The sequence below is a fragment of the Streptomyces sp. NPDC029466 genome (assembly GCF_055574515.1).
Window position 1 is genome coordinate 5722 of the sequence record NZ_JBVHZH010000006.1, and the last position, 112293, is coordinate 118014.

A 112293-nucleotide genomic window follows, 5' to 3' on the forward strand; every position below is an offset into this window, starting at 1 on the left:
AGAAGAAGGGGGGAAGAGGGGAGGCTACCCCCCCCCCCCCCCCCCCGGGGGGCGGCCCCCCCCACCACCGTGTTCAGCCCATCGCCGGTGCCGGCGCGGTGGCCGGGGCCAGCCGGCCCGTGCGGTGCAGTCCGTAGAGGGCGGCACTACACGCCAGGCCCAGGACCGGGAGGGCGATCCAGGGCAGGGCGGGCAGTCCGGCGGACCGGGAGGCGTCCAGTGCGGCGCCGGTGAGCAGATTCCCGAGGGTGATGCCGATACCGCAGATGGTGTTGTAGAGCCCGTAGTGGGTCGCGACCAGGCGGTTACCGGACAGCCGGACGATGGTGTCCATCTCGAACGGGTAGGTGATCATCGTGCCGAGGGCGAGCAGCAGCGCACAGAGCGCCGGCGGGACGGCCGCGAGGGCCCAGCGGCCGGGGCCTTCGGCCGGCACCGGCAGCGCCGTGGCGGCCAGCAGCGGGACGAACGCCAGCCCCATGGTCAGCAGCCCCCGGGCGAGGGCGCGGCCCGCGGTCATCCGGGCCTTGCACCAGCGGGTCACCCTGGTCTGGCCCAGGATGGTGCTGAGCCCGGACACCGCGAACAGCCCGGCCACCGCCGCGGTGCCGAACTCCCCCTCGCCGCCGAGTCGTCGTACCTCCAGCGGCAGCGCCAGATAGACCTGGAACGACAGCACATAGGAGCCGATCATGGCTCCGGAGAACAGCAGGAACGGGCGGTTGGCCAGCACGCCCCGCCACGGGGACGGCCCGCCGGCCCGGCGGTGGCCGCCGCCGTCGGGTGCGGCCTCGTCCCCGCGGGCCGGCAGCGCACGGATCTGCACCAGGCTCAGCAGCGCGAAGATCCCGGCCGCGACCAGGCAGGTGACCCGGAAGTTGACGCCGGTGAGCACCATCCCCACCAGCGGTCCCAGCAGGATGCCCGCCTGGTAGAAGACGTTGAACAGTGCGAACGCCTCCAGCCGCCGCTCGCCCGCCGCGGCGGCCAGATAGGCCCGGACCGCCGGGTTGAACAGCGCGCCGGCCAGCCCGGTGGCCGCGGACGCCGCCAGCAGCGCGGACAGCGAGTCCACCAGCCCCAGCGTCGCGAATCCGAGCGTCCGCAGCACACAGCCGGCCACGATCAGCGGCTTGTAGCCGAACCGGTCGGCCAGTGCGCCGCCGACCAGGAACATCCCCTGCTGGCTGAAGTTACGGACCCCCAGGACCAGCCCGACCAGCCAGCCCGCCAGGCCGAGCGTCCCGGACAGATGCGCGGCCAGATACGGCATCAGCATGTAGAAGCCGAGGTTGATGGTGAACTGATTGGCCATCAGCAGCCGGGCGCTGCGGTCGTAGGAACGGAACTGGGTGAGCATGCCGGTCACCGGGCCTCCTCCGCGCCCTGGGCGGGCGCCTCTCCGGGGCGGCCCGCCGTGTGGGAGGTGCCGAGCGGATCGACGACCTGTGCGCACCGGCTCCAGACGGTGACCTCCCGCTCCCCCAGCCGGCTCAGGGTCTGCGGCCCGTCCGCCGGCGGGGCGTCGAGCAAGTCGTGGGCGGCGCAGTACTGGTCGTCGTACACGGTGCTCAGATAGCGCTGCGGTCCGTCGGGGAAGACGGCCGCGATACGGGTGCCGGCCGGCTCGGTCCGGCTCAGCCAGCCGGCGACCAGTGCGACCGCTCCGACGCTCCAGCCGCCGGTGGCGTAGTGCGAGGACGCCAGCGTGCGGCAGGCCCAGACCGCTTCGGCGGGGGCGACCCAGTGCACCTCGCTGAACTGGTCGTAGGCGACATTGCGCGGATAGATGCTCGATCCCAGCCCGCGCATCAGCCGGGGCCGGGCCGGCTGTCCGAAGATGGTCGAGCCGATGGTGTCGACGCCGACGAGCCGCAGCTGCGGATAGAGCTGGCGCAGCACCCGGGACACCCCGGCGGAGTGCCCGCCGGTGCCCACACTGCACACCAGCACGTCGATATGCCCCAGCTGGGAGGCGAGTTCGAGGGCCAGCGGCAGATAGGCGGTGGTGTTGTCGGGGTTGTTGTACTGGTCCGGGCACCACGCGCCGGGGTGCGCCGCGAGCAGTCCGCGCACCCGGTCGCGGCGGGCCTGCTGCCAGCCACCGCTGGGGTGCGGCTCGGCGACGATCTCGACCTGGGCGCCGTACGCGGTCAGCAGCCGGGTCATCGAGGACTCCAGACCGGGATCGGTGACCAGGCTGACGGGGTGGCCGTAGACCATGCCGGCGAGCGCCAGACCGAGGCCGAGGGTGCCGCTGGTGGATTCGATGATCCGGGCGCCGGGCCGCAACTCGCCGCGGGCGCGGGCGCGTTCGACCATGTGGAGTCCGGGCCGGTCCTTGATGCCGCCGGGGTTACGGCCTTCGAGCTTGGCCCAGAACCCGCGGCCGGGCGGGGAGAGCGGCTCGGAGATGTGCAGGACGGGGGTGTTGCCGACCAGGCCGGGGATGCCGGAGGCGGGCGCCGGGCCGGGCGTCGGGGAGGCGGGGGCAGCGGGAGAGACGGAGCGGGCCGCCGTGGGGAGAGAGTGCATGATTTCGCTCTCGTTCGGTGGTGGGGAGAGGGGCGCTCATCTCGCGCCGGCCGGGGTGGCCGGACGCGAGGGCGGGCTCCTATATCCGGCACCGGCACAGGGCGGCGAGGGTGCTCCGGCCGCTGCGGGCCGGTCTGAGCCGCCCGGCCCCGCTCCCCGCGGCCGGGCGCCGTCCCGACGCGATGCGCACCGGCCCCGCGAGGACGGCGGGCACCGCGGCGCCCGCCGCCCCGGCGGCCGGGCGGCCCTGCGGGAGATGGCCGGACGGGCCGGACACACACGTGGAGTCGTGGTGCCCGGCGTCCGCCCCGGCGGTCACGTGGGCGGGCGCGGCGGCCACGGGGGCGGGCGCGGCGGCCACGAGGGCAGGCCGGCTCGGCGAAACCGCCGCCGGGGCGGGCACGGAGTGGTGGCTGTCGGCGCCGTCGGCACACGGGAGCACCACGGCCAGCAGCCCGGCTACCAGGAGCAGCAGGACGGCCGGCCGGCACCGGCGTAAGCGGCCGCCCCTCAGGAAGCGGGCACCACTGAGCAAGCCGGCACCGCTACGGAAGCGGGCGCCACTACGGGGGCGGGCACCGTCATAAGACCGGGCGCCACCATGGGAGCGGGCACCACTACGGAAGAGAAAGCGGAACGGAAGGCACAACGGAACGCGGAACGGCACAGGGTCTCCGGGAGACTGCCGCCGCACCGCAGCGGAACACGCAGGCGGGCAGGCGGCATCGGCAGGGGATCGATCCGGAACCGGCCGAATCTAGACCTGCTGCACCACGGAAGCCGTTGCGCTGCGCAAGGGTGGAGGGGCGGTACGGGCGCCCGCTGACGCCCCGGACCGTACCGGTGCCGACGGCTGCCAGGCGCAGTCCGCCGAGGGCGTGGGGCACGGCAGCGTCGGGGCGGCGCTCTGCTGGGGCAGGCCCGACACACACAACTCGTCGGAGTGGTGCTCGGGATGCTCGGGATGCGCGGGTTGCTCCGGCTGCTCGCAGTAACCGCTGTGTTCGGGGGCGAGCCAGGCGCCGGAGTCCGCGATGGCGGATGCCGCCACCGGCACGGCGCTCACCAGATGGCCCTCGGCGCTCTCCGCCCGTGCCCCGTGGGCGACCAGCACACCGATCAGCACGGCGGCCAGCCACAGCAGACGGAACGGAACCGCTGAACCGCGGTTCCGCATCCCGCTGTTGGCCGGCCCGCGGGCCGTCCTGACCGTTGCCATACCGCGATGGTAACCGCGGCGGCCGGCCGTTGCCGGTAACCCCGCGCCCGCAGGCGCATATCAGTCACCGGGCGAGGCGCGAGCGCGGTGCGCGTCAGCACCTCGCCACTTCGTTGACGGTGCTTCGTTGACGGTGCTTCGTTGCCGGTGCTTCGTTGCCGGTGCTTCGTTGGCGGCGTGTCAGACGAGCGACACCTCGGACGAGGCCGCCGGAGTCTCCGCGGCGGTCTCGGCGACGGCCTCCCGCACGGGCTCGGCGAGCGGCTCGACCGGTACGGGCGGCGGCACCGCCGGCTGGCCCTTCGCGTCAGGCACGCTGCGCAGCGGGGTGCGGCTGGTCAGCGGCGTCTTGCGGGCCGCCTCGACCCGGCGGGTGAACCAGATGACCTTGCCGTCCGGGGTGCCGCAGGTGCCCCAACTGTCGCTCAGCGCCGCCACTCTGGAGAGCCCGCCGCCGCCCGCGCTGAGCAGTTTCGGCAGGCGCGGCCCCTGGTCGGCGACGGAGGCCGTGAGGTGTCGGCCGGTCCAGCGGAGTTCGACGACGCACGGCGCGTCCGGGCCGATATGGCGATGGACGTTGGTCAGGAGTTCCGCCACTCCCCGGCACACGGGCGGGATATGCAGCTCAAGATCCCAGTACCGCAGGTGCGCGGCCAGGATCCGCCGGATCTGCGGCACACGCTCCGCCGAAGCATGCAGTTCGACCGTGTAGTGCCGGTCGCTGGGAAGTGTCATGTCGTGGCTCCTCACCGCGAGGCTCACGCCCTTCACCTCGTTGGACCAACGAACCCCGAATCACGAAGAGTGAGCATTAATCACGTATGGGTCATTTGTCATGGTGACCCCGCACGGCGGGTTCCGCAACTGATCTTGGTTTAGTGGGGTCCGCCGGCCCGGCCCTCACCCGGCCGGTCCCACAGCCGCGGCAGCACCTTGTCCGGCGTGAGCGGGAGGTCGCGGAACCGGACTCCGGTGGCGTGCCGGACGGCGTTGGCGAGGGCCGCCGCGGTGCCGACGATGCCGATCTCCCCGATGCCCTTGCTGCCCATGGGGTTGAGGTGGGGATCCTCCTCCTCCAGCCAGTGCGCCTCGATCAGCGGCACGTCGGCGCTGGCCGGAACGTGGTACGAGGCCAGATCGCATTCGGCGAAGTCACCGAACGCGGGATCCAGCACGCTGCCCTCCATGAGCGCCATCCCCAGCCCCATGGTCATCCCGCCGATGAACTGGGAGCGCGCCGTACGGGAGTTGAGGATGCGGCCGGCCGCGTAGACGCCCAGCAGCCGCCGTGTCCGGACCTCTCCGGTGACGGTGTCGACCTGGACCTCGGCAAAGGTGGCGCCGAAGGCGTGCCGGGCGTACGGGGAGCCCTCGGCCGTCTCCCGGCGGGTGTCGGCGGCGGCCGTCAGCCCGTCGGCCGGGAGCGGCCCGACGTGGTCCCGCAGCCGGTGCCGCAGCGCCGTACAGGCCTTGTGGACGGCCCAGCCCCAGGACGCGGTGCCCGCGGAACCCCCGGCCAGCATCGCGGGCGGCAGATCGCTGTTGCCGATCTCGATCCGGATCCGCTCCTCGGGCACCGCCAGTACACCGGCGGCGAGCTGCGCGAGCACGGTGCGGGCGCCGGTGCCGATGTCGGTGGCGTTCACCCGGATGCGGTAACTGCCGTCGGTGGCGGCGTGCGCCTCGGCGGAGGAGGCGGCGATGTAGACCGGGTAGGTGGCGGACGCGACACCGGTGCCCAGCAGCAGATCGCCCTCGCGGCGGACTCCGGGCCGGGGGTCCCGGGGCAGCCAGCCGAAGCGCTCCGCGCCCTCCCGCAGACAGCCGACCAGCTGGCGGCTGCTGAAGGCGCGGTCGCTGTCCGGCTCGGTGTCCGGCTCGTTGCGCATCCGCAGGTCGACGGGGTCGAGGTCCAGGAGGACGGCGAGTTCGTCGACGGCCGACTCCAGGGCGTACATCCCGGGGGCCTCGCCCGGTGCGCGCATCCAGGAGGGCGTCGGTACGTCGAGCGGGACGACACGGTGCACGGTGCGGCTGTTCGGCGAGGTGTACATGACGCGCCCCGGGACCGCGGCCTGCTCGACGAACTCCGTGACGGTGGAGGTGTGGGTGGCGGCCTCATGGGCGAGGGCGGTGAGGACGCCGTCGTCGCCCGCGCCGAGGCGCACCCGCTGGATGGTGGGTGCGCGATGGCCGACGACCGCCGGCAGCTGACGGCGCGGCAGGGACAGTTTGACCGGGTGCCCGGTGTGGCGGGCGGCCATCGCGGCCAGGACGACCTGGGGGCGGGGCGTCCCCTTGGAGCCGAAGCCGCCGCCGACGTGCTCGGAGACCACCGTGACCTCGCTCCGGTCCAGCCGGAACAGCGCGGCGAGGTCCTCGCAGACCTTGGTGGCGCCCTGGCTGGAGTCGTGGACGGTCAGATGACCGTCGCTCCACCGGGCGGTGGAGGCGTGCGGCTCCATGGGGTGGTTGTGCAGCGGCGGCACCGTGTAGGTGGCGTCCAGGGTGCGGGGCGCGGCGGCGAACGCCCCCTCGAAGTCGCCGCGTTCACGGGTTCCCGGATAGCCGCCGTTGGCGGTCTCCGCGTCGTACATCCGGGGGTGACCGGCGGTCAGCCGGACGTCGTGCGCCTCGGTTTCGTAGCGGACGCGGACGGCCCCGGCGGCGGCGCGGGCCGTTTCGAGGCTGTCGGCGACGGTGAGGGCGACATACCAGCCGCGGTGCGGGACCCGGTCGTCCTGGAGCACCGACAGGGTCGGATCGCCGGTGGCCGCGAGGCGGGGCGCGTTCTCGTGGGTCAGCACCGCGTACACCCCCGGCAGGGCGAGGGCCGCCGCGCTGTCCACGGCGGTCACCCGGCCGCGGGCGACGGTCGCGGGCACCGGCCAGGCGTAGGCGCAGCCCGGCGGGGTGTGTTCGGCCGCGTACCGGGCGGTGCCGGTGACCTTCTCCCGGCCTTCCCGGCGGACGAGCGGGGCGCCCAGGGGGTACGGGAGGGGACCGAGCGGGAACGAGTCGGGGCTCATGGCGCGCGTCCTTGGATCGGGGGCTGGGGCGGAAGGGGCAGGGGCGTCCTGGCGGTCCTGGTGTGGTCAGTGGTCGTCGGCCGGGGCGGCCAGCCCGGTCAGCACCCCGACGGCCAGATTGCGGGCGAGCGTGACCTTGAAGCCGTTGTCGCGCAGTGGCCGGGCGGCGGCGAGTTCGGCGTCGGCGGCGCGGGCGAAGGTGTCCTCGGTGGCGGGGGCGCCGCGCAGTACCTCTTCGGCGGCGCGGGCGCGCCACGGCCGGTGCGCCAGCCCGCCGAACGCGAGGGCCGCGTGCCGTACGGTGCCCTCCCGCACCTCCAGTACGGCGGCGACGGAGGCCAGCGCGAAGGCGTACGAGGCGCGGTCGCGGGCCTTGCGGTAGTGCGAGCGGGTGCCGGGGGCGGCCGGCGGGAGCCGGAGGGCGGTGATCAGTTCGCCGGGCCGGATCACGGTGTCCCGCTCCGGGCTGTCACCGGGCAGCCGGTGGAACTCGGTCACCGGCACGGTGCGCTCCCCGTCGGGGCCGTGCAGCAGGATCTCGGCATCGAGGGCGGCCAGCGCCACCGCCATGTCCGACGGCTGGGTGGCGACGCAGTGTTCGGAGTGGCCCAGTACGGCGAGATCGCGGTGCACGCCCTCACGGGCCGGGCAGCCGGTGCCGGGGGCGCGCTTGTTACAGGGCTTGGTGATGTCCTGGAAGTACAGGCAGCGGGTGCGCTGCAGCAGATTGCCGCCGGTGGTCGCGATGTTCCGCAACTGCCCCGAGGCGCCGGCCAGCAGCGCCTGCGACAGGGCCGGGTAGCGGTCGCGGACGGCGGCCGCCGCGGCGAGATCGCTGTTGCGGACCATCGCACCGATCCGCAGTCCGCCGTCCGGCAGCTCCTCGATGCGGTCGAGCGGCAGCCTGGTGACGTCGATGAGCAGCTCCGGCGTCTCCACACCCAGCTTCATCAGGTCGACGAGGTTGGTGCCGCCGCCGAGGAAGCGGGCGCCGGGCTGCCCGGCCGCGGCCCGTACGGCCTCCTCGACGCTGGTCGCCCGCAGATATCCGAACGGTTTCACGGCGTCGCCTCCCGGACCGCTTCGACGATCCGCGGATAGGCGCCGCAGCGGCACAGATTGCCGCTCATCCGCTCGCGGATCTCGTCGTCGGTGAGCGCGACGGGGGCGCCGGGGTCCGCGGTGGGCGGGGTGACGTGGGACGGAAAGCCGGCCGCCGCCTCGGCCAGCACCCCGACGGCCGAACAGATCTGGCCGGGCGTGCAGTAGCCGCACTGGAGGGCGTCCCGCTCCAGGAAGGCCTGCTGAAGGGGGTGCAGCCGCTCCCCCTCGGCGAGGCCCTCGACCGTGGTGATCTGCCGGCCGTCCTGGGCCACGGCCGGCAGCAGACAGCTGTTGGCGCGCCGCCCGTCGACGAGCACGGTGCACGCGCCGCACTGGCCGTGGTCGCAGCCCTTCTTGGCGCCGGTCAGACCAAGGCGTTCGCGGAGCAGATCCAGAAGCGTGGTCCGGTGGTCGACGGTCAGCGTCTGCGTCACGCCGTTGATGTCCAGCACCAGCGGGGACTGTGTGCCATCCGCCGACGGCGCACCGCCGGGCTGCGGCGGATGTGGGGTGGGCTCCACTCGCTCATGCCTTTCCGATCCGGGCCGCGGGGGCGGCCGCCGTGCGCCTGGGCCATGTCCTGCGCCGTGACCGTGCGGGTCCCGTCGCCTCGGCAGTGCCGGTGCCCGCTAACGGGTCTCCAGCCGCAGCTCGACTTCTTTTTCCTGGTCACCGGCGGCCGTCCCGAGAACCTGCACGGCGAACGCGGACTCCAGGCCCTTGCACAGCTGGTCGACCGCCCAGTAGCCGCCCTGGAGGCTGACCATGACGGGCGCGGTCAGCCGGCGGGGCTCGGCCGCGGCCTTGCGCTCACTCACGTCGAAGGTCGAGGTCCACACGGTCGACCCAGCCCCGGCCACCTCCTCGGGCACATCGTCCGCCGCCCGGTCGGAGCTGAAGGTGGTACGCAGCGCGCTGAAGACGGCGTGCGCGTCCTGCGTCGCGCAGCTCTCCAGCTCCACCATCACCTCGGCCGATACATGTTCCGCGTGTGACGCCTGATCCGCGCTGTTCACTGTGGGGCCTTCCGTTGTGGGCCTTCCTCCGGGGGCTGCACGCTTCCAGGCTCGCCCGGCGGCCCGGTGTGTGCGACCGGAGGCACGAACGAGTGGTTTGAACGGGCGGCACCCGCACGCCGCCGATCAGAAGATTACTCTGAGTAGTCAGTACGAGCGTTCCGTGATCGGAGCCGTCTCAGGCGCAGCGCTCGGCCCTCGCAGCAGCCCTCGTCGACCCAAGCCAGAGGAGCCCTCGTTGACCAGTGCCACGATCGACCAGAAAGCCACCGGCTACACCGTCCGCCATGCGCTCTGCATGGCGCGCGCCTCCGAGCTCGCCTACCAGGACGAGCAGACCATCGAAGCCACGGCCCGGGAATGGGGCTTCGACCGGGTGCGCCATCACCACACCACGTTCCGCCCGCCGTTCCCGCTGGAGGACACCCAGGCGTACACCCTCGGCGGGCACAGCATGATCATCACCAGCTTCCGGGGCACGGAGCCGGTGAAACTGCGCGACTGGCTGTCCGACGCCACCACACCGCCGTGGCCCGGCCCCGGCGGCAAGGGCTATGTCCACTACGGCTTCGGGGAGGCGCTGGAGTCCGTCTGGCCGCAGGTCCGCGCCGCCATCGACGCATTCCGCGACAACCGCCAGACGGTGTGGTTCACCGGCCACAGCCTCGGCGGGGCGCTGGCGATGCTGGCCGGCGCGCGGCTGCATTTCGAGGAACCGCATGTGACGGCCAACGGTGTCTACACCTTCGGCCAGCCACGCACCTGCGACCGGCAGCTGTCCAAGGAGTTCAACACGGCCTTCTCCGACCGCATGTACCGCTTCGTCAACAACAACGACATCGTGCCGCAGCTCCCCCCGGAGCCCGCCTTCCACCACGTCTCCGCACTGCGCTACATCGACGCGCAGGGCACCCTCCACCACACCATGCCGTTGCTGAGCGGCCTGGTCGACCGCGCCCAGGGCCTCACCGCCGACCTGCTCGCGCCCGCCTCCGACGGCGTCCGGGACCACTTCATGGCCGCATACGTCAACGCCTTGGAGAAGAACCAGAACTGACCGGTCGGGCGGGGCCGGGCCTGCGGGCCCGGGGTGGACGGGCCCGGGTCGGCGGGCCCGGGTCGGTGGACACCGGGGGGGGCGGGGCCGGGTCGGCGGGCCCAGGTCGGTGAACACCGGGGCGGGCGGGCCCAGGTGGGTGACACCGGGGCGGGCGGGGCCCGCCGCCCCCCCCGCCCCGGGCGGCCGCACCCCGTCAGACCGGCTGGGTGAGGTTGACCGCGTTGCCGTCCGGGTCCTGGATATGGGCGACCCGCTGGCCCCAGGGCATGTCGTTGGCCGGGCCCCGCACCGTTCCGCCGAGCGGCCCGACCCGGTCCAGCAGCGCATCGACGTCCTGGACGGCGATGCTGAGCAGGATCCGGGTCGGGGTGCCGGTCTCGACGTTCTGGTCCGTCACGATGCCCAGCTCCGAGCCGCCGATCCGCAGCCCGACGAAGAAGACCGGGCCCTCCTCGGGCACCCGGGTGAACTCCTCGGCGCCGACCAGCTCACGGTAGAAGGCCTGGAGCCGGTCGAGGTCAGGGGTGACGATGATCGGCTGGACTGCAGCCGGGGTGGGGGCGGCGGGTGAGGTGGCAGGCATGGCGTCCTCCGGGGGTGTGGCCTGTGTGGTCGCTGAGATAGACCGTGCCCGGCCTGCCGATTCATCGGTCGGGGCGGGAGGAATGCGTCGGCGGCCGGGGTGAGGGAAGGTACGCCGGCCGGATGGGAGGGAAACGACCGGCCGGAATGACAGACGGTACGCCGGTCACGCTCGCCCTCGCCGTCATGATGACCATGGTGCGGGCCGGGCGGCCGACAGCGTCTCGGCCGCGGCGGAATCCAGCCATGCGCCCGCCCTCCCCGGACCGCCCGCCCCGCCCCTCCCCCGCCGCTGCCCTGCCCGGCCGCACCGGTTGCCGGTCACGCACGGACTGCCGCTGAGCTGCCGAAACGATCCCGACGCCGCGTTCGCCGCGCTGCGCGGGCCCCCGGCCGACGGCACGCCAGGACGCGCGACGCCCCCGGACACGCGCCGCTGAGCCGTCCGGCCGCACATCGTTGCCACGGGCATCGACCTGGACGGATCATCCCTACGGAACGCCGTACGCACGTACGGAGGCACGGGATGACCGCACCGGGACGACGCGAGGAGACCACCGTGGAGCCAGCCACCGTCAACGGCCACTGCGCACCGGAATTCGCCGGCGTACGGGACGCGTTCGAGCGGAACTTCAGCGAGCACGGGGATGTCGGCGCGGCGGTCAGCGTGACGGTGGACGGCGAGGCGGTGGTGGACCTGTGGGGCGGCCACGCGGACGCAGCCGGGACCCGTCCCTGGGAGCGCGACACCCTGGTCAACGTCTACTCGACATCCAAGGGGATGACCGCGCTGTGCGCCCATCTCCTCGTGGACCGGGGCGAGTTGAACCTCGATGCGCCGGTGAGCCGGTACTGGCCCGAGTTCGGGCAGGCCGGCAAGGAGGACATACCCGTGCGCTGGCTGCTCAGCCACCGGGCCGGTCTGATCGCGCCCCGTGAGCCGCTACCCGCAGGGCACGCCTACGACTGGGACCGGGTGTGCGCCGTCCTGGCGGCCACCCCGCCGTGGTGGGAGCCGGGCACCGCACAGGGCTATCACGCGGTGACCTTCGGCTACCTCGTGGGCGAGGTCGTACGGCGGATCACCGGCCAGTCCCTCGGCGCGTTCCTGCACAGCGAGATCACCGGGCCGCTGGGTGCACGGGTGTTCATCGGCACCCCCGCCGAGGAGCACGCCCGCTGCGCCGACATGGTCGGGCAGCTGGACGAGGCGCGTCTCGCCGAGCAGTTCCCCGGTGCGCCGAAGCCGCCGTTCCGGTCGCTCGCCGACCATCCGCTGGCCATCGTGATGCTGGCGCTGACGTACATCCCGACCGGTGATGTCAACAGCGCCGCCTACCGGTCGGCCGAGATCCCGGCGGGCAATGCCCATGCCGGTGCGCACGGGCTGGCCACGGTCTACGGCGCGCTGGCGGCCGGCACGCTCGTCCGGCGCGGCACCCTGGAGGCGATGCGCCGGTCGCAGAGCCGGCCGGGTGAGCGTGATCTGACGATCGACGCGCTCGCCCCGGCGGGGTACGAACACCGCTGGGGTCTGGGCTACATGCTCAACCACCAGGGCCAGGCGGGACCCAACCCACGGGCGTTCGGACACGGTGGCGCGGGCGGCTCCTTCGCCTTCGCCGACCCGGAGAACCGGCTGTCGTACGCGTACACCATGAACAAGTACGGCGGTGGCACGACGGGCCAGGACCCGCGCAACGCCGGGCTGGTCAGGGCGGTGTACCGAGCGCTGGGGCAGAACCGGAGCTGAGACCGGGCCCGGGTGCTGTCCCTCCGGTCATGACGGGAGGGACAGCACCCGGGTCGGGCGAGGCCACGGCGTCGGCCGGGTTGCTCATCGGACCATGGCAAGGCCGTTGAGCAGATGGCCGAGCACGGTCGGCGCCTGGATGTGGGCCAAGTGCCCCTGACCGGGAAGTACGTGGACTTCGGCACGGGTGACGCGCTGCCGGACGTCGTCGAACGACGTTCCGTAGGGGGCCGTGCCGTGATTGCACTGGCCGATGATCAGGTCGACACGGTCCGCCCGACGTGCCAACTCGTCCGGTGGCGGCGCCGCGTTGAGCGCGGCGAGCTCGGCGTGCGCCGGTCTGCTCAACCGCTGCAAGTCCGCCCATCCTTGCCGGTCGGCCCGCAGGGACTCGATCCGCGCCGCGTCGAGGCCGGCTATCTCCCGGTTCACGATCTCGACGGTGGTCTCCCAGTCCGCCTTCTCTTCGGCGGCTTTCAGGCCCGGCAGCACGTGACTGCCGAACGGTCGCATCACCGGCTCGTAGGCGATCACCTGGCGCAGCGAGCGGTCGTTGGCGGCCAGCAACGCGATCAAGCCGCCGTAGCTCCAGCCGAAGAGTGCCTGCGGGCCGGCGAACTCGTCGAGGATCAGGCCGAGGTCCTCGACCTCCGTTCGCAGTGAGTAGCCGCCGGTCAGCGGCCCCGAGGGGGCACGGCCCCGGCGGTTGACGACCGCCACCGACGGCCAAGCGGCAATGGCGGTCGCCACGTGACGCCACGCGCGGGCGTCGCTGATCGCGCCCGGGACGACGACGAGGCCCGGGGCATCCGGCTCCCCGTACACATCGACCGTGACCCAACTGCCCCCGCCGACCGGCCACTTCTTCTGAATCGTTTGCTCCATAAAGTGATTATGAAGCAAACGCTCTACAATGCAAGGGTGTCTCAACGCACCCGTGGACGACCACGAGCCTTCGACCGCGACCGCGCGATCCTCGACGCCGCCCGCCTCTTCTGGCGACGCGGCTACTCCGGGACGTCGACCCGCGACCTCACCGCGGCCCTCGGACTCTCGACCTCCAGCCTCTACGCCGCCTTCGGCAGCAAGGCCGGGCTGTTCGAGGAAGCGGTGCGGACCTACGCCGAGCGCTACCGGGAGATCTACCGGCAGGCGGTCGCCGAGAAGGACCTCCGGACCGTCATCGACCACCTCCTCATCGACTCGGTCCACGAGTTCACCCGGCCAAGTGACGCCCACCCGGGCTGCCTTCTCAGCAGTGCCGCGATGACCGACAGCACGAGCACCCTCGACACCAGCGCCTACTACGCCGAACTGCACGGCTGGAACGAGCGGGCCCTCCTCGCACGCATCGAGCGAGCCGTCCAGGACGGGGAACTCGCCGCCGGGACCGACGCGGCGGCCCTGACCGGACTCGTCCAGTCCGTCGTGCACGGATTGTCCGTGCGAGCCAACCTCGGCACGACCCACGAGGACCTGATGGCGACGGCGCGGCTCGCCCACGAGCTGCTCTGCCGGCACCTCACCGCACCCACACCCTGACCCCTGAGCACTGGGTTCCGTCTCTGCTGATCATGACCGGAGAGACGGCCCCGGGGCAGGACGGGTTCCGGCGGCGATGCCGGGCGGCGGGCACCCGCGACCGCCGGGTTCCGGTGCCGGCATCGCACCTGGTCGCGAGCCGTGCGGCGACTTCTGCGCGGCCCGGAAATCTGACCCCGCCATCCCCGTGACCGAGCGCAATAATGGGAGATGCGGCAGGCATCCGGTCCTGGCGGGAGCGCCGTGGCCCGGGGAAAGGGTGTGGTGATCATGGAACGGGACACCGAGACGGTTCACGAGGCGTATGCGTTCGTCTGTCTGCACTGCGGACACGGCTGGGAAGAGGAGTACGAGATCCGGCACACCACGGATCTGGCCGGTCACCGGCGTGCCGACTACTTCACCCGGGGCGTCCGCGTCGCCTCCCCGCTGACCCGTGCCGACTGCCCCTCCTGCAATCGCGGCCCGATCCGGATCCTGCGCCCCGGCCGGGTGAACTCGACCCGCCCCTATCTCGCCTGATTTCCTCCCGACTGATTTCCTCGCCGATGAGCTGACACACCATCACCATCCGGTGTAGAGCAGGTGGTTGAGCAGGAGGGCGAGTATGGCCTGGGCCGTCAGCCATGCCCGCCGGCGGGCCGCGGGCAGCAGGGCGCAGGCGGCCGGCAGCCAGGCGGCGAACGGCAGCCAGATCCGTTCGGTCTCCGCCTTGCTCATCCCGGAGAGGTCGGCGACGAGCAGGGCGAGCAGCGCGGCCAGTACGAGGACGACCAGCCGGCCGGCGGGGTCCCGCGGCGGACCGGCGGACGGGCGAAGGCCGCGTACGGCGGCGGGCGCGGCCGCGAGCGCGCGGCGCAGCGCGGCCACCGTCGCGGGCCCGATGATCAGGACGGTGCAGGCGAGGTTGCCCCACACCCAGTACGCGTACGGGCGGACCGCGGCGGCGCCCTGGTAGTAGCGCTCGACCAGGAGGAGGTACCCCTCCCACCAGGAGAAACCGGCCAGGGTGAAGGCCACGGCGACGGCCGCCGCCCCGGCCGCCATGAGGGGCAGTGGGCGCACGGTCCGGGCGAGCACCAGCACCGCGGCGGCGATCAGCGCGATCAGGGTGAGCCCGTAGGAGAGATAGCAGGTCAGGCCGAAGAGGAGCCCGGAGGCCAGGGCGGCGGCGGCCGGAAGGGGGGCGCCTCGCAGCGGGAGCCGGGGGAGCGTGCGGTGGGTGGCGGCGAAGGCGAGCAGCGCCAGCGACCAGGCGGCGACGGCCGCGAAATAGCCGTCCGCCGAGGTGCCCACCCAGACCGCCGACGGGACCAGGACGAGGAACGGGGCGGCCCGGCGGGCGACCGGCTCACCGGCGAGCGCCCGCACCGCGATCAGCACCGCGGCCACGGCGGACGTGCCGACGGTCAGACACCAGAGGCCGGCCCAGCCGCCCCCGCCCAGCCCGATGCGGTCCAGACCGACGAAGGTGAGCACGGCGGCCGGCGGATGCCCGGCGACATGGGCGGGCCAGTGGTCCGGCGCGTTGTTGAGGATGTGGTGGGTGAAGTCGCGCAGCGCCGGCCCGAGGTCGTCGAAGCGGTCGATGACGGTCAGGTACTCGTAGGCGGTGGTGAGCCGCCCGGCTATCCCCGTCCGCCAGCCGTCGATCATCGCCAGCGCCCCGGTCCAGGCCAGGGCACCCGCCCAGCCCAGGACGACGAGACGCCGCCAGGGCAACCGGGCGGCGAGCGGCGGCCCGTGGACGATCACGAGGACGGCGATCACGACCGCGGCGGGGGTGCCCGGCCCCAGATGCGGGGACCACGAGGCGTACAGCGGGGGCCAGTTGACGTGCAGGCTGCCGTTGGCGCGCTCGATGACGGTACCGACGACGGCAGCGGCCACCACGAGCAGCGCGCCGGCCGCGGCCGCCACCGGATCGAGGCGGCGCGCGGCGCGTTCTTCCGAGGTCACACGGGGGGTCTCACAGGAGGTCACGCCCGCACGCTAGGCGCCTGGGGGCGGCAACGGGCGGGCGGCGGCGGGGACGTCATCGATCCGTCAGATGTGGCGGACGGGGCCCCGTCGTGCGGTCTCCGGCTCCGCCTCAGCGAACGGGGGTGTCCCGTCGTGCGGGGTCCGGCTCCGCCTCAGTCGAGACAGAACTCGTTGCCCTCGATGTCCTGCATCGCGATACAGGACTCGTTGACGCCATCGGCAGGCAGCACCTGCACGCATACCGCGCCGAGCGCGACCAGTCGTGCGCGCTCGGCCTCCAGGGCGGCGAGGCGCTCTTCCCCCACGAGCCCGGTACCGGCCCGCACGTCGAGATGGACCCGGTTCTTGACGACCTTGCCTTCGGGAACGCGCTGGAAGAACAGTCGCGGGCCCACACCTGAGGGGTCGACGCAGGCAAACGCCGAGCCCTGCTGCTCAGGCGGCAGCGAGCGGTCGAAGTCGTCCCACGTGGCGAACCCCTCCGGCGGCGGCGGTACGACGTACCCCAGCACCTGGCACCAGAAGCGGGCGACCCGCTCGGGTTCTGCGCAGTCGAAGGTGACTTGGAACTGCTTGATCGACGTCATCGGCACACCATAGCGACGTGTGCCGTTCACCGGGGCCTGGGATGTCTTCTCACCACGCGGGACGGGCTCTCGCGACGCCACCGCCGCGCCGCAGCGCCACGAAGCAACGCCCGCTGTCCGGGGGCTGGTCGGCCGGGTGCGGTGCGGTCCACTGTTCGGTGGGGGTCCAGGCGGTGGCGGAGGCGTAGCGGAGGAGGGCGGGGGTGCCGACGCGGGCCCAGGGGAAGGGGGCGTCCAGGGGGTGGTGGGTGCGGGAGCCGCTCTCGACCCGGACCTGGACTCGTTCGTCGATGTCTGCCGGGGTGGTCTCCACGATGAGCAGTCCGTGCGGGGCGAGGAGTTCGGCGGTGCGGGTGAGGAGGGCGGCTGGGTCGCCGCCGATGCCGATGTTGCCGTCGAGGAGCAGGGCGGTGTCCCATGTCCCCTCTCCCGGGAGGGTGTCGAAGACCGAGCGGTGCAGTGCGCGGCCGCCGAGGGAGGTGGTGCGGGCCACCGCGGCCGCGCTGACGTCGATGCCGAGGGCCCGCCGGCCCTGCGCGGCGAGCGCGGCGACCAGCCGGCCGGGGCCGCAGCCGATGTCGAGGACGCGGCCGTCGCAGCGGCGCAGCGCCGACAGATCCGCGGCGTCCGCTGCCGCGCACCAGCGTTCGACCTCCAGGGGCAGCAGCCAGCCGTCACTGCGGCGCAGAAAGAGCGGGCCGCGGCCGCTGCGCAGCGCGTCGGCGTACGGGTCCGCGCCCCAGGAGACGGTGTCGCGCCGGTCGGGGTGGGTCGTGGGCGGCACAGTGGTGCTCATCGTGTGGTGACCGGGGTGAGCCGGGCCAGGGTGGCGGCGAAGCGGCCGGCGGGTGCGGCGGAGGCGACGTGGTGCGCATCGTCCGCGGTGTCGACATCGCGCAGCGGCGGCAGAGCCCGTACCCGGAGCCCGGCTGCGGTCAGCCGGGCGCGCTGGGCGGCGCCGGTGCGGTCGGTGGACATGGGGATGCCGCGCAGCAGCCGGGGGTCGGGGGTGGCCAGGCCGAGCGCCCAGAAGCCGCCGTCCTCGGCCGGCCCGAACCAGGCGTCGCAGCCGTCCCAGGCACCGGACTCCAGTGCCGGGGCGAGGAGTTGCGGGGTGACCTGCGGGGTGTCCATGCCGAGGAGCAGGGTCGGGCCGGTGCTGCCGGCGAAGGCCGCGGCGAGCCGCTCGTCGAGGCCGCCGGGGCACTGCGGCCGGACGTCGAAGCCGGCCGGCAGCCAGCTACCGGGGCGGCCGTCGAGGACGAGCACCCGCCGCCGGGCGGGCATGGCGCGGACGGCCCGGAGGGTGTCGGACAGCGCGGCCTCGGCCAACTGAGCGGCCTCGTCCGGGGTGTAGGGCGGGGTGAGCCGGGTCTTGACCCGGCCGGGGACCGGCTCCTTGGCGATGACCAGGAGCGTGGTGGGACCGGTCGGCGCCGGAGCGGCTGCGGGAAAGGTCATCGGGCCGTCTCCTCCGCCCCGGGTGCGAGCGGCGGCTGCCGGAGGACGGCGCGCATATCCCGCACCGCGTGCCAGGTGCCGCGCCAGGTGCCGGTGACCTTCGAGCGGCCGGTGCGCGGCCGGTAGGGCACCTCGCGCTCCTCGACGCGCCAGCCGGCGTCGGCGGCCCGGACGACCATCTGGAGGGGGTAGCCGCTGCGGCGGTCGGTGAGGCCGAGGCCGAGCAGCGCGGTGCGCCGGGCGGCGCGCAGCGGGCCGAGGTCGTGCAGGCGCAGTCCGGTGCGGCGGCGCAGCATCCGGGCCAGCACGAGGTTGCCGGCCCGTGCGTGCGGCGGCCAGGCGCCACGGCCCCGGGGCCGGCGGCGGCCCAGCACCAGATCGCTGGTGCCGTCCCGGACCGCGTCGGCGAAGGGGGTGAGGAGGGCGGGGTCGAGGGAGGCGTCGCAGTCGCAGAAGCAGACGATGTCCGCGTCGGCGGCGAGCAGTCCGGCGTGGCAGGCGGCGCCGAAGCCGCGGCGCGGCTCGTGCACCACGGTGGCGCCCAGACCGCGGGCCACCTCGGCGGAGCCGTCGGTGGAGCCGTTGTCGACCACGATCGCCCGCCAGCCGGCCGGGATGCGGGCCAGCACCCAGGGCAGCGCGGCGGCTTCGTCGAGACAGGGCAGTACGACGTCCACCGGGGCGGGCCGGGGGGCGGCGGGTGGGAAGTGGGTCACGCGTTCACCTGCGATCAGAGGCGGGCAAGGGGAGTTGAGGGGTGTGCGGGCACGGGCGGCGGCCGGGAGGGCGTGCGGGTCATCCCGCCGGGGACGCCCGCATGCCCTCCCGGGCGAACTCCGCCATCCCCGCCGCGAATCCGGTGGCCGCACGCCAGCCGAGGTCCTCGGCGATCCGCTGCGAGGACGCGGTGATGTGCCGTACGTCGCCGAGCCGGTACTCCCCCGTCACCACGGGCGCCGGGCCACCGCACGCCTCGGCCAGGGTCCGCGCCATCTCGCCGACGGTGTGCGGCACTCCGCTGCCCGTGTTGTAGACGGTCAGGGCGCCCGCGGGCCGGTCCGGCAGGGCTTCCAGCGCCACGGCGTTGGCCGCCGCGACATCCCGCACATGGACGAAGTCCCGCCGCTGGCCGCCGTCCTCGTAGACCGTCGGCGACTGACCGCGGGCCAGCGCCGAGCGGAAGAACGAGGCGACCCCGGCGTACGGGGTGTCGCGCGGCATCCCGGGCCCGTAGACGTTGTGGTAGCGCAGCGCGACGGCCCGGCCGCCGGTGGCGCGTGCCCAGGAAGCGGCCAGATGTTCCTGGGTGAGCTTGGTGGCCGCGTAGACGTTGCGCGGGTCGGTGGGGGCGTCCTCGCCGACCGCGCCGGGCCGCAACTCCGCGCCGCAGTGCGGACAGCGGGGTTCGAACCGCCCGGCGGCCAGCTCGGCCACGGCCCGCGGACCGGGCCGCACCACCCCATGGCGGGCACAGGTGTAGCGCCCCTCCCCGTAGACCACCATCGACCCGGCGAGGACCAGCTGCCGCACCCCGGCCGCGGCCATCGCGGCCAGCAGCACCGCCGTGCCCAGGTCGTTGCAGCCCACGTAGTCGGGCGCATCGGCGAAGTCCTTGCCGAGGCCCACCATCGCCGCCTGGTGACAGACCGCGTGGACGCCCCGCAGGGCCGCGTCGACGGCCGTACGGTCCCGTAGGTCGGCGACGATGCGCCGTTCCCCCGGGCGCCGGGGCGGGGGTTCGGGGTGCGCCGAGGGCAGCAGCGCATCGAGGACGACGGGTTCGTGCCCGCGCGCCAGGAGCGCCTCGACGACCTGCGATCCGATGAATCCGGCGCCGCCGGTGACCAGTACACGCATGCCGGTGACGCTAGGCGCGACAGCGCTTTCCGGCCCGTGTCCGGGACGTCGTGTCATGGGTCCGTAAGATCCGCGACCCGTCCGGCGGGGGCGCTTGCCGGCCGTGCCGGGCCACTGCGATTCGGTAACAGCACGCATTCGAGGTATTTCGGTACGGCATATGTTGCCTATGCTCAGGCCGGGGGCCGGGGGCCGCTTTCGGACATTCCGGCGGCCGACGGCCCTCTTGCCCGATCACTTCATCTGAGACCGCCGGAGAACACCTTGGCCGTGGAGAAGGGGGAGCAGCGGACCGGCTCCCGTGCGCTGGCCGTGCTCCCGTACGCGGTCATGACCGTGGTCACCACGGTCGATCTCACCGCGGGCCCGGGGGTCGGCTTTCTGCCCCTGGTGTCGCTGGGCCCGGCGTTCGCGGGGTTGGTCGGCGGCTGGCGGCGGACGGCGGTGGCCGGCCTGACGGCGTTCGTGCTCTGCCTCGGTCTGGGTGTCCACAGCGGGCTGTTCGAGAGCCGGCGCGGTCTGACCGCCCTGCTGTCGGTGGCCGGGGTGACCGCGGCCGGGGTGGCCGCCGCGGTGATGCGGCAGCGGCGGGAGGCCGAACTGGCCAGCGTCCGCTCCATCGCCGAGGTCGCCCAGCGGGTGCTGCTGCGCCCGGTGCCGCGGGGCGCGGGCCCGCTGCGGATCGCGGTGTCGTACACCTCGGCGGTGGCCGAGGCCCGGATAGGCGGTGATCTGTACGAGGTGGTGACCTCGCCCGCCGGGGTGCGGATCATCGTCGGCGATGTGCAGGGCAAGGGCCTGGAGGCCGTGGAGAGCGCGGCGGTGGTGCTGGGGGCGTTCCGGGAGGCGGCGCATGACGAACCGGATCTGCCGGCCGTCGGCGAGCGCGTCGAACGGGCGCTGAACCGCCATCTGTCCGGCGAACGGTTCGTCACGGCGGTGCTCGCCGAGATCGGTGACGGTCCGCGGGCCACCCTGCTGAACTTCGGCCATCCGGCGCCGCTGGTCGTCCGCCCCGACGGCACCGTCGGCTTCGCGTCCCCGCCCGACCGCGCCCTGCCGCTCGGTCTCACCCTGCACGGCGCCGCCGCCCCGGCCCCCTACGAGGTGCCGTTCACCCCCGGCGACCAGCTGCTCTTCTACACCGACGGGGTCACCGAGGCCCGCGACGCGGCGGACCGTTTCTACCCCCTCGACGAACGCGCCGCGCTGCTCAAGGACCCCGACCCGGAGGCCGCGCTGCGCTCGGTGCGTGAGGACCTGGTCGAGCATGTCGAGGGGCCGCTGCACGATGACGCGGCGATGCTGCTGGTCCGCTACCGGCAGAGCCGGTGAACCGGCCTCAGGCCAGCGGCGGTCCCGTGTAGTTCTCGGCCAGCTCCGCGGCGGCGTGCGGCGAACCCGCGATCCGGTCGAGCTGGGACAGCTGGAGCCGGGTGTCGAACGGGCTCTGGTCCGGGGCGGTGTGCAGGGTCGTCGTCATGAAGGCCGAGAAGTGTTCGGCGCGCCAGACCCGGCGCAGACAGGTGTCGGAGTAGGCGTCGAGCAGTTCCGTGGAGCCGGTGCGGTGCAACCGGTCGAGGGCGCGGGCCAGGACGGTGACATCGGCGACGGCCAGGTTGAGGCCCTTGGCTCCGGTGGGCGGCACGATGTGCGCCGCGTCGCCGGCCAGCAGGACCCGCCCGTACCGCATCGGTTCGGTGACCGAACTCCGCATCGGCAGGACGGCCTTGGCGCTGAGCGGTCCGCGCGCCAGCTTCCACGGGCCGTCGATCGCGCCGCGGGCCTCCAGTTCGTCCCAGATGCGGTCGTCGGGCCAGTCGGCGGGATCGGTCCCGTTGGGGACCTGGAGGTAGAGCCGGCTGAGGGTCGGTGTACGCATGCTGAACAGGGCGAAGCCGCGTGCGGAGTGGGCGTAGATCAACTCGTCGTGGGAGGGCGGGACCTCGGCGAGCACCCCGAGCCAGGAGTAGGGGTAGCCGCGGGTGTACGTACGGCGGACGCCCTCCGGTACGGCCTCCCGGGCGACACCGTGGAAACCGTCGCAGCCCACGACGTAGTCGCAGGTCAGGGTCTGTTCGCGGCCCTGGTGGCGGTAGCGGACGGCGGGCCGGCCGGTGTCCGCGCCCGTCACCGCGAGCGCCCGCGCTCCGAACAGCAGCGGTGGCCCGTCCGCGAGGTGGAGGGCGATCAGGTCCTTCACCACTTCCGTCTGGGCGTAGACCATGACCCGGCGGCCGCCGGTCAGCGCGGGGAAGTCGAGGCGGTGGGCGCGCCGGTTCCAGCGCAGTTCGATGCCGTCGTGGACCAGGCCCTCCCGGTCCATCCGCTCCCCCGCCCCGCAGGCGCGCAGCACGTCCACGGTGCCCTGTTCCAGGATGCCCGCGCGCTGGCGCCGTTCGACATAGGAGCGGTCGCGGCTCTCCAGGACGACGCAGTCGATGCCGGAGCGGTGCAGCAGCCGCGCGAGCAGCAGCCCGGCCGGGCCGCCGCCGATGATGCCGACCGTGGTGTGACGGGGGTGGGTCACTGCGCCGTTCCTTCCGCGGGGTGGGGTGCGGGTGCGCCGGGGCCGGGGGCCGCGGCCGGGGAGCCGTGGTGCGGGGGTGCCGCGAGGTGGCCGAGGAGGGCGTCCCGCACCGGGGCGGGGCGTTCCACGTTGGCGAGATGGGCGGCGCCGGACAGTTCCAGCAGGCGGGCGCCCGTGATGCCGTCGGCGAGTTCGCGGCCGTGGGCGGGCGGGGTGGCGGGGTCGTCGCGGCCCGCGACGACGAGCGTGGGGGCGGTGATCCGGCCCAGACCGGCGCGCAGATCGTAGGCGGCGAGGGCGTCGCAGCAGGCCGCGTAGCCGGCGGGCGTCACCGACCGGCGCACCGCCTCGACCAGCGACCGGGCCTGTGGGGTGCCGGCGAAGGCCGGGGTGAACCAGCGGCTCGCGGCGGCGTCGGCGATGGGGCCGAGCCCCGTTTCCCGTACCAGCGCGGCCCGTTCGTGCCAGCCCGCCGGCTCGCCGAACCGTGCGGAGGAGCAGAGCAGGGCGAGCGAGCTGATCCGCTCGGGGTGGTGGGCGGCGAGCCAGGCCCCGACGGCGCCGCCGAGCGAGATCCCGGCGTAGGCGAACCGGTCGATACCGAGGGCGTCGGCGAGGCCGAGCACCAGCCGGGCCAGGCCGGGGACGGTGGTGGTGGGGGCGGACCCGGCGCCCAGTACCCCGGCGGGCGTGCCGCCGTGGCCGGGCAGGTCCCAGCGGATGACGCGGTGATGCCGTGCCAGGGAGAGGAGTTGGGGGTCCCAGACGGCGAGCGAGGTGCCGAGCGAGGGGCCCAGGAGGAGCGGCGGGGCGTCTTCGGGACCGTCCGCGGTGTGGTGCGGGAGCGGGGTGGCGGGCGGGTGGGTCATGCGGACTCCTGAGGGTGGTGCTCGGTGCGTTCCAGTGCACGGTCCACCAGGGCGCCGGCGGAGCCCAGGTAGCCGGTGGGGTCGAGGAGTTGACGCAGCCGCGACGGGGACAGCACCGGGGCCTCGCGCGCGGTGGCCGGGCCGCCGGGCGGGGCCGACCGGTCTTCGTCACGGGCCGTGGGCGGGGCCTCGTGCAGCACCTCGTCCAGCGCCGCCGCCAGCGCGATGCCCCGCTCCGCGGTGCGCCGGGCCGCCGTGTCCAGGAGGCGGCGGGCCTCGGCGCGGCCGGTCAGCGCGGTGAGGGCGGCGACCAGACGTTCGGATACGACCAGACCGCCGGTCGCGTCGAGGTTCTGCCGCATCCGGTGCGGGTGGACGCGCAGCTCCGCGGTGAGTACGGCGGCGTCCCGGGCCGCGCCGCCGGTCAGCCGCAGGGCGTCCCGCAGCGGCTGCCATTCGGCGTGCCAGGCGCCGGCCGGGCGTTCGTCCTCGGCGGCCAGCGAGCCGTACAGCACCGCCGCGAGCCCCGGGACCTGCCGGGCGGCGGACGCGATGAGCGTGGCACGCACCGGGTTGGTCTTGTGCGGCATGGCGGAGGAGCCGCCGCCGCTGCCCTCGGTGAGTTCACCGAGCTCCGTGCGGGAGAGGGTGAGGACATCGGCGGCCGCCTTGCCGAGGGCGCCCGCGGTGAAGGCCAGCGCTCCGGCGAGATCCGCGACCGGGGTGCGCAGGGTGTGCCAGGGCAGGGCCGGTGCGGCGAGTCCGGTCTCGGCGGCGTAGCGGGCCAGGAGCCGGCTGCCCAGGTCGGGAGGGGGTGACGCGCCGTCGGCCACCGCGTAAGCATGGAAGGCCGCGAGGGTGCCGGCCGCGCCGCCCAGTTGCACCGGCAGCGTGGCCCGTACGGACGCCAGCCGGTCATGGGCGTCGAGCACCAGGCCGCGCCAGCCCGCGGCCTTGAGGCCGAAGGTGGTCGGCACCGCGTGCTGGGTGAGGGTGCGGCCCGCCATGGGGGTGTCGCGGTGCTCGGCGGCGGTACGGCGCAGCGCGGCGGCGGTGCGGGTGAGGTCCGGCAGCACGGTGTCCAGGGCGCGGGCGCAGACCAGCATCGTGGCGGTGTCCAGGATGTCCTGGCTGGTGGCGCCCCGGTGGACGTAGGCGGCGGCCTCGGGGTCGCGGGCGGCGACGGCGGCGGTCAGGTCGGCGACGAGCGGGACCACGGGGTTGCCCACGGCACGGGCGCGCAGGGCGAGGGCACGGGGGTCGTAGCGGTGGGTCTCGGCGGCCGCGGCGGTGACGGCGGCGGCCGCCGCCTCCGGGGCGAGTCCCAGGGCGGCCTGGGCACGGGTCAGCGCGGCCTCGGCGTCGAGCAGGGCCCGCAGATATCCGGCGTCACCGGTGGCGGCGGCCACGGCGGAGCCGGCCCAGGACGGCGCCAGCAGACCCAAGTCGGCTGCCTCGTCCGCCGGTTGGGCCGCCGGGCCCGGTGCGCCGCACGGCAGGTCATCGGTAGGCAAGGAAGACCGTCTCCTCGTGGGTGCCGTCCGCCGACCGCTGGAGCCGGATGTCGAAGCGGTACCGGCCGGGGCCGTCGGGGCGGGCGAGCAGGGTGTCCGCGCGCTGCGCGGGAAGCCGCGCGAGCAGTGGGTCGGCGGGCCGGTCCGCCGGGTGCCCGGGGAAGTAGACGCGGGTGAACAGGTGGTGGAGCAGGCCGCGGGCGAAGAGGCACACGGCGAGGTAGGGGGCGGCGTCCGGGCGCCCGGCGGGGGCGGTGGCCGGACGGGTGTGGACGGCATAGCGCCCGTCGGCGTCGGTGGGGACCCGGCCGAAGCCGGTGAAGTCCACCCCGTTGCGGCCGAGGACCGCGCCGGTGGCCGGGTCCCGGCGCAGCGAACCGGGCGCGCCCGTACGGCCGCCGTCCGGGCCCGCCTGCCAGAACTCCAGCAGCGCGTCCGGCACCGGGGCGCCCGCCCCGTCCCGTACGCAGCCGTGCACGGTGACCGTGCCGGGGTGGCCGACCGGGGCGATCTGCCCGCCACCGGGGAACGGCAGGGCGTAGCCGTAGAAGGGGCCGATGGTCTGGGCGGGGGTCGGGGCGAGCGGCCCGGCGGGGGCACCCGCCGGGGCGCCGGACCGGTCGTGGCGGGGGGTGGCGCGGGGCATCAGCGGCCCTCCTCGATCCAGGTGGCGGACGGGCCGTCCAGGACCACGTCCCAGCGGTAGCCCAAGGACCTTTCGGGGACGGTCAGTTCGTGATCGTAGGTGGCCACCAGGCGGGCGCGGGCGGTGGGGTCGGTGACCGAGGCGAGGATCGGGTCGTAGGGGAAGAGCGGATCGCCGGGGAAGTACATCTGGGTGATCAGCCGCTGGGTGAAGGCCGATCCGAAGAGCGAGAAGTGGATATGGGCCGGGCGCCAGGCGTTGTGGTGGTTGCGCCAGGGGTAGGCGCCGGGCTTGACGGTGGTGAACGCGTACCGGCCCGTGTCATCGGTCAGACAGCGGCCGACTCCGGTGAAGTGCGGGTCGAGCGGGGCCGGATGCTGATCCCGCCGGTGGGCGTACCGGCCGGCGGCGTTGGCCTGCCAGATCTCGACGAGCTGGCCGCGTACGGGGCGGCCGGTGCGGTCCAGGACGCGGCCGGTGACGGTGATGCGTTCGCCGAGCGGTTCGCCGGTGTGCTGCCGGGTGAGGTCGGCGTCCAGGTCGGTGACGTCCGTGACGCCGAAGACGGGGCCGCCGAGCTCCACGGCCTCCGGGTCGGCGAGGTGGTCGATCTCCACCGGCGGGCGGCGGGGGTGGCGGGCGGTGCTGCTGCGGTAGGGGGCGAAGTCCCGGGCGGGGTGGTCCGGGGCCGGTGCGCCCGCCGCCCGGTCCCGTTCGGCGGCGGTGTGCCGGGCGGCGATCTCCCGGCTGATCTCGGCCTGGGTGGGGAGCGGCGGGGCGGCGGGCGCCGGTGGGGGCGGGGGTGCGGTGGGCATCAGGCGTCCTTCCGGGAGGGGCGGGGCGGTGCGTCCGCGGCTGCCGCCTTCAGGGCCCGCAGGGCGGCGAGTTCGGCGGTGGTGGGCGGGGCGGTGACACCGATCGTGTCGGCCTCCCTGAGGTCCCATCCGGTGGCCGCCCGGACTTGATCGACCGTCACTCCCGGATGCAGCTCGGTGAGGACGAGTTCCGCGGTGTCCGGGTCGGGACGCAGTACGCCGAGGTCGGTGATGACCGCCGTCGGACCGGCGCCGGGCAGTCCGAGCGCCGCCCGGTCGCCGGGGCCGGCGCCGTGGCCGAGGGTGGTGACGAAGTCCAGCGCCCCGACGAAGTTGCGGCGGCGGTGCCGCAGAACCATCAGCACCTGCCCGCAGTTGGCGGCGATTTCGGGGGCGCCGCCCGCACCGGGCAGCCGCCCCTCGGGCCGGCCGGGGCCCCGGTCGACGACGGTGGTGTTGATATTGGCGAACCGGTCGACCTGTGCGGCACCGAGGAATCCGACGTCGATCCGGCCGCCCTGTAGCCAGTAGTTGAACATCTCCGGCACCGACACCACCGAGTCCGCGGTGTCGGCCAGCTCGCCGTCCCCGATGGACAGTGGCAGCCGGGTCGGCTTGGAGCCGAGGGTGCCGGACTCGTAGACCAGCACCAGGTCCGGATTGGCGGTACGGCGGGCGAGGTTGGCGGCCGTACTGGGCAGCCCGATCCCGACGAAGCAGGACCGCGCCCCCGCGAGCGCACGGGCGGCGTTGACCTCCATCAGCTCGTCAGGGGTGCAGTCGGGGACGGTCTCGGGGGCGGAGCCGGGGGTGGTCTCGGGGGTGGTCTCGGGGACGTGCTCCGGAGTGGCGGCCGGAACGGCGTCGGCGCTCCCGCCCCCGGCACCGTCAGCGCCCCCGGCCCCGCTCGCAACCCCGTCCCCCGCGGCCGCTCCCCGTCCCCCGTCCCCCTCCCCCCGCACACACTCCGCCAGCCACCGCCCGAACGCCGCCCGGTCCCGTGAAATGCCGTCCCACTCCCGGTAGTAGGCGTTGTCCCGGACCGAATAGCCGGCCGCGTACGAGGGATGGGCGCCGCCGGGGACGAGCGCGACCGCGTCGACGACCCAGGTGGGCAGGACGACGGAGCCGGGGCGCGGCTCCAGGGTGTCGACGATCTCCTCGACGGTCACCAGGACCCGCCGGGCGGCGAGGGCCGCCTCCTTCTGTACCCCGGTCAGGCCCCACAGCTGGACGTTGCCGGCCCGGTCGGCCTGCTGCGCGTGGATGACCGTGACATCCGGGTTGAGGGCGGCGACGGCGGCCAGTTCCTCACCGGTGAACGGGCAGACGACGGTGGAGACCGTGGGCGTACGGGCCGGGATGTCGCTGCCGCGGTAGCCGCGCAGCACCGCGAACGGGAGCCGGGCCGCGCCCGCGGCGTAGCGGTTGGCCATCCCGGCGTGACTGTGCTCGTCGATCTCCAGCGGGGCGGGCCAGCCGTGCTCGACCGCGTCCCGGAAGCGGTGCAGCGAACCGACGCCGGGGTTGCCGCCCCAGGAGAAGACCAGCTTCCGGGCCGCGCCCGCGCCGATCAGCTGGTCGTAGACGACATCGGGGGTCATCCGGGCGAGCGTGAGGCCCTTGATGCCCTGCCGGATGATCTCGTGCGCGGCGGCGAACGGGATGAGGTGGGTGAACCCCTCCAGCGCCACGGTGTCGCCGTCATGGATCAGCTCCGCGACGGCCTCGTGCAGGGAACGGATGTCGGCCATGTCCTCACCCTCGGGTCATCCCGGGGCCGGGCCCCAAGGACCGCCCCGCAGCAGGTTGTTCGCACAGTGAACTTAAGTTCATAATTGCACCGTCCTGAGTTTGGCCCCGGCCCCCGGCCCTGTCAACGGTGCGCCGGGTACGGTTCCGACGAGATCGACGCACCAGGGAGAGGCCATGACCCACCCCGCCGCCACCGCCCCGTCAGCCCCGCCGCCACCGGAGGCGGTGGGGCCGCTGATGCGCAGCCTGGCCGTGCTGCGGGAGCTGGCGACCGGCGGCGGCCGGCGGTCCGTCGGCGATCTGGTGCGCGACACCGGCCTCGCCCGCTCGACCGTGGACCGGGTGCTGAGCACCCTCACCCGGCTCGGCTACGTACGGACCGAGGGCCGGGACGCGGTGCTCGCACCGCGCCTGCTGGAACTGGGCAACGCCTACCTCGCCGCCTCCGAACTCCCCGACCGGCTCGGCCCGCTCGCCGACCGGCTGGCCGATGAGCTGGACGAGTCGGTGTCGCTGGCGGTGCCGGACGGTGACGGGGTGCGCTTCGTCCACCAGGCGACCCGCCGCCGCGCCATGTCGCTGGCCTTCCGCATCGGCGATCTGCTGCCCGCCGAACGGGGCGCGCCGGGCGCGCTGTTCGCGGACCGGTGGGACGAGGAGGACTGGCAGCGGTGGCGGGCGCGCCGGGCGGCCGACCCGGCGGACGCGGGCTTCCCGGCCGTCCCGCCGCGGCCCGCCGGGGACGAGGCGGCCGGTGCCGCCACGGCCGCGGACTTCGTGGCGCGGGTGGCCGCCGCACGGACCGCCGGCTGGTCCCTGGACGACCAGCTCATCGAGCCGGGGCTGGTGGCCGTGGCCGTGCCCGTCCGGGACGCCGAGGGCCGCCCGGTCTGTGCGCTCAGCGTCGTCAGCCACACCAGCCGGCTGAGCGCGGACGCGCTGCCCGACGCGGTGCTCCCCCGTCTGCGCGAGACGGTCTCCGCCATGGAGGACGCGCTACGGGCACCCCGGAACGGCCCGGCCGCCGACGCCGCCCCCGAGACCCGCCCCGGCCCGTCCCACGCCACCTGGATGCGCGCGTCCAAGCAGGAACTGGGCCCCGAATTCGTCGAATCGATGGCCCGCGGGCTGATCACCCTCACCGCCTTCGGCACCGGCCGCGCGGCGCTCCCGCTCACCGCCGTCGCGGAGGCCACCGGCCTGGCCCGCGCCACCGCCCGCCGGGCCCTGATCACCCTGGAACACCTCGGCTACCTCACCACCGACGGAAAACTCTTCCGCCCCACGCCGAAGGTGCTGGAGCTGGGCTTCGCCCACCTCTCCGGCCTCACCCTGCCCGACCTCGCCCTCCCCCATCTCGCCTCGCTGGTCGAGCGGGTGCACGACTCCGCCTCGATGGCGGTCCTCTCCGGCGAGGACATCCAGTACGTCGCACGGGTCCCCACCGTGCGCATCATGAGCGTCAACATCACGCTGGGCACCCGTTTTCCGGCGTATGCGACCTCCATGGGCCGTGTGCTGCTCGCCGGCCTGCCCCCGGCCGAGCGCTCCGCACGGCTGGCCCGCCTGCGCCCGGAGCCACTCACCCCCCACACCGTGACCGACCCCGAACGCCTCGGCGCGCTCCTGGAAGAGGCCCACTCGGCGGGCTACGCCCTGGTCGACGAGGAGCTCGAAGAGGGCCTGCGCTCCCTCGCCGTCCCCGTCCACGACCGCACCGGCCGGGTGGTCGCCGCCGTCAATGTCTCCACCCACGCGGCCCGCAGCTCCCCCGCCGAGGCCCGTGAGGCCCTGCTGCCCGCCCTGCGCACCGCCGCCGCCGGCATCGAGGCCGATCTGTGGGTGGCGGGGCGGTACGCGCGGATTCCGGTGCGGTGACCGCCCCGGCCCGCCCCTACGGGGCCCCCTGAGGCAGCGTCAGTGCCGATCCCGAGTGCACCGCGATCTGGACCGGCTGGAGGTGGGTGGCCTCGACGGACGTCTCCCCCGTGCCGGGGCTGCGGGCGTAGCGCGGATGGGCGCCGCCGCTGATCTGGAGGCGTATCCGGTGACCGGCGGCGAAGCGGTGGGCGGTGGAGCTCATCGGCACGGTGATCTCCGAGGGGGTTTCCCCGCTCGTCCGCACCCGCATCAGCCCGTCACAGACATTGGTGGACCGGCCCCGGGCGTCCACGTCGCAGAGGCGGGCGAAGACCTCGGCGTGGCCGGTGTCGGTGGCGATCCGCAGTCGTGCGGACACCGGTCCGAGGACATCGACGGGCTCGGTCAACGGCGGGCCCGTGAAGGTCAGCACGTCCTCCCGCGCTTCCAGGGTGGTGTTGTCACAGGTGCCGGCGGCGCGGGACACCGACGGCCCGCCCACGGACGGGGTGGGATCGGCCGGGTCGTAGCGGAAGGACGCCAACGCGCCCTCTTCCACCGGGGTCTGCCGACTGAGCGTTCCGTTCGCCGCGGGAAACCAGGCGGTGGTGGCAGGGGCCGGCGGCCAGTCGTCGAGGTCCCGCCAGGCGTCCTCGCCGCCGACGTGGACCCGTACGGGAGTGGGGCGCAGTCCGGCGGGGTCGCCACACAGGTGCGCACGCAGCCAGGCGAGGCTCTCGGCGAAGACTTCGGGCCAGCCCTGCTGCATCGCGGAGGTGTGCGTCCAGGGGCCGACGAGCAGGGCGGACTCACCTCCGGCCCCCCGCAGCCGGGCGAACTGCTGGAAGGTCTGGTCGGCCAGCCCGTCGTGCCACCCGGTGATCAGACAGGTGGGCACGCTCAGCCGTTCCGCCGCCTCCGCCACGGACGCCCCGTCCCAGTGCGGATCGTCGGCGTCCGGATGGGCCATCGCCCCGTCCAGCCACGGCACTTCGCCGAGGGCGGACTCATACGCCCCGCGCAGTGGCCGCGCGCCGGTGATCTGGCGCATCCGGCGCTGGAGGCGCAGCGTCGCCCGCAGCAAGGGCAGCATCCCCTGGTGCTGGTAGGTCACGCCGAGGCCGACGGCGAGTGCGGTTTCCAGGAGGAACCCACCGCCCGCGTGGAAGAGGGCATGGGGGTCGTGCAGTCCGACCTGGACCACCATCGCCTTGAGCTCCGGCGGCGGGTCCAGGGCGAGCGCCCACTGGACATAGCCCAGGTAGCTGGGGCCGATCGTGCCGAGGGTTCCGGTGAACCAGGGCTGCTGCCGCAGCCAGGCCACGGTGGCCTGCCCGTCGCCGGCCTCGTTGCGCCACAGGTCGAACCGGCCGCCCGACCCGGCGGTGCCGCGACAGCTCTGGAGGACCACATGGAAGCCCTGTTCGGCGAAGAGCACACCGAACAGGGGTGACCACGGCACGCCCCTGCCGTAGGGCGAGCGGACGAGCAGGGTGGGGAAGTCGCCCTTCGTACGGGGGAAGTAGTGGTCCGTGCGCAGCAGGCTGCCGTCCGCGGCCGGTACCTCAAGGCCCGGCTCCCAGCCGACCTCGTGCTGTTTGGCCGGGAGTCCGCGCCAGGTCGCCCGCATCAACCGCGAGGACAGCGGCGGCTTCCCGGACGGCGCGGCCCAGTGGGACCTCGGTACGACGTCATGCGTGTGTGGCGTCATGTCTTCCCCTCACCTATTCCCGTACGTTGCACGAGAATAGTCGACGCGCCGCCGCTCCGCACAACTCCGGGTGGCGGGAGGGGAGATGAGGAGGCCGGTACGCCGCCCGCGGAGCATCGGCGTACCGGCCCGCGGAGGCGGCCCGGAGGCGGCGCCTCCCCTCCGTTCACCGCTCCATGCCGGCCACCTCCGGCGCCGGTGCGGTCACCGGCGGGCGGCCGAGGCGCCGGGCCAGCGGCACCGAGCCGATGGCGAGCGCGCCCAGCAGACCGGCCAACGCGAAGACCCTGAAGCCGAATTGGCTGTTGGCGGTCGCGGCGAGGACGCCGCCGAGCCAGGGGCCGACGACCGCGCCGGTGCGGCCGATGCCGGTGACCCAGCCGAGGCCGGTGGCGCGTTCGGCGGGCGGATAGACGCGGTGGGTCGCCGCGTACACCATCACCTGCGCGCTGAAGAGCCAGACACCGGTGACGGCGACGACCACGTACGTGGCGCCGAGCGGCAGCCGCGCCCCGAGGAGCAGTGCGCCGGCGGCGGTCAGCAGGAACCAGAGGGCGGAGACCCTGACCGGGCCGTAGCGGTCGCCGAGGCGGCCCGCGATCAGCAGGCCGGCGATGCCGCCCGCGTTGATGATGAGCAGGAAGCTGACCGAGGACGTGAGGCCGTACCCGGAGGCGCGCATCATCTGCGGCAGCCAGGTGCTGACGCCGTAGACCAGGAGAAGGCCGCAGAACGAGGCGAGCCACAGCAGCGGGGTGGCCAGGCGGACGCCGGGGCGGAAGAGGGCGAGGACCGAGGCGAGGCGGCCCTTGGCGCCCTGGGCCGGCGCGTCGGCGAGGACCGGAGGTGCCATGCCGTAGCGGCCGGCGACCGCCGCGGCCTCGGCGGTACGGCCCTTGGCGAGCAGCACACCGGGCGACTCCGGCAGCAGGCGCAGCAGCAACGGGGCGGCGACGAAGGCGGGCAGGGCGCCGACCCAGAACACCCAGCGCCAGCCCTGCGTGGGGGCGAGCGTCAGCCCCAGGACCGTCGCGCACATGGCGCCCGCGTGGTACGAGGTCATCAGCAGGCCGGTGGCGAGGGCGGCCCGGCCGCGCGGCGCGAACTCCATCACCATCGACAGGCAGATGGGCATCAGGCCGCCGAGCCCCAGACCCGCGAGGAAGCGTCCGGCGCCGAACAGGCCGGGCGAGCCGGCGACCGCGCACACCGCCGAACCGGCGGAGAACACCAGCACCCCGGCGACGACGACGGGGCGGCGGCCGAGCCAGTCGGTGAGGGTGCCGGTGCCGAGCGCGCCGATCAGCATGCCGAGGGTGACCCAGCTGCCGATCGTGCCCGCCACCGCGGGGGTGAGGCCGAATCCGGGGTCGTCGAGCATATGCGGCATGACGGCGCCGTAGATGCTGACGTCCATCCCGTCGAAGAAGACGGCGAGCCAGCACAGCGCCAGGACGGGCGCGACGGAGCGGAAGGTGTGGCCGGGGGCGGCGGAGGGCGGAAGACCGGTGGGGGGCATGCCGATGGGAGACATGGGGACCTCGGATTCACGGATCACGGTGCGATACCAGCAGGAAGTTCGCCTGGTGAACTTTCGTTCGCCGAACGGTCGGCAAGGATCATCTGCCCGGGTTCCGTGAGTGTCAATGGCTCGCGCACGGCTTCCCGCGCCGCACCGCGGCCGTATGCGCCGGACGAGTGGCGCCGGGTCAGCCGTCGCGGCCGTCGCCCCTGCCCTCGTCACCCCTGCGCTCGTCGCCGTCCCCGCGGCCGCCCCCGCCGCCCGCCCCCGCACCGTCCGCATCGCCGGTGTCCGCCGTCGCCCCGGTCTTCGCGGACGTCCGGCGGGCGATCTCCTCGCGCGCCGCGGCCGTGGCGACCGACGGCCACACCCGGTCGAGCGAGGCATTCATCGCGGCCCCCACCAGCACCGCGAAAGCGGACACCCCGATCCACAGCAGTACGGCGACCGGCGCGGCCAAGGAACCGTAGATCGTGGGCCCCTCGACCGTCGAGGTGAGGTAGAGCCGCAGCAGAAAGCTGCCGAGCAGCCACATGCCGAGCGCGACCACCGCGCCGGGAATGTCCTCCGGCCAGGGCGAACGGACCGGTACGGAGGCGTGGTAGAGGGTGGTGAGGAAGGCGACCGACAGCAGCAGCACGACCGGCCAGTACAGCGCCCGGATGACATGCTCGCTGGCCGGCAGCCAGCTCACCACGGTGTCCGGGCCGGCCACCATCAGCGGCAGCGCGACGGCGCCGACCAGCAGCGCGGCGAGGTAGAGCACGAACGCCAGCAGCCGGGTCTTCACGATGCCGCGCCGCCCGTCGAGCCCGTACATGATGGTGATGGTGTCGACGAAGACGTTCATCGCCCGGGAGCCGGACCACAGGGCGATGGCGAAGCCGAAGGAGATGACGTCCGGGCGGCGGCCGGTGAAGACATCGTTGAGCAGCGGCCGGGCGATCTCGTTCACGCCCTTGTCGGACAGCACGGTGCCGGCGCCTTCGAGGATGCGCTGCCGGACATGGTCGATGGTGTCGTGGCCGATCCAGGCGTCCGTATAGCCGAGCACCCCCAGGAGCCCGAGGATCAGCGGCGGCAACGACAGCAGACTCCAGAACGCGGCCTCCGCGGCCAGACCGGTGACCCGGTACTTCATGCAGGAGTTGACGGTGTCCTTGAGCAGGAGCCAGGCCAGCCGGCGCTTGGAAACGTTGCGGTACAGCGCGCGGGCCTTGGTCAGACGGCCCGCGGGCCGCTCGGTTGGTTCGTTTGCGGGCTGCACCTCCTTACCGTATCCGGCATGGCAGCCACCACTCACACGGTCACGAACCAGCCCCCGCCGCTGGTCGGCTACGACGTCTTCGCGAACGACCCGGCCCTCACCGAGGGCATCACCCGCTACATCGCCGCCGAGCGGCTCGACGAGGTACGCGAGGACCTGGGCACGCTGGGCAAGGCGGCCGGCTCCGCGCACGCCCAGCACTGGGCCGAACAGGCCGACCGGCACCCACCGGTGCTGCGCACCCATGACCGCTTCGGCCACCGCATCGACGAGGTGGAGTTCCACCCGGCCTGGCACCGGCTGCTCGGCCACGCCATCACCTCCGGTCTGACCGGCGCCTGGTCCCGGCCGGACGGCCACGTCCGCCGCACCGCCGGCTTCATCGTGTGGACGCAGGCCGAGGCGGGGCACGGCTGCCCGGTGTCGATGACCCATGCGGCGGTACCCGCGCTGCGCGCCGAGCCGGAGCTGGCGGCCGAATGGGAGCCGCTGCTGACCTCCCCGGTATACGAGCAGGAGCTGCGTCCGGTCGCCGAGAAGGGCGGCGCGCTGGCCGGAATGGCCATGACGGAGAAGCAGGGCGGCAGCGACGTACGGGCCAACACCACCCGCGCCGAGCCGCTGGCCGCATCCGGCGAGTACGTACTGACCGGACACAAGTGGTTCTGTTCGGCGCCGATGTCGGACGCCTTCCTGGTGCTGGCCCAGGCCCCCGGAGGGCTCACCTGCTTTCTGCTGCCGCGGGTGCTGCCGGACGGCACCCGTAACGCCTTCCGCATCCAGCGGCTCAAGGACAAGCTCGGCAACCGTTCGAACGCCTCGGCGGAGGTCGAGTTCGACGGGCGGAGCTGGGCGCGCCGGGTCGGCGAGGAGGGGCGCGGGGTGGCGACGATCATCGAGATGGTCGCGGCGACCCGGCTGGACTGTGTCAGCGCGTCCGCTGCGGTGATGCGGCAGGCGGTGACACAGGCCGTTCACCACAGCGCCCACCGCGAGGCGTTCGGCGGCCGGCTGATCGACAAGCCGCTGATGCGCAATGTGCTGGCCGATCTGGCGCTGGAGTCGGAGGCGGCGACCACGCTCGCGCTGCGGCTGGCGGCCGCGTACGACGGCGGCACCGAACGGGACCGGAACTTTCTGCGGCTGGCGGTCCCCGCGGCGAAGTACTGGGTGACCAAGCGGTGCACGCCGATGGTGGCGGAGGCGCTGGAGTGCCTGGGCGGCAACGGCTACGTCGAGGAGTCGGGGCTGCCGCGGCTGCTGCGGGAGGCGCCGCTCAACTCGATCTGGGAGGGCGCCGGCAATGTCCAGGCACTGGACGTCCTGCGGGCCCTGCGGCGCGAACCCGAGGCGCTGAACGCGTTCCTGACCGAGGTCGGGGCGGCGCGCGGTGCGGACCACCGGCTGGACCGGGCGATCAAGGGGATGCTCACCGAACTCGCCGACCTGGAGGGCATCGAGGCACGGGCCCGGCGGCTGGTGGAGCGGATGGCACTGGTGCTCCAGGGTTCCCTGCTGGTGCGCCACGCACCGTCCGAGGTCGCGGACGCGTTCTGCGCCTCCCGGCTCGGCGGCGACGCGGGCGCCGCGTTCGGCACGCTGCCGCACACCCTGGATCTCGCGCCGGTGGTGGAGCGGGCCCGGCCGGTGATCGACTGCTGAGCCCCACCGGGCCGGCCGGTGGCTGCCGAGCCCCCGCCCGGCCCGGCCGGTTCAGCGACGCGGCGGCGGCTCCCCGTCGTCTCCGGGCCGTCGGCCGCACGGAACGACGGGGACAGGGGGTTACCGCCGCCGCGCCGGTCAGGGAGCGGTGCCGCGCCGACCCGGCACCGCTCCCCGGTCTCAGGGGCTGCCGGGACGCTCCGGCGGGTCCGTGCCGCGCCCGCGCACCGCGGCATCGATGGCCACGACGAGGTCGCCGTCCGGCGCTTCCACAGGGAAGGCCACCAGCACCCCGCGTGCCTCGTAGTAGCGCAGCACCCGACAGGCCTCGTCGGCGCCGCTCCACTCCGCACCGTGCAGCAGGACCACGAGATCGGCGAAGGCCAGCGCGGGCAGCAGACCGCCGGTGCCGGCCACCCGGTCGAGAAGCTGCGGGGCGCCGTCGACGACATAGCCGTCGGCGGGCAGCCGCTGACGCCCGATCAGCAGGTCGACCGCGGGCAGCCGGGGAATCCCGTAGTGCTCCGCCAGCCGGGCCGCCCGCACGGTGCGGGTTCCCTCGTCGGCACCGATCACCACGACGCGCGGGGCAGCGGCCCTCATGGTCGCCCCCTCCCCCGCACTGCCGACATCGCACCGGCGGCCGATGGCATCCCCGGCCCTCACCGGTGGTTCCCCGACGGGTGTCCGGCGAACCCGCGGTGGCGGGGCGCCATCGGCCGCTCCGCCAAGATTCCCGGGAACGCGTCATAGGCCACAACGGTTGCAGTCCGTTGCAGTGCGCCGGTCCGGACCTGAACAATGGCCCTTCCAGGACGGTCTGGTGACGGCACGACGGGCACCACCCGGGGACAGTGCGCAACGGAGAGCAGTGTGAGCGACAGACCGATCGACAGTGCCATCTGGTCGGCCCAGGACATCCGTGTGACCGCCCAGCGCCTCGCCACGGTCCGGGAGGCCGTCCTCGCGGGCGAGACACCGGCCGACGCGCTGTCCGACGCGCCCCGCGCGGTCATCGGTGAGTCCTGGCGCCGGGCGCAGGTCTCGGGCGTGGACCCGGACCGGGACCAGCCGCAGACCCCGCTGTCCGTCGCGGAGTTGGAGCACCGTCGGCAGCTGTCCCGGCTGAGCCCGGTGCTGCCGGTGCTGAACGAGGGGCTGCTGGCGGCCGCCGATGCCGCCCAGCAGATCATGGTGGTCACCGATGCCGAGGGCCGGGTGCTGTGGCGGGAGGGCAGCGCGCCGGTCCGCCGGATGGCCGACCGGCTGGGCTTCGACAAGGGCGCCGACTGGCGGGAGGGCGTCGTCGGCACCAACGCCATCGGCACCGCCCTGGTCGCCCGCCGGCCGGTGCTGGTGCACTCCGCGGAGCACTTCGTCCGCAGCCACCACGGGTGGACCTGCGCCGCGGCGCCGCTCCACGACCCGCGCGACGGGCGGCTGTTGGGCACGGTGGACGTCAGCGGCCCGGCGCCCGGCTTCCACCCCACCACGCTCTCGCTGGTGTCCGCGGTCGCCCGGCTCGCCGAGGGCGAACTGCGCACCCGCCATCACCTCTCCCTGGAGCGGCTGCGGTCGAGCGCGGCGCCGGTGCTGGCGCGGATCGGCGGACGGGCGCTGGCCGTCGACCCGCACGGCTGGGTCGTGGGGGTGACGGGCCTGACCCCGCCGGACCGGGTGGCGCTGCCCAAGTCGCCCGAGGCCGGGCCGTTGTGGCTGCCGCGCTACGGCATGTGCACCCTGGAGCCGCTGCCGGGCGGCTGGCTGATCCGTATCGGGCAGCGGGAGCGGGACACCGGGCCGAGCCGGGTGGTGCTGGACGTCAGCGGCCGGGACGGCTCGACGGTCACCGTCAGCGGACCGGCCGGCAGCTGGTCACACGAGCTGACCCCGCGCCATGCCGAGCTGCTGTTCGTGCTCGCCGCGCATCCGCAGGGGCGCAGCGCCGCCGAACTCGCCCGGGACCTGTTCGGTGACGACACCCGTACGGTCACGGTGCGCGCCGAACTGTCCCGGCTGCGCCGCCACCTCGCGAGCGTGCTGGCGCACCGGCCCTACCGCTTCGCGGACGGCGTGGAGGTGGAGCTCCGGCTGCCACCGCAGCCCGTCCATCTGCTGCCACAGTCGATGGCACCCGCGGTGGCGGCGGCGCGGCGGGGGTGAGGGAAGCGGGCCGGGCGGGGGTGGCCGGCGGGGCGGCGGACGCGGTCGGAAGTGCAGCCAGGCGGGCCGGGCGGAAAAACCGGATGCGGTGCCGCGCGGCCGCCTCGTAAGGTGACCGTGCTCTGAATCAGCTCTCCAGAAGGCCGTCGCAGAACGGGAGCAGCCCGCGCGTATCGCACGCGCGGAGCCGAACGAGCGGGCGACACGACAATCCGTGATCACGCATGCCCGCATGCCCTTCTGGAGGACACCCACCATGTCCGTAGGTCTTGGCCTTCCCATCGGCGACCCCGCACAGCTGCTGAGCTGGGCCCGGCGCGCCGAAGCCACCCCGTTCAGCACCATCGCCCTCCTCGACCGGCTGGTGTTCGGCAACCCCGAGCCCCTCATCACGCTGGCCACCCTGGCCGGCGCCACCACCCGGATCCGGCTGCAGACCGAGGTGCTGCTCGCCCCGCTGCACCGCACGGCGCTGCTCGCCAAGCAGGCCGCCACCCTCGATCTGCTGTCCGGCTCCCGCTTCACCCTCGGCATCGGCATCGGCGGCCGCGAGGACGACTATCTGGCCAGCGGTGTCGACCTCCGCACCCGCGGCCGCCGGCTCGACACACAGATGGCGACGATGCGGCGTCTCTGGTCCGGTGAACCGCTCTCCGCGGACGTCGGCCCGATCGGCCCCGCCCCGGCGCGGCCCGGCGGGCCCGAGGTGCTGTTCGGTGGTTTCGTGCCCGCCGTGATGGAGCGTGTGGCCCGCTTCGGCGACGGCTTTCTCGGCGCCGCGCTGCCGCCCCGGCAGATCGGCGGACTCTTCCGTCAGGTGGAGGACGCCTGGGACCGGGCCGGCCGTACGGGCCGCCCGCGGCTGCTGGCCCAGGTCAATGTCGCGCTCGGCCCGAAGCCGGTCCTCGACCGCGCCCGCGCGGAGGTGCGCGCCTACTACGCGCCGCACAGCTTCACCGACCACGTGGTGAACGGCCTGCTCACCACGGGGGGCCAAATCCGTGAGGCGGTGGCCGTCTGCCGGGAGGTCGGCGCGGACGAGGTGATGCTCTATTGCTGGGCCCCGGACCCGGACCAGGTCGAGCGGCTGGCGGGGGCGGTGTTCCACGACGAGTAGCGGAGCGGCAGGGCCGCACTCGGCGGTCCTGCCCGGTGCGACAGAAAGGTCGGCCCGTGCCCCCGTCACCGGAATCCGCCGTTGAGGCGGGGGCATCGGCCCTTCGGCCCCGGGTTCGTGTCAGGCTGCTGCGGTTTCGTTCGGAGTGGTGGGGATGGCAGTCCGCGCAGTGAGCAGCCGTCCCGCCCACGTCCGGGCCTCGGCCAGGTGCTCTGCTTGGAGCCCGGTACGGGGGTCAGGTTGGATCAGGAGGGTTGCCGCGCCGCGGGCGGTTCGCTCTTCGGCCCAGGCGTGGTCGAGGCTGGTGAAGTCGTCGTCGATCCAGATAGCGGGGGCGTTGCCCAGCCAGGTGTCGACGTGGTCGCGTTTCCACAGGTAGCCGTTGGGATGGCTGGTGTTGATCTGCGGACGCGGCAGGTCGACGTGCGGCAGAGACGGGAGACCGAGGAGCGGTCCGATCAGGGTGGTGGCGTCCTGGCGCCAACTGGTGCACCAGGCAGGGGTGACCAGGCCGGTACGGATCACGTCCATGAGCATGGGGCCGTGGGCGGGGTCGAGCCAGACGGTGACCGGGTCGTCGGCGCCCCGTCCAGTGGGGACGACGTCATGGCGGGAGTGAGTGGCCGGGGTCGAGCCGTCCCCGTCGGGGAAGGGGATGAGGACGCCGTCGATGTCGAGGAGCAGGTAGGGCGGGCGCATCGGTTCCTCCAGGGGGAAGCCGGGACGGATGGCTGTCAGAGCTTGCGAGCACGGATCAGCAAGGTGGTGGGCCAGTGGCCCATGCGGGAATCGTGGAACTCCTGGGACGCGGTGAACCGGAAGCCCGCCCGGCTCAGGTGTTTCTCCCAGCAGTCGGTGGCGAACTCCCAGCGAGCGATGGGGAGCCGGGTGCGGTCGGGGAGGGTGACGTGGTCGCGACGGGGATGGTCGTCGGCAGCGGGGCTTCGGCCGCCGCGCTGCGGGTGGGGGACGGAGAAAACGAGCATCCGGCCGGGCGTGAGGCGCTGGGCGATGGCCGGGAGAAGGAGTTCGGGGGCGACGAGCCCGACGGCGCCGAAGACGGAGTAGATCGCGTCGAACTGCTCGTCGGAGGCGTGCAGGTAGTGCAGGGCATGGCCGGCGACGAAGGTGAGGTTGTTCAGCCGTCCGTAGTGGGAGCGGGCGCGACGCACCTGGAGGCCGACCAAGTCGACGCCGGTGACGTGGGCGCCGATTGGGGTCTCCCCTGCTCGAGCGGAGCCGAGAGCTCGGGGAAGGGTGGCGAGGTGAGCGGCGTTGTGGCCGGGGCCGCAGCCGAGTTCCAGGAGCCGCTTGCCGCGCAGGTCGGGGCCGAGGATCTCGGCGCCGGGCCCCTGCCCGGGTCTCGTGGTCCACTCCATCCGGGCGGGTACGGCGAGGGGTTCGGCAAGTCCGGCGTCGGTGCGCTGAAGGGCGTGGGCGTGCCACGGGGAAGCCTGGGCGAGCACGTCAGATCTCAAAGAGGTGGAGGACGTCGCTGAGGTGGCGGCGGACGACCTTGATGTAAGCAGGGTCGGTTGCCGGGGCGTCGATCCAGCGGATGGCCTGCTCCATGAACCACTCGACGGCCCACATGCGGTGCCAGCCCAGGCACCAGTTCTCGGCGGTGAGCCCGCCGCGCGGGGCGAGGGCGTCGGGGGTACCGCCGGCGGTGACGTACTGCTCCAGAAAGACGCGCAGGCGTACGGGGTGCGGGGGCTCGATGGTGCCGTGCCAGCTGGCGAGGTCGAGCAGGCCGGGACCGGTGAAGGCACGGGCGAAGTCGAGCAGCCTCCAGCCGTGCTCGCCGATGTGGAGGCTGGTGGGGTGGAACTCGGAGTGCACCCAGCCGAAGGGCTCCATTGTTGCTCCGCCCGAGCGGGCCTCGGCTGCTTGGGCGATCCTCCCGAGCGTGTCCCCGACGTCGTCGGCGTCCTGCCATCGGTCGGCCTTGCGCAGCCGTCCGAGGTGCTCCAGGGCCCGGTCCGGCAGCGTGCGCAGCCGCTCCTGGTCCAGGACGGGCAAGGGAGGAGCCGTAGGGGTGCCGTGCAGGACCACGGCTGCGGCGACGCCGTCCAGGTCGTCGGCCTCGCGGACGGACGGCCCGAGATCCTCCATGAGCATGCCGAGCCAGCCGTCCAGAACGGCGGAGGCGTGGACCTGGGGGACGGGTACCCCGAGAGTGCGGGCCAGGCGGAGGGCCTGATCCTCGCTGTCGAACGGCTTCTTGGCGTACTTGAAGACGGCCGTGGAGCCGTCGGGGAAGGCCACGCGCTCGACTCCGGACATGGACCACACACGCACCTCCTCCCGTACAGCGGTGGCCTGACCGGTCACGGTGAGCAGGTTGTCGAGGAGGTCGGCGCTGGGGTTCGGGCTCATTGGGGGCTCCGGTCAGTTGGAGGCGTCCGGGGCGGGCAAGGGGGCCGGCCCGCCCCGGAGCCTGATCGGGTGGGTTATGCGGCGGCGTTCACGCGGTGGGCGTAGACCTGCTCGATCCAGCCCGCCTTGAACGCGGCGAGGTCGTCACGGAAGTTCGCCATCGAGGCGCCGTAGGGCGCGACGACACCACCGGTCTGGTCCGGCACGGACTGGCAGCCGTGCACGAGGCGCCCACCGAGCGCGGTGTGGGCCTTGATGGACTCGATCCGGCGGTGCTCGTTGAACCAGCCGCCGTGGTAGACCTCGTCGAGCATCCCGCCCATTTCGTCATCCAGGTCGAAGACGACGGAGGTGGCGGCGGGGAAGAACCAGCACGGGCCGACGTTGGAGATGTGCCCGTCCAGTTCGACCTTGTTGAGCGCCATGAGCGTGGCCGCCTCGCGGAGCATCCGCAGATGGTCGGCCGTGATCTGCGGGAGTCCGAGGCCGGTGAGGTGCTCGTCGCGGAAGAGGTAGGCGTACACCTCGTACGCGGTGGCCAGGACACGAGCGGCGTCAGAGGTGGACTCGCCGTGCTTCTTGATGAAGTCGAGCGCGAGCTGCTCGACCGCGCTCTCGGTCGTCTCGTCCACGCCGAGGAGCTGGGCCTTGACCAGCTCCCAGTCGGCCACGAGCCAGGTGTTGGACTCGAAGCGGAAGAAGTACTCGGCCGGGTCGATCGTGATGCGTCGACCGTCGACCTGGATGCCGGGCAGGCGGCTCCAGCGCGGGTCGAACGCCTCGGGCAGTTCGACCGTGGCCGTGGTGTCGATGGTGGTCACCGTATCTCCGTCTCTGATCGTCCGGGCCGGGCACAGGAATGCCCGAACCCGTGTGGGCGTACGGAACTTCGGGGAGCCGCCCGGACCAAGGGGGAGCCTGGATCACGGTCGCGCCGTTCCGGGCGGCTGCTGATAAGTGAACCAGTGGTCACGCTCAGTGGGTACGGTGGAAGGCAGCTGAAGCGGTATACGCGGTTTACAGCTCCGGAGTGGAGGCGATCGTGGCGGCGCAGAAAGCCCCCAACTTCCGTCTGCGCGACAGCATCGACGCGGTCGACTGCACCTACGACGCCCTCGCCAGAGACGTGCGGCGCATCGCCGCCGAGAACGGCGAAAACCTCCAGACCAACAAGTCGGCCATCTCGCACTGGGTGAACGGCACCCGTTCTCCTTCGGGCCGGGTAGGCCAATACCTTGCCGAAGCACTGTCCCGCCGAGCCGGACTCACGATCACCCAGACCGAGATCGGCCTCCCTACCAGCGAGGCCGAAGAGCCGGCGGAATCGGACCCCGTCCGCGCTGTCACCGACCTGGGCCGCGCCGACGTCGAACGCCGACGTTTCCTCACCATCGCGGCCTTCACCACCGCCGGCGTCGCCATGCCACTCGACTACGACCACGAGGCCGCCGCCCGCATGCTCCGTGCCCGCACCGGCACGTCCGTGGTCGGCGCGGAGGACGTGGACGTCGTACGCCAGATCACCGCGGCCTTCAGCGCCGCCGACGAGCGCCTGGGTGGCGGGCACGGCCTGACCACCGTCACCGCGTACCTCGCCGACACCGCCGCCCCGATGCTCCGCGGACGCTTCCCCTCGGAGCCGTTACGCCGCGCCGCCTTCGGCGCCGTCGCCGAACTCGCCTACCTCGCCGGGTGGAAGCATCACGACCTGGGCCACGAGGGCGCGGCCCAGCGCTACTACCAAGTCGGCTACCAGCTCGCCTGCGAAGCCGACCCCCACGGTCACGCGGCCTGGATGATGCGCGCCCTCGCCCACCAGGCCCTGAGCCTCAAGCTGCCCCACCACTGCGTCGACCTCGTCGAAGGCGCCCTGCGACGCGGCCTCGGTCACGTCGACGGCCAGACCGAGGCCCTCCTCCACATCACCCACGCCCGCGCCTACGCAGCCGTGAACGAGAACCCCCTGGCCGCGCGCGCCCTGCTCGCTGCCGAAGACGCCCTCCTACGCGACGACGGCCCCCAGCCCAGCTACTCCCGCGTCAGCGGCCCGGCTGCCGGCACCGTGGCCAGCCACACCGCCCGCACCTTGACCGACCTCGCCGACCACATCGGTACCGAGCAGCAGCACCGCGACGCTCTCACCCGCTGGGACCCGGACCAATACAAGCGCGTCCACGCCCTCACCCACGCCGACCTCGGCGACAGCCTCGCCGCCCAGGCCCGAGCTGACGAAGCGGTCGCCGCCTGGACCCAGGCACTCGTGCTCATGGAAGGGATGACCTCCGACCGCACCCGCAAGGCGATCTCCTCGATCCGCTCCACCCTCGCGGTCTACCAGCGCCGCCGCGTCCCCGGCGCCGCCGATCTCGCCCGCCGCGCCCGAGAGGCCCTCGCCTAACATGCCCAACAACCCGCCCGACGAAGGGAACACCGTGGCCCAGCAGACCGACGACCGCTCCCAAGCCCTCAAGCCGGCGCTCGACTCGATGACCCTGCTGGTCGCGGCCGTCATCGTCCACGACAAGGCCACCAACCGCGTCGTCCTCCTCCAGCGCAGCGAGAACGCCAAGTTCGCCCAGGGCATGTGGGACCTTCCCGTCGGCAAGAGCGAACCGGGCGAGCCCATCACCGAGACTGCGGTGCGCGAGCTCTACGAGGAGACCGGCCTCACGGTGAAGCCGGAGTCCCTCATTGTCGCCCACATCATCCATGGTGCCTGGGGCGTCGAGGCCCCCAACGGCTTTCTCACGGTCGTCTTCGCCGCCCACGAATGGACCGGCGAGCCCGAGAATCGAGAACCCCGCAAGCACTCCCAGGTTCGCTGGGTTGATGCCAACGCCATCCCCGAGGCATTTGTCGACACAACAGCCAGCGCTCTCCAGAGCTACCTGCGCGGCAGTTCTCAGGTATCACTTGACGGTTGGCGTTGAAGACTGTCCCGTAACCAGGCGCGCGGGACCGGGGTCCGTTGTGGTGCGGTAAGGCGGTGCACTCCAGCCACTTGTCCACCACGGCAGAAGCTGGGGTCAGGGTCATGAACGCCCGCAGTCATCAGGTGAGCGGCAGGGATGAGCCGGCGGACACAACAGCCTCCGGCCCCGCCACCCGTTCGCCCGACTGCTGTCGCTGCCGGCCCGGGGCCCGCCTAGCGTGCCGACTGCGGACCGTGCACCTCCCGGGCGCGCGGCCACGGGAGGTGAGTGATGAGCCCGCCAGGCGCGCCGGAAGCGGCGCCCGGGGATCCGGCGGCCGCGCGTCGGCCCCGGTGGGGCGTGCTGGCGCTGGTCGGTCTCGTCGGCCTCGGTATGGTGCGGCAGGGCCTGACCGGGGAGACGACGGGGCCGCCGCAGCCCGGAGCCGGTTCGGCGCTCTTCCCCGGTGATCTCCCGCCCGACGGGCCCGCACCGCCGCCGCTGCCCCGTTCCGTCCCCGCCCGGGTGGCGATTCCGTCGCTCGATGTGTCGGCTCCGCTGCTGCCGCTGGGGCTGGACGGCAACGGCCGCATCGTGGCGCCGCCGGCCGGGGAACCCGGGCTGGCGGGCTGGTACGCGAACGCCCCGACCCCGGGGGAGAACGGCACCGCGGTCCTCGTCGGCCACGTCGACAGCCGCAGCGGGCCCGCGGTCTTCTACGGGCTGGGTGCCCTGGAGAAGGGCCGGACGATCCGGGTGACGCGCGAGGACGGACGGACCGCGGTCTTCGAGGTCTACGGCATCCAGGTCTTCGACAAGCGGAAGTTCCCCTCCCGGAAGGTCTACGGCCCCACCGGACGCCCCGAGCTGCGGGTCCTGACCTGCGGCGGCCCCTATGCGGCGGGTTCCGGTTACGCGGGCAATGTGGTGGTCTTCGCCCGGATGACGGGATCCGGCCAGGAATCCGGCCAGGGATCCGGCCAGGGAGACCTACCGGGCCGGTGACCCGGGGGCGGAGGAGGTCCGGCGGGGCCTGCGCCGCGCCACGAAGTGAACCGGCGTCTCACGATCCGGGACGAGTCGGGATGAGCCGGGATGAGCCGGGACGCCCCGCCGCCGCCCGTTCGGGGTCCCGCTTTCCCCGTCGGGCGGCCCCTGGCCCGGCCCGGTGTGATGTTCTGGCCCCATGAGCCTCTCGGTCACCACCTGGTACCTCGAACAGACCTCGCCCGCCGACGCGTCCCCCGCCCAGGAGCCGCCGGCCGAACAGGGCGTCCGTATCGCCCGCTCCGAGATACCGTCGCCCGAATTCAGCCGCTTCCTCTATACGGCGGTCGGCGGGGACATCACCTGGACCGACCGGCTGACCTGGCCGTACACCGAGTGGGCGGAGTTCCTCGGGCGGCCGGGGGTGGAGACCTGGGTGGCGTACGAGCGCGGTACGCCCGCCGGGTTCATCGAGCTGACGGGCGGGGCGGACGGCTCCGTGGAGATCAGCTATTTCGGGCTCCTCCCGGCGTTCCGGGGGCGCCGGATCGGCGGGTATCTGCTCGCGTACGGGATCGAGCGGGCCTGGGACCTGGCCGAGCGGTGGCCGGGGCGGGCGCCGACCAAGCGGGTGTGGGTGCACACCTGCAGCCTGGACGGGCCGCACGCGATGGCGAACTACCAGCGGCGCGGCTTCCGGCTGTACGAGACCATCGTCGACGAAGAGCCCGAGAGGGCCGCCCCCGGACCCTGGCCCGGTGCGGGTCCGCTCACGGCCGGTGAGCCCGCCGGGGAGTGACCGACAACACACTGTCTCGCGATGCGGGACAGTGGTGTCCAAATTCTGGATGACGGTGGACTGGCCGGAGAGCGACGTGCCAGGCTTCCGTCATGTCTCGAGCTGGAATTGCCTTGGTGAGTCGGCGGCACGTCGACCTCGGCCGCATGTCCAGCGCCATTTGTCGGGCGGGCTGAGGCTGCCTTCACCAGGGGCTTCGGCTCCTGAGCAGCACCCAGCAGCACCGCATTCTCGCCGTCCCCATCGTCGCGGACGCGCTGACACCCCCTGACCCGCAGACCTCCCCGACGCGTTGCCACGCGCCGCCTTTCGGTGTGTCCGCGCAGGTCATCGTGGTGCCCAGCGACCGGTCCGGATCCCTTGAGCCCGCCCAGAAGGACGTATACACCCATGGCCGCCTCCTCCGAAGTCCCCGCAGCTGCCACGACCCGCCGCAAGGCCGGACGCCACCGCGGTGAGGGCCAGTGGGCCGTTGGCCACTTCACGCCGCTCAACGGCAATGAGCAGTTCAAGAAGGACGACGACGGTCTCAATGTGCGGACACGCATTGAGACGATCTACTCCAAGGCCGGTTTCGACTCGATCGACCCCAACGACCTGCGCGGGCGGATGCGTTGGTGGGGGCTGTACACCCAGCGCAAGCCCGGGATCGACGGCGGCAAGACCGCGATCCTGGAGCCGGAGGAGCTGGACGACAAGCACTTCATGCTGCGGGTCCGGATCGACGGCGGGCGGCTGTCCGTGGCCCAGCTGCGCGCCATCGGCGAGGTCTCCGAGGAGTACGCCCGCGGCACCGCGGACATCACCGACCGGCAGAACATCCAGCTGCACTGGATCCGCATCGAGGACGTCCCCGCCATCTGGGAGAAGCTGGAGGCCGTCGGGCTCTCCACGACCGAGGCGTGCGGTGACTGCCCGCGCGTGATCATCGGTTCCCCGGTGGCCGGTATCGCCGCGGACGAGATCATCGACGGCACCCCGGCCGTGGACGAGATCCACGACCGCTACATCGGCAGCAAGGAATTCTCCAACCTGCCGCGGAAGTTCAAGACGGCGATCTCCGGCTCGCCCGTCCAGGACGTGGTCCACGAGATCAATGACGTGGCCTTCGTCGGCGTCGTCCACCCCGAGCACGGCCCCGGCTTCGACCTCTGGGTCGGCGGCGGGCTGTCCACCAACCCCAAGCTGGCCCAGCGCCTGGGCACCTGGGTGCCGCTGGACGAGGTCGCGGACGTCTGGGCCGGCGTCGTCGGCATCTTCCGTGACTACGGCTACCGCCGGCTGCGCACCCGCGCCCGGTTGAAGTTCCTGATGGCCGACTGGGGCCCGGAGAAGTTCCGCCAGGTGCTGGAGGACGAGTACCTCCAGCGCAAGCTGGCCGACGGTCCCGCGCCCGAGGAGCCGGCGTCCAAGTGGCGCGACCACATCGGGGTGCACCAGCAGCAGGACGGCCGCTTCTACGTGGGCTTCGCCCCGCGCGTCGGCCGGGTCGACGGCACCACCCTCACCAAGATCGCCGAACTGGCCGCCGCGCACGGCTCCGACCGGCTGCGTACCACCGTCGAGCAGAAGATGATCATCCTCGATGTGGCGCGGGACCAGGTCGACTCGCTCGTCGCCGGGCTGGAGGCGCTGGACTTCCAGGTCACCCCCTCGCCGTTCCGGCGCGGCACGATGGCCTGCACCGGCATCGAGTTCTGCAAGCTCGCCATCGTCGAGACCAAGGGCCGCGGCGCCTCGCTCATCGACGAGCTGGAGCGGCGGATGCCGGACTTCCAGGAGCCGGTCACCATCAACCTCAACGGCTGCCCGAACGCCTGCGCCCGTATCCAGGTCGCGGACATCGGTCTCAAGGGCCAGCTGGTCCTGGACGACGAGGGCAACCAGGTCGAGGGCTACCAGGTGCACCTGGGCGGCGCGCTGGGCCTGGAGGCCGGCTTCGGCCGCAAGGTCCGCGGTCTGAAGGTCACCGCCGACGAACTCCCCGACTACGTCGAGCGGGTGCTGCGCAACTTCGAGGCGCAGCGCGAGGAGGGCGAGCGGTTCGCCACCTGGGCGGCCCGTGCGGAAGAGGGTGCTCTCAAGTGAGCGAGCCTCGGCGCGCGGCGCCGACTGGACTGAGGAGCCGCGCAGTGACGAAGGAACGAGCAGTGACGAGGGAAGCCGGCGCATCCGAGCGCGCCGAGGCTGAGCGGGGGACACAGTGAGCGAACGCGCGGCACCGTTCTACTGCCCCTACTGCGGGGACGAGGACCTTCAGCCTTCCGAAGAGGGCCATGGCGCCTGGGAATGCCGGTCCTGCAGCCGTGCGTTCCGGCTGAAGTTCCTGGGCCTGCTGGCCCAGGGGCTGACCGGCAAGTCCCCTTCCGCTCCCGACGGAGGTGAGTCGTGACCACCGCTACCACCGCAGCCGACCTGAAGCAGCTCGCCGAGCAGGCGGGCCGTGACCTGGAGGACGCGCCCGCACTGACGATCCTCACGTGGGCCGCCGAGACCTTCGGTCCGCGCTTCTGCGTGACCTCCTCGATGGAGGACGCGGTCGTCGCGCACCTGGCCTCGCGGGCCTTCCCCGGCGTGGACGTGGTGTTCCTGGACACCGGCTACCACTTCCCCGAGACCCTCGGGACCCGCGACGCGGTGGCCGAGGTGATGGACGTCAACGTGCTCACCCTGACGCCGCGTCAGACGGTGGCCGAACAGGACGCCGAGCACGGCCCGAAGCTGCACGACCGCGACCCCGACCTGTGCTGCGCGCTGCGGAAGGTCAAGCCCCTCGAAGAGGGCCTGGCCCGGTACGACGCCTGGGCGACGGGGCTGCGCCGGGACGAGTCGCCGACCCGGGCGAACACCCCGGTCGTCGGCTGGGACCCGAAGCGGCAGAAGGTGAAGGTGTCGCCGATCGCCCGCTGGACGCAGTCCGACGTGGACGCGTACGTGGCCGAGCACGGGGTGCTCACCAACCCGCTGCTGATGGACGGCTACGCCTCCGTCGGCTGCGCGCCCTGCACCCGCCGGGTGCTGGAGGGCGAGGACGCCAGGGCCGGCCGCTGGGCCGGCAGCAACAAGACCGAGTGCGGGCTGCACGGATGACCGAGCATCAGGAGATATCCATGACGGGCGCCACGATCTGGCTGACCGGTCTGCCGAGCGCGGGCAAGACGACCCTCGCGCACGAGCTGGCCGGCCGGCTGCGCGGCGAGGGCCACCGGGTCGAGGTGCTCGACGGCGACGAGATCCGCGAGTTCCTGTCCGCGGGCCTGGGCTTCAGCCGCGCGGACCGGCACACCAACGTCCAGCGCATCGGCTTCGTGGCCGAACTGCTGGCGAGCAACGGCGTCAAGGCGCTGGTGCCGGTGATCGCGCCGTACGCGGACAGCCGCGAGGCGGTGCGCAAGCGCCACCAGAGCGAGGGCACCGCCTACCTGGAGGTGCATGTGGCCACGCCCGTCGAGGTCTGCTCCGAGCGGGATGTGAAGGGCCTGTACGCCAAGCAGGCGGCGGGCGAGATCTCCGGGCTCACCGGTGTGGACGACCCGTACGAGGCTCCCGAGTCGCCCGATCTGCGCCTGGAGTCGCACACCCAGACCGTGCAGGAGTCCGCGGCGGCGCTGCACACGCTGCTCACCGAAAGGGGACTGGCATGACCGCCACCGCTGCCGTGACCGAAGACCTCGACAACCCCTACGCGCTGTCGCACCTGGACGCGCTGGAGTCCGAGGCGGTGCACATCTTCCGTGAGGTGGCGGGGGAGTTCGAGCGGCCGGTGATCCTGTTCTCCGGCGGCAAGGACTCCATCGTCATGCTGCACCTGGCGCTGAAGGCGTTCGCGCCCGCCGCGGTGCCGTTCTCGCTGCTGCATGTCGACACCGGCCACAACTTCCCCGAGGTCCTCGACTACCGCGACCGCACGGTGGAGCGGCACGGGCTGCGGCTGCACGTCGCCTCCGTACAGGACTTCATCGACCGCGGTGAGCTGCGCGAGCGCCCCGACGGCACCCGTAACCCGCTGCAGACCGTGCCGCTGCTGGACGCCATCGACAAGGGCCGCTTCGACGCGGTCTTCGGCGGCGGCCGCCGGGACGAGGAGAAGGCGCGCGCCAAGGAGCGGGTGTTCTCGCTGCGCGACGAGTTCGGCGGCTGGGACCCGCGCCGGCAGCGCCCCGAGCTGTGGCAGCTCTACAACGGCAAGCACTCCCCCGGTGAGCATGTCCGGGTCTTCCCGCTGTCCAACTGGACCGAGCTGGACGTGTGGCAGTACATAGCCCGCGAGAAGATCGAGCTGCCCGCCATCTACTACGCCCACGAGCGCGAGGTCTTCGCCCGCAACGGCATGTGGCTGGCGCCCGGTGAGTGGGGCGGCCCCAAGGACGGCGAGAGCCTGGAGACCCGGCAGGTGCGCTACCGCACGGTCGGCGACATGTCCTGCACCGGCGCCGTCGACTCCGACGCGGACACCATCGAGGCCGTGATCGCGGAGATCGCCGCGTCCCGGCTGACCGAACGGGGCGCGACGAGGGCCGACGACAAGATGTCCGAGGCCGCCATGGAGGACCGCAAGCGCGAGGGGTACTTCTAACCATGAGTACGAACACGGACGCGATCGACGTCGTGGACGCGGGTGCCACCTCGCTGCTGCGCTTCGCCACCGCCGGATCCGTCGACGACGGCAAGTCCACCCTGGTGGGCCGGCTGCTGCACGACTCCAAGTCGGTGCTCGCCGACCAGCTGGAGGCCGTCGAGCACGCCTCCCGCAACCGCGGGCAGGAGGCGCCCGACCTGGCGCTGCTGACCGACGGGCTGCGCGCCGAGCGCGAGCAGGGCATCACCATCGATGTCGCCTACCGCTACTTCGCCACCCCGCGCCGCCGCTTCATCCTCGCGGACACCCCCGGGCATGTGCAGTACACCCGCAACATGGTCACCGGCGCCTCCACCGCCGAGCTGGCCGTGGTGCTGGTCGACGCCCGCAACGGCGTCGTCGAGCAGACCCGCCGGCATGCCGCGGTCGCCGCCCTGCTGCGGGTCCCGCATGTCGTCCTGGCCGTCAACAAGATGGACCTGGTCGACTACGCCGAGCCGGTCTTCGCCGCCATCGCCGAGGAGTTCACGACCTACGCGGCCTCGCTGGGCGTCCCGGAGATCACCGCGATCCCGATCTCGGCGCTGGCCGGTGACAATGTCGTGACGCCGTCGGCCCACATGGACTGGTACGGCGGCCCGACCGTGCTGGAGCACCTGGAGACCGTGGCCGTCGTCGCCGACCCCTCGGACGACCCCGGCCGCTTCCCGGTCCAGTACGTGATCCGTCCGCAGACCGCCGAACACCCCGACTACCGCGGCTACGCGGGCCAGATCGCCTCCGGTGTGCTGCGCGTCGGCGATGCCGTCACCGTGCTGCCCTCGGGCCGTACGAGCAGCATCGAGGCGATCGACGCGCTCGGCCAGGCCGTGGACGTCGCCTGGGCGCCGCAGTCGGTCACCGTCCGGCTCACCGACGACATCGACGTCTCGCGCGGCGACCTGATCGCCCCGACGGCCACCGCGCCGGGTGTCTCGCAGGACATCGAGGCGACCGTCTGCCATGTGGCGGACCGGCCGCTGACCGTCGGGCAGCGGGTGCTGCTCAAGCACACCACCCGCACGGTCAAGGCGATCGTCAAGGACATCCCGTCCCGGCTGACCCTGGACGACCTCTCGCAGCACCCGGCGCCCGGTGAGCTGGCCGCCAACGACATCGGGCGGATCGTGCTGCGCACGGCGGAGCCGCTGGCGCTGGACGCCTACGCCGACTCCCGCCGCACCGGCTCCTTCCTGCTGATCGACCCGGCGGACGGGACGACGCTGACCGCGGGCATGGCGGGCACCGCCTTCGCGGAGGCGGCGGAAGAGGCCGCACCGGCGGCCGCGGCGGACGACGAGGGATGGGACTTCTGAGCATGCTCCAGGACGTTTTCTCGACCTTCGCGAAGGAGGGCGGCCGCATCGGCAGCGGCGCCCTGGGCAGCGGGCAGGGCGGAGTCGGCCGATGTGTGCGCTGACGATGCCCGGCTCCGTATCCCCCACGCCCCCCTTCCGAAGATCCATAGCTCCGCCGGGCGCGCTCTAGAGGGCGCGCACCGCCCGGCCCTCCGAGAGGAACTCCTCCCGTGTCTGCCGTTCGTCACCGCCTGCTGGCGGCCGCCGCCACCGTCCCGCTCCTGATAGGGGCGCTGGGCGCCTGCGGCTACGGCTCCCAGGCCAAGAAGGACACCGCGGCCGGGGTCGCACCCAAGGGCGCCAAGACCGATGGGCTCGATCAGCTGACGATCGGGTACTTCGGCAACACCACGCACGCCACCCCGCTGGTGGGCCTCCAGAACGGCACGTTCCAGAAGGAACTGGGCGGCACCGAGGTGAAGTCCTCCGTCTTCAACGCGGGCCCCGAGGAGATCGAGGCGCTCAACTCGGGCGCCATCGACATCGGCTGGATCGGCCCCTCCCCCGCGATCAACGGCTACGCCAAGTCGCACGGCAAGAGCCTGAAGATCATCGGGGGTTCGGCCTCCGGCGGGGTCTCGCTGGTGGTCAACCCCAAGAAGATCAAGAGCCTGGGCGACCTCAAGGGCAAGACGATCGCGACCCCGCAGCTGGGCAACACCCAGGACGTCGCCCTGCTCAACTACCTGGCCGGCAAGGGTTACAAGGTCGACCCCACCACCGGCAAGGGCGACGTCACCGTCCAGCGCACCGACAACAAGGTGACGCCCACGGTCTTCCAGCAGGGCGGCATCGACGGCGCCTGGGTGCCCGAGCCCACCGCTTCCAAGCTCGTCGCCGAGGGCGGCAAGACGCTCCTGGACGAGAAGAAGCTGTGGAAGGACGGGAAGTTCGTCATCACGAACATGATCGTCTCGCAGAAGTTCCTCAAGGAGCACCCGAAGGCCGTCGAGGCGGTGCTGCGGGCCTCGGTGAAGACCAACGCCTGGATCCGTTCGCACCCGGCCGAGGCGAAGAAGACCCTCAACGACAAGCTCGCCTCCTCGAACGTGGCCGGCAAGGCACTGCCGCAGAACGTCATCGACCCGGCGTTCAAGAACGTCGACATCACCGATGACCCGCTGGCCGCCACCCTCCAGCAGGAGGCCGACCACGGCGTCAAGGCGGGCCTGCTGAAGAAGCCCGACCTCAAGGGCATCTACGACCTCACGCTGCTGAACAAGGTGCTGAAGTCGCAAGGCAAGCCGCCGGTCGACGACGCCGGACTCGGCAGCAAGTAGCCCCGCCCGCAGCACGCACTCCCCCAGGAGGTGACACCGATGACGACCACCACGCTCACCAAGCAGCAGCCCGCCACGGCGGACACGGGCACCACCGTGCCGTACGCGGCTCGCATCGACCATGTCTCGAAGTCGTTCGGCCGCACCGGCGCACAGCAGCATGTCCTGGACGACATCAGCATCGATGTGGCGCCCGGCGAATTCGTCTGCATCCTGGGGGCCTCGGGCTGCGGCAAGTCCACCCTCCTCAACATCGTCGCCGGGCTCGACGCGCCGTCCGCCGGCGCCATCGAGACGCCGGGCGGCCGGCCGGCCCTGATGTTCCAGGAGCATGCGCTGTTCCCGTGGCTGACCGCGGGCCGGAACATCGAACTGGCGCTGCGGCTGCGCGGGGTGCCGCGCGCGGAGCGCCGCGAGGAAGCCGAGCGGCTGCTCGAACTCGTCCGCCTCAAGGGCGCCCACGGCAAGCGGGTGCACGAGCTGTCGGGCGGGATGCGCCAGCGGGTCGCGATGGCCCGTGCGCTCGCCCAGGACAGCCAACTGCTGCTGATGGACGAGCCGTTCGCGGCGCTCGACGCGATCACCCGCGATGTGCTGCACGACGAGCTGACCCGGATCTGGCGCGAGACGAACCTCTCGGTCCTCTTCGTCACCCACAACGTCCGGGAGGCCGTGCGGCTCGCCGAACGCGTGGTCCTGCTGTCCTCCCGTCCGGGCCGGATCGCGCGTGAATGGCGGGTGGACATCCCGCAGCCGCGCCGCATCGAGGACTCCGCGGTCGCCGACCTTTCCATCGAGATCACCGAACAGCTCCGTGGGGAGATCCGCCGCCATGGCCAGCACTGAGACCAAGGTCCCGTCCACCGCCGCGGAGGGGGACGGCTCCGGCGACATCGCCGGTCTGGAGGCCGGGCTGGACGCCCTGGAATCCAGGGTCGTCGACCGGCAGCCGTGGCTGCGTACCGCCGCCTCGAAGGCGCTTCCTCCGCTGATCGCCATCGCGATCGTGCTCGCCCTGTGGCAGCTCGCCTACCACTTCGCGCTCAAGCCGCACTACCTGCTGCCGAGCCCCGTCGACGTCGGCCGCTCGCTCCAGCAGAAGTGGCTGGAGGGCACCCTGCTGAGCTTCGTGTGGACCAGCGTCTCCCGCGGCGCCCTCGGCTTTCTCGCCTCGGTGGCCATCGGCACGGTGCTCGGGCTGATCGTCGCCCAGGTCAAGGCCGTCCGGGCCGCGATCGGGCCGATCCTGAGCGGGCTCCAGTCGCTGCCCTCGGTCGCCTGGGTCCCGGCCGCGATCATCTGGTTCGGGCTGAGCGACGCCACGATCTACACGGTGGTGCTGCTCGGCGCGGTCCCGTCCATCGCCAACGGACTGGTGGCGGGCGTGGACCAGATCTCCCCGCTCTACCTGCGGGCGGGCCGCACCATCGGTGCCACCGGCCTCGCCGGGGTGCGGCATGTGCTGCTGCCGGCCGCACTGCCGGGCTATATCGCCGGGCTCAAGCAGGGCTGGGCGTTCTCCTGGCGTTCCCTGATGGCCGCCGAGCTCATCGTGAACGCGCCCGATCTGGGCACCGGTCTGGGCCAGCTGCTGGAGCAGGGCCGTGAGCTCCAGGACATGTCCTGGGTGCTGTCCGCGATCCTGCTCATCCTCATCGTCGGTATCGGCATCGAGCTGCTGATCTTCGCCCCGGTCGAACGCCGGGTGCTGCGCAGCCGCGGCCTCCTGGTGAAGAACTGACCCATGCATACCCGCCCCACACTTCTCGTCATCGCCCACGGCAGCCGCGACCCGCGGCACGCGGCGACCGTCACCGCGCTCTGCGCGCGGGTCCGGGCGCTGCGGCCGGGGCTGCGGGTCGAGGTCGGTTATCTCGACTTCAACGCCCCCCGGGTGCCGCGGGTACTGGAGCGCCTGTCGGCCGAGGGGGTCAGGGATGTGGTGGCGCTGCCGCTGCTGCTGACCCGGGCCTTCCACGCGAAGTCCGACATCCCGGCGGTACTGCGGGAGGCGGCCGCCCGGCTGCCCCTGCTGACCATCCGTCAGGCCGACGTGCTGGGCCCGTCGCCCCTCCTGATCGCCGCGCTGGAGCGCAGGCTGGAGGAAGCCGGGCTGCGACCCGGCGACCGTCGCTCGACCGGGGTCGTACTAGCCTCGGCGGGCTCCTCGGACCCGGAGGCGAGCGCAGTGATCGCTGAAATCGCGCGGGAGTGGTGGCGCACCGCTGGTTGGTGTGCCGTGCGGCCTGCGTTCGCCTCCGCATCTCTTCCCGGCACCGCCGACGCGGTGCGGGCCCTGCGTGCCGAGGGCGTCCGGCGGGTGGCCGTCGCCCCGTACGTCATCGCGCCCGGATTCCTCCCGGACCGGATCGCCGCCGGCGCCCGTGAGGCGCACGCCGACCTTCTCGCCCCCGTCCTCGGCCCGGCACCCGAACTGGCCCGGCTGCTGGTGCGGCGCTACGACGGTGCGGTCCTGGCGCACGCCCGAGGGGACCTGACGGCGCTCAGCGCCTGACAGGTCCCCAGGGCACGTCCCCGGTCAGCGCGTGGTGCGCAGCCAGACCGTGGTCCACGGCGGCAGCTGGTCGCCGGTGACCGGCGCGGAGCTCAGCAGCAGCTCGCCGGCCGGCAGCGGCCGGGGCTCGTCCGACAGGTTGGCCACACACTCCCAGCCGCCCGAGCGGCGGAAGTGCAGGGTGCCCGGGTCCGTCGTCTCGCCGGACCATTCCAGCGCCTCGTCGCCCACCATCCGGCGTCGGGTGGCCAGCGCCCTGCGGTAGAGCTCCAGGGGTGCGGACGCCACGCCCTCCTGGGCCTCGACGGACAGCGCGCCCCAGCCCTGGGGCTGCGGCAGCCAGGAGCCGCCGCTGCCGAATCCGTACGAGCTGCCCTCGCGCCGCCACGGCAGCGGCACCCGGCAGCCGTCCCGCCCCTTCAGCGCACCGCCGCTGCGGGTCCACACCGGGTCCTGGAGGCTGTCGCGGGAGAGCTCGGCGACTTCGGGCAGGCCCAGTTCCTCGCCCTGGTAGACGTAGGCCGAGCCGGGCAGCGCCAGCATCAGCAGGGTCGCGGCCAGGGCCCGGCGCAGGCCGAACTCCCGGTCGAGGACGGGTTCCTGTCCGTCGGAGAGCAGCCAGGCCTCTTCGTCGCGGCCCTCCGGGAGGCCGTACCGGGAGGCGTGCCGGATCACATCGTGGTTGGAGAGCACCCAGGTCGCGGTCGCCCCGGCCGCCCGCGCGTCGGCGAGTGCGGTGTCGATGGAGGCACGCAGCTCCGCCGCGTCCAGCGCGGCCTTGAGGAAGTCGAAGTTGAAGGCCTGGCCGAGCTCCTGCGGGGTGGCATAGGCGGTACGGCGGGAGTTGCGCACCCAGGCCTCGGCGACGGCGACCCGGGGCGGGTCGTACTCGTTGAAGACCTTGCGCCAGTCCCGGAAGATCTCATGGACCTCGTCCCGGTCCCAGAAGGGGTGGCTGCCGTCCTCGGGCAGGTCCGCGGGTGTGTAGCCCTCGACGGTGCCGATGTCGCGGAGCGGCGCGGCCAGATCCTTCGCCAGACCGTGGGCCACATCGACGCGGAAGCCGTCGACACCGCGGTCGGACCAGAAGCGCAGGGTCTGCCGGAAGTCCGCGCGGACCTCGGGGTTGTCCCAGTTGAAGTCGGGCTGCTCGGGGGCGAAGAGGTGGAGGTACCACCAGCCGTCCGGCAGCCGGGTCCAGGCCGGGCCGCCGAAGCAGGAGATCCAGTCGGTGGGCGGCAGTTCACCGTGCTCGCCCTTGCCCTCGCGGAAGACATAGCGCTCCCGCGCGGCGGATCCGGGCTCGGCGCGCAGCGCCTCCTGGAACCACTGGTGCTGGTGGGAGGAGTGGTTGGGCACGATGTCCACCATCACCTTGAGGCCCAGGCGGTGCGCCTCGGCCACCATGGCGTCGAAGTCGTCCAAGGTGCCCAGCCGCGGGTCGACATCGCGGTAGTCGGCGACGTCATAGCCGCCGTCGGCCAGCTCCGAGGGGTAGAAGGGGCTCAGCCAGACGGCGTCCACGCCCAGGCCGGCGAGGTAGGGCAGCCGGGAGGTGATGCCGGGGAGGTCGCCGATGCCGTCGCCGTCGGAGTCGGCGAAGCTGCGCGGGTACACCTGATAGACGACGGCCTGCCGCCACCAGTCGGTGGTCTCGCGGGCGGAGTCGAGGTGCTGAGGGGTCACGTGGAGGCCTTTCGGGCGGTAGCGGACGCGTGACGGGAAGAGTGCGGCGCCGCGCGGCGCCGGGTCGGGTGCGGCGGGGTGGCCGGCGCGGGGGCCGGGGTCATCCCTTCACCGCCCCTGAGGTCATGCCCGAGACGATCGAGCGGCGGAAGATCAGGACCAGGACGCCGATCGGGACGGTGGCCGCCACGGCCCCCGCGAACAGCGTCCCGTAGGGGACCGTGTACTGGCTGGTGAACAGGGCGATGCCGACCGGAACGGTGCGGTGGCCGTCCTCGCTGTTGAAGGTCAGCGCCAGCAGGAACTCCGCCCAGGTCGCGGTGAAGGTGAAGATGCCCGCGGTGAACAGCCCCGGCCGGGCCAGCGGCGCGATCACGGTCAGGACGGTGCGCAACGGCCCCGCGCCGTCGACGGTGGCCGCCTCCTCCAGCTCACGGGGGATGCCGACCAGGTAGTTGCGCATGATCCAGATGGCGAACGGCAGATTGAGCGCGACATAGGGCACGATCAGGCCCGGGTAGCTGTTGAGCAGCCCGAGTTGCCGCTCCAGCAGGAACAGCGGAACGACCAGCGCGATCGGCGGGAAGACGGACAGCATCAGCAGCGTCGTCATGATGGCGCCGCGGCCGCGCAGCGGGGTGCGGGCCAGGGCGTACCCCGCGAAGAAGGACAGCCCCAGCACGGCGGCCGTGGAAACCGAGGCCACCAGCACGCTGTTGAGCAGATAGCGGCCGATGCCGTTGCGGACGAACGCCTCCGCGTAGTTGCCGAGCGTCGCCGATTCCGGCACCAGGCCGGGCGGGGCGGCGCTGATCTCGCCCGGTCCCTTGAAGGACGACGCGATCATCCAGTAGAGCGGCAGGGTCGACAGCACGACGATCGCCAGACCGCCGAGGTTGACGGCGTTGAGGTACCGGCGGATACCGGTTGCCGGTGTACGGCGGTTCATGCCCGCCCTCCTTCGTCGGCCTGCGTCCGGAAGACCCGCAGGAAGAGCAGACAGCAGCCGATCACGATGACCGCGGAGGTGGTGGCCACCGCCGCGCCCCGGCCGATGTCGAGGTTCTGGAAGAGCGTTTTGTAGCCGAGGATCGCCAGGGATTCGGTGGCGGTGCCCGGTCCTCCCTGGGTCAGCACGAACGGCAGGTCGAATATGCCGAATGCCTGGAGAATGCGGAAGAGGACCGCGATGGCCATGATCGGCCGCAGCTGCGGCAGGGTCACCTTCCAGAACGTCGTCCAGGCGCCGGCGCCGTCGATCTCCGCCGCCTCGTAGACATCGCCAGGTATCAGCATCAGTCCGGCGAGAACGACAATCGCGACAAAGGGCGTGGTCTTCCATACGTCGACCACCACCATGGCGCCCATGGCGGAGGCGGGCTGCCCGAGGATGTCCGGCTGGTGGCCGAGGATCTGCGCGAAGAGCCAGGTCAGCCCGCCGTAGGTGCCGTTGAAGAGATATCCCCACAACTGGGCGGCGACGACATTGATCAGGGCCCAGGGCAGCAGCAGCACCGCCAGCACCCAGCCGCGGGCGGCTCCCAGCCGTTCCAGTACGAGCGCCGCCGCGGTGCCGAGCACCAGCTCCAGCAGGACGGTCACGGCGGTGAAGCCGAAGGTGAAGAGGAGCGCGTGGCGCCATTCCGGGCTGCTCAGCAAGGCGGCGTAATGGTCGCCCGTAAGGGACTGGATGCTGAACCCGCCGTACTCCAGGCGGACATCGGCGAAGCTGAGCAGCACCGAGAAGAGCACCGGGAAGACCGTCACGGCAGCGATGGTGAGCAGTGCCGGCGAGGCGAAGAACCAGCCGGTGCGCGCCCGTCTGCGCCGGCTCACCCGGGCCGGGCCACCGCCGCGCGGTACGGGTCCGGTGTGCACTCCGGCCGGCTTCCGGGCCGGACTCTCGGGGACGGTCGCGGAGGAAGCCGCGGAGGAGCCCGCGGAGGAGGTAACGGCATTCACAGCGCCCTGCCTTCCAGCGCGGTACGGATGTCGGCGCGGGCCGCGCGCACGGCCTGGGCGGGCGTGGCCCGGCCGCCGATCACGGCGTTGGCCCGGGTGTAGAGCGCCTTGCTGACCTGGGGGTAGTACGGGGTCTGTACCGGCCGGGCGACCAGCCGCAGTTCCTTGGCCCGGGAGAGCGTGGGATCACCGACCCGGCGGGCCTCCGGCCGGGCCAGTACGCCTTCGAGCGCCGGAATCACCCCGGCGTGCTTCAGCAGGATCATCTGCGCCTCTTCTCCGGCGCAGAAGCGGGCGAAGGCGACCGCGGCCCCGAGGTGGTGGGAGTTGGGATTGACGAAATTGCTCCAGCCGCCGGCGCAGCTCACCCCGCGCGGCCCGTCGCCGTCGAAGCCCGGGCGGGGTACGACGCCGACCCGGCCGGCCACCTTGGAGACCGCGCGGTCGGCCGCGTTGCCCCAGGCGTAGGACCAGTTGCGCAGGAAGACGCCGCGGCCGCCGGTGAAGGCGTCCTGGGAGTCCGCTTCCACGTAGGTGGTGACCGTACGGGGCGTGACCCCGGTCTCGGTGAACTCCCGCATCAGCGCGAAGGCCCGCTCGGCGCCCGGCCCGCTCAGCGCCACCCGCCCCGCCGCGTCCAGTACGGGGGCCTGGGCGTCGGCCAGGAACTCGGTGACATTGCAGGTCAGCGACTCCGATACGGAGCCCTGCCAGAGGAAGCCGTAGGCGGCGTCGCCGGCCCGCTGGATCCTGCGCGCCGTGCGCAGCAGCTCCTCCCAGGTGCGGGGCACCGGCAGACCGTGCTTGGCCAGCAGGTCCTTCCGGTAGAAGAGGAAGGAGTTGTCGGTGAAGAAGGGCAGCGCGTACACGGCCCCGCGGTACTCGCTGACCCGGCGCAGGGCCGCCGGATAGTCCGACCAGAAGTCCTTGGGCAGCAGTGTCTGCACGGGCAGGGCAAGGGAGTTGGCGCCGAACTGGGCCGGCCAGGTGGTGTCCCCCAGGTAGACGTCGGGGGTGGGTGAGGCTCCCGCGAGCTGGGTGGTGACCGCGGCGCGATTGCCGTCGGTGGTGCTGAGGGCGTTCGATTTCCGGACACGGAGGTGCGGATGGCGGCGTTCGAAGGCCCGGATGATCAGGTCGGCCACCACCGGGCCGTTCCGGGAAGGGATTTCGGACACCCACCAGACGAGGGTGGCCGGGGTACGCGGGACGTGGGCGGCCTGGGTCAGCAGGGTGTCCAAGGGCTTGCCCGCGCAACCGCTGGTGAGCCCGGCTCCGGCGGCGAGACCGCCCGCGAGCAGGGTTCTGCGGCTCAAGGCCATGAGTGCTCCTCACGTCTTGGCTGCCTTCGATGACAGCGCTTGCAGGCTAGAAGTGGCCTTGTCGCCAGGTCAACGGCTCGTGAACAACAGATTTCTCTTCGGGACCTTCTGGCAACGCTGTCATCGCCTTTTTGTGCTAGCGTCCCGGCATGTCCTCAGCTCAGAGCGAGGCCACGATGGCCGATGTGGCCCAGCGGGCGGGGGTTTCGGTCTCCACCGTCTCGCGCACGCTGCGCGGCCTGTCGACGGTCTCGGACACGACCCGCGCCCGCGTGGAGGCGGCGGCCCGCGAACTCTCCTTCGCGATCACCCGCAGCGCCTCCAGTCTCGTGACCGGCCGCACCGGACGGGTCGCCGTGCTCACCCCACACCTGGAGACGTGGTTCCTGAGCGCGGCACTGGCCGGTATGGCGCCCGCGCTGCGCGAGGCGGGTCTCGACCTGCTGGTCTACAGCGTGGCCGATGTACGCGAACGCGCCGATTTCTTCGACCGGTTGCCCGCCCGCCGCAACGCCGATGCGCTGCTCGTGGTGAGTTTCGCGCTCACCCCCGCCGAGCGGGCCCGGCTGGACGACCTGGGCATGCCGCTCGTGTTCGTCAGCCAGCACGCCGAGGGGCGCCCCAGTGTCTACGTGGACGACGCGGACGCCGCGCTGCGCGGCACCCGCCATCTGATCAACCTCGGCCACCGGCGGATCGCCTTCCTCCAGACGTCCGACGAGACGGGCTTCGCCTGGAGCAGCAAGAACCGGCTCGCCGGGCATCTGCGGGCCCTGGCCGACGCCGGACTGGAGCGGGACGACGCGCTGATCATGAGCGTGCCGGGCTGGAAGGGCAGCGGTATGGGCGCGGCGGTGGGCCGGCTGCTGAGTCTCCAGGACCCGCCGACCGCGCTCTTCGCCGAGACCGACGATTTCGCCTTCCGTCTGCTGGCGGCGCTGCGGGAGGCCAATGTCCCGGTCCCCGGGCGGGTTTCGGTCATGGGGTTCGACGACCACGTCATGGCCGGGGTCCTGGGCCTGACGACGCTGGCCCAGCCCGCCGCCGACATCGGGCGCACCGCCGTTCACCTGGCCCGGTCGGTGATCGAGGACGTCGACGGCGCGCAGGAGCGTCATATCGTGCTGCCGACCGAACTCGTCCCGCGGGGCAGCACCGCGCCGCCGCCCACGGGAAGCTGACCTAACTGACCTTGCTGACCGCCGCTGACTCTTCACCGGCGGCCGCCCCTCGACTGTCATAGGACTGCACCTCTTCGGTGCGTGACCAGAGACGATCCGGGGGGAACTGATGCTGGACAAGAGTTACCTCGTGCCCTGGGGGAAGCGGGGCAGCCTGTCGACCGACACCGAGGCCGCCGTGCTGGCCGAGCTCGTCCACGAGAGCACACCATTACCCGCCGGCGCCCGGCGTGAACGGTTCGAGCGCTCCTTCGCCGCCTCGGTCGGCAGCCGGCACGCGATCTCGGTGAACAACGGAGCGGTCGCCCTCCAGATGGCGGTCAGGATGCTCGATCTGGCCCCCGGCGACGAGGTGATCGCCACCCCGCAGACCCATCGCTCCACCGTCCAGCCGCTGCTGGACTACGACGTACGGGTCCGGTTCTGCGATATCGACCCCACCACCCTCAACCTCGACCCGGCCGCGCTGGAGGCGCTGATCACCCCGCGCACCCGGGCCCTGCTGCTGGTGCACTACGGCGGCTGCCCCGCCGAGATGGACACGGTGATGGCCCTGGCCCGGCGGCACGGCTTCCTGGTGCTGGAGGACTGTGTGCATGCGCTGGGCGCCCGCTACCGCGGCCGCAGCCCCGGGTCCCTGGCGGACCTCGCCACCTTCAGCCTCCGCAATGCCAAGTCCAGCACCGCGCTGGGCGAGGGCGGGCTGATCACCTGCGACCGGGACGACTGGGCGGAGCGGCTGCACCGGCTGCGCGCCCCCGACGGGGACGCCCGGACCGCGCACCCTGCGCCGGAGCCGGCCGGGCTGCCGGGGACCGCGTACGCCACGCCCCTCCAGCGCGACTGCGTACGGCGGCCCGGCAGCGACGCGACGATGCCGGAGGTGGTCGCGGCGCTGGGACAGGCCCAGCTCACGGGGGTCGAGGCGGCCGTGGCGCGGCGGCGCGCGCTCGCCGGGCGGCTGGACGAGGTGCTCTCCCGCTACTCCTTCCTCACCCCGCAGTCGGCGCCCGCGCACAGCGCCCACGCCTACCACCTCTACACCTGCCTCGCCGACCACCAGGAGCTGCGTGACCGGCTCGTCCTGGCCCTGGACCGCAGGGGTGTGGAGATCCAGCTGCGCTACTTCCCCCAGCATCTGCTGCCGCAGTGGCGCCACCGCGGACATCTGCGCGGTGAGTGCCCGGTCGCCGAACGCAGCTGGTTCGAGCAGCATCTCAATCTCCCCTGCCACCCGATGTTGACGCACCATCAACAGGACTATCTGGTCGAGGCGTTGGACGGTGCGCTCGCGGAGCTGAACGGCGGGGCGGCCCCTGCGGGGGTGCCCGCGACGGTCTGCGGGCCCCGGTAGCGAGGGGCGGGTCCGCCCCGCCGGGATGCGCGCGGCCGCCGCCCCTGGTGGGGGCGGCGGCCGGTGTCAGGCCGTCAGTCCTCCGGGTGGTGGACGGCGAAGACCGTGTACGCGTGCGGGTCCGGCTTGGCCAGTTCGGCCGCCTTGTCGCGGTAGACCTGGACATTGGGGTCGGCCATGGTCGCCTTGATGTCGGCCTTGGTGCGCCACTGGGCGTAGTAGACGAGCCGCTTGCCGTCGGTGCTGGGGAGGATGTTCACCGAGACGCACCCCGGCCGGTGCCGGATGAACTTCTCGGCGCCCTCGCTCAGTACGTCGGCCAGCTCCTGCTGGTTCTCGGGGGCGACCTCGAAGACGTTGATCATGGCGATGGTGCCGTCGTCGGTGCGGATGACGGTTTCACTCATGGTGTCGTTCCTTTCCAGGAGGGATGGTGACGCACGCGCCGCGGGCTCAGCCGAGCGCCGAGCCCGCCGCGTATGCCGGGGTGCGCGCGGACGGGTTCGCCCACGCGCGGGCCACCTCGACGGCCTGCGCCGGGTTGAGGCGGGGGTCGCAGTGGGACGCGTGCCGGGCCGGGCCGGCGGCCCGTTCGGCGTCGATGTCCGCGGGGTCGTCTCCCCAGACGCACTCGGTGACGTCATGCGGAGTGGTTTCGAGGTGCAGTCCGGCGGGGGTTCCACCGGCTCCGGTGACCGCGTCCAGGAAGGCCCGGACCTCGGCGACGACCGTCGGCACCGCCCGGACCTTCACACCGCCCGGTGAGGTGACGGTGTTGCCGTGCATCGGGTCGCACAGCCACCCGACGCGGTGGCCGGCGCGGCGCACGGCGGAGACCAGGGGCGGCAGTGCGGTGCCGGCCGCCGGTGCTCCCATCCGGGCGATGAGCGTGAGCCGGCCGGGCTCGCGCCCCGGGTCGAGGCGTGCGCACAGGGCGAGCAGGTCCTCCGGCCGGGTCGCCGGCCCGACCTTGCACGCGACGGGGTTGGCCACCTGCGCCAGCATCATGGTGTGCGGACCGTCCGGCTGCCGGGTCCGCTCCCCGATCCAGGGCAGATGGGTGGAGGCCAGCAGGGTGTGGCCGGTGGCGGTCCGCCGCAGCAGCGGCAGCTCGTAGTCGAAGACCAGCGCCTCATGGCTGGTCCACACCGGGGCGCCGGTGGGCGGCGCCCAGGCGCTGGTGCGCTGCCGCAGACAGGTCACCGCGCACAAGGCGGCGTGGTAGCAGTCCAGCATCCGGCGCGGGTCGGCCCGCCGCGCGGTCCGGGTGGGCTCGGGACTGTTGACCAAGTGCCCCCGGTATACCGGGAGTTCGCGGCCGCCGACGGTTTCGGTGGTGGCGCTGCGCGGCTTGGCGAACTGCCCGGCGATCCGGCCGATACGCACCACCGGCTTGCCCGTCCCCGCCGTCATCACCCCGGCCAGCGCGTCGAGCAGCCCGGCCTTCCTCAGCACCGCCGACGGTTCGCACTCCGCCGGGTCCTCCGCGCAGTCGCCCGCCTGGATCACCAGGTAGTGACCGGTCGCGGCCTCGGCGAGCAGGGTCCGCAGCAGCCGGACCTCCTCCCAGGTGACCAGGCCGGGCAGCTGGGCGAGTTCGGCGCGCATGGCCGCGGCCTGGACGGGGTCGTCCCAGTCCGGCTGCTGCCGGGCCGCGGCGAGGTCCCAGGGGCAGTCCTCGTCGAGTTCCACGAACGGTCCCTCGGCGGTGAGCGAGGGCAGCGGGTAGCCGGACCGGGCCGCCCCCGTCATCCGCGTCGTCCGGCCGGCCGGTGCCGGTGGCGTACTTGCCGTCGCTTGGCTGGTGGGTTCCATCAGACCGGCGACTCACCGGGCGGCAGCCGGCGGGCCATCGTCAGCCCGTCCGCGATCGGCAGCATGACGAGCTGGACGCGGTCGTCCTTGCGGGCGTGCTCGTTGAACGCGCGGATGGCGGCGGGCTTCTCGGCCGGGTCGGCGTCGATCACCTGGCCGCTGAAGAGCGTGTTGTCGGCCAGCAGCAGCGCGCCCGGCCGCAGCCGTGGCACCAGTTCCTCCCAGTAGCCGATGTAGCCGGGCTTGTCGGCGTCGATGAACGCCAGGTCCAGGTGCGGTTCGACAGGCAGGGCGCGGAGGGTGTCCAGGGCCGGGCCGAGCCGCAGCTCGATCCGGTCGGCCACCCCGTCGCGGGCCCAGAAGTCGCGGGCCAGGGCGGTCCATTCGGCGGAGACATCACAGGTGATCAGCGAGCCGTCGGCGGGCAGCCCGCGCGCCAGACAGAGCGAGGAGTAGCCGGTGAAGGTCCCCACCTCGACGATGTGCCGGGCGCCCAGCAGCCGCACCAGGAAGGTCAGCAGGGCGCCTTCCTCGGGCGCGACGGTCATGTGTGCCTGGTCGGGGACGGCGGCTCCGGTGTGCTCGATCAGCTCGGCGAGCACCGGGTCGGGGGTCATCCTGCCCTGTGCGAGGAGATAGCTGTGCAGTTCGGGGGTGAGCGTCAGATTCCTGGGGCCCAGGGTGTCGTTCCGTAACACGGTGTCTCCTGAAGGGTGTGCGGACGGTGCGTCGGTCTCGGGCGGGGCGCGGTGGTCAGCGGGGCCCGTCGTGGGCGGTGCGGCGCCAGTCGGCGTAGGCGCGGTCGACAGCCTCGGTCTCCTCGGCGATCCGGGCGGTGAAGTCCCTGAGGTCGCCGGCGCAGTGCAGTTCGAAGCGACGGCGGGGTGACGGCCAGGCGTGCTCCCGGACGAAGTACATGACGGTGGAGCCCTGGGGGCCGCCCTCGTGGGGGTTGTGACCGCCGCCTTCCCACAGCAGGCCGGCCTCGGTACGCCAGGCGGTGACGAGCCGTTCCAGCAGCGGCGGGCTCGGGCGGGGCACCACGAACGCGGTGTGGTGCTCGAAGCCGTGCGCGGCCTCCGACTCCTCGACCCGGCGGTCGAAGGCGCCGCTGTCGCGGGGGAAGAGGAACACCTCGACCGCGGCCTGCCGACGGCCGTTCGGTAACTCCAGGCGGAGCCGGGTGATGTGGACCTGGCACGCGGCCGGGTCGAGTCCGTGGCGGGTGCTCAGTCTGCGGCGCACCACGGTGCTCGGCACGGTCGGCAGCGGTGCCAGGCCGCGCCGTTCCAGGTCGCGCAGTCCGTCGGTGAGGGTGCGGGGGAACAGCAGCACCGCGCAGTGGTCGAACACGCAGTGCCGTTCGGTCAGCGCTACGGCCTCGCCGCCCGCCGCCACCTGTGCGAGAAGCGTCGACGCGGACGCCGTCGAAGCGAGCCGGGCGTCACGGATCGCGTCGTCCAGCCGCCGCAGATCGGCGCCGGAGAACGCACCGTCCCCGGAGAACCCCGCGCCGGGGCGGAGCCGTTCCTGTGCTGTGCCGGAAGGGTGGGCAACGGACATCGATACCTCCTGTATCGGGGCCGTCGGCATTCTGTGGGGAATTCCGTTCGCCCGGCAAGCGGAAAGTGACCGCGAAACGGAAAAGCATGGATTCCGCATTCCTCGAAACCTGGAAACGTACCGGACGGCCAGCGGAAACAGGGCGCTTCGGCCTTTTCGATGGCAGGCATCGGCGCCGCCGATCGGTGGTGCTCGAACCCCGTGACGACCCCGGCGCGAAGCGGAGTACCGCCCTTCTCTATTGGGATTTCTTTGCGCCGGCCGCGCCGGCGACCGCCTTCGGTACCTCATCTGCCCTGCACTGGCGCTCAGTTGTGCACCGGAGGCGCGCAACTTCGGCCCGTCCGATGGACCGCATCGGCCGGCCCGAACAAGGATGAGCCGACGCCATGGAAAAGAGCAGCCACCGCCGTCAGTTGAGTATTGGATAGATATCCCTTATGACGCCCCACCGGCCGGCCGGCATCAGGAATTCTTATCGGGAATTGTCTGGACGATCCGCTCACCGACTGCCCAGAATCCCTGTCGGCAAGGCAGCGACTGTTTCGTTCTGCCGTAGACGGAGGAGCTTCGTGAACGATCGGCATCCGGAATCGACAACCACGTTTCTGACGTTCACCGAAGCTCTGGAGCGGGCCGCCGCCCGCCGTACGGGCCCCGCCGTATGGGACGGGCTCCGCCACCGGACCTGGCGCGAGTGCCTGCTGGCGGCCGAACGGACCGCCGGCGCCCTGCACCGGCAGGGCCTGCGGGCCGGTGAGGTGCTCGCGGCCCAACTGCCCAACTGCTGGGAGCTGGTGGTGCTGCACGCGGCCACCGCCCGGCTCGGCATGGCGCTGCTGCCCCTGCACTCCGCCTACGGTGCCCACGAGGTGCGGTCGCTGGTCGACCAGGCCGGGGCCGCCGCGCTGGTGGCCAGGGACACCTGCCGCGGCCGGGACCGCGTCGACGAGATCCGCGCCCTGCGCGAGCGTTGCCCCTCGCTGCGCCGGGTCTGGGTCTCCTACGGCGGATCCGCTGACGGCGGGCCCGCCGGCCCCGGTCCGTCCCGCCCCGGGCACGCCGGGCTGCCGGACTCGACGGAGTTGCTCACCGGCCCGCCGGTCCCGGTCGCGGAGCTTCCGGACCGTCCGCGGGACGCGCACACACCCCTGGTGCTGCTCGCCTCATCCGGGACCACCTCCCGGCGTCCGAAGCTGTGTGTGCACAGCCACGGCGGGCTGCTCGGCAACGCCGCCGCCGTCGCGGCGGACGGCGGACTCGGCCCCGCGGACACCCTCGTCTCCGCGAGCCCGCTCAGCCATGCGTTCGGGCTGCTGTCGGTGCATCTGGCCCTGGTCGTCGGCGGGGGTGTCGGCCTGTTCGACGGGTGGGAGCCGCGGCGCTTCCTCGAAGCGCTGCACGCCGCCCCGGCCACCGCGGCCTTCGCGGTGCCGGCCCAACTCCGTGACTTGACCGCCCTGTTGGAGGACAGCCCGGCCGACCGGGCGCCGGCCGGGCTGCGGGAGGTGCGCACCGGCGGCGCCCCGGTGCCGCGCGAGCTGGCCGCGAGCGTACGGCGGACGCTGGGCGCGCGGCTCGTCGTGCAGTGGGGGATGACCGAGATCGGTGCGGGCACCTTCACCCGTCCCGGGGACCCGCCCGAGGCGGCGGACACCATAGGGCGGCCGGTGTCCGGCGGCGAGGTCCGGGTGCGGGGCCGGGACGGCGCGCCCGCCGGGCCGGGCGAGACCGGGGAGCTCCAGTACCGCAGCCCCTACATGTTCCGCGGCTACCTCCACGCGCCGGAGCTGACCCGGGCCGCGCTCACCGCCGACGGGTGGCTGCGCACCGGCGATCTGGGCGTTCTCCACCCGGACGGTTCGGTGAGCTACCGGGGGCGCGCCGATGAGCTGATCAACCGTGGCGGTCTGAAGTTCAGCGCGCTGGAGGTGGAGGAGCTGCTCAACGATCTGCCGCAGCTGGCACAGCACGCGGTGGTGGCACGGCCCGATCCGCGGCTGGGCCAGCGCTCCTGTCTGCTGGCCGCGCTCCACGAGGGGGCGGCCCTGACACTGGACGAGGTGACCGGGCATCTGTCCGGCAAGGGACTGGCCACCTACAAACTGCCCGAACAGCTGGTGATCGTCGACCGGCTGCCGACCACGGTCACCGGCAAGATCGCCCGCGCCCGGCTGAGGGCGATCCCGCTGCCGTCGGCGGCGGTGCGGTCGCCGGATGCGCCATCACCCGCTGCGCAGCCGCGCCCGCCGGCCCCCGTGGCACCGCCCGCGCCCGAACCGCAGGCGGTGGAGCGGTGACCGGGAAACGGAACGGCCCGCTGTCAGCTGCCCAGCTGCTTGCGCAGCACCGACTGGAAACCGGTGAGGTTCGGGTTCGTGGAGTTGCGGTCCAGCCAGGTCATCGTCACCGTCGTCCGCAGATCGGTGTCGCCGACCTCCACGACGGCCACCTCGCCACGGGCGGCCTGGCCGCGTACCGAGATCAGCGGCAGCAGCGCACAGCCCATCCCGGCCGCCACACATGCGCCGAGGGTGCCGATGCCCGAGACCTCCGCGATCGGCTCCTGCGACGGCGCGGCCCCGAACGAGCTGTCGTACATCTCCCGGAAGCCGCAGCCCCGCTCGGTGGCCAGAAAGGCTTCCCTGGAGAGCTCTTCCAGGCCGGCCCGGCCACGGGCGGCCAGATGGTGCGCCGGCGGCACGATGACCACGAGCGGTTCCTCGGCCAGCGTCTCGAAGCACAGGCCGGCGTCGGCGGGCGGGTCGCCGAAGGTCAGACACAGATCCAGGTCACCCCGGCGCACGGCCTTGTACAGCTCGCCGCGGTTGTCCTGCCCCACCCGCACCCGCGCCTGCGGGTACAGCGAGCGGTAGTGCGCGAGCACATCCGGCAGCAGATGCAGGCCCACGGTCTCCAGCGCGCCGACCGCCAGCTCCGAGCCGGGCCGCGAGACCGCCCAGCGCGCCTCCTCCAGCAGTTTGAGGATGCGGTTGGTGTACTCCGAGAGCACCGACCCCTGCGGAGTCAGCCGAATCCGGCGCTGCGACCGGTCCAGCAGCTCGACTCCCAATTCTCGTTCCAGTGCCTGAATTTGGTCACTGACACTGGACTGCGCATAGTGCAGCTCCCGCGCCGCCTGTGTGACGCTCAGTGTCCGGGCAACCGTTTCGAACGTCCGAAGATGCCGTAACTCCACGCGCACGCCCCCCAGTTGAGGACCCATCGGCTGGGCCGATGTTAACCATAGGGCATTCCCTTCGTCACCACCGTCAATTCCCCTTCCGCGTCCGGTTGAATGATTTGGCCCGCCCCGGTGATGCGGCTCAGGCGGCGGAAATGGCGATTCTTGAAACCGAGGAGAAAACACATGGCAACGCAGGCGGAACCACAGGGGGCTTCCGTCGCCGATGCGGCACGGAGCGGTAAGCCCTCGCGCACCTTACTGATCGGACTCTCGCTCGGTTACTTCATGGTCCTGCTGGACATGACGATCGTCTCGGTCGCGCTCCCCGCGATCGCCCGGGACCTGCACGTCGGGCTGAGCGGCCTCCAGTGGGTCACCAACGGCTACACCATCACCTTCGCCGCCCTGCTGCTCACCGCGGGCTGGCTGTCGGACCGCTACGGCGGCCGGCGGATCTTCCTCTGGGGCCTGGTGGCGTTCGGGGTGCTGTCCGGCGTCTCGGCGGCCGCGACGACGCTGGACGCGCTGGTGGTGCTGCGGCTGGCCCTGGGCGTGGCCGGTGCGCTGCTGCTGCCGGCCTCCCTGGCGGTGATCACCAATGCCTACACCGACCCGGCCGAGCGGGCCCGTGCGGTGGGGTCCTGGGCGGCCATCACGGGTGCGGCACTCGCCGCCGGACCGCTGGTGGGCGGCGTGCTCACCGACACCGTCGGCTGGCGCACCATCTTCCTGATCAATGTGCCGCTGGCCCTGGTCAGCCTGGTCATCACGGTGCGACTGGCCCCGGAGACCGCGCGCAAGCAGCGCAGCGGACTCGATCTGACCGGGCAGCTCAGCGGCGTACTGGCGCTGGCCGCGCTGGTGTACGCACTGATCGAGGGCCCGGAGAAGGGCTGGTCGGCCGCCGGGGTGCTGGCCGCCTTCGCGGTGGCGGTGGTCGCGGCGGTGGTCTTCGTCGTCGCGGAGCTGCGGGCCGGTGACGCGGCGATGCTCCCGCTGCGGATGTTCCGCAGCCGCGGTTTCTCGGCCGCGCTGGCCTCCGGTCTGCTCGCCAACTTCGGCCTGTCCGGGCTGCTGTTCGTGCTCTCGCTGTTCTTCCAGGACAGCCGGGGCTACTCCTCGTTCAGCGCCGGTCTCGCCTTCCTTCCGCTGACCCTGCCCACGGCCTTCAACCCGATCTTCACCGGGCGGCTGGTCGGCCGGATCGGGCCGCGCCGTCCGGCCACCATCGGCTTCGTCCTCATGGGCGTCGGCGCGCTGCTCCAGGCGCCGTTCACCGGCAACTCGACCGGTGCGCTGGTGGCCACCGTGGTGGGTCTGCTGGCGTTCGGGTTCGGCGTCTCCTTCGCCCTGCCCGCCCTGGTCGCCGGGATGGCCGGCTCCGTCCCGGCCGAATTCGCCGGTATCGGCGCCGGCGCGCTCAACTCCGCCCGCCAGGTCGGCGCCTCACTGGGCGTCGCCGTCCTCGGCGTGGTCCTCAATCTGACCTCGTCCAACGCCGGCGGCACCCGCTGGGCGCTGGTCGTCGGCGGGCTGGCCCTGCTGCTCGGGGCGGTCATCGCCGGCACCGGGCTGCGGGGGCGCACCCCCTCCCCGGCCCGCTGACGCCGCTCCGGCAGCGCCGGTCCGGGCCGTTCCGCCCCTACTAGGAGGAGCATTGGCAACCCCCTCACCGTCCCCGGTTCCCCGGACCGGCCGGCCGGGCCCGCGCCTGGACGGCGTCGACCATCTGGCCTTCGTCACCTGGCGCCCGCGGGCGACCCACGAGTTCTACACCCAGGCACTGGGGATGCCCCTGGTGCACGCGATCACCGCGACGGGCTGGGTCACCGAGGACTACCCGGACTTCGTGCACTTCTTCTTCGACATGGGCAGGGGGAACCGGATCGCGTTCTTCTACTACTTCGGCCTGCCGGAGGAGGAGGCGCCGAGCGACCTCATGCACCGCTCCCGTCACGTCGCCTTCCACGTCGACACCGAGGAGGAGCTGCTGGCCTGGCGGGACCGGCTGAAGGCCCACGGGGTGCGGGTCACCCGGCCACTGGGGCACGAGCTGATCGAGTCGATCTACTTCGACGACCCCAACGGCATCCAGCTGGAGATCACCAGACCCCTCCGCGAGATGTCCGCGATCGATGCCCGGGACGCGGAGCTGACGCTGGCCGCGCTCACCGACATCGCCGGCTCCCCGCGCCCCTCGGCGCAGGCGCTGTGGCAGCGGAAGGCGGAGCTCATACGGAAGAACGCGGAGGTGGCAGGCCCGTGACGCTCGCGGTGTACGTACTCGACGTGCCGGAGTTCGAACCCGTGGTCCACACCGCCGAGGCCGCCGGGATGGCGGTCCGGAGGACCGGCGACTACCTGGAGTTGTCCACTACGGAGCGGGAGATCGTGCTGCGCCGCGAGGAGACCGGAATGCGCACCGCGCTGTGGCACGCCCTGCTCACCGGCGGTCTCGACGGCCGCATCGTCTCCTTCACCCCCGACACCCTCCATCTCGTCCAGGAGGCGGCATGAGCATCCCCGACGCCGCGGCAACCCGTCAGCCGGTGCTGGTGGTCGGCGCCGGTCCGGCCGGACTGAGCGCCGCGCTGGCACTGCGCGCCGCCGGCCTGCCCGCGGTGGTCCTGGAGAAGCGCACCCGGGACACGGTCCGGCCGGGCAGCCGCGCCGCGTATCTGCACGGAGCGTCACTGCGCGCACTGGAGCGGGTCAGCCCGGGGCTCGGCCACGAGATCGCCGGACGTGGCCTGATGTGGGCCACCAAGCGGTCGTTCTGGGCCGGGCAGGAGATCTACACCCGGACCTACCCACCGCTGCGCCGCGACGGGCTGCCCCCGTTCACCAGTCTTCCGCAGGTGCACACCGAGGACCTGATGGCCGCCGCGTGCCGGGAACACGGGGTGGAGTTCCACTGGGGTGTGGAGGTGACCTCGGCCGAGAGCTCCCCGGACGGGGTGCGGCTGGTGGACTCCACGGGCGTCACGTGGGAGGCGGACTATGTGATCGCGGCGGACGGGTCACGGTCCGCGCTGCGGTCCGCCATCGGCAGCCCCCTGGAGGGGCCGCGCTCCCGGAACACCTTCGTGGTCGTCGACCTCGATGACGACCCCGCCCACCCGGTGCCGCTCGAACGGGTCTTCCACTACCACCACCCGGGGGTCGGCGGCCGGAACGTCCTGATCGTGCCGTTCGCCGGCGGCTGGCGGGTCGACCTCAACCTCCTGGTGAACGACGCCCCGGAGCGGTTCATCTCCCCGGAGGGGCTGCGCCGCTGGATCCCCAGGGTGCTGCCCGCTTCGTACGGCGAGCGGGTGCGCTGGGTGTCGACCTACCGGTTCGCCCAGCAGGTGGCCGCCACGTTCACCGACGCGCACCGCCGGGTGCTGCTGACGGGTGAGGCGGCGCATCTGTTCGCCCCGTTCGGCGCCCGGGGCATGAACTCCAGCATCCCGGACGCGATCCGGGCGGTGCGCGCCACCCGGGAGGCGCTGTCGGCCGGGAATCCCGGCGCGGCCGAGGCGGAGATCGTCCGGTTCGGCGAGGAGCGCAAGGAGGCGGCCGGCTACAACCGTGCCTGCGCGAGCGCGGCCCTGGAGCACATGCTGGCGCAGCGCCCCTCGGTCTGGCTGCGGCGGCGGGCCGCGGCGGCCGTGGCCACGGCCGGGCTCAAGGCGGGCGCGTGGCTGGACTCCGCTCCGTACGGCCCGAAGCTGGCAGCCCGCGGAGCCGCCCGGACCGCCTATTGACCGGGCCGCCCCCCGGCGCATGGCCGGCCGGTCCGGCCGGCCATGCGGGCCCTCGCACCAGGGACGACGGTCACGGAGGGGACAGCGGCAGGCCCTTGAGCGTCGCGCGGGCCACCGCCCGCGCCGCGTCGACGACGGGCTCGGGCACCGAGGTCGAGAAGGCCAGATAGACGGGCAGCGGTTCCGGTGCGGGCCCCAGGGCCCCGAGCGGGGCGGGGCGCAGGGCGGGGTGGTTGTGGTGGGTGTCGGCGGGCAGGGCCGTGTAGGCCAGCCCGGCCTGCACGGAGGCGCGGACCGACAGCGGGTCGGAGCACCACGGCACCGAACGCCAGGGGACGTTGCGCTCGGCCAGGGTGTCGACGATCCGGATGCTCAGTGCGGAGCGCTCGCTGACCAGCGCCACCGGGAACCGGTCCCCGGCGACCAGGGGCACCTCGCCGAACCACGCCAGCCGCAGTCTGCCGAGCGTCTCGCAGCGCGGGGTTTCCGTCCCCAGCAGCAGCGCCGCCTCCAACTCCCCCTGGGCCAGCTGATCGGCGAGCACGGCGCTGAGTCCGGTGGCCATCGCACAGCGCAAATGCGGCCGCTCCACCGCCAGTTGGCTGAGCATGCTCCGCAGTCCGTCGGCGAAGTGGACCGAGCAGCCCATGCTGAACGATTTCTGGCTGTGCAGGGTTGACAGCTTGCTGAGGACTTCATTGTTCAGCAGGATGACGCGACGGGCGTGGGCCACCACCTCCCGCCCGGCCGGGGTGAGCCGTAACGGCCGTTTGGCGCGCTGGAACAACGGCGCCTGAATAATGGATTCCAGACGCTGGATCTGCTGGCTCACGGTCGGCTGTGTCACGTGCAGAGTCTGTGCGGCGCGAGCAAATCCATTCTCATCGACGACCGCCATGAGGGTGCGCAGGAGTTTCACTTCGATGTCACGCTGCAACACGGTCTACCACCTGATCCCGGAGGTATGGCCAAAGCCAGGGCACGCGTACGGTCCAAACACCTTGCGGCATGCGTCATTCACCGCGGAGGCGGCGCCGATTCCGGCAAGGTCCCGCCTGTTCCCGCCTTTTCGGCGGTGCGGCGATTAAATGTGGGGCGGCGCAGAAATGTGGGGGATACGCCCTCCGGAAAGCGGGCTGCCCGTTACCGACGCGCTCCCGGGAGTCTCCCCGGACGGACTTGCGTGACGACAGAACACAGCCCAGCCCCCGTGTGTCTCCATCTCCGATGCGACGAACAAGCCAATCTTTACATGATCGCTCAGATGTACGACGGAAAAATGCTCCATCGCGCGAGCCCAATGCCCCTTTTGTCCGGCGAACTTGACCATTCCGCTACACAAGGGCGCGGACCTGACGCCAGGGGTGCCGGTGGCGGAGGAGCGCCACCCGGCCGGTGTCATCATGAACGCCTAAGGCATCCCGGCGCCGAGCAGCTGCCCCGCTGACCGCTGTCCGCCGGCGTGGGCATCGCCGACGACGTCGCCCACCCGAGGAACGACATGACCGACGGCACTCAGCAGCTGCACGCCTCGACCCGCGCCCAGGACGGCACCGTGCTGGCCTATCAACGGCACGGCTCCGGACGCCCGTTGGTACTCCTCGCGGGACAGGCCAACAACCACCACTGGTGGGACGGTGTGCGCGAGGACTTCCACACCACCCACAGCACGGTCACCATGGACTACCGCGGCACCGGCGCCAGCGGAAAACCCGGCGGGCATTACTCCACCCAGCTGTTCGCCGACGACCTGATCGCGGTCCTGGACGACCTGAGCATCGGGCAGGCCGATGTGTACGGGACCTCCATGGGCGGCCGCGTCGCCCAGTGGCTCGCCGCCCGCCACCCGGACCGGGTCCGCCGCCTCGTCCTCGGCTGCACCTCGCCCGGCGGCCCCCGGGCGCAGGAGCGCGATGCCGCGGTACGGCGCGCCCTGGCCCAGGCCGATCCGACGGCGGCGCGGCAGGCCCTCCTCGACCTGATGTACTCCCCCGCCTGGCTGGCGGACCATCCCGGCCCGTACACGACGCTCGGCGACCCCGGGATGCCCCCGCACGCCCGCCGGGGGCACCTGGTGGCGAGCAACGAGCACGACGCCTGGGAGGCCCTCCCCCGGATCACGGCCCCCACTCTCGTACTGCACGGCGATCAGGACCGGCTCACGCCCGCGGCCAACGCACCCCTGCTCGCCGCCCGTATCCCCAGGGCCCGGACGCACCTCTTCACCGGCGCCCGCCACGCCTACTTCCAGGAGTGCCGCGCCCAGGCCGGCCCGCTGGTCGCGGCCTTCCTCGCCGACCCGCAGGGCCTTCCGCTCCCGGAGGCCGGAACCGGCTGAGGCCCCGGGCCGGCGGGTCCCTTCGCGGTACCGCGACGTCCCTCAGGGGAGCGACGGCCCGCCGAGACCGCTCAGCGCTCACCCTCCGCCTCGACGGCCGGCGTCTCCACCGCCGGACCGTGCTGCTGCCCCAGCAACCGCGTACGGAAGAGGTCGAGCACCTCGTCCAGCGCCGCGCGGGTCGGCTGGCCGGGTTCGTCGATGAGGTGCTCGGTCAGGACGGAGTGCGGCGACGGCACGGCGCGGGGATTCGCGGCGGAGTCGTCCAGTTCGACGGCGGTGAACGCCTCGCCGAGTTCGCGGCGCAGAAAATCGAACCGGTCGCCCGGCACCAGCCGGTCCCCGCGGAACCGGAGCCCGACGACCCGCAGGCCCTCGCGCTCACAGCGCCCCCGGACGGTGGCGAGGTCCTCGGCGGAGATATCGATACCACCGGCCCGGCTCTTGGTGAGGGCCAGCGGCAGCGACGGCTGGGACAGGACCGGGGCGAGAAGGCGCTCATCGGCGGCCATGGCCAGCGCGAAGCCACCGGTGAGACACATCCCGACGGCCCCGACACCGGGGCCGCCGCACCGCTCGTGCTCCTGCGCGGCCAGGGCCCGCAGCCAGGTCACCACACGGGAGGATTTCCCGGTGGCCAGCACGGTGAACTCCCGGCTGACGCACACCTTCCCGATGGACGAGGCCATATAGCCTGCGGCCTTCACCCGACCGATGTGCGCGGGATTCGCATCGCGGCCGGGTCTGCCGAAGAGCACCGGGAGCACGGCGGTACAGCCGATCGCGGCCACGCGATCGGCGAACTCCAGAACCTTGGGCGTGATTCCCGGTATCTCCGCCAGCACGATCACGGCGGGCCCCGTGCCCCGCCGCAGAATCCGGTGCGTGGTGCCGTCATGGGTGAAGGTGCCGCGCTCGAAACCGGTCAGGTCATGATCTGCCATGGTTACCACCGCTTCGGTCAGTCGCTGCTCGGAGGCTGTTCGATGCCGCTTCCCGGCCGGGGCACCTCGCCCACGCCCGGCGCCGCACCAGCGCGAGACTACCCGCGCACGCCGTACGCAGCGCCCCCTCGGCTCCGCACCCGCGATCAACTGGCCTGCGGGCAGGGCGGGGTGGCCGAACAGCCGCCACCAGCACGACCGGCGGGCTCGCCATCAATACGGAACGCGACGGCGAACCGGGCCGCTGCGGCGGGAGGGGGTTGACCTTGACCGTGCGTCAGGGTTGGAGCCTTTGGCGCATGACGACGGGGCCACTACGGCCGCCGCGAAAGGACATCCCATGAGTGAAACGGTTGCCATCCCGCACGGCCTCCCCATGGAGCGCGATGCGGGCCCCTTCGACCCGCCCAGCCAGATCAGCCGGCTGCGCGAGGTGCGCCCGGTCAGCCCCCTGGTCTTCCCCGACGGTCACGAGGGCTGGCTCGTCACCGGCTACGAGGCGGTCCGCCAACTCCTGGCCGACACCCGGTTCAGCTCCCGCCAGGACCTCGGCATCCTCCACCTGCCGTACGAGACCCCCGGTATGCCCGCCGCCACCGAGCCGTCCCCGCAGGTACCGGGCCTGTTCGTCGCCATGGACCCGCCGGACCACACCCGGCTGCGACGCAAGCTGACCGGTGCCTTCACCGTCAGACGCATGAAACAGCTCGAAGAGCACATCGTCGAGATCACTGAACGGCAACTGGCGGAGATGGCGCGCCTCACCCCGCCGGTCGACCTGGTCAAGGAGTTCGCGCTGCCGGTGCCCTCGCTGGTCATCTGCGAACTGCTCGGTGTCCCTTACGAGGACCGGGAGAACTTCCAGGTCAACTCCGCCACCTTCCTGGTCAAGGACCAGGAGCTCGACGAGAAGATGGCCGCGTACGGCGCGATGACCACCTACCTCGCCGAACTGGTCACGCGCAAACGCGCCGAACCCGGCGAGGACATCCTGTCCGACCTGGCCCGCCATGACGACCTCAGCATCGAGGAACTGACCGGCATCGCCTTCCTGCTGCTGCTCGCCGGCCACGAGACCACCGCCAACATGCTGGCCCTGGGCACCTTCGCGCTCCTGGAGCACCCCGAGCAGCTGGCCGAACTGCGCGCCGCCCCGGAGCTGATCCCCGACGCCGTCGAGGAACTCATGCGCTATCTGTCCGTCGCCGATGTCTTCTATCGCTACGCCACGGAGGACATCGAACTCGGCGGGGAAACCATCGGCAAGGGATCGACCGTGGTCGTCTCGCTGCTGGCCGCCAACCGCGATCCCCGGCGCTTCGACCACCCCGACACCCTGGACATCCACCGCAGGGCCCGCGGTCACCTCTCCTTCGGCCACGGCATCCATCAGTGCCTCGGCCAGCAACTGGCCCGCATCGAGATGCGCGCCGGTTTCGACGGACTGCTGCGCCGCTTCCCGGCCCTCCGGCTCGCGGTCCCCGCCGGCGAGGTGAACCTCAGGACCGACATGAACATCTACGGCGTCCATGAACTGCCGGTCACCTGGACGGAAATGGCCCGGTAGCGGCGTCGGCGGAGCGCGTCCCGTGGGTGCGAACGCGCCCCGGCGCGGCCCCACAGGACAGGTCTTAGACTCGGCCCGCCAGGGTTCCCGAAGACCGGAGGTGAACGGTGCTCACGATCGGCCAGCTCGCGGCGACCGCCGGCGTGACCGTGCGCGCCGTTCGTCACTACCACCACGTCGGCCTGCTGCCGGAACCCGAACGCGATCGCTCCGGCTACCGCCGCTACAGCGCGCAAGCGGCGGTGGATCTCATCCGGATCAAGACCCTCGCCGATGCCGGGGTGCCGCTGGCCCGTATCGACGCGCTGCTGCACGCACAGCCGGCTGAATTCGCCGCGGCCGTCGACGACATCGACGCGGAATTGCAGCGCAAGATCGACCAACTCACCGAGCACCGCCGCCGGATCACCGAATTGGCCGGCGGCGAAGGGCTCGTCCTGCCTGCCGGGGTGGTCGCCAACCTGAACCGGATGCGCGGTCTCGGGGTCAGCGAACGGACCGTACGGCTCGAACGGGATGTGTGGATCCTGCTCCAGGCACTGGACCCGGAGTCCATGCCGCAGGCGATCAAGGACAAGGCCGCCAGCTTCGACGACCCCCAGACGACCCGCCTGTATCTCGCCTGCGATCAGTCACTCGACTGGGATCCGCACGATCCCCGCGTGGACCAGCTCATCGATGAACTGGACAACTGGGAGATCGACCACGCACGGGACAGCAGCGAGCAAGGGAACATGGCGCTGGCATTCTCCCGGGTCGTCGAGGCATCCCCGGCGTGGCAACGGATCCTCGATGTGCTCGCCCACCGCGCCAAGCAGCGCCGGACCGCCGGACAGGCCGGGTCCGAACCCTAGGCACCGGCCCGGCTCCCCCTCCGGCACCGTCCCCACGGACCGGGGCGGGCGCACCTGTGCGGCCGCCGCGCCCGTTCCGGATCTGTAACGGTCCTGCCTCAAAGAGTGACTCCGACATTTTCTCAGATTCCTCTTGTGGTGCACTCGTGGGACGTGAGCCGGGCTCATGTGTGGGGGGAAGCAATGACGCATACGACGACATGCCCCGGGTGTGGCCGGGGCACCGCTCCGGGAGCCGCGTTCTGCAGCACCTGCGGTGCGGCCCTGGAGGCCGGCGAGGCGACCGTGACGCTGCCGCAGCAGCCTGCCGGTGCTCCGCCGCCCGCCGCGGCCACGGTGCCGCTCGCGGAGCGGCCCGCCGACCGCCGCGCCACCGTCCCGCGGTGGGGCAGCGGCCGGGACCTGACCAGATATCTGTGTGCGGCCGCCTACCTGGACCGCGCCTACGCCGGATCGCTCATCAAACAGGTCGCCGCCGAACCCCGTCTCGGGGTGGCGCCGGCCCCGGCGTGCGACATTCCCGTGGTGCTGCGGCACGCCTATCTGGCCAACGCACGCCGGCACAGCCGGGATCTCGTGCTCGCCGTCCTGTTCCTGCTGGCCTTCTTCTTCGCGTTCGTGGCCGCCGAAGCCTGGATCACCCTGCTGGTGCTCTTCCTGTCCTGGGTGACGGTGCTCTCCTTCGAGCTCTCCACGAAGTACGGACGCCATCTCCAGAGCCTTCGCCCGGACCGTTTCGACCCGGCGGCCGCGCCGCCGCCGCTCAACAACGACATCGCGATGCGCCTGCGCCAGATCGGCGATTACGCCGACGGAAACGTCACCACATACAGCGGCTATTCGCCGTTCATCGGCTACGGGACCGAACTCGATTCATGGTCCCTGACATTCGACGTCACCACATCGAGCCGGCCGGAGGGCGAGCCGGAGGAATTCGATGTGACGGAGCTCTATGCACATATCGCCGAGCGGGTCGGCACCCTGGCGCTGCCCTGCCTGGAGATCGAGGAGCGGCTCTTCGCCGAGGGTTCGACCCTGCTGGGAGACGCCCGCTTTCTGCCGGATCCTCTCGGCCGGCCGGTGTCCCGGATTCCGTTCGACCAGATGGACGCACTGAAGCGGACGCCCGAGGAAGGTGCCCGTCCCTATCTGGCGGTGCACTCCACCGGCTGGGGCGGCGAGTTGGTCACCTCGCTCTTTCTGCGCTTTGTGCGGTCGGACTCCAATCTCTTCGTGGAAGCCGTGCCGACGGTGCTGTTCCCGCTGCTGGACCGCTACCGGATCATCGACACCCTCATGCCCCGGCCGTCCGTCGGCGAACTCGCCAAGCTGGTCTCGGAGACCGCGGTCAGCACCTTCTTCATTCTGCTGGCCTCCCCCGCACGCGCGATCGCGGGATTCGCCCCCGACTCCTGGATGTCCCGGCGGCTGCGCCGTCAGCACAAGCTGATCACCAGGCTGCGCCGATTCGACTACGGGGCACGGCAGAGCGTCCGCCGGGAAGCCGCGGCCACCCATCACCAGCGGCATTTCCAGAAGGCCGACAGCGGGATGGTCCTGAAGACGGTGGAAAAGCGGGTCCTGGACGCACTCGTCGAATTCGCCGAAGCGCGTGGTATCGACGCGGGAGAGCTGATCCAGCGTCAGCAGACGATCATCAACAACGGCATCATCGCGTCCCACGGATCGCGGGTGGATTCCAGCGCGGTCGCCTCCGGCGACCGGTCCCGGACCGCGATGAACATCATCCACAAGATCCCGCTGCTCAAGCTGGACTGAAAAGCCAGGAAGAAATGAGGAGTACACATGCGCAGGAACGACGGGATCATCGCCACCGGCGGCTCGAATGTCGTCGGCAACGCCGTGGCCAGCGGCAAGAACGCCAAGGCGGAGGTCCGGGACAGCGGGCTGACCCAGTACGGCGACGGGCCGCGGTCGCAGCCCCAGGACCTCGACACCCTGCTCACCCGGCTGATCGACGAGCTCGGCCGGTCCGCGCACCCGGAACGGGACGACCTGATCGAGGCCGCCGAGGACGCCCGCGAGGAGGCCACGTCGGAGGCACCGCGCAAGGGCAAGCTGAAGGTCTTCGCCAGGGCGCTGGTGGGCGCCGTGCCGGGTTTCACCGCCCTGGCCACGCTGGCGGTGGCGATCGAAGAGGCGATCCACGGGCTGTAGCCGGTCCGGCGCGACGGCCGGATCCGGGAACACCAGGGACAACGGGGGGAGATGACCATGCCGTCCTGCACGCACTGCGGCGCGCTCCATGAGGATGCCGCCGCGACGTTCTGTCCGCGCTGCGGTACGCCACGCGAGTCCGCGGCGTCCGCCGGCACCCACCGGCTCGTCGGAGGCACCGGGCACGGCTACGTCCGCGTGGGGCCCACCATCCTCCCGCAGTGGCTGCTGTGGGTGCTCGCGGCCCTGATCGTGGCGGGCGGCGCGACTGCCGTCGTGCTCTCCTCGTCCGACGGCTCCTCGGACGAGGACACGGTCGGCGCCCTCTCCTCGACCAGCCCCACCCCGGGCCCGGCCCTCGGTTCCCCGCCTCCGACCGACAGCTATTCCACGCCGCCGACCTACACCGAGACCCTGCCGCCGACCGACTCCCCCTCCCCCACCCCGTCGGACCTCTCACCGTCCCCCGACAACGCGAGCGCGGTCGTGGAGGAGTACTACCGGGACATCAACGCCGGCGACTTCTCCGCGGCCTGGGACCTCGGCGGCAAGAACATCGGGGGCTCCTCGTACTCGGAGTGGAAGTCGGGCTTCGGCACCACGGTGCACATCGAACTCAGCGCGGTGAACGACGGCAGCTCCGGCCAGGTCGGCGCCGTCCTCCGCGCGACCCAGACCGACGGCTCGGTACGGGTGTACCAAGGCACCTACACGGTGTCCGACGGCGAGATCGTCAGCGCCGACATCTCCCAGAGGTGACCACCCGCGGCCCGCCCTTCCCTGCCTCCCGATGTACGGAGAGACGGGGAGGGGCGGGCCGGAGCGCCGCGCGGCCAGGGCCCTCACAGGGCGACATCGGGATGAAGACGCCCGACGGTCCACACCCGTTGGCGCCGTACGGCGAGGGCCGTCAGGGCGAGAGAGCCGGCGGTGAAGCCGAAGAGGACGACGAAGTCCCGTACGAGGTGCGCGGTGAGCCCGCCCGACACGGTGACCCGCAGTCCGTCGACGAGGTACGTCATCGGGAGCAGCGGGTTCAGCAGCTGGAAGAACGCCGGCTCGGTGGGCAGCGGATAGAGCCCGCCGGAGGCCGTGAGCTGAAGGATGAGCAGGACCAGTGACAGGACGTCGCCCGGCACCCCGAACAGGGTGCGCAGACAGTGGTCGACGGCGACGAACGCCGCTGCCGCGGTGACCAGGAGCGCGACCATCCAGAAGCGGTGGACCGGACTGAGCCCGAGGGCGAGATCGACGACGCCGTAGAGCACCAGGGCGCCCACCGCGCCGAGCAACGCGGCCGGGAGCCAGCCCGCGACGGCGGTGGTGAACGCGCCGACCCGCCCGACGAGCGCCCGGGTGTTGAGCGGCCGCAGCAGCAGATAGGCGAAGAGGCCGAACACCCACAGGGCGATCCCGAAGAAGAACGGCGCGAGACCGCGTCCGTAGACACCGGCCGGATGCAGATTGCCCCGGTCGATGTGGACCGGCGTGCCCAGCACCTCGGCGGCGTGCGCGACCTGGTCGGGGCTGGTCCGGGGGATCTTGTGCAGCCCGTCGTCGACGGTGCGGGAGACATCCGCGGCACCGTCGTGGGCCTGGTCGGCGGCTGCCCGCAGCGCTCCCGAGCCCTTCTCCAGGGTGCCCAGCCCCGCCACGAGACCCTGCGCCCCGTCGGCGGCGCGATGGGAGCCGGTGTCGACGAGGCGGACCGGGGTGTGCAGGGCCAGCACCTCGCGCTGGAGCGAACCGATGCCGCTCTGGAGGCGTTCGGCGGCACGCAGCGAGCGCCGGGCGTTGTTCTCCGCGGCGGCGGCCCGGCCGTCGAGGGAGGTGGCGGTCGCGTCCAGGTCATGTGCGTGCCGCAGGGCCGTTCGGTATACGGGGTCGCTGCGCAACGCGGGGTGGGAGTCGGCGAGTTCGTCGAGGTCCGCCACGGCACGCGCGGTGCCCTTACGGGTGGCGCCGGTCGCGGTGTGCACCGCGTCCAGGCCGTCGGTGGTCAGCCGGGCGGTGGTCACCAGGGCGGCGGCCGCTCCGGGCAGGCGGTCGGCGGCGGCCCGGTCGAGGCGGCCGGTGAGACCGTCGATCTGCCCCGCGGCACGGGCGATCTGACGCGCCCCGGCGGAAACCCCGTCGGCACCGTCGCGCAGCGTGGAGGTCGCCGACGCGACCGTGGAAGTGCCCTGCTGGGCCACGCGGGTGGCGCCCACCAGCCGGTGCGCGCCATCGGCCGCGGTGGACAGTTTGTCGCGCACGTCCGACAGCTCGCCGTAGACGCTGCGTACATAGGCGGCATGGGTGGCGGAGTTGACCTGCTCCTGGAGCTTGTTCTGCACCACCTCGGTCATGATGCCGGCGATGTAGTTGTTGGCGTCGTTGAGTTCGATCCGGATGCCGGCCTGCTGCGGGCGGGCGTCGGCGCCGGTGGCGAGCTTGCTGCTGAAGTCGGACGGGACGGTGATGGTGAAGAAGTAGCGGCCGTGCTCCAGCCCGTCCCGCGCCTCGTCCGCACCGACGAACCGCCAGTCGAAGGTGCCGGACGCCTTGAGCTGCCGCACCAGCTGGTCACCTGCGTCCACCCGGCGGCCCTGCGGGGCATGCGCCAGCTGGTCCTGGTTGACGACGGCGACCGGCAGCCGGTCGGTCTTGCCGTACGGGTCCCAGTTCGCCCAGAGGTACATGGCGCCGTACAGCAGCGGCACCAGACAGAGCAGTACGGGCACCAACCTGCGCATCGGCCCGCGGAAGCGCCGGAGTTCCAGTATCGCCAGCTTGACGGCCCTCATATGCCGCCGTCCCCTCGGCCCACGGCCGACCCGGCCGGCAGCCGGTCCCGGCTGCGCTGCGGCAATAACAACGTGACCAGGCCGGGGCCGGACGGGGGCGGACACAGACAGCCGGCGAGCACCGTCGGACCCTCGTCCCGGACCCGGTCCAGGGCCTGCCATACCCGCCCCTGCACCTCGGGCGGCAGCCCGTCATCCACATCGTCCACCACCAGCGCGCCCGGCCGCTCGGCGAGCGCCAGCGCGGTCGCCAGCAACACCCCCTCCACCGGCCCCAGTTCCTCGACCAGCGCAGCCTCCCGCGGAGCGATCTCCAGCCGCTCAAAGGCCGCACGGATACCCCGCTCACTCACCCCCGGGCTGGTCAGACACCGTTCGGCCATCACCTCACGCACCCGCAGCCGCCCTTCGAGAGCCACCGCCGGCGCCGCCCGCGCGACGGCGACCACCCGGCGCACCCGCCGTCCCTCGGCCGGCAACTCATCCCCCCCGACCCGAACGGCCCCACCGGACAGCCGCATCCGCCCGGCGAGCGCCAGCAGAAGCGACGTACGCCCGGACCCGGCCGCCCCGTGAGCAGCCAGCAGCCCGCCCGCCGGCACCTCCACATCCACCCCCTCACACACCGGCCCCCGTGCCCCCCGCACGCTCACCCCACGCGCGACCACCTCAACCCCATTCGCAGCCATGCCCCCACGCCTAGCCAGCGCCGCCCAACTCACCCATGCCGGTGGACAGTTGTGACGCTCTTCACGTGGGGGGGCGGGGCTGCGGGGGCGCTGCTCGTGGATGCCGCGGGGGGGCTTCCCTTGAGCTGCGGCGTCGCCCGTGGGTGCGCCGGGTGGAGGGCCGGCCGTGCCGCCGGTCTACCGACGTTCCGGCGGTCTACCGATGCTCCGCCGGGCCTACCGATGTTCCGGGTTCTCGTAATCGTCCCGGCAGCCCGCGTCCCAGGCGGTGCGCTGGTTGCCGTAGGCGGGGATGCCGCCGGCGTCCTTCAGGGTGCGGGCCAGGTGCAGCAGGTTCCAGGTCATGAAGCTGGTGTTGCGGTTGGTGAAGTCGTTCTCCGGGCCGCCCGAGCCGGGGTCGAGGTACGAGGGACCGGGGCCGGCCTCGCCCATCCAGCCGGCGTCGGCCTGCGGGGGGATGGTGTAGCCGAGGTGCTGGAGGCTGTAGAGCACGTTCATGGCGCAGTGCTTGACGCCGTCCTCGTTGCCGGTGATCAGACAGCCGCCGACCCGCCCGTAATAGGCATACTGTCCGGACTCGTTGAGCAGGCTGGAGCAGGCATAGAGGCGCTCGATCACCTGCTTGGTCACGGAGCTGTTGTCCCCCAGCCAGATCGGCCCGGCCAGTACGAGGATGTCGGCCGCCATGACCTGTTCGTAGAGGGCCGGCCAGGCGTCGGTCCGCCAGCCGTGTTCGGTCATGTCCGGCCAGACGCCGGTGGCGATGTCATGGTCGATGGCCCGTACGACATCGACATGGACGCCCTGCCGCTCCATGATGCCCACGCTGCGGTCGATGAGCCCCTGGGTGTTGCTCCGCTCCGGCGACCGCTTGAGGGTGCAGTTGAACACGAGGGCGCGCAGGTCGTCGTAGCGGGCGGGCGGTGCGTCGGTGCGAGGCGGCTGGGCGGTCACGGAGCGCTCCCGGGGTTTCCTGCCACCGTGCCGGTCACGGCGGCGCAGCGCTGCCCATCGTGCTGCTCCCCCACCCCCTCCGCCCGCAGCGGCACGACCCGCCACCGACGACCACCCCGACAGCGGAACGGGCGAGGGGCGGGGCGATCCGGGGGACGGGCGGGAGGGGTGGGGTGTGGTCTCGCGCGGTCATCGGTCCCCCGGGAGGAGGTGGAGTACTGGTGGCACCCCGCCGCCCGCGCCCCCTGAGGTGAGGGAGATGATGGGGTCATGGCAAATACCGCTGGGGCGAAGGCTGTTGTCATCGGGATCGGTGTTCTCGGCGCGGTCGCCGGGCTCGCCGTGCTGTGGGTTTTCGGTCTCTTCGCGAGTTTGGTGTTCGGCTGGCCCTCCCTCTGAGCGTGATACCGGCCCCGGCGGCGGGGGATCATCGCTGTCATCAACATCGACGACGACCGCATGGGGGTGCAGACAAGCATGTCCGTCCAGGATCAGCCGGTGACCTGCTCGTCCTCGTGTCTTTCCCGGGCGCAGCGGGCCGTTGCCGCTGCGCTCCGGCACTACACGGATGTGCCGTTGGCCAAGCCGTATTACGTGCGGGGGTGCGTCCCGGACGGGGACGAGGCGGCGGTGATCGTCGCGCTGTGGGCCGGGCCTGCCGCGCGGGAGAAGCTGAACTTGTTCGTGCTCGTGCGTCTCGTGGCCGGTGGCCTGCCCGTGCCGGCGGCGCAGGTCACCGCGGGGATGGTGCGGCTGGGGCGGGGGACGCATATCTTCGGCTTCGCCGGGCGCCGCCTTGACGGCAAGCCTGTGGTCAACGGCAGCAAGCTGGTCGAGGGACGGCCCGCGCCGTGCCTTTGCGGGGGCGCCGGTGAACCGGAGGGGCCGCGGGGCTTCTACTTCGTGCGGCCGGGAGAGCTGAGGGAGTATCACTGAGGCGGTACGGGAGCTGAGCGGTGGGACGGGCGAGCGGTGGGACGGGTGAGGGGAACGATCCGGCCATCCGCCTAGAAGTGAATCAGCGGCTTGATGATGCCCCCTTCCTTCGAGGCCATCATCCGGAAGGCTTCTTCGATGTCGCCGAAGCTGAATTCGTGGGTGGTCATCGGTGTGGGGTCGACCTTGCCCGTCTCCATCAGGCGGAAGATGCGTCGCAGCCAGCCGCGGCCGCCGCGGTTGAAGCCGCCGTAGACCTGCTTGTCGGACATGCCGTATCCGAAGGGCTCCAGGGGGATTTTCAGTGGCTCTCGTACCTCCCCGTGGTAGCCGACGTTGGAAATGCGCCCTCCTGGCTTGGTGACCCGGAAGGCTGCCTCCCAGGTGTGGGGGGCGCCGAGCGCCTCGATGGCCGCGTCGACTCCCTGGCCGTCCGTCAGCTCCAGGATGCGCTCGACCGGGTCGCACCGTGAGTGGTCGACGATGATGTCGGCGCCGAAGTGGCGGGCCAGTTCCTGACGGGCGGGGACCGACTCGACGGCGATGATCAGGCCGGCGCCGAGCAGGCGGCAGCCGATCGTCGCCGAGAGTCCCACCGCACCCTGCGCGAAGACGGCGACCGTCTCGCCGAGTTGGAGTTCCGCGTGTTCGGCGGCGACGAATCCGGTGGAGAGCATGTCGGTGGCGTACAGCGCCTGGTGGTCGGAGAGCTCGTCGGGGATCGGTGCGAGGTTGGCCTCCGCGTTGTTGACGAGGAAATACTGAGCCAGCGTTCCGTCGCGCTGGTTGGTGAATCTGGCGCCGCCCAGCATCCGTCCCCGGCATTGCGAGGAGAAGCCGCGCTGGCAGGAATCGCACTGGAAGCAGGGCGTGATCCCGGCGGCCGCGACGCGCTGCCCTTCGGTCAGTCCCTCGACGGCCGAGCCGAGCGCATGGACGACACCGACTGCCTCGTGCCCCAGTGTCACGTCCGGAGCGACCGGAATCACCCCCCTCATGACGTGTACGTCGGTGGTGCACACCAGGGCCGCGGTGGTGCGCACGACCACGTCGTTGGGGCCGGGTTCGGGGATCGGCTTTTCGATGACGCCGACCTCGCCTACTTTCCGGAGGACAAAAGCTCTCACGTCGGAGTACCTGTCGTTCGTTGCGGGTGGCTCATACCCATGCCATCGCCCTTCCCGTGGACCGGGCCCGGCGATGGCCACTCGCGGCATCTTCGCCCGTTCGGCCGACACGGCACGCCCGGGGTGCGGTGCGCGGGCCGGGGCCCCGCCCCGGCGCTCAGTGCGGCTGGATCGCGCGCAGCATGTTCAGGCCGGCCGCGCGGCGGGCCGGCCAGATCGCGGCGAGGACGCCGATGGCCAGGGCCAGTGCGAGGAAGAGCGCCAGCCTTCCCCAGGGGAGGACCATTTCGTACTCCTGCATCGAGGAGGTGGTGAGGCCGCCTCCGGCCCAGGCCAGGAAGGTGCCGGTGGCGATGCCGAGCGCGGCTCCGAACAGCGAGATCACGACCGACTCCAGCCGGACCATCCGCCTGACGCCGGAGCGGTCGAGGCCGATGGCGCGCAGCATCCCGAGCTCGCGGGTGCGCTCGAAGACCGACATGGCCAGGGTGTTGACGACGCCGAGCACCGCGATGACGACGGCCATGCCGAGGAGCCCGTACATCATGTTGAGGACCGTGGTGACGGGGCCGTTGTTCTCCTGGATGAGCTGCTCCTGGCTGCGGACCTTCAGCAGGGGGTTGTCGCCGAGTGCGGCGCGGATGGTGCGTTCGAGGCCGGCGGCCCGGCCGGGTTCGGCCTTGACCAGCACGCTTTCCAGCTCCTGGGAGTCCGCGTACGGGAGCACATCGGTCAGGGTGCCCAGTGCGTCGTCGACGGCGCGGGTCTTGGCGTAGACGGCAACGACCGCCAGTGTCTTCCGCTGCGTCGCGCCGCTCGCCGCGCCGGAGCCCAGCTGGGCGTCGAGGGGGTCGCCCACGCCGAGGCCGGTCCGCCGGGCGAACGCGTCGGAGACGGCGATCCTTCCGTTGCCGAGGTCACGCAGCGAACCGGCCCGGACGTCGAGCCGCGCGGTCTTGCCGAACGCCTTCGGGTCGGTGCCGGTCAGCACGGCGTACGTGCCCTGGGTGTCGAGCCCCGCCGAGGTGACGGGGGCGGCCGCGGCGACTCCGGGTACCCGGGCGACCTTGGCGGCGGTGTCCGGGGCGAGACCGCGTGCGGTGCTGTTGGTGACCTTGTAGTCGGCGGTCAGGCCCTGGGTGGCCTCCTTGGCCATGGCGCGCTGGGCGGAGTGGCCGCCGACGGTCAGTCCGGTGATCAGGGCGAGCCCGATCATCAGGGCCGAGGCGGTGGCGGCCGTACGGCGCGGGTTGCGCAGCGCGTTCTCCTTGGCGAGCTTGCCGCTGACGCCGCAGAGGCGGGTGGTGACCTTGCCGGCCAGGGTGATCAGCGGCCGGGAGAGCAGTGGGGCCAGCACGATCACGCCGCCGAGGGTGAGGGCGGAGCCGAGCATGGCGAGCATCAGGTGTGATTCCTTGCTCGTCCGGAGCGTGGAGACGTACAGCATCACCAGCGTCCCGGCCCCGGTGAGCAGGGTGCCGAGCACATTGCGGATCCGCAGGGCGCGGGCGGGCGGCGCCTGGTCGACGCTGCTGAGCGCCGTCACGGGGGCGATCTTCGCGGCCTTGCGGGACGGCAGCCAGGCGGCCAGCACGGTGACGGCGACACCGACCGCGAGCGAGGCGAGCGGGGCCGCGGGCGTGATGACCAGCGGTCCGTCGGGCAGTCCGGCACCCGTGGTGTTGAGCAGCGGCCGCAGGGCGGTGGCGATGCCGAGGCCGAGTGCGAATCCGGCGGCGGAGGCCACCAGGCCGAGGAGCGCGGCCTCGATGAGGACGGCGCGTACGACCTGGCGGCGCGAGGCGCCCACGGCCCGCATCAGCGCGAGGTCGCGGCTGCGCTGGGCGATGAGCATGGTGAAGGTGTTGGCGATGAGGAACGCGCCCACGAACAGCGCGATGCCGGCGAAGACCAGCAGCGTCTTGGTGAGGGACCGGGTGTTCCGGGCGATCTCGGCGGACTGTTCTTCGGCCAGGTCGGCGCCGCTGAGGGCCTGGACGCCCTTCGCGGGGAGCAGCGCCCGTACCCGGTCGGTCAGTGCGCGCTCATCGGTGCCGTCCTGGGCCGCGACCGCGAACTCGTCGAACTCGCCCGGGCGGAGGAACAGTTGCTGTGCCGTCCGGGTGTCGAAGAGTGTGAGGGTGCCGCCGGCGGCGATCCGCGGATCGTCGGTGGAGACGACGCCGACCAGCTTCTTGGTCAGGACGGGCCCGTCGAGGGCGAAACGGATGGTGTCACCGATGCGGTAGCCGGCCTTCTCGGCGGTCCTGGCGTCGAGGGCGAGCTCGTTCGCGGCGGCGGGGCCGCGGCCCGCCTTCAGCGGATAGTGGCTGTCCTTGCCGTCCTTGCCCGGCACGTAGTTGGTGGCGAGGTGCGCCCGGGTGCTGTCGGCGCTGACCGGGCGGCCGTCCTTTCCGGCCACGGTGGCCTCGCCGTGGACGGTGGGGCGTACCGAGGCGACGCCCGGCAGTCGGCCGATCTTCCGGGCCAGCGCGGTGTCGAGGGCGGTGGTTCGCTCGGGGGCCCCGTTGCCTGCCGGGTCGGGGGCCGGGGCTTCCTCGCCGCCGGCCGTCTCGGCGGCGGTGGTGGGCGCCGCCGCCCGTACGGAGACGGCCACGCCCTGGAGGCCGGCCAGGGAGGCGCTGCGGTAGGCGTGGGCGACGGTGTCGCCGAAGACGAGGGTGCCGGAGACGAACGCGACACCGAGCAGGACCGCGAGCGCGGTCATGAACAAGCGGGCTTTGTGCGCAAGGACGTTGCGCAGGGCGGTACGCAGCATGGTCGGTTCCAGAGGAGTGCGAGGGGGGCGGAGGCGGAATACGGGCGCTGAGGGGCGGACGCGTCAGGTCTGCCGGCCCTGGGCGTCGAAGTGCCGCATCCGGTCGAGGACGGCCTCGGGGGTGGGGGCGGGCAGATCGTCGGTGAGCCGCCCGTCGGCGAGGAAGACCACCCGGTCCGCATAGGAGGCGGCCACCGGGTCGTGCGTGACCATCACGACCGTCTGTCCCAGCTCGCGTACCGAATCCCGCAGGAAGCCCAGGAGCTCCGCGCCGGACCGGGAGTCGAGGTTGCCGGTCGGCTCGTCCGCGAAGATGATCTCGGGTCGCCCGGCCAGCGCGCGGGCCACCGCGACGCGTTGCTGCTGGCCGCCGGAGAGCTGCGAGGGGCGGTGCCGCAGCCGCCCGGACAGGCCGAGGGTCCCCACGATCAGCTCCAGCCACTCCTGGTCGGGCCGGCGGCCGGCGATATCCATCGGCAGCGTGATGTTCTCAAGGGCGTTGAGCGTGGGCAGCAGGTTGAACGACTGGAAGACGAAGCCGACCTTCTCCCTGCGGAGTACGGTGAGCTGACGGTCGCTCAGGCGGGACAGTTCGGTGTCGGCGATCCGGGCCGAGCCCCCGGAGAAGGAGTCGAGCCCTGCCATGCAGTGCATCAGGGTCGACTTTCCCGAGCCGGAGGGCCCCATGATCGCGGTGAACCGGCCGCGCCCGAACTCCACGGACACCGAGTCGAGGGCCACGACGCGGGTTTCGCCCGTGCCGTAGACCTTGGTCAGCTCGGTCGCGCGGGCGGCGACGGCGGTCGCCTGAGGGCCGGTGGCCGGGGGTGCGGGCTGTGACATGGGGGCTCCTGGGAGGGGTGCGGGACTCCCGACCATCGTGGCCGCGACACACCCCCGGATCCGTCGCCCTCAGGTCGGGAATGCGCCGCCTGTCCAAGGGCGGAGCCACCGCGGCTCCCTCGCCCGCACGGACCACGGCCCCTCTCCCCTAAGGGAGAGCCGGCGGGGCTCCTAAGGGAGAGCCGGAGGGGCCCAGCGGGCCGTACGGGAGCCCGAGCCCGGGCCTCAGCCCATGAGTCCGGCCTGGTGCGCCAGCAGCGCCGCCTGCACCCGGCTGCCGCACCCCGTCTTCCCCAGGATCGAGCCGACGTGGGTCTTGACCGTCCCCACCCCGATGCCGAGCCGGCCGCCGATCTCCAGGTTCGACAGCCCCTCGCCCAGCATCACCAGCACCTCCCGCTCCCGGTCCGTCAGTCCGGCCACTCTGCGGTCCGGGACGCGGGGCCCGCCGCCGCTGAGCATCCGCCGGACGACGGTCCCGGTGACACCGGGCGAGAGCACCGCATCCCCCGCGGCCGCCGCCCGTACCGCGCGGATCAGCTCCTGCGGTCCCTCGTCCTTGAGCAGGAAGCCGGTGGCGCCCGCCCGCAGGGCCCGCAGGACGTTCTCCTCGTCGCCGAAGGTGGTGAGCATGACCACCTGCGGCGCGGGGTTGAGGGCGGTGAGCGGTTCGACGGCGGCGAGCCCGTCGAGTACGGGCATGCGGACGTCCAGGAGCACCACATCGGGCCGGTCCTCGGCGGCGCGCCGGACGGCCTCGGCGCCGTTGGCCGCCTCCGCCACCACCTCGATGCCCTCGGCGTGCCGGAGGATCAGCCGGACGCCGTGCCGGACCATCTCCTCGTCGTCGGCGAGCAGCACCCGGATCGCGGAACCCGGCCCGGAGAGCGCGGAGTTGGGCTGGTCAGTCATGCGTCCTGCTCCCATGCGGTTCGGTCACCATCGGAACGGTAAAGCGGTCGATCGCGATCAAGGTGTCGGACCGGAAGCAGTAGCGGACGATCGGCAGCCGGCCGCCCTCGGGACGCTCGCTCGCGTACGGATACAGGCATTCGGTGGCGGCTCGCGGACGCGGCGGTTCCTGCCCCGCGGCGGCCGCGCGCGAGGCCTCGTCGTCCGCCGGCACGGCCTGCTTCACCTGCTCCTTCGTCATCCCCAACCGGGGCCGTTCGGGGCGCTCGTACGCGAGGTCATACCGTGACCGGTCCACCAGCAGGACCCCGAACAGCAGCATCACGCCCACCCCGGTCAGGCCCAGCAGCCCGATGACGGCGCCGGCGGCACGCCGCTGGAGGACGGAGAGCCGGCCGGCGGGCTCGTCGGCCGCGACCGGGCCACCGGCCTCCGGTCGGGTGTCCGTCGTCTCGGCGCCGGGCCCGGGGTCGGCGGGGAGGTCGGCCGCGACCGCGAAGCCGCCACCGGGTGTGCGCGCGGCCTCCAGTTCTCCGCCGAGCAGCGCCACCCGTTCCCGCAGTCCGGCCAGCCCGCGCCCGGAGCCGAGCCCCGTCGTGGCGGCGGGCCGGGTGGGCGGAACGCCGTTGCGTACCCGCACGACCACCCGCTCGCCGGTGTGGCGGACGGCGACGGTCACATGCGCCCCGGCCGCGTACCGGTGCACATTGGTGAGCGACTCGCGCACCACGCGGTGCACCGCCCGCCGCACCCGGGCCGGCCGGGCGTCCAGATCCGGCCCCTCCCAGCACAGCTCGACGGGGATGCCGCCCCCGCGTGACTCCTCGGCCAGCGCCTCGATGTCCGCGCGGGTGCCTGTCGCGTCGGTCAGCGCGCCGGTGCCGGTGTCGCTCTCCAGCGGGCCGAGGACCCCCAGCGCCTCCCGCAGTTCCTGCATCGCGTCCCGGGTGGCGCGGCGCACCACCGCGGCCTCGTCCCGCAGTTCGGGCGCCGCCTTCTCCAGTGCCATCTCCAGCCCGCCCGCGTGCAGGGAGACCAGGCTCAGCCGGTGCCCGACCAGATCGTGCATCTCCGCGGCGATCCGCGACCGCTCGCGCATACGGGACTCGCTCTCGGCCAGCCGCCGCGCCTCCTCGGCGGCGGCCGCCCGCTCCCGCAGCGCCCGCAGCAGCCGGCCCTGCTGCCCGGCAGCGGTACCGACCAGCCCCGGCACCACGACCGTGGTGACGGCGAGCACCGCACCCAGCGCCAGGCCGAACAGGCTGCTGCCCACCTCCAGCACCGGAGCGCACACCGCGCCGATCAGCATCGTCAGCGCGGCCGCCCCGAGCAGCACCCCGATCCGCTGCCGGGGCGTCCGCAGCTGCCGGGTCGCGGTGTAGGCGGCCACCGCGGTCAGCAGCGCCACCGACGGCACCGCCCCCATCAGCGCCGCCAGCCCGACCACACAGGCCGCCGGAAACCGGCGCCGCATCAGCACCAGCACGACCCCGAGAACCGCCAGGCCCGCCGCCTCGCCCACCAGCCTGGCCTCGACGTCCGACTCCGCCACATGCACGAGCAGCACCAGCACCGCGGCCGTGACCGCCTCGCCCACCGCCCGCCACACCAGCCACCGCCCCTGCTCCCCCGGCCCCGCGAAGAGGCTTCGGGAAACGGGGGGCGCGGTCTCGGCCGGGGCGCTGGAGGACATGACGACGATTATCGAGGGCTCCGCGCCGGGCTTCCCTGCTTCTTGAGGGTGAGCCGCCTCTGCCCAAAGACAGAGGTGGCGGGGCCGCTGCCCAAAGACGGAGGTGCCGGGCCGCCGCCCAAAGGCGGAGGCCCGGGTGAGGCGGCCATGGGTGCGGGCCCGAGCCTGAGCCTGAGCCTGAGGCGTCCCGGCGCGGCAGGAGGGTGCAGCCGGTGACCCCTGCGTCTCGCTGCGTGGCCGCTCTGTGCCGCCGGGCCGACCCATGCGCACACTGGAGGTATGCGCGGGATGACCGTCGGCGAGACGGCGGAGCGCGCGGATCTGCTCGCCGCGGCCGCCGTCGAAGCCGTCGAGGGAACCGGCGCGTACGCGGGCAGCGTCTTTCTCCGCTCCCGCGACCGCCGGTCGATCGTGCTCGCCGCGACATACGGGGTACCGCCCTCCCTGCTGGGTGGCTGGCACCTGATCCCGGTGAGCAGCCCCATCCCGCTCGCCACGGCGTACCGCTCCGGGCGCACCGTCCACCTGGCCAACGCCGAGGAGACCATGCGCCGCTATCCGCAGCTCGCGGTGGCGCTGCCGTACGCCTTCGGTTCCTGCTCCGTGCCGGTGTGCGCGGGCGGCGAAACCTTCGGGGCGCTGGCGATCGTCTGGGCGGCGTCACCCGGCAGCGAAGGGCTGTCCCGGGCCCGGCGCCGCCACGTACGGACCGTCGCCGGCCGGCTCGGGAGCTCCCTCGCCGCGCTCCGCACCCGTACCGGCGATCCGGTGGACTGCGCCCCGGAGACGGTGCCGGTCGAGATCCCGGCGCCCTCCGCCACGGCCGTACGGGTCGGCCTGTTCGGCTGGGATCTCGGCTCCGGCGCCTTCCGCGGGGACGACGAGCTCTGCACGATCTTCGGTCTCGACCCCCGGGCCTTCGACGGTCAGGCCACCTCGCTGGCCGCCTGCCTGCACCCCGGCGATCTCGCCGCGTTCCTGTCCGCGGCCCGGGAGGCGGCCGCCAGGGGCCACCGGATCACCGCGCGGCGCCTGCGCGTACGGGATCGCGGGGGCGGCGGCGAGGGCTACCGCACGGTCGAGCTGTGGGCCCGGGTCCTGGAGACGGGCGAGGCGCCGGCCCGCCGCCAGCTGGTGGGCGCGGTCGTCGACAGCCGGGCCGGCAGCGCGGCCGTCGCCGCGGTCGAACGGCTGCGGGACGGGCTGTTCTCCCTCGCCCCCGACGGGCGGGTCACCTACGCCAACCACACCGCCCTGCGGCAGCTGGACGTGTCCGGCGACGAGCTGCTGGGGCGGGTTCTGTGGGACGCGCTGCCCTGGCTGTCCGATCCCGATGTCGAGTCCCGGCACCGGTCCGCGATGATCTCGCAGGCGCCGGCCTCGTTCCTCGCCTGCCAGGCGCCCGACCGCTGGCTCGCCTTCTCCCTCCATCCGGAAGCGGACGGGGTGACCGGCCGGGTGGTGCCCCTGGGCCATCCCCCGTCGGCCTCGGCGCCGCCCGCCTCCGCGGCCGAGCCGGCCACCGCCGCCACCCCGACGCGGCTGGGCGTCATGCACCACGTCCTCCAGCTCGGCAGCGCGCTGACCGAGGCGGTCACCACCCGCCAGGTCTGCGAAGTCGTCTCCGACCAGCTCCTGCCCGCCTTCGGAGGCCAGCAGCTGGCCATCTATGTGGTCCGCCAGGGAACGATGCACCGCCTCTTCCACACCGGGCGCCACGAAGACTTCCTCGACGGGCTGGAGGGCGCGCCGCTGCACGCCCGGCTGCCCGGAACGGAGGCCCTGACCGCCGGCGCTCCGCTCTTCATCGAATCGCGGCAGGACCTCACCCGGAACTATCCGGGCGCCGCCACCGGCGAGGTGAACTCCTGGGCGTATCTGCCGCTGATCGCCTCCAACCACCCGGTCGGCACCTGCGTCCTGGGCTTCGACAAGAACCACCGGTTCACCGAGAAGGACCGCGGGGTGCTCACCGCCCTCGCCGGGCTGATCGCCCAGGCCCTGGAACGCGCGAAGCTCTACGACTCGGAGTTCGCCATCGCACGCGGCCTCCAGCAGGCGCTGCTGCCGCACCGGCTGCCCGTGATCCCCGGCATCCGCACCGTCGCGCGCTATCTGCCCGGCACCAGCGGCATGGACATCGGCGGCGACTGGTACGACGCCGTCCCCACCGGTCAGGGGGTCTCGCTCATCATCGGCGACGTCCAGGGCCACAGCATCGCCGCCGCGGCCACCATGGCCCAACTCCGCAGCGCGGTACGGGCGTTCACCGCAGTGAGCCATACCCCCGGCGAGGTGATGGCGGGCGTCAACCGCACCCTCATCGACCTCGACCCCGGGCTGCTGGCCAGCTGTTGCTACCTCCACGTGGCCGCCGACACCCACCACGCCCAAGCCGTCACCGCCGGCCACCCCCCGCCGCTGCTCCGCCGCCCCGACGGGACGACCGAGGTCCTCGACCTCGACATCGGCCCCCTCCTCGGAGTGGAGCACACGAGCACCTACCCCACCACCCCGGTCGGCCTCCCGCCGGGATCCGTCCTCGCCCTCTACACGGACGGTCTGGTCGAGGAGCCCGGCGCCGACATCGACGTGGGGATCGACCGCCTCCGCTCCTCCCTGGCACACGCCCGCGCGGACTCCCTGGACGAACTCGCCGACCGGCTGCTGCACAACGCCCGGGGCTCCTCCTACCGGGCCGACGACATCGCCCTGCTGCTCACCGAGTACGGTCCCGGACCACCGCACCGGGACGGCGCCCCGGGGGCATCCCCCACAGGCACGCCCTAAAGCTGCCGGAGGTGGTCGCGGAGGGTGCGCGCGACATGCGCCATGACGGCATCGGCATCGGGCTGGGTGCCGGCCGGGACGAGTGACTCGGTGAGGGCGGCGACGGCGAAGGTCTGGCCGTCGGAGTGCTCGACGACACCGACTTCGTGCCGGAGGTTGAGCAGGGTGCCGGTCTTGGAGGACCAGATGGACGCGTCCGAGCTGAAGTCCGGGGCGATGCGCTGCCGCAGCAGATTGTCCGCCATGAGGCCGCGGACGCGCTCGGCCACCTCCGGGGGGATCGCCGACGGTGTCCACAGCGCCTGGAGGAGTTCGACGTACGAGCGCGCGCTGCCGGAGTTCGCGCGGGTCACATCGAGCTGCGGCACCCGGTGGCCGCGGCCGCTGGTGCCGGCCTCGATGGCGAGCGCGTAGGCGAGATGGGCCTCCGCGGCATCGAAGCGTTCCACGGGGGTCTCGGTCAGCTCGCGCGTGGTGTGCCGGACGGAGACGCCCTGAAGCCCGAACTCCCGCATGATTCCGGCAACTTGAGCGGGCGGGGTGAGGGCGAACAACGCGTCGGCGGCCGTCCCGTCGCTCACGCAGGTGCTGAGGTAGAGCAGATCATCGATCGCGATCCGGACCGGATGACGGAATCGGCTCAGCCCGGTCGGACCGGGCGAGGTGATCCGCCCGGGTTCCACCGTCAGCATCGTCGATCCGTCGAGCTCGCCCCGCCGGATGCGTTCCAGTGTGGCCAGCGCCAGCGGGATCTTCACCAGGGAAGCGGCGGGCAGCTGGGTGTCCGGCTCGATGCCCAGCTCCTGTCCCGTATGCAGGTCCCGGACGAGGAAACAGCCGTGCAGACCGCCGTCGCGCAGCTGCTGACGCATCTCGCGAAGCAGTGCCTCGGTGCTCATGTCACCACCGCGCCCGGCGTCCCGGCGCCCTCGTCGGCGCCGAGGCAGCGGGCGATCTCGTCGCCCAGACGCGCCCGGATATGGTCCGGGTGGCCGGCGACGGCAGTGGCGAGGGCGAACCCCCGGGTGAGGGTGATCTCGCCGAGGGGCCGCCAGTGCAGGGCGAGTTCCCGAGCCTGCGCGGGGGAGCAGAGCAGCACATCGCGCGAGCACAGCACCTCCGCCGCGGCGGCCGTGTGGTCCGCCGCGACGACGAGCTGGGCGGGCCGCAGCCCGACGGCATCGCGCAGTCGCGTCAACGGGTCACGGATGTGCGGCACATCGTCCTCCGGCTGGATCCAGATACGGCGGGGCTCGCCGAGCGCGGCGCGCCCCATGCGCAGCGTCTCGGCATAGAGGCGCTTGCCTCCCGGATCCTGCGCACCGGCGAGCCCGAGCGGCACGGACCAGGTCGCCTCGTCCCGCGGGACGGCGAGCAAGGCGGCGCGCACCTGCTGGGAGTGCAGCAGCTCGGCCCGCTCCGCCGGTGCCGCGGCACGGAGATCGAGGGTGACTCCGTGGCCTCGGGCGTCGGCGATGAGGCGGGCGAGACCGGCGGTGGAGCAGATGTCGGGCACCGCGAGCCGCCACGGCTTGAGCTTGGCGGTCTCCGCCTCGTGTTGCAGCACATCGGCCGCGAGCACCAGCTGTCTGGCGGCCGGCAGCAGGTCCCGGCCGAAGGGCGTGAGCACGGCCCGCCGCGCCGTCCGCTCGAAAAGCCGCTCACCGAAGCGTTCCTCCAGGGCGGCGACACGACGGCTGGCCACCGACTGCGACATCCGCGCGGCGGCCGCTCCGACGGTGAAACTGCCGCGCTCGCTCACGCTGACGAACGCACGACACGCTCCCACCAGATCCACGGCGCCACCCTATGCGATTTCGGCATGGAAACCCTCATGAGCGCATTGGACTGCATAGATGCCGGAACGCGAGGGTGGTCGCGGCAACGGCGGCCACCCGGAGCAGGGCCGGCCGCCCCCGTTCCCCGTACGCCTCGCGCGCCCGGGATTCCCAAAGGATCTGACATGCACCACACCCGAGCCCGGCGCCTGGTGATCGGCGCGCTCGCCGCCCTCAGTCTCGTCCCGCTCACCGCCTGCGGCTCCCCGGCCGCCTCCTCCCCCACCACGAAAGCAGCGCACACGGACGCGACGCCGAAGTCATCCGCCCGGGCATTCAAGGACCTTGAGCGAAAATTCGACGCCCGGCTCGGCGTCTACGCGCTCAACACCGGCACGGGCCGCGAGATCGCCTACCACCAGGACGAACGCTTCGCCCACGCCTCCACCTTCAAGGCGCTGGCCGCCGGCGCCGTGCTGCAAAAGTACTCACTGTCCGGCATGGACAAGGTGATCACCTACTCCCGCGACGATCTGGTCCCCAACTCCCCCGTCTCCGAAGAGCACGTCGACACCGGGATGACCCTGCGCGCCCTGTGTGACGCCGCCGTCCGCTACAGCGACAACACCGCCGCCAACCTGCTGCTCGACTCGATCGGCGGCCCCAAGGGCCTGGACGCCGTACTGGAGAAGCTGGGTGACCACACCACCCGGATGGTCCGCCACGAACCGGAACTCAACGACTGGGCCCCGAACGACACCCGGGACACGACCACACCCCGCGCCTTCGCCAAGGACCTGCGCACCTTCGTCCTCGGCGACACCCTGCCCGGGCGTGAACGCGCCCAGCTCGCCAAGTGGCTCCAGACCAACACCACCGGAGCGAAACTCATCAAGGCCGGCATGCCCAAAACCTGGCTCGTAGGCGACAAGACCGGCGCCGGCAGCACCTACGGCACCCGCAACGACATCGCCGTGGTCTGGCCGCCCCACGCCGCCCCCATCGTCGTAGCGATCATGTCGAACCGCACCCAGAAGGACGCGAAGTATGACGACGCGCTGGTCGCGCAGGCGGCGTCGGTGGTGGCGGAGGGGATGTCGTAGGAGAGGACGTCGTAGGGGGGCGGCGTACCCGCGGCCGAGGAGTGGAGCCAGGTGAGGGCGGGCGGCTGGCAGGCCGGCTCCGCTGTCGGCTGCCCTCCTGCCCCCTGCCTGCTGGTGCTGCCTGCCTCGGGGCGGGCCAGCCGCCGTCATGGGCGGCTGGCCTGCGCCGAGCAATCCGGCACCGTCTCAGCCTCTTTGAACACAACGGCGGCACTGGCGCCCAAATCCCTTGGCACTTAGGGGTATTGAGACCTCGCGTGCTCAAGTCTGAAATTGCGCGTCCCGGCCGGCTTCCTGCGCTGCCCGCTCCACTCGGCCTCGATAATTCTCCCACCAGGCCGCGTCGCCCGGCGCCATGCTGTCGTTGCGCTCGTTCATCCCCACGGCGCCATCCATGAGTTCCCGGAGGATGTCGGCATGGCCGGCGTGCCGGTGAGTATCGGCAATCACCCGCACCACAGCATGATGCAACGTCACCTCGTCCTTGCCACTGGGCCACCACGGCACCTTGCCGATCGTGTCCAGTGCCAGCGCGCTGATCGTCGCGTCCGCGTGCACCCACGCCCGGCGGTAGAGCCCGACGATGTACTCACGTGACTCGTCGGCGGTGGCCCACATATCAGCGTTGGTCTCGGCACCGTCTTCGAGCCAGGGCAGCGGCTCGCCGGACGGCCGCCCGAAGGTGTCGCCGAGATAACCCAGCTCCACACTGGCCACGTGCTTCACCATGCCCAGGAGATTGGTGCCGGTCGGCGTCAGCGGGCGACGAATGTCGTACTCCGAGAGCCCGTCGAGCTTCCACAGCAGGGCATCGCGGGCGGATTGCAGGTAGAAGTGAAGGTCAGCCTTGGGGTCTTGTGGGGTCATGGGGTTCAGTCTGCCGCTCGCGCCGTCTCCGTCCACCTCTCGCGGCGGAATCAGCTCGCCTGACGCGCTCGACGAACCAGGGAGACGAACCAGGGAGGTGCCGCCCTTCCTCCCCAACATTCACCAACCGATTGGTCATTGACTGGACTGCCCGCGGCCCAAGGACGGACGCTGTTCCCAGAGATGCGGGAGGCGGGCCGGAGAAACGCCCCGGCCCCGCCCGCCGGCCGGCGTCAGCTGCGTTCCGCCCGCCCGTAGACCTGCTTCGCGACGTCCCCCAGCACTGGGCCGAACATGCGCGCGCTGTCCGTCATCGCATCGCCGTGGCTGTTGACGGAGACCAGCACGCCCCGCCCGGTCGCCTCGTCGAAGTCGGTCAGCCAGGGGCCGCCGCTGGAGCCGCCACCCATGTCACACGGGACGGATTGCTCGTCGCTGGGTGCCCGCGTGGCCGTACCGGTGCAGTGCAGCAGTTCCTCGCCACGTTGCGGGCGGGTGGCGGGGTAGCCGAGGGCGATGGTCCGCCCGCCGACCCGGTGGTGGAAGCCGACGCTCTGACCGCCCACCACGTCGGTGAGCCGGCGGCCCTTGGCGTCGGGGTCGACGGCCAGCGCCGCCACGTCGTTGACGGCGTCCTCCGCCCAGGTGCGCGGAGTCAGGGCGGCGCGCACCGGGAAGGCACCATACGGCTGTGCGCCCTTGTGGTAGCCGGGGACAAAGACCAGGTCCAGGTAGGTGTTGACGGGTGAGGCGGCGAGGCGCACGCAGTGTCCGGCGGTCATCACCACGGAACGGTTGGCACTCCGGACCGCGGTGGCCGTGCACCAGGAGTCGGCGCCGTCGGCGTTGACGAAGAACAGCCGTCCAACGGTCTTCATGGTGGCACCCCGCCACGGCCGGGACTTCGGACCGGTCGGGCCGAGGTCCACGGACTTCCCCACGGCTTTGATACGGGCCGGGGTCCAGTAGGCGAGGGCCTCACGGCGCTCGTCGGCGGTGTACTTGACGGTGGACACCGTGTCGGCCGGGGCCTTGGGCGCGGCCGACACGGGCGTCGGCCCGACGGCCGCGAGCAGCGTGCCCGCGGCGAGGGCCACCGCGATCCGGTGACGGCGGCGGGGCGCGGAGGCTAAGTCCGCGGGCGGGGCGGACGGGGCGGCCGGAAGGGGCCTCGCGGCGGGGGCCGGGGAGGCAGGGGCGGCGAACATGCGGACTCCTGAAGGCAGTGGCCGGTGGCGAACACGAAACGCCGCCGGTCTCAAAGGACATGACGGCCTTTCACCTCGCCGGGTTTCACCGGACACGTGCACTGCCCCGTTCCCGCCGACACTCCCTCCCTCCGACACTCCCTCCCTCCGACACTCCCTCCCTCCGACAACTCCCTCCCGCCGGCGCCCCGCCCCTTGCGCGAGTTATCCACAGGAGGAACCCTCCGGAACCACGCCGGGCGCCACTTCCCCTACCGTCGGTGACATGCACGGAGGACTGCCGTTCATCGGCATCAGCACCATCGTCTACGGCGTGATCGGACTGCTCACCGTCGTAGTTGGCGCGATCCGCAAGACAGGGGGAGAACGACTTGCACACCATCACCGTCATCGTGCCCGCACACAACGAGGAGGAAGGACTGCCGGCCACGCTGGAGTCCCTCGCCTCTCAAACGGTCCCGCCTGACCGGGTCCTGGTAGTGGACGACGCGTCCACGGACCGCACGGGCGAGGTGGCCGCCTCACACGGAGTGACCGTACTGCGGCCGCCACGCAATCTCGGCAGCAAGGCCAAGGCGCAGAACTATGCCCTGCCGCAGTGCACCACCGACCTCGTACTGGCCGTGGACGCGGACACCGTCCTCGCGCCGGACTACATCGAGACCGTCCTGCCCGTCTTCGACGACCCCGGCGTCTCGGTCGCCGCGGGCACGGTCCGCACCCGCCACACCCGCACACTCTGGGAACGCGGACGCTCCACCGAATATCTCTTTGGCTTCCATTGGCACCGCCCCATCCAGGCCCGCGCCAACAGCCCCATGGTGTGCTCGGGTTGCTGCTCCGTCTTCCGGCGCGACGACCTGATGGCTTTCGGCGGCTTCCCGGAACGAACCATCGTCGAGGACATGGATTACACATGGTCCCAGCAGATCGCGGGCAGACGCGCGGTCTACGTCTCCGATGCCGTCGCCCTGGCCGCCGACCCGGAAGATCTCACCTACCTCCGCAAACAGGTCTGGCGCTGGATGGCGGGCTTCTGTCAGAACGTCCGACTCCACCTCGGACGGCTGATCCTGCACAAACCCCTGCTAGCGGTCTGGGTGCTGCTCGCCCTCCTGGAGATCCTCACCGCACCCCTGTGGTGGGCAACCCCCTTCCTTCTCACCGCAACGACCGACCAGCCACCCGCCCTGGCCTTCGTCTGGTGGGCCGGCGCCGAACTCCTCCTGACAACACCCCCACTCCTCTACGCCGCCCATCGCCGCAAACTCGCCCTCTCCACCGTCCTGTTGAACATCCCCTGCGTCTACGCAACCAAGGCCGTCAACCTCGTCTACGCCTGGAAGGCCCTCATCGTGGAACTGCTGCTGGTACCTCTCCATCTGACACGGGGCCTCACGGTCTACGAGAAGGGCCGGGCCGATACTGCGCCGGTACGGGCTGCGCTCGCGGGCGGCTGACACACGGCTGACACGCGCCGCGACGTTGAAGGGCGGCGCGGAGCGGCCCACCGGGCATCCCGTGGTGCGGGAAGGGGCGGCTCTCGGTAGAGCCGCGCGGCCGGATCGATAGACGGAACCTGAGCACCTGAGTGGAAGGTATCGCGCCGCAGGGCAGGATCGGTGCTCAGCGGAGGCAGTCGGAGGGGAGGTGACACGTCCTGGTCCAAGGTCCGAGGTCCGGGCCCGCTCGAAATCCCTTGCTGCTGAGCGGCGTCGGCTGCCTGCACCTGGAGCCGCACGCCACTCAGGGGAGAGCGGGCGTGCGGCCCCATGGGACAGGGGGTTGGTCGTCGACGGGTCAGTCATCGGAGGCCACGGCGCTTACTTCGGATGCTTCGGACGGGTCACGCTCACGCCCGCCGGCCACTGCGGGCGGCTGCCGGGAATCGCCGTGGACGGTGGTGCTGCGCGGGAGCTTGGCGGCGGCCAGGGCGCCGGTTGCTGCGACGGCCGCCAGGGTCAGGAGGGTAGGGCTCATTGCGGAGAGGAAGGCTTCGGCGGCCCAGTGTGGTCTACCGGGTGAGTGTTCGCCCGTGGTGATGGGGATCGTGAGGGTCACCAGCATGGTGGCGGTGGCGACGCCCAGTGTGGGGCCGATGTTCATCGCGGTTTGTTGGAGGCCGCCCGCTACTCCGGCGTGGGCCGTGGGCACATGGCGCACGATGACGGCCGTCGCCGTGACCATTACCGTGCCGAAGCCGGCGCCCAGCAGGAGGAATCCCGCGCCGATGGCCGGTGCCGTTGAGTTCCGGTCGAGTTGGGACAGTACGAGGATGCCGAGCGTGAGGAGTGTCATCGCCGCCATGGTCGTTCGGCGTGGGCCGTACCGGCGCTGTAGTACGGCCGAGGCCGGGGCGCTCAGCACCATGAGCACAGCCAGGGGCAGCACCCGCAGACCGCTCTCCAGTGGGTCCATCGCGAGGACGTCCTGAAGGAAGTAGGTGCTGACGAACAGCGTGCCGAACAGGGCCGCTGCCGCGGAGAGGAGGACGACAAGGGCCGAGGCAATGGTGGTCGAACCGACCACGGAGAGGGGGATCAGCGGGCTCGCGGTGCGGCGCTCGTGCCGGATGAAGGCACCGCAGGCGAACGCGGCCGCGGCCCCGCCCAGTGCGGTGACCACCGTCCAACCGGTTTCCGGAAGGGCGACGAGGGTGTGCACGAAGCTCACCAGCGCCAGTGCGAGGAGACAGGCACCCGGCAGGTCGAGGCCGGCTGCGGCGCGGGCGCCTGGGATGGCGGTGGCTCCGTGCGCGGCGGCAGCCCCGGCGGTGGTGCGGGCCCCGGCCGTGCTCGACGAGGTCACGGCGGTAGTGGCGGCAGGGGCAGCACCGCCGGTGGATGCCGTCCGGGGCTCGAAGGCCGGGGCGGAATCAGGGACATGGGCGGCGGCGGAGGCGGTGGGAGGGGTGGGGTGGGGGGAGGGCGGGGTGGGGGCGGGGGCAAGAGAAGGGACGCGAACAACCCACGCCAGCCCCCCGATCAAACAAGCCGGCACCACATTGAGGAAGAAGACCGCTCGCCACCCCCAGTGCGCGACCAGCGCGCCGCCGAGTACCGGTCCGGCGGCGGCTGCCAGGCCGATGGCGCTGGTGCGTAGGGCGAGGGGCATGCCGAGTTGGTCGGGTGGATAGGTGGCGCGGAGCATTCCCAGGGTGGCGGGTTGCAGCAGTGCGCCGAAGATGCCCTGGGCCACCCGTAGGCCGATCACCCAGCCGGCGCCGGGTGCCAGGCCGATGGCCGCCGAGGTGGCGCCGAAGCCCAGGATCCCGAGGGCGAAGAGCTGTTGGTGGCCGTAGCGGTCGCCGAGTCGGCCGGCGAAGACCAGCAGGCTCGCCACGGCGATGAGGTAGCCGGTGCTGGTCCACTGGACCTGCGCGAACGAGGCATGCAGTTCCCGTTGGAGGGCGGGCTGCGCCACGGTCAGTACGGTGCCGTCCAGGGCGACGATGACGGCCCCGGTGACACTGCCGGTGAGGACGAGGCGTTGGAGGCGTCGGGTGGTCATCGGCCCGCCGGCCCGAGGTGCGCGTCCAGGGCGGCCCGGAGCAGCGGCTCCACATCGTCGGTCCCCGTGGCGAGTTGCAGACTGCCCCACCTCCACAGCTGGGCGATGCCGTGCAGATTGCTCCACAGGGCGCCCGCGACGACCGGTGGTGGCACGTCCGACTGTGGCCGCACCCGGGAGACGAGGTCGACGAGGGTCCGGAAGGGCGGCAGGCTGGTTTCCCGGAGGCCGAGTTGGTTGCTCTCCAGCAGGTCGTGACGGAACATCAGCTCGAACATGCCGCGGTGGGCAAGCGCGAAGTCGAGGTAACTGCGGCCCAGGGCCATGAGCTGGGCGCGGGGGTCCGTCCGGTGACTGTCGATGTCCGCCGCGACCTTGTCGGCCAGATCGGCGAACCCCTGGCGGGCGATGGCGGACAGCAGGGACAGATGGGTCGGGAAGTGGCGCCGCGGAGCCCCGTGGGAGACCCCGGCCCGGCGGGCGATTTCCCGCAACGACAGGGCCTGCACGCCCTCTTCGGCCAGCAGGTCGATGCCGGCCTGCACCAAACGGGCGCGCAGGCCCGCCGCGTCTTGATCACTCATAGACACTGTCTACCGCAGCGGGGTAGACAGTGCCTACGCGAAGTGCTTCATTCCGGCGGCCAGGGAGGAGCCTCGGAGCCGTCCGGGCGCCGGAGCCGTCCGGGCGTCATCGGCGAGGACACAGCAACGCCGGCCGCCGCGCCCCGTGGGGGCGAGCGCGACGGCCGGCGGGTGGAGCTGAGGGCGTCAGATGATTACTCGACGACCTTCAGCAGCTTGTTGGGCGTACCCTCGCTCGGGTTCGTGATCTTGTCGGGCGTGGCGCCGTCGGTCAGGGCCTTCGCCACGTCGGCCGGCTTGGCGTCCTTGTGACCGGCCAGGTAGACCGCGGCGGCACCGACGACATGCGGGGTCGCCATGGACGTACCCGAGATGGTCTTGGTGGCGCCGTCGTTCCAGTCCGAGGTGATGTCGGAGCCGGGGGCGTAAAGGTCGACCACCTTGCCGAAGTTGGAGAAGTCGGACTGCTCGTCCTCCTTGGTGCTGGAGGCCACGGTGATGGCTTCCTTCACCCGCGACGGGGAACCCTGGCCCGCGTCGGAGGACTCGTTGCCCGCCGCGACGGCGAAGGTGACACCGGCGTCGATGGCCTTCTTCACGGCCGCGTCGAGGGCCTCGTCCGCGCCGCCGCCGAGCGACATGTTGGCGACCGAGGGGCCCTTGTGGTTCTTGGTGACCCAGTCGATGCCCGCGACGACCTGCTCGGTGGTGCCGGAGCCCTGACCGTCCAGGACCTTGACGCCGACGATCTTGGCCTTCTTGGCGACACCGTGCTCGGTACCGCCGATGGTGCCCGCGACGTGGGTGCCGTGGCCGTTGTCGTCCTCGGCCTTGTCGCTGCCGTCGATGGCGTTGAAGCCGTACGACGCCCGGCCGCCGAAGTCCTTGTGCTTGATGTGGACGCCGGTGTCGATGACGTAGGCGGTGACACCCTCACCCGCGCTGTCGGGGTAGTTGTACTTCTTGTCGCCCTTGGTGTCTTCCTGGTCGATGCGGTCCAGGCCCCACGACGGCGGGTTGGCCTGGGCTTCGTTGATGTGGAACTTCTTGTTCTGGACGACCTTGTCGACGGCCGGGTCGGCGGCGAGCTGCTTGGCCTCTTCGGTGCTCAGACCGGTCGCCGAGAAGCCGTCGATGGCGGAGGAGTAGTTCCGCTTGACCTTGCCGCCGTACTTGTCGGCCAGGTCGCCGCTCTGCGTAGTGCGGATCGACTTCTTCATCATGACGATGTAGCTGCCGTCCACGGCACCCTTGGCCTCGGCTCCGTAGATCTTGCCTTCGGCGGCCGGGGACGCGCCCGCGGTGACCGCGGTGACGGCGGCGATACCAGTGGCGGCAACTGCGGCGGATATCGCCGTGATGAGCCGCTTCTTGCTGGAACGCTTGTGAGCCATTGCGAGGATTCTCCTCGTTCGTGGTGTGGGGGGAAAGCGTTGCGCAATAGCCCGAACAGACCGGAAGATCTGCGTCGGACTGGCTCGAAACCCTGTCTGATTGATGAGTTCAATTCAAGGCCAGCCGGGGCGTGTGAGATAAGCAACAAGGGCGCTGAAATGGGAAATGTTTCAGAAGTGGTCAAAGTGGCCCAGGAGTTGAACCGGAGGGACTCAACTCCGTTTACTTTCACGCAATAGAGGGTGGCGCGGCCGTGAACGGTACGCCGGGCGGCGGGCGGTACCCGTTGCCGCGCGCACGGTGGATGTGGGGTGAACGTCACGCCCAATTTCGAGTGGAGCGCGTCCAGTTGGGGTGCACGCGGGGAACTGCAGCAGGCCGCCCCAGCGGACTCAGGACCGTGCGCCGATAAAGGGCCCGCGCACGCTTCGGCACCAACGAGGACTTCGCGCGCACTTCAGCGCCGACAGGACTGTGCGCACGCTTCAGCGCTGATAGCGGGCCAGCACCAGATTGCCGTCCTCGACCAGGCGCTTGCGCAGGGCGTCCAGGCTGATGGCGCCGCTGTAGTACTCCTGGAGTCCCGGGGTGGCGATCTTGTCCTTCCACTCCGGATAGCCGCGGACTGACTGGGCCGGGGCGGAACGCAACGAGTCCGCCAGGGCGGTGCCGGTCGCCCAGTCGTATCGGGCGACCCGCAGGGCGGGGTCCTTCAGGGCCTCCTGACCCGTCGGCAGCAGCCAGTCGCCCAGGGCGAGCCGGACCATGTTCGGCGGGCTGAGGAAGAAGTCGATGAAGGCCATCGCCTCCTCCTTGTACGGGCAGTCCTCGGCGATCGACAGGGTCTGCGGGCTCACGCCCTGGTCCAGGGCGGTGCCCTTCGGAGCGGGCAGTACCGTCCAGTCGAAGCCCTTGGGGGCCTGCTGGGCGATCTGCTGACGGTAGGAGAAGCCGAGCGGCACCATCGCGTAGCGCCCGGCGAAGAAGCCCGGAAGGGTGTCGGAGCCGCCCATGCCCAGCGTCGTACGGGAGGCGCTGCGGTCGGCGTTGACCTGGTCGTGGATCGTGCGCGGCACCCTTTGGTCGACGGCGTCGAAGCGCACCTCCACCTTGCCGTCGCGGTGGCGGTGGAAGATCCGGCCGCCCGTGGACAGGGCGAGATTGAGGGTGGCGGAGACGGGTTCCTTCAGCGGCCAGGCGACGCCGTAGGTGGTGCCGCGGGTCAGCCGCCGGGCCGCCTCCTCGAACTCCTCCCAGGTCCAGGGGTGTTCGGGGGTGGGGATGCGGACGCCGGACCGGTGCAGCTCGGCGCGGTTGGCGATCAGCACCCGGGGTTCCTGGAGGAACGGGACCCCGTGGATGCGGCCGTCGAAGGTGCCGGTCTCCCAGGTCCGCTGCGGGATGTCGCGCTTGAGGCGCGGCGGGAGGAGGGCGGTGAGGTCGGCGAGGTCGCCGCCGTAGGCGAAGTCCGCGAGGTCGTCGGAGGCGTCGTGGATGATGTCCGGCGCCTCGCCGCCCTCGAAGGAGGTCAGCAGCTGGTCGTGGACGGTGGGCCAGGCGCCCTGGACGTACTGCACCCGGGTGTCGGGGTGTTGCCGGTTCCATTCGGCGACCAGCTGTTTGTTGGCCTTGAGTGAGTCCTGCTGCCAGGCCAGCGACTGGAAGCGCAGGGTGATCGGGCCGCCGGCCGGCCGCCGGCGGCCGTCGGAACAGCCCGGGAGCAGGGCCGCGGCCGGGAGCGCGGCGGCCGCGGCGAGCAGGCCCCGCCGGGTGACGCGGCGTCCGGGCGCAGGGTCGTGACGCATCAGCTCTTCACCGCCCCGGCGAGCATCCCGCCGGTGATCCGCCGCTGGATGACGGCGAAGAGCAGCAGGCTCGGGAGGGTGGCGAGGAGCGCGGCGGCGGCGAGCGGGCCGAGGTCGGCGACGCCCTCGGCCCCGAGGAAGTGGGTCAGCACCACCGGCAGCGTCTGTTTCTCCGGGGACTTGAGCAGAACCAGGGCGAAGAAGAACTCGTTCCAGGCGGTGATGAAGGCGAACAGCGCGGTGGCGACGATGCCGGGCGCGAGCAGCGGAGCGGTGACCGAGACGAGCGTACGGAGCCGGCCCGCGCCGTCCATCGCCGCCGCCTCCTCCAACTCCCGTGGTACGGCGCGGACGTAGCCCGTCAGCATCCAGAGGGCGAACGGCAGCGACCACACGACATAGACCATGATCAAACCGATCCGGGAGTCCACCAGGTGGAGCCCCTTCAGGATCAGGAACAGCGGGATGATCACCAGCACCAGCGGGAAGGCCTGGCTGATCACGACCCAGCCGGTGGCCGCCCGCGAGAGGCGATTGCGGACGCGGGCCAGGACATACGCCATCGGGGTCGCCAGCAGGATGGCCAGCAGCGCGGAGACCGCCGCGGCCAGCAGGCTGTTGCCCGCGGCCGCCGACAGCGGCTGCTGTGCGAACGCCTGCCGGAAGTTGTCCAGGGTCGGCGCGTCGGGGATCCAGGTGGGGTGCGGGCTGACCAGTTCCCGCGGTGGCTTGAAGGCGGTGGAGAGCAGCCAGAGGAAGGGGAAGGCCAGGAAGGCGAGGTAGCCGAGGAGGGCGGCGTACTGGCCGGTGCGGGTGGCGGTGCGGCGTGGAGTGCGGCGCCGCCGCGGGTGACCGTTGTGTCGTGGGGTACGGACGTTTTCCGCGTCGTGCGGGACGCTCCTGCCGTGGCTGCCGCCGGCCCGTTCGGTGGCGCTCACCGGTCGTCGTCCCCCTTCAGCCGGCCGGCCAGGTAGAAGGCCAGCAGTACCGAGATCACCGCGACCATCGCCAGGCCCATCGTGGCGGCGTAGCCGAACTGCCCGTAACGGAAGGCCTCTTCGTAGGCGAACAGCATCGGGAGTCGGGTCCGGCCGCCGGGGCCGCCGTCGGTCAGGACGAAGACCAGGGCGAAGGAATGGAAGTTCCAGATGAAGTTGAGTGCGGTGACGGCCAGGGCGATGGGCCGGAGGGCGGGCCAGGTGACGGTGCGGAAGCGGCGCCAGGCGCCCGCGCCGTCCATGGACGCGGCCTCGTGCAGTTCGCGGGGGACGTTCTGGAGACCGGCCAGCAGCGTGACGGTGGTCTGTGGCATTCCGGCCCAGATGCCGACGACGATGACCGCGGGCAGCGCGGTGGCCAGTCCGCTCAGCCAGTCCCGGCCGTCGCCGGCGCCGGACAGGCCCAGGCCCAGGCCGCGCAGGGTCTCGTTCAGGATGCCGGCGTCCGGGTGGTAGACCAGCCGCCACATGATGCCGACGACGACCTCGGGCATCGCCCACGGGATGATCGCGAGCGCCCGGGCCAGCCAGCGCAGCCGCAGATCGAGATGGAGCAGCAGGGCCAGGCCGAGGGCGAGGAGGAACTGCGGGACGGTGACGCCGAAGGCCCATATCAGGCCGATCCGGAACGAGTCCCAGAACAGCGAGTCCTGGAACAGATCGGAGAAGTTCAGCAGCCCCACGAAGCGGGTGGCCTGGGTCCGGCCCGACTGGGCGTCGGTGAACGCCAGCCCGATGCCGTACAGCAGCGGCCCCACGCTCAGCACCAGGATCGGGAGCAGCGCGGGCAGCACGAGGAACCAGGCTCCCAGGTCGCGCCGGGGCCGGGCGGCGCGGTCCGCGGCCGGTGCGGTGGACCGCCGGGGTGCGGTCGCCAGGGTCATGGGAGCGGCTCCGCACGGCGCGGCGCGGACGGTCCGGTGCCGGATGCCCCCGCCGTTGGCACTGCTGCCATCGCTCCCCCTCTTCCCCGTCGGCCGTTCCCGGCCGCCGACATCGTCGTGACGGCCGGCACCCCCGTCAAGGTCCCCGGCCGATTCGGCCCGGAACCCCTGCCGATGCCTTCCGGCCAGGACCGCGGCTCCTACCTGCGACACTGGTCGCGTCCATGCACCAGGAGGCATCCCGATGACCGAACCGAGCCCCGCCGCCTTCACGGAGGCGCGCGCCCGGGACGTGCTGGCCGCGGCCGGGCACCCCGAGGCCGCCGCCGACGCCGCACTTCTCTCGCTCGGCGAGAACGCCGTCTTCGCCCTCGGCGACCACGGACCGGTCGTACGGGTGGGCCGCAGCGCCGAACTCCTGGAGCGCGCCGAGCGGGAACTGGGCGTGGCGCAGTGGCTGGCCGCCGAGGGCGTGCCGGCCGTACGGGCCGCGGAGCCCGTGGCGACCTTGGCGGACGGACATCCCGTGACCTACTGGCAGCGGCTGCCGGAGGCCGTCCGCCCCGCCGGTCCGGACGATCTCGCCGCGCTGCTGAAGCTGGTGCACGCGCTGCCGGAGCCGCCGTTCGCACTCCCCCGCCGCGAACTTCTCGGCGGTGTCGAGCGCTGGCTGCGGCTGGCCGGCGACGCCGTGTCGGCATCGGACGCGGAGTATCTGCGCGGGCGGCGGGATGCCTTCGCGGCCGCCGCCACGGCCCTGGAACCGCATCTGTCCCCCGGCCCCATCCACGGCGACGCGCTGGCCCGCAATATTCATGTCGGGCCCGACGGCCCCGTGCTGGTCGACCTGGAAACCTTCTCCTCCGATCTGCGGGAGCACGACTTGGTCGTGATGGCGCTCAGCCGGGACCGCTACGGCCTGTCCGCCGACGCCTACGACACCTT

The 112293-nt window shown here is 72.4% G+C and carries 103 protein-coding genes and 1 pseudogene (1 of these 104 only partly in view); 43 read left to right on the plus strand and 61 right to left on the minus strand.

The genetic code is table 11. The features are described 5' to 3' along the window. Positions 1-73 precede the first annotated feature (73 nt). The 9 genes from ACZ4XD_RS07570 to ACZ4XD_RS07610 all read right to left on the minus strand — a co-directional run bounded on the left by ACZ4XD_RS07570 (position 74) and on the right by ACZ4XD_RS07610 (position 8903). Positions 74-1360, minus strand: a complete 1287-nt coding sequence (locus ACZ4XD_RS07570) for an MFS transporter (RefSeq protein ID WP_468039485.1) — start codon at positions 1358-1360, stop codon at positions 74-76. Positions 1361-1365: 5 nt separating this feature from the next. Then, positions 1366-2535: a PLP-dependent cysteine synthase family protein gene (locus tag ACZ4XD_RS07575; protein ID WP_468039160.1), complete on the minus strand. Its 1170-nt coding sequence runs from the start codon at positions 2533-2535 to the stop codon at positions 1366-1368. Positions 2536-2614: 79 nt separating this feature from the next. Next, positions 2615-3070: a hypothetical protein gene (locus ACZ4XD_RS07580; protein WP_468039162.1), complete on the minus strand. Its 456-nt coding sequence runs from the start codon at positions 3068-3070 to the stop codon at positions 2615-2617. Positions 3071-3292: 222 nt separating this feature from the next. Next, on the minus strand, positions 3293-3754 hold the full coding sequence (locus ACZ4XD_RS07585) for a hypothetical protein (protein ID WP_468039165.1): 462 nt from the start codon (positions 3752-3754) through the stop codon (positions 3293-3295). Between the two features lie 180 nt (positions 3755-3934). Beyond that, entirely contained in the window at positions 3935-4489 is a 555-nt protein-coding gene (locus ACZ4XD_RS07590; RefSeq protein ID WP_468039167.1) for an ATP-binding protein, read from the minus strand. Between the two features lie 140 nt (positions 4490-4629). Then, the gene (locus ACZ4XD_RS07595) at positions 4630-6783 is read right to left on the minus strand and encodes a xanthine dehydrogenase family protein molybdopterin-binding subunit (protein ID WP_468039169.1); all 2154 of its coding nucleotides are present in this window, start codon (positions 6781-6783) and stop codon (positions 4630-4632) included. 66 nt (positions 6784-6849) lie between these two features. After that, positions 6850-7845, minus strand: coding sequence for an FAD binding domain-containing protein (locus tag ACZ4XD_RS07600; RefSeq protein WP_468039173.1), 996 nt, complete (start codon positions 7843-7845; stop codon positions 6850-6852). Next, positions 7842-8408: a (2Fe-2S)-binding protein gene (locus ACZ4XD_RS07605; RefSeq protein ID WP_468039175.1), complete on the minus strand. Its 567-nt coding sequence runs from the start codon at positions 8406-8408 to the stop codon at positions 7842-7844. Before ACZ4XD_RS07605 ends, ACZ4XD_RS07600 begins: the two co-directional genes overlap by 4 nt. A gap of 108 nt (positions 8409-8516) precedes the next feature. Then, positions 8517-8903, minus strand: coding sequence for a hypothetical protein (locus tag ACZ4XD_RS07610; protein ID WP_468039177.1), 387 nt, complete (start codon positions 8901-8903; stop codon positions 8517-8519). A 238-nt stretch (positions 8904-9141) separates the two neighbouring features. Between ACZ4XD_RS07610 and ACZ4XD_RS07615 the strand changes: the two genes are divergently transcribed. Then, a complete protein-coding gene (locus ACZ4XD_RS07615) occupies positions 9142-9960 on the plus strand; it encodes a lipase family protein (RefSeq protein ID WP_468039179.1) in 819 nt (272 codons plus the stop codon). 196 nt (positions 9961-10156) lie between these two features. On the opposite strand, the gene ACZ4XD_RS07620 is transcribed toward ACZ4XD_RS07615, so the two are convergent. Then, a complete protein-coding gene (locus tag ACZ4XD_RS07620) occupies positions 10157-10546 on the minus strand; it encodes a VOC family protein (RefSeq protein WP_468039181.1) in 390 nt (129 codons plus the stop codon). A gap of 558 nt (positions 10547-11104) precedes the next feature. On the opposite strand from ACZ4XD_RS07620, the gene ACZ4XD_RS07625 reads away from it, so the two are divergent. Further along, positions 11105-12298: a serine hydrolase domain-containing protein gene (locus tag ACZ4XD_RS07625; RefSeq protein WP_468039487.1), complete on the plus strand. Its 1194-nt coding sequence runs from the start codon at positions 11105-11107 to the stop codon at positions 12296-12298. Between the two features lie 84 nt (positions 12299-12382). Here the strand turns inward: ACZ4XD_RS07625 and ACZ4XD_RS07630 are convergent, their stop codons facing one another. Then, positions 12383-13183 carry an alpha/beta fold hydrolase gene (locus ACZ4XD_RS07630; RefSeq protein WP_468039183.1) on the minus strand — a complete coding sequence of 267 codons (801 nt, stop codon included), beginning with the start codon at positions 13181-13183 and terminating at the stop codon, positions 12383-12385. A 36-nt stretch (positions 13184-13219) separates the two neighbouring features. Here ACZ4XD_RS07630 and ACZ4XD_RS07635 point away from each other — a divergent pair, with 36 nt between their 5' ends. Both ACZ4XD_RS07635 and ACZ4XD_RS07640 read left to right on the plus strand, forming a co-directional pair. After that, positions 13220-13840 (plus strand): TetR/AcrR family transcriptional regulator, encoded by a 621-nt coding sequence (locus ACZ4XD_RS07635; RefSeq protein WP_468039185.1) that lies wholly within the window; start codon positions 13220-13222, stop codon positions 13838-13840. 270 nt (positions 13841-14110) lie between these two features. After that, the gene (locus ACZ4XD_RS07640; protein ID WP_042160019.1) at positions 14111-14362 is read left to right on the plus strand and encodes a hypothetical protein; all 252 of its coding nucleotides are present in this window, start codon (positions 14111-14113) and stop codon (positions 14360-14362) included. A gap of 42 nt (positions 14363-14404) precedes the next feature. Here the strand turns inward: ACZ4XD_RS07640 and ACZ4XD_RS07645 are convergent, their stop codons facing one another. The 6 genes from ACZ4XD_RS07645 to ACZ4XD_RS07670 form a co-directional block, all read right to left on the minus strand. Next, complete coding sequence (locus tag ACZ4XD_RS07645) at positions 14405-15823, minus strand: hypothetical protein (RefSeq protein WP_468039187.1); 1419 nt, start codon at positions 15821-15823, stop codon at positions 14405-14407. 152 nt (positions 15824-15975) lie between these two features. After that, a complete protein-coding gene (locus tag ACZ4XD_RS07650) occupies positions 15976-16410 on the minus strand; it encodes a VOC family protein (RefSeq protein ID WP_468039189.1) in 435 nt (144 codons plus the stop codon). Positions 16411-16459: 49 nt separating this feature from the next. Then, complete coding sequence (locus ACZ4XD_RS07655) at positions 16460-17206, minus strand: class I SAM-dependent methyltransferase (RefSeq protein ID WP_468039191.1); 747 nt, start codon at positions 17204-17206, stop codon at positions 16460-16462. Further along, the gene (locus ACZ4XD_RS07660) at positions 17203-17871 is read right to left on the minus strand and encodes a TIGR04282 family arsenosugar biosynthesis glycosyltransferase (protein WP_468039193.1); all 669 of its coding nucleotides are present in this window, start codon (positions 17869-17871) and stop codon (positions 17203-17205) included. Before ACZ4XD_RS07660 ends, ACZ4XD_RS07655 begins: the two co-directional genes overlap by 4 nt. Continuing rightward, positions 17868-18587, minus strand: a complete 720-nt coding sequence (locus ACZ4XD_RS07665) for a glycosyltransferase family 2 protein (protein WP_468039195.1) — start codon at positions 18585-18587, stop codon at positions 17868-17870. Before ACZ4XD_RS07665 ends, ACZ4XD_RS07660 begins: the two co-directional genes overlap by 4 nt. Before the next feature lie 79 nt (positions 18588-18666). Then, positions 18667-19728, minus strand: coding sequence for an NAD-dependent epimerase/dehydratase family protein (locus ACZ4XD_RS07670; protein WP_468039197.1), 1062 nt, complete (start codon positions 19726-19728; stop codon positions 18667-18669). A 330-nt stretch (positions 19729-20058) separates the two neighbouring features. On the opposite strand from ACZ4XD_RS07670, the gene ACZ4XD_RS07675 reads away from it, so the two are divergent. Then, positions 20059-21063 (plus strand): PP2C family protein-serine/threonine phosphatase, encoded by a 1005-nt coding sequence (locus tag ACZ4XD_RS07675; protein WP_468039489.1) that lies wholly within the window; start codon positions 20059-20061, stop codon positions 21061-21063. 7 nt (positions 21064-21070) lie between these two features. Here ACZ4XD_RS07675 and ACZ4XD_RS07680 read toward each other — a convergent pair whose 3' ends face one another. From ACZ4XD_RS07680 to ACZ4XD_RS07710, 7 genes and pseudogenes are all read right to left on the minus strand, one after another. Further along, the gene (locus ACZ4XD_RS07680) at positions 21071-22258 is read right to left on the minus strand and encodes a 4-hydroxybenzoate 3-monooxygenase (protein ID WP_468039200.1); all 1188 of its coding nucleotides are present in this window, start codon (positions 22256-22258) and stop codon (positions 21071-21073) included. Further along, on the minus strand, positions 22255-23127 hold the full coding sequence (gene pcaD, locus ACZ4XD_RS07685; RefSeq protein ID WP_468039202.1) for a 3-oxoadipate enol-lactonase: 873 nt from the start codon (positions 23125-23127) through the stop codon (positions 22255-22257). Before pcaD ends, ACZ4XD_RS07680 begins: the two co-directional genes overlap by 4 nt. Beyond that, a complete protein-coding gene (gene pcaB / locus ACZ4XD_RS07690; RefSeq protein WP_468039491.1) occupies positions 23124-24572 on the minus strand; it encodes a 3-carboxy-cis,cis-muconate cycloisomerase in 1449 nt (482 codons plus the stop codon). The genes pcaD and pcaB overlap by 4 nt, the downstream gene beginning before the upstream one ends. A gap of 55 nt (positions 24573-24627) precedes the next feature. Further along, positions 24628-25287 carry a protocatechuate 3,4-dioxygenase subunit alpha gene (gene pcaG / locus ACZ4XD_RS07695; RefSeq protein WP_468039204.1) on the minus strand — a complete coding sequence of 220 codons (660 nt, stop codon included), beginning with the start codon at positions 25285-25287 and terminating at the stop codon, positions 24628-24630. Beyond that, on the minus strand, positions 25287-26102 hold the full coding sequence (gene pcaH, locus ACZ4XD_RS07700; protein ID WP_468039206.1) for a protocatechuate 3,4-dioxygenase subunit beta: 816 nt from the start codon (positions 26100-26102) through the stop codon (positions 25287-25289). Before pcaH ends, pcaG begins: the two co-directional genes overlap by 1 nt. Next, complete coding sequence (locus ACZ4XD_RS07705; protein WP_468039493.1) at positions 26102-26863, minus strand: CoA-transferase subunit beta; 762 nt, start codon at positions 26861-26863, stop codon at positions 26102-26104. The genes pcaH and ACZ4XD_RS07705 overlap by 1 nt, the downstream gene beginning before the upstream one ends. A gap of 192 nt (positions 26864-27055) precedes the next feature. Continuing rightward, positions 27056-27856, minus strand: a pseudogene (locus tag ACZ4XD_RS07710) (CoA transferase subunit A); the annotation flags it as partial. A gap of 175 nt (positions 27857-28031) precedes the next feature. Between ACZ4XD_RS07710 and ACZ4XD_RS07715 the strand changes: the two are divergent. Then, positions 28032-29735 carry an IclR family transcriptional regulator domain-containing protein gene (locus ACZ4XD_RS07715; protein ID WP_468039208.1) on the plus strand — a complete coding sequence of 568 codons (1704 nt, stop codon included), beginning with the start codon at positions 28032-28034 and terminating at the stop codon, positions 29733-29735. A gap of 16 nt (positions 29736-29751) precedes the next feature. Here ACZ4XD_RS07715 and ACZ4XD_RS07720 read toward each other — a convergent pair whose 3' ends face one another. From ACZ4XD_RS07720 to ACZ4XD_RS07730, 3 genes are all read right to left on the minus strand, one after another. Continuing rightward, positions 29752-31428: a CocE/NonD family hydrolase gene (locus ACZ4XD_RS07720; RefSeq protein ID WP_468039210.1), complete on the minus strand. Its 1677-nt coding sequence runs from the start codon at positions 31426-31428 to the stop codon at positions 29752-29754. 166 nt (positions 31429-31594) lie between these two features. Beyond that, positions 31595-32986, minus strand: coding sequence for an MFS transporter (locus ACZ4XD_RS07725; RefSeq protein ID WP_468039212.1), 1392 nt, complete (start codon positions 32984-32986; stop codon positions 31595-31597). A 151-nt stretch (positions 32987-33137) separates the two neighbouring features. Further along, the gene (locus tag ACZ4XD_RS07730) at positions 33138-34217 is read right to left on the minus strand and encodes a YihY/virulence factor BrkB family protein (RefSeq protein ID WP_468039214.1); all 1080 of its coding nucleotides are present in this window, start codon (positions 34215-34217) and stop codon (positions 33138-33140) included. Positions 34218-34235: 18 nt separating this feature from the next. On the opposite strand from ACZ4XD_RS07730, the gene ACZ4XD_RS07735 reads away from it, so the two are divergent. Beyond that, complete coding sequence (locus tag ACZ4XD_RS07735) at positions 34236-35879, plus strand: acyl-CoA dehydrogenase family protein (protein WP_468039216.1); 1644 nt, start codon at positions 34236-34238, stop codon at positions 35877-35879. A 180-nt stretch (positions 35880-36059) separates the two neighbouring features. On the opposite strand, the gene ACZ4XD_RS07740 is transcribed toward ACZ4XD_RS07735, so the two are convergent. Continuing rightward, entirely contained in the window at positions 36060-36482 is a 423-nt protein-coding gene (locus tag ACZ4XD_RS07740) for a hypothetical protein (RefSeq protein ID WP_468039218.1), read from the minus strand. A 270-nt stretch (positions 36483-36752) separates the two neighbouring features. On the opposite strand from ACZ4XD_RS07740, the gene ACZ4XD_RS07745 reads away from it, so the two are divergent. Together ACZ4XD_RS07745 and ACZ4XD_RS07750 are read left to right on the plus strand one after the other, a co-directional pair. Next, positions 36753-38042, plus strand: coding sequence for a GAF domain-containing protein (locus tag ACZ4XD_RS07745; protein ID WP_468039220.1), 1290 nt, complete (start codon positions 36753-36755; stop codon positions 38040-38042). A 256-nt stretch (positions 38043-38298) separates the two neighbouring features. After that, complete coding sequence (locus tag ACZ4XD_RS07750; protein WP_468039221.1) at positions 38299-39159, plus strand: LLM class flavin-dependent oxidoreductase; 861 nt, start codon at positions 38299-38301, stop codon at positions 39157-39159. Positions 39160-39279: 120 nt separating this feature from the next. On the opposite strand, the gene ACZ4XD_RS07755 is transcribed toward ACZ4XD_RS07750, so the two are convergent. The 4 genes from ACZ4XD_RS07755 to ACZ4XD_RS07770 all read right to left on the minus strand — a co-directional run bounded on the left by ACZ4XD_RS07755 (position 39280) and on the right by ACZ4XD_RS07770 (position 42359). Continuing rightward, positions 39280-39858: an HAD domain-containing protein gene (locus ACZ4XD_RS07755; RefSeq protein WP_468039222.1), complete on the minus strand. Its 579-nt coding sequence runs from the start codon at positions 39856-39858 to the stop codon at positions 39280-39282. A gap of 35 nt (positions 39859-39893) precedes the next feature. Beyond that, positions 39894-40625, minus strand: a complete 732-nt coding sequence (locus ACZ4XD_RS07760) for a class I SAM-dependent methyltransferase (RefSeq protein ID WP_468039223.1) — start codon at positions 40623-40625, stop codon at positions 39894-39896. Position 40626: 1 nt separating this feature from the next. Further along, a complete protein-coding gene (locus ACZ4XD_RS07765) occupies positions 40627-41538 on the minus strand; it encodes a phosphotransferase family protein (protein ID WP_468039224.1) in 912 nt (303 codons plus the stop codon). A 74-nt stretch (positions 41539-41612) separates the two neighbouring features. Continuing rightward, on the minus strand, positions 41613-42359 hold the full coding sequence (locus tag ACZ4XD_RS07770; protein WP_468039225.1) for a hypothetical protein: 747 nt from the start codon (positions 42357-42359) through the stop codon (positions 41613-41615). 221 nt (positions 42360-42580) lie between these two features. Between ACZ4XD_RS07770 and ACZ4XD_RS07775 the strand changes: the two genes are divergently transcribed. From ACZ4XD_RS07775 to ACZ4XD_RS07845, 15 genes are all read left to right on the plus strand, one after another. Further along, positions 42581-43936 (plus strand): tetratricopeptide repeat protein, encoded by a 1356-nt coding sequence (locus tag ACZ4XD_RS07775; protein ID WP_468039226.1) that lies wholly within the window; start codon positions 42581-42583, stop codon positions 43934-43936. Position 43937: 1 nt separating this feature from the next. Beyond that, a complete protein-coding gene (locus ACZ4XD_RS07780) occupies positions 43938-44468 on the plus strand; it encodes an NUDIX domain-containing protein (protein WP_468039227.1) in 531 nt (176 codons plus the stop codon). A gap of 273 nt (positions 44469-44741) precedes the next feature. Next, complete coding sequence (locus tag ACZ4XD_RS07785; protein WP_468039228.1) at positions 44742-45455, plus strand: class F sortase; 714 nt, start codon at positions 44742-44744, stop codon at positions 45453-45455. Between the two features lie 181 nt (positions 45456-45636). Further along, positions 45637-46236 carry a GNAT family N-acetyltransferase gene (locus ACZ4XD_RS07790; protein ID WP_468039229.1) on the plus strand — a complete coding sequence of 200 codons (600 nt, stop codon included), beginning with the start codon at positions 45637-45639 and terminating at the stop codon, positions 46234-46236. 92 nt (positions 46237-46328) lie between these two features. After that, on the plus strand, positions 46329-46412 hold the full coding sequence (locus tag ACZ4XD_RS07795) for a putative leader peptide (protein ID WP_350257049.1): 84 nt from the start codon (positions 46329-46331) through the stop codon (positions 46410-46412). A gap of 214 nt (positions 46413-46626) precedes the next feature. Next, positions 46627-48324 (plus strand): nitrite/sulfite reductase, encoded by a 1698-nt coding sequence (locus ACZ4XD_RS07800; protein WP_468039231.1) that lies wholly within the window; start codon positions 46627-46629, stop codon positions 48322-48324. 115 nt (positions 48325-48439) lie between these two features. Further along, positions 48440-48628: a hypothetical protein gene (locus tag ACZ4XD_RS07805; protein ID WP_042159383.1), complete on the plus strand. Its 189-nt coding sequence runs from the start codon at positions 48440-48442 to the stop codon at positions 48626-48628. Further along, the gene (locus ACZ4XD_RS07810; RefSeq protein ID WP_468039233.1) at positions 48625-49326 is read left to right on the plus strand and encodes a phosphoadenylyl-sulfate reductase; all 702 of its coding nucleotides are present in this window, start codon (positions 48625-48627) and stop codon (positions 49324-49326) included. Before ACZ4XD_RS07805 ends, ACZ4XD_RS07810 begins: the two co-directional genes overlap by 4 nt. A 20-nt stretch (positions 49327-49346) precedes the next feature. Then, positions 49347-49880, plus strand: coding sequence for an adenylyl-sulfate kinase (gene cysC / locus ACZ4XD_RS07815; protein WP_042159386.1), 534 nt, complete (start codon positions 49347-49349; stop codon positions 49878-49880). Next, complete coding sequence (cysD, locus tag ACZ4XD_RS07820; protein WP_468039235.1) at positions 49877-50812, plus strand: sulfate adenylyltransferase subunit CysD; 936 nt, start codon at positions 49877-49879, stop codon at positions 50810-50812. The genes cysC and cysD overlap by 4 nt, the downstream gene beginning before the upstream one ends. Before the next feature lie 2 nt (positions 50813-50814). Continuing rightward, entirely contained in the window at positions 50815-52170 is a 1356-nt protein-coding gene (locus tag ACZ4XD_RS07825; protein ID WP_468039237.1) for a sulfate adenylyltransferase subunit 1, read from the plus strand. A 212-nt stretch (positions 52171-52382) separates the two neighbouring features. Further along, positions 52383-53492: an aliphatic sulfonate ABC transporter substrate-binding protein gene (locus ACZ4XD_RS07830; RefSeq protein WP_468039239.1), complete on the plus strand. Its 1110-nt coding sequence runs from the start codon at positions 52383-52385 to the stop codon at positions 53490-53492. Between the two features lie 39 nt (positions 53493-53531). Further along, entirely contained in the window at positions 53532-54338 is an 807-nt protein-coding gene (locus tag ACZ4XD_RS07835; protein WP_468039241.1) for an ABC transporter ATP-binding protein, read from the plus strand. Beyond that, the gene (locus tag ACZ4XD_RS07840; protein ID WP_468039243.1) at positions 54325-55233 is read left to right on the plus strand and encodes an ABC transporter permease; all 909 of its coding nucleotides are present in this window, start codon (positions 54325-54327) and stop codon (positions 55231-55233) included. Before ACZ4XD_RS07835 ends, ACZ4XD_RS07840 begins: the two co-directional genes overlap by 14 nt. Positions 55234-55236: 3 nt before the next feature. Continuing rightward, positions 55237-56007, plus strand: coding sequence for a sirohydrochlorin chelatase (locus tag ACZ4XD_RS07845; protein WP_468039245.1), 771 nt, complete (start codon positions 55237-55239; stop codon positions 56005-56007). 24 nt (positions 56008-56031) lie between these two features. Here ACZ4XD_RS07845 and ACZ4XD_RS07850 read toward each other — a convergent pair whose 3' ends face one another. From ACZ4XD_RS07850 to ACZ4XD_RS07865, 4 genes are all read right to left on the minus strand, one after another. Further along, positions 56032-57693, minus strand: a complete 1662-nt coding sequence (locus ACZ4XD_RS07850) for a glycoside hydrolase family 13 protein (RefSeq protein WP_468039247.1) — start codon at positions 57691-57693, stop codon at positions 56032-56034. A gap of 100 nt (positions 57694-57793) precedes the next feature. Beyond that, positions 57794-58642 (minus strand): carbohydrate ABC transporter permease, encoded by an 849-nt coding sequence (locus ACZ4XD_RS07855; RefSeq protein WP_468039249.1) that lies wholly within the window; start codon positions 58640-58642, stop codon positions 57794-57796. Continuing rightward, positions 58639-59655 (minus strand): carbohydrate ABC transporter permease, encoded by a 1017-nt coding sequence (locus tag ACZ4XD_RS07860; RefSeq protein ID WP_468039251.1) that lies wholly within the window; start codon positions 59653-59655, stop codon positions 58639-58641. Before ACZ4XD_RS07860 ends, ACZ4XD_RS07855 begins: the two co-directional genes overlap by 4 nt. Further along, the gene (locus tag ACZ4XD_RS07865; protein WP_468039253.1) at positions 59652-60977 is read right to left on the minus strand and encodes an extracellular solute-binding protein; all 1326 of its coding nucleotides are present in this window, start codon (positions 60975-60977) and stop codon (positions 59652-59654) included. The genes ACZ4XD_RS07860 and ACZ4XD_RS07865 overlap by 4 nt, the downstream gene beginning before the upstream one ends. A 149-nt stretch (positions 60978-61126) precedes the next feature. Here ACZ4XD_RS07865 and ACZ4XD_RS07870 point away from each other — a divergent pair, with 149 nt between their 5' ends. Both ACZ4XD_RS07870 and ACZ4XD_RS07875 read left to right on the plus strand, forming a co-directional pair. Further along, entirely contained in the window at positions 61127-62158 is a 1032-nt protein-coding gene (locus tag ACZ4XD_RS07870) for a LacI family DNA-binding transcriptional regulator (protein ID WP_468039255.1), read from the plus strand. A gap of 109 nt (positions 62159-62267) precedes the next feature. Further along, positions 62268-63512, plus strand: coding sequence for a DegT/DnrJ/EryC1/StrS aminotransferase family protein (locus ACZ4XD_RS07875; RefSeq protein ID WP_468039257.1), 1245 nt, complete (start codon positions 62268-62270; stop codon positions 63510-63512). Between the two features lie 74 nt (positions 63513-63586). Here ACZ4XD_RS07875 and ACZ4XD_RS07880 read toward each other — a convergent pair whose 3' ends face one another. Genes ACZ4XD_RS07880 through ACZ4XD_RS07895 form a run of 4 tightly spaced genes read right to left on the minus strand, consistent with a single transcriptional unit; the run spans position 63587 to position 66890 of the window. Continuing rightward, positions 63587-63919, minus strand: coding sequence for a putative quinol monooxygenase (locus ACZ4XD_RS07880; RefSeq protein WP_468039260.1), 333 nt, complete (start codon positions 63917-63919; stop codon positions 63587-63589). Between the two features lie 46 nt (positions 63920-63965). After that, positions 63966-65327 carry a 3-deoxy-7-phosphoheptulonate synthase gene (locus ACZ4XD_RS07885; protein WP_468039262.1) on the minus strand — a complete coding sequence of 454 codons (1362 nt, stop codon included), beginning with the start codon at positions 65325-65327 and terminating at the stop codon, positions 63966-63968. After that, complete coding sequence (locus tag ACZ4XD_RS07890; RefSeq protein WP_468039264.1) at positions 65327-66025, minus strand: O-methyltransferase; 699 nt, start codon at positions 66023-66025, stop codon at positions 65327-65329. Before ACZ4XD_RS07890 ends, ACZ4XD_RS07885 begins: the two co-directional genes overlap by 1 nt. Positions 66026-66080: 55 nt before the next feature. Continuing rightward, positions 66081-66890 carry a hypothetical protein gene (locus tag ACZ4XD_RS07895; protein ID WP_468039266.1) on the minus strand — a complete coding sequence of 270 codons (810 nt, stop codon included), beginning with the start codon at positions 66888-66890 and terminating at the stop codon, positions 66081-66083. Between the two features lie 572 nt (positions 66891-67462). Here ACZ4XD_RS07895 and ACZ4XD_RS07900 point away from each other — a divergent pair. Beyond that, positions 67463-69190 (plus strand): class I adenylate-forming enzyme family protein, encoded by a 1728-nt coding sequence (locus ACZ4XD_RS07900; protein ID WP_468039268.1) that lies wholly within the window; start codon positions 67463-67465, stop codon positions 69188-69190. Between the two features lie 23 nt (positions 69191-69213). Here the strand turns inward: ACZ4XD_RS07900 and ACZ4XD_RS07905 are convergent, their stop codons facing one another. Continuing rightward, positions 69214-70116, minus strand: coding sequence for a LysR family transcriptional regulator (locus ACZ4XD_RS07905; RefSeq protein WP_468039270.1), 903 nt, complete (start codon positions 70114-70116; stop codon positions 69214-69216). Positions 70117-70260: 144 nt separating this feature from the next. Between ACZ4XD_RS07905 and ACZ4XD_RS07910 the strand changes: the two genes are divergently transcribed. From ACZ4XD_RS07910 to ACZ4XD_RS07925, 4 genes are read left to right on the plus strand one after another with little or no spacing between them, the layout of a single operon-like run. Then, a complete protein-coding gene (locus ACZ4XD_RS07910) occupies positions 70261-71682 on the plus strand; it encodes an MFS transporter (RefSeq protein ID WP_468039272.1) in 1422 nt (473 codons plus the stop codon). A gap of 52 nt (positions 71683-71734) precedes the next feature. Then, complete coding sequence (locus ACZ4XD_RS07915) at positions 71735-72343, plus strand: VOC family protein (protein ID WP_468039274.1); 609 nt, start codon at positions 71735-71737, stop codon at positions 72341-72343. Beyond that, positions 72340-72594: a hypothetical protein gene (locus ACZ4XD_RS07920; protein WP_468039276.1), complete on the plus strand. Its 255-nt coding sequence runs from the start codon at positions 72340-72342 to the stop codon at positions 72592-72594. Before ACZ4XD_RS07915 ends, ACZ4XD_RS07920 begins: the two co-directional genes overlap by 4 nt. Then, entirely contained in the window at positions 72591-73826 is a 1236-nt protein-coding gene (locus ACZ4XD_RS07925) for an FAD-dependent monooxygenase (protein WP_468039278.1), read from the plus strand. Before ACZ4XD_RS07920 ends, ACZ4XD_RS07925 begins: the two co-directional genes overlap by 4 nt. 70 nt (positions 73827-73896) lie before the next feature. Here ACZ4XD_RS07925 and ACZ4XD_RS07930 read toward each other — a convergent pair whose 3' ends face one another. Further along, positions 73897-74766, minus strand: coding sequence for a LysR family transcriptional regulator (locus tag ACZ4XD_RS07930; RefSeq protein WP_468039280.1), 870 nt, complete (start codon positions 74764-74766; stop codon positions 73897-73899). A gap of 561 nt (positions 74767-75327) precedes the next feature. Between ACZ4XD_RS07930 and ACZ4XD_RS07935 the strand changes: the two genes are divergently transcribed. Then, complete coding sequence (locus ACZ4XD_RS07935; protein ID WP_468039282.1) at positions 75328-76164, plus strand: alpha/beta fold hydrolase; 837 nt, start codon at positions 75328-75330, stop codon at positions 76162-76164. Positions 76165-76235: 71 nt separating this feature from the next. Here the strand turns inward: ACZ4XD_RS07935 and ACZ4XD_RS07940 are convergent, their stop codons facing one another. Further along, the gene (locus tag ACZ4XD_RS07940) at positions 76236-77108 is read right to left on the minus strand and encodes a dienelactone hydrolase family protein (RefSeq protein WP_468039284.1); all 873 of its coding nucleotides are present in this window, start codon (positions 77106-77108) and stop codon (positions 76236-76238) included. Positions 77109-77448: 340 nt separating this feature from the next. Here ACZ4XD_RS07940 and ACZ4XD_RS07945 point away from each other — a divergent pair, with 340 nt between their 5' ends. The 5 genes from ACZ4XD_RS07945 to ACZ4XD_RS07965 all read left to right on the plus strand — a co-directional run bounded on the left by ACZ4XD_RS07945 (position 77449) and on the right by ACZ4XD_RS07965 (position 82466). Next, positions 77449-78675, plus strand: a complete 1227-nt coding sequence (locus ACZ4XD_RS07945; RefSeq protein WP_468039286.1) for a cytochrome P450 — start codon at positions 77449-77451, stop codon at positions 78673-78675. 107 nt (positions 78676-78782) lie between these two features. Beyond that, positions 78783-79529, plus strand: a complete 747-nt coding sequence (locus tag ACZ4XD_RS07950) for a MerR family transcriptional regulator (RefSeq protein ID WP_468039288.1) — start codon at positions 78783-78785, stop codon at positions 79527-79529. Positions 79530-79712: 183 nt separating this feature from the next. Continuing rightward, the gene (locus ACZ4XD_RS07955) at positions 79713-81308 is read left to right on the plus strand and encodes a zinc ribbon domain-containing protein (RefSeq protein WP_468039290.1); all 1596 of its coding nucleotides are present in this window, start codon (positions 79713-79715) and stop codon (positions 81306-81308) included. A gap of 27 nt (positions 81309-81335) precedes the next feature. Next, on the plus strand, positions 81336-81707 hold the full coding sequence (locus ACZ4XD_RS07960; protein WP_468039292.1) for a hypothetical protein: 372 nt from the start codon (positions 81336-81338) through the stop codon (positions 81705-81707). Positions 81708-81764: 57 nt separating this feature from the next. Then, a complete protein-coding gene (locus tag ACZ4XD_RS07965; RefSeq protein ID WP_468039294.1) occupies positions 81765-82466 on the plus strand; it encodes a zinc ribbon domain-containing protein in 702 nt (233 codons plus the stop codon). Between the two features lie 83 nt (positions 82467-82549). Here ACZ4XD_RS07965 and ACZ4XD_RS07970 read toward each other — a convergent pair whose 3' ends face one another. The 3 genes from ACZ4XD_RS07970 to ACZ4XD_RS07980 all read right to left on the minus strand — a co-directional run bounded on the left by ACZ4XD_RS07970 (position 82550) and on the right by ACZ4XD_RS07980 (position 86136). Beyond that, positions 82550-84493 carry a YhgE/Pip family protein gene (locus ACZ4XD_RS07970; RefSeq protein ID WP_468039296.1) on the minus strand — a complete coding sequence of 648 codons (1944 nt, stop codon included), beginning with the start codon at positions 84491-84493 and terminating at the stop codon, positions 82550-82552. After that, positions 84490-85101 (minus strand): ATP-binding cassette domain-containing protein, encoded by a 612-nt coding sequence (locus ACZ4XD_RS07975; protein WP_468039298.1) that lies wholly within the window; start codon positions 85099-85101, stop codon positions 84490-84492. The genes ACZ4XD_RS07970 and ACZ4XD_RS07975 overlap by 4 nt, the downstream gene beginning before the upstream one ends. Before the next feature lie 297 nt (positions 85102-85398). Beyond that, positions 85399-86136, minus strand: coding sequence for a flavodoxin family protein (locus ACZ4XD_RS07980; RefSeq protein ID WP_468039300.1), 738 nt, complete (start codon positions 86134-86136; stop codon positions 85399-85401). A gap of 270 nt (positions 86137-86406) precedes the next feature. Between ACZ4XD_RS07980 and ACZ4XD_RS07985 the strand changes: the two genes are divergently transcribed. After that, positions 86407-86535, plus strand: coding sequence for a hypothetical protein (locus ACZ4XD_RS07985; protein WP_468039302.1), 129 nt, complete (start codon positions 86407-86409; stop codon positions 86533-86535). Between the two features lie 78 nt (positions 86536-86613). After that, positions 86614-87072 carry a hypothetical protein gene (locus tag ACZ4XD_RS07990; protein WP_468039304.1) on the plus strand — a complete coding sequence of 153 codons (459 nt, stop codon included), beginning with the start codon at positions 86614-86616 and terminating at the stop codon, positions 87070-87072. A 71-nt stretch (positions 87073-87143) separates the two neighbouring features. Here ACZ4XD_RS07990 and ACZ4XD_RS07995 read toward each other — a convergent pair whose 3' ends face one another. The 5 genes from ACZ4XD_RS07995 to ACZ4XD_RS08015 form a co-directional block, all read right to left on the minus strand. Continuing rightward, a complete protein-coding gene (locus ACZ4XD_RS07995; RefSeq protein ID WP_468039306.1) occupies positions 87144-88199 on the minus strand; it encodes a zinc-binding dehydrogenase in 1056 nt (351 codons plus the stop codon). Positions 88200-88356: 157 nt separating this feature from the next. After that, complete coding sequence (locus ACZ4XD_RS08000; protein WP_468039308.1) at positions 88357-90978, minus strand: FtsX-like permease family protein; 2622 nt, start codon at positions 90976-90978, stop codon at positions 88357-88359. A 63-nt stretch (positions 90979-91041) separates the two neighbouring features. Next, complete coding sequence (locus ACZ4XD_RS08005) at positions 91042-91821, minus strand: ABC transporter ATP-binding protein (protein WP_468039310.1); 780 nt, start codon at positions 91819-91821, stop codon at positions 91042-91044. A 225-nt stretch (positions 91822-92046) separates the two neighbouring features. Beyond that, the gene (locus tag ACZ4XD_RS08010) at positions 92047-92733 is read right to left on the minus strand and encodes a response regulator (protein ID WP_468039312.1); all 687 of its coding nucleotides are present in this window, start codon (positions 92731-92733) and stop codon (positions 92047-92049) included. Then, the gene (locus tag ACZ4XD_RS08015) at positions 92726-94426 is read right to left on the minus strand and encodes a sensor histidine kinase (RefSeq protein ID WP_468039314.1); all 1701 of its coding nucleotides are present in this window, start codon (positions 94424-94426) and stop codon (positions 92726-92728) included. Before ACZ4XD_RS08015 ends, ACZ4XD_RS08010 begins: the two co-directional genes overlap by 8 nt. Positions 94427-94705: 279 nt before the next feature. On the opposite strand from ACZ4XD_RS08015, the gene ACZ4XD_RS08020 reads away from it, so the two are divergent. Continuing rightward, on the plus strand, positions 94706-97216 hold the full coding sequence (locus ACZ4XD_RS08020; RefSeq protein ID WP_468039316.1) for a SpoIIE family protein phosphatase: 2511 nt from the start codon (positions 94706-94708) through the stop codon (positions 97214-97216). Here ACZ4XD_RS08020 and ACZ4XD_RS08025 read toward each other — a convergent pair. Together ACZ4XD_RS08025 and ACZ4XD_RS08030 are read right to left on the minus strand one after the other, a co-directional pair. Next, entirely contained in the window at positions 97213-98115 is a 903-nt protein-coding gene (locus ACZ4XD_RS08025; protein ID WP_468039318.1) for a serine hydrolase, read from the minus strand. The two genes, ACZ4XD_RS08020 and ACZ4XD_RS08025, sit on opposite strands and share 4 nt — an antisense overlap. Then, positions 98112-99014, minus strand: a complete 903-nt coding sequence (locus tag ACZ4XD_RS08030; protein WP_468039320.1) for a LysR family transcriptional regulator — start codon at positions 99012-99014, stop codon at positions 98112-98114. The genes ACZ4XD_RS08025 and ACZ4XD_RS08030 overlap by 4 nt, the downstream gene beginning before the upstream one ends. Before the next feature lie 165 nt (positions 99015-99179). Here ACZ4XD_RS08030 and bla point away from each other — a divergent pair, with 165 nt between their 5' ends. Next, positions 99180-100097, plus strand: coding sequence for a class A beta-lactamase (bla, locus tag ACZ4XD_RS08035; protein WP_468039322.1), 918 nt, complete (start codon positions 99180-99182; stop codon positions 100095-100097). Positions 100098-100358: 261 nt separating this feature from the next. Here the strand turns inward: bla and ACZ4XD_RS08040 are convergent, their stop codons facing one another. Together ACZ4XD_RS08040 and ACZ4XD_RS08045 are read right to left on the minus strand one after the other, a co-directional pair. Continuing rightward, positions 100359-100964 (minus strand): DinB family protein, encoded by a 606-nt coding sequence (locus ACZ4XD_RS08040; RefSeq protein WP_468039324.1) that lies wholly within the window; start codon positions 100962-100964, stop codon positions 100359-100361. A gap of 233 nt (positions 100965-101197) precedes the next feature. Continuing rightward, positions 101198-102172, minus strand: a complete 975-nt coding sequence (locus ACZ4XD_RS08045) for a trypsin-like serine peptidase (protein ID WP_468039326.1) — start codon at positions 102170-102172, stop codon at positions 101198-101200. A gap of 371 nt (positions 102173-102543) precedes the next feature. On the opposite strand from ACZ4XD_RS08045, the gene ACZ4XD_RS08050 reads away from it, so the two are divergent. Further along, a complete protein-coding gene (locus ACZ4XD_RS08050; RefSeq protein ID WP_468039328.1) occupies positions 102544-103632 on the plus strand; it encodes a glycosyltransferase family 2 protein in 1089 nt (362 codons plus the stop codon). Positions 103633-103972: 340 nt separating this feature from the next. Here ACZ4XD_RS08050 and ACZ4XD_RS08055 read toward each other — a convergent pair whose 3' ends face one another. From ACZ4XD_RS08055 to ACZ4XD_RS08080, 6 genes are all read right to left on the minus strand, one after another. Continuing rightward, a complete protein-coding gene (locus tag ACZ4XD_RS08055; protein ID WP_468039330.1) occupies positions 103973-105682 on the minus strand; it encodes an MFS transporter in 1710 nt (569 codons plus the stop codon). Continuing rightward, positions 105679-106266, minus strand: a complete 588-nt coding sequence (locus ACZ4XD_RS08060; RefSeq protein ID WP_468039332.1) for a TetR/AcrR family transcriptional regulator — start codon at positions 106264-106266, stop codon at positions 105679-105681. Before ACZ4XD_RS08060 ends, ACZ4XD_RS08055 begins: the two co-directional genes overlap by 4 nt. A 194-nt stretch (positions 106267-106460) precedes the next feature. After that, positions 106461-107660 carry a S8 family peptidase gene (locus tag ACZ4XD_RS08065; protein ID WP_468039334.1) on the minus strand — a complete coding sequence of 400 codons (1200 nt, stop codon included), beginning with the start codon at positions 107658-107660 and terminating at the stop codon, positions 106461-106463. 486 nt (positions 107661-108146) lie between these two features. Then, complete coding sequence (locus tag ACZ4XD_RS08070; protein WP_468039336.1) at positions 108147-109466, minus strand: ABC transporter substrate-binding protein; 1320 nt, start codon at positions 109464-109466, stop codon at positions 108147-108149. Next, complete coding sequence (locus ACZ4XD_RS08075; RefSeq protein WP_468039495.1) at positions 109466-110236, minus strand: carbohydrate ABC transporter permease; 771 nt, start codon at positions 110234-110236, stop codon at positions 109466-109468. The genes ACZ4XD_RS08070 and ACZ4XD_RS08075 overlap by 1 nt, the downstream gene beginning before the upstream one ends. Before the next feature lie 164 nt (positions 110237-110400). After that, complete coding sequence (locus tag ACZ4XD_RS08080) at positions 110401-111348, minus strand: carbohydrate ABC transporter permease (RefSeq protein WP_468039338.1); 948 nt, start codon at positions 111346-111348, stop codon at positions 110401-110403. A 244-nt stretch (positions 111349-111592) separates the two neighbouring features. On the opposite strand from ACZ4XD_RS08080, the gene ACZ4XD_RS08085 reads away from it, so the two are divergent. Then, positions 111593-112293 carry the 5' portion of an aminoglycoside phosphotransferase family protein gene (locus ACZ4XD_RS08085; RefSeq protein WP_468039340.1) on the plus strand. The gene runs 190 nt beyond the window's last position, so the window shows 701 of its 891 coding nt (coding positions 1-701); its start codon is at positions 111593-111595; the stop codon falls past the right edge of the window.

Coding starts and splice junctions, on each gene's coding strand:
- ACZ4XD_RS07755 (WP_468039222.1), bottom strand. CDS start 39,858: ATGCGCCCGCCCTACCTGCTCCTCGACATCGACGGCGTCCTCATCCCC.
- ACZ4XD_RS08070 (WP_468039336.1), bottom strand. CDS start 109,466: ATGCGTCACGACCCTGCGCCCGGACGCCGCGTCACCCGGCGGGGCCTG.
- cysC (WP_042159386.1), top strand. CDS start 49,347: ATGACGGGCGCCACGATCTGGCTGACCGGTCTGCCGAGCGCGGGCAAG.
- ACZ4XD_RS07855 (WP_468039249.1), bottom strand. CDS start 58,642: ATGAACCGCCGTACACCGGCAACCGGTATCCGCCGGTACCTCAACGCC.
- bla (WP_468039322.1), top strand. CDS start 99,180: ATGCACCACACCCGAGCCCGGCGCCTGGTGATCGGCGCGCTCGCCGCC.
- ACZ4XD_RS07660 (WP_468039193.1), bottom strand. CDS start 17,871: ATGACCTTTCCCGCAGCCGCTCCGGCGCCGACCGGTCCCACCACGCTC.
- ACZ4XD_RS07970 (WP_468039296.1), bottom strand. CDS start 84,493: ATGAGGGCCGTCAAGCTGGCGATACTGGAACTCCGGCGCTTCCGCGGG.
- ACZ4XD_RS07735 (WP_468039216.1), top strand. CDS start 34,236: ATGGCAGCCACCACTCACACGGTCACGAACCAGCCCCCGCCGCTGGTC.
- ACZ4XD_RS07990 (WP_468039304.1), top strand. CDS start 86,614: ATGTCCGTCCAGGATCAGCCGGTGACCTGCTCGTCCTCGTGTCTTTCC.
- ACZ4XD_RS07705 (WP_468039493.1), bottom strand. CDS start 26,863: ATGGAGGTCAACGCCGCCCGTGCGCTCGCGGGGGCGCGGTCCTGCTTC.
- ACZ4XD_RS07720 (WP_468039210.1), bottom strand. CDS start 31,428: ATGACGCCACACACGCATGACGTCGTACCGAGGTCCCACTGGGCCGCG.
- ACZ4XD_RS07780 (WP_468039227.1), top strand. CDS start 43,938: ATGCCCAACAACCCGCCCGACGAAGGGAACACCGTGGCCCAGCAGACC.
- ACZ4XD_RS07870 (WP_468039255.1), top strand. CDS start 61,127: ATGTCCTCAGCTCAGAGCGAGGCCACGATGGCCGATGTGGCCCAGCGG.
- ACZ4XD_RS07595 (WP_468039169.1), bottom strand. CDS start 6,783: ATGAGCCCCGACTCGTTCCCGCTCGGTCCCCTCCCGTACCCCCTGGGC.
- ACZ4XD_RS07895 (WP_468039266.1), bottom strand. CDS start 66,890: ATGTCCGTTGCCCACCCTTCCGGCACAGCACAGGAACGGCTCCGCCCC.
- ACZ4XD_RS07945 (WP_468039286.1), top strand. CDS start 77,449: ATGAGTGAAACGGTTGCCATCCCGCACGGCCTCCCCATGGAGCGCGAT.
- cysD (WP_468039235.1), top strand. CDS start 49,877: ATGACCGCCACCGCTGCCGTGACCGAAGACCTCGACAACCCCTACGCG.
- ACZ4XD_RS08055 (WP_468039330.1), bottom strand. CDS start 105,682: ATGACCACCCGACGCCTCCAACGCCTCGTCCTCACCGGCAGTGTCACC.
- ACZ4XD_RS07640 (WP_042160019.1), top strand. CDS start 14,111: ATGGAACGGGACACCGAGACGGTTCACGAGGCGTATGCGTTCGTCTGT.
- ACZ4XD_RS08020 (WP_468039316.1), top strand. CDS start 94,706: ATGCGCGGGATGACCGTCGGCGAGACGGCGGAGCGCGCGGATCTGCTC.
- ACZ4XD_RS07740 (WP_468039218.1), bottom strand. CDS start 36,482: ATGAGGGCCGCTGCCCCGCGCGTCGTGGTGATCGGTGCCGACGAGGGA.
- ACZ4XD_RS07940 (WP_468039284.1), bottom strand. CDS start 77,108: ATGGCAGATCATGACCTGACCGGTTTCGAGCGCGGCACCTTCACCCAT.
- ACZ4XD_RS07835 (WP_468039241.1), top strand. CDS start 53,532: ATGACGACCACCACGCTCACCAAGCAGCAGCCCGCCACGGCGGACACG.
- ACZ4XD_RS07795 (WP_350257049.1), top strand. CDS start 46,329: ATGTCTCGAGCTGGAATTGCCTTGGTGAGTCGGCGGCACGTCGACCTC.
- ACZ4XD_RS07965 (WP_468039294.1), top strand. CDS start 81,765: ATGCCGTCCTGCACGCACTGCGGCGCGCTCCATGAGGATGCCGCCGCG.
- ACZ4XD_RS08015 (WP_468039314.1), bottom strand. CDS start 94,426: ATGTCCTCCAGCGCCCCGGCCGAGACCGCGCCCCCCGTTTCCCGAAGC.
- ACZ4XD_RS07675 (WP_468039489.1), top strand. CDS start 20,059: ATGACCGTGGTCACCACGGTCGATCTCACCGCGGGCCCGGGGGTCGGC.
- ACZ4XD_RS07955 (WP_468039290.1), top strand. CDS start 79,713: ATGACGCATACGACGACATGCCCCGGGTGTGGCCGGGGCACCGCTCCG.
- ACZ4XD_RS07905 (WP_468039270.1), bottom strand. CDS start 70,116: ATGGGTCCTCAACTGGGGGGCGTGCGCGTGGAGTTACGGCATCTTCGG.
- ACZ4XD_RS07875 (WP_468039257.1), top strand. CDS start 62,268: ATGCTGGACAAGAGTTACCTCGTGCCCTGGGGGAAGCGGGGCAGCCTG.
- ACZ4XD_RS07655 (WP_468039191.1), bottom strand. CDS start 17,206: ATGAGCACCACTGTGCCGCCCACGACCCACCCCGACCGGCGCGACACC.
- ACZ4XD_RS08010 (WP_468039312.1), bottom strand. CDS start 92,733: ATGACTGACCAGCCCAACTCCGCGCTCTCCGGGCCGGGTTCCGCGATC.
- ACZ4XD_RS07800 (WP_468039231.1), top strand. CDS start 46,627: ATGGCCGCCTCCTCCGAAGTCCCCGCAGCTGCCACGACCCGCCGCAAG.
- ACZ4XD_RS08025 (WP_468039318.1), bottom strand. CDS start 98,115: ATGAGCACCGAGGCACTGCTTCGCGAGATGCGTCAGCAGCTGCGCGAC.
- pcaH (WP_468039206.1), bottom strand. CDS start 26,102: ATGCCCACCGCACCCCCGCCCCCACCGGCGCCCGCCGCCCCGCCGCTC.
- ACZ4XD_RS07840 (WP_468039243.1), top strand. CDS start 54,325: ATGGCCAGCACTGAGACCAAGGTCCCGTCCACCGCCGCGGAGGGGGAC.
- ACZ4XD_RS07575 (WP_468039160.1), bottom strand. CDS start 2,535: ATGCACTCTCTCCCCACGGCGGCCCGCTCCGTCTCTCCCGCTGCCCCC.
- ACZ4XD_RS07790 (WP_468039229.1), top strand. CDS start 45,637: ATGAGCCTCTCGGTCACCACCTGGTACCTCGAACAGACCTCGCCCGCC.
- ACZ4XD_RS07765 (WP_468039224.1), bottom strand. CDS start 41,538: ATGAGCCCGAACCCCAGCGCCGACCTCCTCGACAACCTGCTCACCGTG.
- ACZ4XD_RS07785 (WP_468039228.1), top strand. CDS start 44,742: ATGAGCCCGCCAGGCGCGCCGGAAGCGGCGCCCGGGGATCCGGCGGCC.
- ACZ4XD_RS07620 (WP_468039181.1), bottom strand. CDS start 10,546: ATGCCTGCCACCTCACCCGCCGCCCCCACCCCGGCTGCAGTCCAGCCG.
- ACZ4XD_RS08040 (WP_468039324.1), bottom strand. CDS start 100,964: ATGACCCCACAAGACCCCAAGGCTGACCTTCACTTCTACCTGCAATCC.
- ACZ4XD_RS07880 (WP_468039260.1), bottom strand. CDS start 63,919: ATGAGTGAAACCGTCATCCGCACCGACGACGGCACCATCGCCATGATC.
- ACZ4XD_RS07570 (WP_468039485.1), bottom strand. CDS start 1,360: ATGCTCACCCAGTTCCGTTCCTACGACCGCAGCGCCCGGCTGCTGATG.
- ACZ4XD_RS08045 (WP_468039326.1), bottom strand. CDS start 102,172: ATGTTCGCCGCCCCTGCCTCCCCGGCCCCCGCCGCGAGGCCCCTTCCG.
- ACZ4XD_RS08005 (WP_468039310.1), bottom strand. CDS start 91,821: ATGTCACAGCCCGCACCCCCGGCCACCGGCCCTCAGGCGACCGCCGTC.
- ACZ4XD_RS07825 (WP_468039237.1), top strand. CDS start 50,815: ATGAGTACGAACACGGACGCGATCGACGTCGTGGACGCGGGTGCCACC.
- ACZ4XD_RS07715 (WP_468039208.1), top strand. CDS start 28,032: ATGACCCACCCCGCCGCCACCGCCCCGTCAGCCCCGCCGCCACCGGAG.
- pcaG (WP_468039204.1), bottom strand. CDS start 25,287: ATGCCCCGCGCCACCCCCCGCCACGACCGGTCCGGCGCCCCGGCGGGT.
- pcaD (WP_468039202.1), bottom strand. CDS start 23,127: ATGACCCACCCGCCCGCCACCCCGCTCCCGCACCACACCGCGGACGGT.
- ACZ4XD_RS07750 (WP_468039221.1), top strand. CDS start 38,299: ATGTCCGTAGGTCTTGGCCTTCCCATCGGCGACCCCGCACAGCTGCTG.
- ACZ4XD_RS07925 (WP_468039278.1), top strand. CDS start 72,591: ATGAGCATCCCCGACGCCGCGGCAACCCGTCAGCCGGTGCTGGTGGTC.
- ACZ4XD_RS07865 (WP_468039253.1), bottom strand. CDS start 60,977: ATGGCCTTGAGCCGCAGAACCCTGCTCGCGGGCGGTCTCGCCGCCGGA.
- ACZ4XD_RS07650 (WP_468039189.1), bottom strand. CDS start 16,410: ATGACGTCGATCAAGCAGTTCCAAGTCACCTTCGACTGCGCAGAACCC.
- ACZ4XD_RS08000 (WP_468039308.1), bottom strand. CDS start 90,978: ATGCTGCGTACCGCCCTGCGCAACGTCCTTGCGCACAAAGCCCGCTTG.
- ACZ4XD_RS07935 (WP_468039282.1), top strand. CDS start 75,328: ATGACCGACGGCACTCAGCAGCTGCACGCCTCGACCCGCGCCCAGGAC.
- ACZ4XD_RS07630 (WP_468039183.1), bottom strand. CDS start 13,183: ATGGAGCAAACGATTCAGAAGAAGTGGCCGGTCGGCGGGGGCAGTTGG.
- ACZ4XD_RS07670 (WP_468039197.1), bottom strand. CDS start 19,728: ATGCGTGTACTGGTCACCGGCGGCGCCGGATTCATCGGATCGCAGGTC.
- ACZ4XD_RS08065 (WP_468039334.1), bottom strand. CDS start 107,660: ATGGCTCACAAGCGTTCCAGCAAGAAGCGGCTCATCACGGCGATATCC.
- ACZ4XD_RS07590 (WP_468039167.1), bottom strand. CDS start 4,489: ATGACACTTCCCAGCGACCGGCACTACACGGTCGAACTGCATGCTTCG.
- ACZ4XD_RS08080 (WP_468039338.1), bottom strand. CDS start 111,348: ATGACCCTGGCGACCGCACCCCGGCGGTCCACCGCACCGGCCGCGGAC.
- ACZ4XD_RS07960 (WP_468039292.1), top strand. CDS start 81,336: ATGCGCAGGAACGACGGGATCATCGCCACCGGCGGCTCGAATGTCGTC.
- ACZ4XD_RS07885 (WP_468039262.1), bottom strand. CDS start 65,327: ATGGAACCCACCAGCCAAGCGACGGCAAGTACGCCACCGGCACCGGCC.
- ACZ4XD_RS07585 (WP_468039165.1), bottom strand. CDS start 3,754: ATGGCAACGGTCAGGACGGCCCGCGGGCCGGCCAACAGCGGGATGCGG.
- ACZ4XD_RS08060 (WP_468039332.1), bottom strand. CDS start 106,266: ATGAGTGATCAAGACGCGGCGGGCCTGCGCGCCCGTTTGGTGCAGGCC.
- ACZ4XD_RS07910 (WP_468039272.1), top strand. CDS start 70,261: ATGGCAACGCAGGCGGAACCACAGGGGGCTTCCGTCGCCGATGCGGCA.
- ACZ4XD_RS07845 (WP_468039245.1), top strand. CDS start 55,237: ATGCATACCCGCCCCACACTTCTCGTCATCGCCCACGGCAGCCGCGAC.
- ACZ4XD_RS07985 (WP_468039302.1), top strand. CDS start 86,407: ATGGCAAATACCGCTGGGGCGAAGGCTGTTGTCATCGGGATCGGTGTT.